This is a genomic window from Metabacillus dongyingensis (assembly GCF_019933155.2).
In the GTDB taxonomy this organism is placed as follows: Bacteria; Bacillota; Bacilli; order Bacillales; family Bacillaceae; genus Bacillus_P; species Bacillus_P dongyingensis.
The window spans coordinates 1-115,343 of record NZ_CP082944.1 but is presented as its reverse complement, the minus strand read 5'-3'; the positions used below and the strand labels follow the sequence as shown (position 1 = coordinate 115,343).

General features: G+C 43.2%; 93 protein-coding genes, 16 tRNA genes, 12 rRNA genes, 1 other RNA gene and 1 other annotated feature (1 of these 123 running past the window's edge). Of the genes, 6 read left to right on the top strand and 116 right to left on the bottom strand.

The annotated features are described in order from the left end of the window. The 68 genes from disA to metG all read right to left on the bottom strand — a co-directional run. Positions 1 to 294, bottom strand: the start of a protein-coding gene (disA, locus tag K8L98_RS00610; protein ID WP_223438919.1) for a DNA integrity scanning diadenylate cyclase DisA. 789 nt of this gene lie to the left of the window's left edge; 294 of the gene's 1,083 nt are visible here — the first part of the coding sequence; its start codon is at positions 292 to 294; its stop codon lies beyond the left edge, outside the window. Between the two features lie 4 nt (positions 295 to 298). Continuing rightward, the gene (gene radA, locus K8L98_RS00605) at positions 299 to 1,681 is read right to left on the bottom strand and encodes a DNA repair protein RadA (RefSeq protein ID WP_223438918.1); all 1,383 of its coding nucleotides are present in this window, start codon (positions 1,679 to 1,681) and stop codon (positions 299 to 301) included. A 127-nt stretch (positions 1,682 to 1,808) separates the two neighbouring features. Beyond that, the gene (clpC, locus tag K8L98_RS00600; protein ID WP_223438917.1) at positions 1,809 to 4,256 is read right to left on the bottom strand and encodes an ATP-dependent protease ATP-binding subunit ClpC; all 2,448 of its coding nucleotides are present in this window, start codon (positions 4,254 to 4,256) and stop codon (positions 1,809 to 1,811) included. Next, positions 4,253 to 5,344, bottom strand: coding sequence for a protein-arginine kinase McsB (locus K8L98_RS00595; RefSeq protein ID WP_223438916.1), 1,092 nt, complete (start codon positions 5,342 to 5,344; stop codon positions 4,253 to 4,255). Before K8L98_RS00595 ends, clpC begins: the two co-directional genes overlap by 4 nt. 1 nt (position 5,345) lies before the next feature. Beyond that, a complete protein-coding gene (locus tag K8L98_RS00590; protein WP_223438915.1) occupies positions 5,346 to 5,891 on the bottom strand; it encodes a protein-arginine kinase activator protein McsA in 546 nt (181 codons plus the stop codon). A gap of 16 nt (positions 5,892 to 5,907) precedes the next feature. Further along, entirely contained in the window at positions 5,908 to 6,369 is a 462-nt protein-coding gene (locus K8L98_RS00585; RefSeq protein WP_223438914.1) for a CtsR family transcriptional regulator, read from the bottom strand. 665 nt (positions 6,370 to 7,034) lie between these two features. Continuing rightward, positions 7,035 to 7,150, bottom strand: a 5S ribosomal RNA gene (gene rrf, locus K8L98_RS00580). A gap of 91 nt (positions 7,151 to 7,241) precedes the next feature. Beyond that, positions 7,242 to 10,172, bottom strand: a 23S ribosomal RNA gene (locus tag K8L98_RS00575). Positions 10,173 to 10,406: 234 nt separating this feature from the next. Continuing rightward, positions 10,407 to 11,944: ribosomal RNA gene (locus tag K8L98_RS00570) — 16S ribosomal RNA — on the bottom strand. Positions 11,945 to 12,097: 153 nt separating this feature from the next. Beyond that, a tRNA-Ala gene (locus K8L98_RS00565) sits at positions 12,098 to 12,173 on the bottom strand. 16 nt (positions 12,174 to 12,189) lie between these two features. After that, positions 12,190 to 12,266, bottom strand: a tRNA-Pro gene (locus K8L98_RS00560). Positions 12,267 to 12,270: 4 nt separating this feature from the next. Beyond that, a tRNA-Arg gene (locus tag K8L98_RS00555) sits at positions 12,271 to 12,347 on the bottom strand. 14 nt (positions 12,348 to 12,361) lie between these two features. Further along, a tRNA-Leu gene (locus K8L98_RS00550) sits at positions 12,362 to 12,450 on the bottom strand. A 10-nt stretch (positions 12,451 to 12,460) separates the two neighbouring features. Further along, a tRNA-Gly gene (locus K8L98_RS00545) sits at positions 12,461 to 12,532 on the bottom strand. Positions 12,533 to 12,541: 9 nt separating this feature from the next. After that, positions 12,542 to 12,622 (bottom strand) — tRNA-Leu (locus K8L98_RS00540). Positions 12,623 to 12,636: 14 nt separating this feature from the next. Continuing rightward, positions 12,637 to 12,712: transfer RNA gene (locus K8L98_RS00535), tRNA-Lys, on the bottom strand. A 172-nt stretch (positions 12,713 to 12,884) separates the two neighbouring features. After that, positions 12,885 to 12,960, bottom strand: a tRNA-Thr gene (locus K8L98_RS00530). Positions 12,961 to 13,006: 46 nt separating this feature from the next. Beyond that, positions 13,007 to 13,082 (bottom strand) — tRNA-Val (locus tag K8L98_RS00525). Between the two features lie 37 nt (positions 13,083 to 13,119). Continuing rightward, positions 13,120 to 13,235 (bottom strand): 5S ribosomal RNA (rrf, locus tag K8L98_RS00520). A 91-nt stretch (positions 13,236 to 13,326) separates the two neighbouring features. Next, positions 13,327 to 16,257 (bottom strand): 23S ribosomal RNA (locus K8L98_RS00515). Between the two features lie 234 nt (positions 16,258 to 16,491). Further along, a 16S ribosomal RNA gene (locus K8L98_RS00510) occupies positions 16,492 to 18,029 on the bottom strand. The 16S, 23S and 5S rRNA genes sit together here with 9 tRNA genes alongside, the layout of an rRNA operon. 286 nt (positions 18,030 to 18,315) lie before the next feature. After that, positions 18,316 to 19,815: a lysine--tRNA ligase gene (gene lysS, locus K8L98_RS00505; RefSeq protein ID WP_223438913.1), complete on the bottom strand. Its 1,500-nt coding sequence runs from the start codon at positions 19,813 to 19,815 to the stop codon at positions 18,316 to 18,318. Between the two features lie 92 nt (positions 19,816 to 19,907). Continuing rightward, positions 19,908 to 20,909, bottom strand: coding sequence for a tRNA dihydrouridine synthase DusB (dusB, locus tag K8L98_RS00500; RefSeq protein WP_223438912.1), 1,002 nt, complete (start codon positions 20,907 to 20,909; stop codon positions 19,908 to 19,910). A 23-nt stretch (positions 20,910 to 20,932) separates the two neighbouring features. Next, positions 20,933 to 21,139, bottom strand: a complete 207-nt coding sequence (locus tag K8L98_RS00495; RefSeq protein WP_223438911.1) for a helix-turn-helix domain-containing protein — start codon at positions 21,137 to 21,139, stop codon at positions 20,933 to 20,935. Next, complete coding sequence (gene folK, locus K8L98_RS00490; protein WP_223438910.1) at positions 21,091 to 21,615, bottom strand: 2-amino-4-hydroxy-6-hydroxymethyldihydropteridine diphosphokinase; 525 nt, start codon at positions 21,613 to 21,615, stop codon at positions 21,091 to 21,093. The genes K8L98_RS00495 and folK overlap by 49 nt, the downstream gene beginning before the upstream one ends. Next, entirely contained in the window at positions 21,612 to 21,974 is a 363-nt protein-coding gene (folB, locus tag K8L98_RS00485; protein WP_223438909.1) for a dihydroneopterin aldolase, read from the bottom strand. Before folB ends, folK begins: the two co-directional genes overlap by 4 nt. Continuing rightward, positions 21,967 to 22,824: a dihydropteroate synthase gene (gene folP / locus K8L98_RS00480; RefSeq protein ID WP_223438908.1), complete on the bottom strand. Its 858-nt coding sequence runs from the start codon at positions 22,822 to 22,824 to the stop codon at positions 21,967 to 21,969. The genes folB and folP overlap by 8 nt, the downstream gene beginning before the upstream one ends. A gap of 15 nt (positions 22,825 to 22,839) precedes the next feature. Beyond that, complete coding sequence (gene pabC / locus K8L98_RS00475) at positions 22,840 to 23,703, bottom strand: aminodeoxychorismate lyase (protein WP_223438907.1); 864 nt, start codon at positions 23,701 to 23,703, stop codon at positions 22,840 to 22,842. Positions 23,704 to 23,707: 4 nt separating this feature from the next. Beyond that, the gene (gene pabA / locus K8L98_RS00470) at positions 23,708 to 24,295 is read right to left on the bottom strand and encodes an aminodeoxychorismate/anthranilate synthase component II (RefSeq protein ID WP_223438906.1); all 588 of its coding nucleotides are present in this window, start codon (positions 24,293 to 24,295) and stop codon (positions 23,708 to 23,710) included. Continuing rightward, on the bottom strand, positions 24,292 to 25,722 hold the full coding sequence (gene trpE / locus K8L98_RS00465; protein WP_223438905.1) for an anthranilate synthase component I: 1,431 nt from the start codon (positions 25,720 to 25,722) through the stop codon (positions 24,292 to 24,294). The genes pabA and trpE overlap by 4 nt, the downstream gene beginning before the upstream one ends. Positions 25,723 to 25,853: 131 nt before the next feature. Beyond that, positions 25,854 to 26,777: a cysteine synthase A gene (gene cysK / locus K8L98_RS00460; protein ID WP_223438904.1), complete on the bottom strand. Its 924-nt coding sequence runs from the start codon at positions 26,775 to 26,777 to the stop codon at positions 25,854 to 25,856. 106 nt (positions 26,778 to 26,883) lie between these two features. Continuing rightward, entirely contained in the window at positions 26,884 to 27,792 is a 909-nt protein-coding gene (locus tag K8L98_RS00455; RefSeq protein ID WP_223438903.1) for a peptidyl-prolyl cis-trans isomerase, read from the bottom strand. A gap of 23 nt (positions 27,793 to 27,815) precedes the next feature. Then, a complete protein-coding gene (hslO, locus tag K8L98_RS00450; RefSeq protein ID WP_223438902.1) occupies positions 27,816 to 28,694 on the bottom strand; it encodes an Hsp33 family molecular chaperone HslO in 879 nt (292 codons plus the stop codon). Positions 28,695 to 28,713: 19 nt separating this feature from the next. After that, entirely contained in the window at positions 28,714 to 29,481 is a 768-nt protein-coding gene (locus tag K8L98_RS00445; RefSeq protein WP_223438901.1) for a type III pantothenate kinase, read from the bottom strand. A 219-nt stretch (positions 29,482 to 29,700) separates the two neighbouring features. Then, on the bottom strand, positions 29,701 to 31,632 hold the full coding sequence (gene ftsH, locus K8L98_RS00440) for an ATP-dependent zinc metalloprotease FtsH (protein ID WP_223438900.1): 1,932 nt from the start codon (positions 31,630 to 31,632) through the stop codon (positions 29,701 to 29,703). A gap of 103 nt (positions 31,633 to 31,735) precedes the next feature. Beyond that, positions 31,736 to 32,278 carry a hypoxanthine phosphoribosyltransferase gene (gene hpt / locus K8L98_RS00435; RefSeq protein ID WP_223438899.1) on the bottom strand — a complete coding sequence of 181 codons (543 nt, stop codon included), beginning with the start codon at positions 32,276 to 32,278 and terminating at the stop codon, positions 31,736 to 31,738. A gap of 21 nt (positions 32,279 to 32,299) precedes the next feature. Further along, positions 32,300 to 33,682, bottom strand: a complete 1,383-nt coding sequence (gene tilS, locus K8L98_RS00430) for a tRNA lysidine(34) synthetase TilS (RefSeq protein WP_223438898.1) — start codon at positions 33,680 to 33,682, stop codon at positions 32,300 to 32,302. A 152-nt stretch (positions 33,683 to 33,834) separates the two neighbouring features. Next, positions 33,835 to 34,821, bottom strand: a complete 987-nt coding sequence (locus K8L98_RS00425; protein ID WP_223438897.1) for a protein kinase domain-containing protein — start codon at positions 34,819 to 34,821, stop codon at positions 33,835 to 33,837. Then, positions 34,787 to 35,524, bottom strand: a complete 738-nt coding sequence (locus tag K8L98_RS00420; RefSeq protein WP_223438896.1) for a vWA domain-containing protein — start codon at positions 35,522 to 35,524, stop codon at positions 34,787 to 34,789. Before K8L98_RS00420 ends, K8L98_RS00425 begins: the two co-directional genes overlap by 35 nt. 111 nt (positions 35,525 to 35,635) lie before the next feature. After that, positions 35,636 to 38,116: a stage II sporulation protein E gene (spoIIE, locus tag K8L98_RS00415; protein ID WP_223438895.1), complete on the bottom strand. Its 2,481-nt coding sequence runs from the start codon at positions 38,114 to 38,116 to the stop codon at positions 35,636 to 35,638. A 205-nt stretch (positions 38,117 to 38,321) separates the two neighbouring features. Next, positions 38,322 to 38,393: transfer RNA gene (locus tag K8L98_RS00410), tRNA-Glu, on the bottom strand. An 8-nt stretch (positions 38,394 to 38,401) separates the two neighbouring features. Beyond that, positions 38,402 to 38,478 (bottom strand) — tRNA-Met (locus tag K8L98_RS00405). A 354-nt stretch (positions 38,479 to 38,832) separates the two neighbouring features. After that, positions 38,833 to 39,285, bottom strand: a complete 453-nt coding sequence (locus tag K8L98_RS00400) for a S1 domain-containing RNA-binding protein (protein ID WP_070877661.1) — start codon at positions 39,283 to 39,285, stop codon at positions 38,833 to 38,835. An 81-nt stretch (positions 39,286 to 39,366) separates the two neighbouring features. After that, positions 39,367 to 39,747: an FtsB family cell division protein gene (locus K8L98_RS00395; protein ID WP_223438894.1), complete on the bottom strand. Its 381-nt coding sequence runs from the start codon at positions 39,745 to 39,747 to the stop codon at positions 39,367 to 39,369. Between the two features lie 13 nt (positions 39,748 to 39,760). Further along, positions 39,761 to 40,390 carry a spore cortex biosynthesis protein YabQ gene (yabQ, locus tag K8L98_RS00390; RefSeq protein WP_223438893.1) on the bottom strand — a complete coding sequence of 210 codons (630 nt, stop codon included), beginning with the start codon at positions 40,388 to 40,390 and terminating at the stop codon, positions 39,761 to 39,763. After that, positions 40,387 to 40,692, bottom strand: coding sequence for a sporulation protein YabP (gene yabP / locus K8L98_RS00385; RefSeq protein WP_070877658.1), 306 nt, complete (start codon positions 40,690 to 40,692; stop codon positions 40,387 to 40,389). Before yabP ends, yabQ begins: the two co-directional genes overlap by 4 nt. A gap of 92 nt (positions 40,693 to 40,784) precedes the next feature. Beyond that, positions 40,785 to 41,048 (bottom strand): RNA-binding S4 domain-containing protein, encoded by a 264-nt coding sequence (locus K8L98_RS00380; protein ID WP_223438892.1) that lies wholly within the window; start codon positions 41,046 to 41,048, stop codon positions 40,785 to 40,787. 15 nt (positions 41,049 to 41,063) lie between these two features. Then, on the bottom strand, positions 41,064 to 42,533 hold the full coding sequence (yabN, locus tag K8L98_RS00375) for a bifunctional methyltransferase/pyrophosphohydrolase YabN (RefSeq protein ID WP_223438891.1): 1,470 nt from the start codon (positions 42,531 to 42,533) through the stop codon (positions 41,064 to 41,066). A gap of 20 nt (positions 42,534 to 42,553) precedes the next feature. Next, positions 42,554 to 44,146, bottom strand: a complete 1,593-nt coding sequence (locus K8L98_RS00370; protein ID WP_223438890.1) for a putative polysaccharide biosynthesis protein — start codon at positions 44,144 to 44,146, stop codon at positions 42,554 to 42,556. 210 nt (positions 44,147 to 44,356) lie between these two features. After that, positions 44,357 to 44,893, bottom strand: a complete 537-nt coding sequence (gene spoVT / locus K8L98_RS00365) for a stage V sporulation protein T (protein WP_070877654.1) — start codon at positions 44,891 to 44,893, stop codon at positions 44,357 to 44,359. Between the two features lie 202 nt (positions 44,894 to 45,095). Next, a complete protein-coding gene (gene mfd, locus K8L98_RS00360) occupies positions 45,096 to 48,626 on the bottom strand; it encodes a transcription-repair coupling factor (RefSeq protein WP_223438889.1) in 3,531 nt (1,176 codons plus the stop codon). Positions 48,627 to 48,786: 160 nt separating this feature from the next. After that, positions 48,787 to 49,017 carry an anti-sigma-F factor Fin gene (locus tag K8L98_RS00355; protein WP_223438888.1) on the bottom strand — a complete coding sequence of 77 codons (231 nt, stop codon included), beginning with the start codon at positions 49,015 to 49,017 and terminating at the stop codon, positions 48,787 to 48,789. A gap of 65 nt (positions 49,018 to 49,082) precedes the next feature. Beyond that, positions 49,083 to 49,640, bottom strand: coding sequence for an aminoacyl-tRNA hydrolase (pth, locus tag K8L98_RS00350; RefSeq protein ID WP_223438887.1), 558 nt, complete (start codon positions 49,638 to 49,640; stop codon positions 49,083 to 49,085). Positions 49,641 to 49,851: 211 nt separating this feature from the next. Next, positions 49,852 to 50,502 carry a 50S ribosomal protein L25/general stress protein Ctc gene (locus tag K8L98_RS00345; protein ID WP_223438886.1) on the bottom strand — a complete coding sequence of 217 codons (651 nt, stop codon included), beginning with the start codon at positions 50,500 to 50,502 and terminating at the stop codon, positions 49,852 to 49,854. A 157-nt stretch (positions 50,503 to 50,659) separates the two neighbouring features. Further along, positions 50,660 to 51,613: a ribose-phosphate diphosphokinase gene (locus K8L98_RS00340; RefSeq protein ID WP_223438885.1), complete on the bottom strand. Its 954-nt coding sequence runs from the start codon at positions 51,611 to 51,613 to the stop codon at positions 50,660 to 50,662. 61 nt (positions 51,614 to 51,674) lie between these two features. Continuing rightward, complete coding sequence (glmU, locus tag K8L98_RS00335) at positions 51,675 to 53,030, bottom strand: bifunctional UDP-N-acetylglucosamine diphosphorylase/glucosamine-1-phosphate N-acetyltransferase GlmU (RefSeq protein ID WP_223438884.1); 1,356 nt, start codon at positions 53,028 to 53,030, stop codon at positions 51,675 to 51,677. A 205-nt stretch (positions 53,031 to 53,235) separates the two neighbouring features. Continuing rightward, positions 53,236 to 53,526, bottom strand: coding sequence for a septation regulator SpoVG (gene spoVG / locus K8L98_RS00330; RefSeq protein ID WP_070877647.1), 291 nt, complete (start codon positions 53,524 to 53,526; stop codon positions 53,236 to 53,238). A 213-nt stretch (positions 53,527 to 53,739) separates the two neighbouring features. Further along, on the bottom strand, positions 53,740 to 54,117 hold the full coding sequence (locus K8L98_RS00325) for a RidA family protein (RefSeq protein WP_223438883.1): 378 nt from the start codon (positions 54,115 to 54,117) through the stop codon (positions 53,740 to 53,742). Positions 54,118 to 54,126: 9 nt separating this feature from the next. Further along, a complete protein-coding gene (purR, locus tag K8L98_RS00320) occupies positions 54,127 to 54,963 on the bottom strand; it encodes a pur operon repressor (protein ID WP_223438882.1) in 837 nt (278 codons plus the stop codon). 55 nt (positions 54,964 to 55,018) lie between these two features. Next, positions 55,019 to 55,888 carry a 4-(cytidine 5'-diphospho)-2-C-methyl-D-erythritol kinase gene (gene ispE, locus K8L98_RS00315; RefSeq protein ID WP_223438881.1) on the bottom strand — a complete coding sequence of 290 codons (870 nt, stop codon included), beginning with the start codon at positions 55,886 to 55,888 and terminating at the stop codon, positions 55,019 to 55,021. A 178-nt stretch (positions 55,889 to 56,066) separates the two neighbouring features. Then, positions 56,067 to 56,249 carry a small, acid-soluble spore protein, alpha/beta type gene (locus K8L98_RS00310; RefSeq protein WP_223438880.1) on the bottom strand — a complete coding sequence of 61 codons (183 nt, stop codon included), beginning with the start codon at positions 56,247 to 56,249 and terminating at the stop codon, positions 56,067 to 56,069. Between the two features lie 166 nt (positions 56,250 to 56,415). Then, complete coding sequence (gene veg / locus K8L98_RS00305) at positions 56,416 to 56,685, bottom strand: biofilm formation stimulator Veg (protein WP_070877642.1); 270 nt, start codon at positions 56,683 to 56,685, stop codon at positions 56,416 to 56,418. Between the two features lie 252 nt (positions 56,686 to 56,937). Continuing rightward, complete coding sequence (yabG, locus tag K8L98_RS00300; protein ID WP_223438879.1) at positions 56,938 to 57,825, bottom strand: sporulation peptidase YabG; 888 nt, start codon at positions 57,823 to 57,825, stop codon at positions 56,938 to 56,940. Between the two features lie 417 nt (positions 57,826 to 58,242). After that, the gene (gene rsmA, locus K8L98_RS00295; RefSeq protein WP_223438878.1) at positions 58,243 to 59,124 is read right to left on the bottom strand and encodes a 16S rRNA (adenine(1518)-N(6)/adenine(1519)-N(6))-dimethyltransferase RsmA; all 882 of its coding nucleotides are present in this window, start codon (positions 59,122 to 59,124) and stop codon (positions 58,243 to 58,245) included. Then, positions 59,117 to 59,680, bottom strand: coding sequence for a ribonuclease M5 (gene rnmV, locus K8L98_RS00290; RefSeq protein ID WP_223438877.1), 564 nt, complete (start codon positions 59,678 to 59,680; stop codon positions 59,117 to 59,119). Before rnmV ends, rsmA begins: the two co-directional genes overlap by 8 nt. Positions 59,681 to 59,797: 117 nt before the next feature. Beyond that, a complete protein-coding gene (locus tag K8L98_RS00285; RefSeq protein WP_338037003.1) occupies positions 59,798 to 61,027 on the bottom strand; it encodes a ubiquitin-like domain-containing protein in 1,230 nt (409 codons plus the stop codon). Positions 61,028 to 61,259: 232 nt separating this feature from the next. Next, entirely contained in the window at positions 61,260 to 62,030 is a 771-nt protein-coding gene (locus K8L98_RS00280) for a TatD family hydrolase (RefSeq protein ID WP_223438876.1), read from the bottom strand. A gap of 91 nt (positions 62,031 to 62,121) precedes the next feature. Beyond that, on the bottom strand, positions 62,122 to 64,077 hold the full coding sequence (gene metG / locus K8L98_RS00275) for a methionine--tRNA ligase (RefSeq protein WP_223438875.1): 1,956 nt from the start codon (positions 64,075 to 64,077) through the stop codon (positions 62,122 to 62,124). Positions 64,078 to 64,596: 519 nt separating this feature from the next. On the opposite strand from metG, the gene K8L98_RS00270 reads away from it, so the two are divergent. After that, positions 64,597 to 64,881, top strand: a complete 285-nt coding sequence (locus K8L98_RS00270; RefSeq protein WP_175443492.1) for a transition state genes transcriptional regulator AbrB — start codon at positions 64,597 to 64,599, stop codon at positions 64,879 to 64,881. Between the two features lie 39 nt (positions 64,882 to 64,920). Here K8L98_RS00270 and rsmI read toward each other — a convergent pair whose 3' ends face one another. From rsmI to tadA, 23 genes are all read right to left on the bottom strand, one after another. Further along, positions 64,921 to 65,796 (bottom strand): 16S rRNA (cytidine(1402)-2'-O)-methyltransferase, encoded by an 876-nt coding sequence (gene rsmI / locus K8L98_RS00265; protein ID WP_223438874.1) that lies wholly within the window; start codon positions 65,794 to 65,796, stop codon positions 64,921 to 64,923. Continuing rightward, the gene (locus K8L98_RS00260) at positions 65,774 to 66,097 is read right to left on the bottom strand and encodes a GIY-YIG nuclease family protein (RefSeq protein WP_223438873.1); all 324 of its coding nucleotides are present in this window, start codon (positions 66,095 to 66,097) and stop codon (positions 65,774 to 65,776) included. Before K8L98_RS00260 ends, rsmI begins: the two co-directional genes overlap by 23 nt. Beyond that, positions 66,084 to 66,827 (bottom strand): tRNA1(Val) (adenine(37)-N6)-methyltransferase, encoded by a 744-nt coding sequence (locus K8L98_RS00255; protein ID WP_223438872.1) that lies wholly within the window; start codon positions 66,825 to 66,827, stop codon positions 66,084 to 66,086. Before K8L98_RS00255 ends, K8L98_RS00260 begins: the two co-directional genes overlap by 14 nt. Before the next feature lie 83 nt (positions 66,828 to 66,910). Then, positions 66,911 to 67,276 (bottom strand): DNA replication initiation control protein YabA, encoded by a 366-nt coding sequence (gene yabA / locus K8L98_RS00250; RefSeq protein ID WP_223438871.1) that lies wholly within the window; start codon positions 67,274 to 67,276, stop codon positions 66,911 to 66,913. A gap of 13 nt (positions 67,277 to 67,289) precedes the next feature. Continuing rightward, complete coding sequence (gene ricT, locus K8L98_RS00245; protein ID WP_223438870.1) at positions 67,290 to 68,117, bottom strand: competence/sporulation regulator complex protein RicT; 828 nt, start codon at positions 68,115 to 68,117, stop codon at positions 67,290 to 67,292. Positions 68,118 to 68,119: 2 nt separating this feature from the next. Continuing rightward, a complete protein-coding gene (gene holB / locus K8L98_RS00240) occupies positions 68,120 to 69,109 on the bottom strand; it encodes a DNA polymerase III subunit delta' (protein WP_420828849.1) in 990 nt (329 codons plus the stop codon). Between the two features lie 18 nt (positions 69,110 to 69,127). Further along, positions 69,128 to 69,568 carry a YaaR family protein gene (locus tag K8L98_RS00235; RefSeq protein ID WP_223438868.1) on the bottom strand — a complete coding sequence of 147 codons (441 nt, stop codon included), beginning with the start codon at positions 69,566 to 69,568 and terminating at the stop codon, positions 69,128 to 69,130. A gap of 13 nt (positions 69,569 to 69,581) precedes the next feature. After that, positions 69,582 to 69,911, bottom strand: a complete 330-nt coding sequence (locus K8L98_RS00230) for a cyclic-di-AMP receptor (protein WP_223438867.1) — start codon at positions 69,909 to 69,911, stop codon at positions 69,582 to 69,584. 95 nt (positions 69,912 to 70,006) lie between these two features. Continuing rightward, positions 70,007 to 70,633, bottom strand: a complete 627-nt coding sequence (gene tmk / locus K8L98_RS00225) for a dTMP kinase (protein WP_223438866.1) — start codon at positions 70,631 to 70,633, stop codon at positions 70,007 to 70,009. Positions 70,634 to 70,638: 5 nt separating this feature from the next. Continuing rightward, complete coding sequence (locus K8L98_RS00220; protein WP_223438865.1) at positions 70,639 to 72,063, bottom strand: aminotransferase class I/II-fold pyridoxal phosphate-dependent enzyme; 1,425 nt, start codon at positions 72,061 to 72,063, stop codon at positions 70,639 to 70,641. Between the two features lie 83 nt (positions 72,064 to 72,146). Continuing rightward, positions 72,147 to 72,350, bottom strand: coding sequence for a sigma factor G inhibitor Gin (locus K8L98_RS00215; protein ID WP_223438864.1), 204 nt, complete (start codon positions 72,348 to 72,350; stop codon positions 72,147 to 72,149). Positions 72,351 to 72,636: 286 nt separating this feature from the next. After that, positions 72,637 to 72,752 (bottom strand): 5S ribosomal RNA (rrf, locus tag K8L98_RS00210). Between the two features lie 86 nt (positions 72,753 to 72,838). Beyond that, a 23S ribosomal RNA gene (locus K8L98_RS00205) occupies positions 72,839 to 75,769 on the bottom strand. 149 nt (positions 75,770 to 75,918) lie between these two features. Beyond that, positions 75,919 to 75,994, bottom strand: a tRNA-Ala gene (locus K8L98_RS00200). A 16-nt stretch (positions 75,995 to 76,010) separates the two neighbouring features. Continuing rightward, positions 76,011 to 76,087: transfer RNA gene (locus K8L98_RS00195), tRNA-Ile, on the bottom strand. Between the two features lie 158 nt (positions 76,088 to 76,245). Then, positions 76,246 to 77,783, bottom strand: a 16S ribosomal RNA gene (locus tag K8L98_RS00190). A 257-nt stretch (positions 77,784 to 78,040) separates the two neighbouring features. Then, a complete protein-coding gene (locus tag K8L98_RS00185) occupies positions 78,041 to 78,307 on the bottom strand; it encodes a pro-sigmaK processing inhibitor BofA family protein (RefSeq protein ID WP_223438863.1) in 267 nt (88 codons plus the stop codon). A 64-nt stretch (positions 78,308 to 78,371) separates the two neighbouring features. Continuing rightward, entirely contained in the window at positions 78,372 to 78,593 is a 222-nt protein-coding gene (locus tag K8L98_RS00180; protein ID WP_223438862.1) for a YaaL family protein, read from the bottom strand. 29 nt (positions 78,594 to 78,622) lie between these two features. Beyond that, the gene (gene recR / locus K8L98_RS00175) at positions 78,623 to 79,219 is read right to left on the bottom strand and encodes a recombination mediator RecR (protein ID WP_070875719.1); all 597 of its coding nucleotides are present in this window, start codon (positions 79,217 to 79,219) and stop codon (positions 78,623 to 78,625) included. 10 nt (positions 79,220 to 79,229) lie between these two features. Then, positions 79,230 to 79,556: a YbaB/EbfC family nucleoid-associated protein gene (locus tag K8L98_RS00170; protein WP_223438861.1), complete on the bottom strand. Its 327-nt coding sequence runs from the start codon at positions 79,554 to 79,556 to the stop codon at positions 79,230 to 79,232. Positions 79,557 to 79,574: 18 nt separating this feature from the next. Then, positions 79,575 to 81,272 (bottom strand): DNA polymerase III subunit gamma/tau, encoded by a 1,698-nt coding sequence (dnaX, locus tag K8L98_RS00165; RefSeq protein WP_223438860.1) that lies wholly within the window; start codon positions 81,270 to 81,272, stop codon positions 79,575 to 79,577. A gap of 272 nt (positions 81,273 to 81,544) precedes the next feature. Beyond that, positions 81,545 to 81,810: signal recognition particle sRNA large type (gene ffs / locus K8L98_RS00160), an RNA gene on the bottom strand. Positions 81,811 to 81,895: 85 nt separating this feature from the next. Next, on the bottom strand, positions 81,896 to 82,387 hold the full coding sequence (tadA, locus tag K8L98_RS00155; RefSeq protein WP_223438859.1) for a tRNA adenosine(34) deaminase TadA: 492 nt from the start codon (positions 82,385 to 82,387) through the stop codon (positions 81,896 to 81,898). 65 nt (positions 82,388 to 82,452) lie between these two features. On the opposite strand from tadA, the gene K8L98_RS00150 reads away from it, so the two are divergent. Next, on the top strand, positions 82,453 to 82,998 hold the full coding sequence (locus tag K8L98_RS00150) for a cysteine hydrolase family protein (protein WP_223438858.1): 546 nt from the start codon (positions 82,453 to 82,455) through the stop codon (positions 82,996 to 82,998). Between the two features lie 68 nt (positions 82,999 to 83,066). After that, the gene (locus K8L98_RS00145) at positions 83,067 to 84,359 is read left to right on the top strand and encodes a glycoside hydrolase family 18 protein (protein WP_223438857.1); all 1,293 of its coding nucleotides are present in this window, start codon (positions 83,067 to 83,069) and stop codon (positions 84,357 to 84,359) included. A 26-nt stretch (positions 84,360 to 84,385) separates the two neighbouring features. Here the strand turns inward: K8L98_RS00145 and K8L98_RS00140 are convergent, their stop codons facing one another. The 4 genes from K8L98_RS00140 to hppD are packed head-to-tail and all read right to left on the bottom strand — an operon-like array spanning position 84,386 to position 88,233. Then, a complete protein-coding gene (locus tag K8L98_RS00140; protein WP_223438856.1) occupies positions 84,386 to 85,537 on the bottom strand; it encodes a homogentisate 1,2-dioxygenase in 1,152 nt (383 codons plus the stop codon). Positions 85,538 to 85,541: 4 nt separating this feature from the next. Next, positions 85,542 to 86,471: a fumarylacetoacetate hydrolase family protein gene (locus tag K8L98_RS00135; RefSeq protein ID WP_223438855.1), complete on the bottom strand. Its 930-nt coding sequence runs from the start codon at positions 86,469 to 86,471 to the stop codon at positions 85,542 to 85,544. Between the two features lie 7 nt (positions 86,472 to 86,478). Further along, positions 86,479 to 87,087 carry a flavin reductase family protein gene (locus tag K8L98_RS00130; protein WP_223438854.1) on the bottom strand — a complete coding sequence of 203 codons (609 nt, stop codon included), beginning with the start codon at positions 87,085 to 87,087 and terminating at the stop codon, positions 86,479 to 86,481. A 30-nt stretch (positions 87,088 to 87,117) separates the two neighbouring features. Then, positions 87,118 to 88,233 carry a 4-hydroxyphenylpyruvate dioxygenase gene (gene hppD / locus K8L98_RS00125; RefSeq protein ID WP_223438853.1) on the bottom strand — a complete coding sequence of 372 codons (1,116 nt, stop codon included), beginning with the start codon at positions 88,231 to 88,233 and terminating at the stop codon, positions 87,118 to 87,120. A 277-nt stretch (positions 88,234 to 88,510) separates the two neighbouring features. On the opposite strand from hppD, the gene K8L98_RS00120 reads away from it, so the two are divergent. Continuing rightward, positions 88,511 to 89,152, top strand: coding sequence for a deoxynucleoside kinase (locus K8L98_RS00120; protein ID WP_223438852.1), 642 nt, complete (start codon positions 88,511 to 88,513; stop codon positions 89,150 to 89,152). After that, the gene (locus K8L98_RS00115) at positions 89,149 to 89,817 is read left to right on the top strand and encodes a deoxynucleoside kinase (protein ID WP_223438851.1); all 669 of its coding nucleotides are present in this window, start codon (positions 89,149 to 89,151) and stop codon (positions 89,815 to 89,817) included. The genes K8L98_RS00120 and K8L98_RS00115 overlap by 4 nt, the downstream gene beginning before the upstream one ends. 128 nt (positions 89,818 to 89,945) lie before the next feature. Here the strand turns inward: K8L98_RS00115 and K8L98_RS00110 are convergent. From K8L98_RS00110 to guaB, 6 genes are all read right to left on the bottom strand, one after another. Further along, positions 89,946 to 90,038 (bottom strand) — tRNA-Ser (locus tag K8L98_RS00110). A gap of 121 nt (positions 90,039 to 90,159) precedes the next feature. Further along, positions 90,160 to 91,437 carry a serine--tRNA ligase gene (gene serS, locus K8L98_RS00105; protein ID WP_223438850.1) on the bottom strand — a complete coding sequence of 426 codons (1,278 nt, stop codon included), beginning with the start codon at positions 91,435 to 91,437 and terminating at the stop codon, positions 90,160 to 90,162. Positions 91,438 to 91,489: 52 nt separating this feature from the next. Continuing rightward, positions 91,490 to 91,708, bottom strand: a binding site (T-box leader). A 56-nt stretch (positions 91,709 to 91,764) separates the two neighbouring features. Next, positions 91,765 to 92,355, bottom strand: a complete 591-nt coding sequence (gene pdxT / locus K8L98_RS00100; protein ID WP_223438849.1) for a pyridoxal 5'-phosphate synthase glutaminase subunit PdxT — start codon at positions 92,353 to 92,355, stop codon at positions 91,765 to 91,767. A 20-nt stretch (positions 92,356 to 92,375) separates the two neighbouring features. Beyond that, the gene (gene pdxS / locus K8L98_RS00095; RefSeq protein ID WP_223438848.1) at positions 92,376 to 93,260 is read right to left on the bottom strand and encodes a pyridoxal 5'-phosphate synthase lyase subunit PdxS; all 885 of its coding nucleotides are present in this window, start codon (positions 93,258 to 93,260) and stop codon (positions 92,376 to 92,378) included. A 197-nt stretch (positions 93,261 to 93,457) separates the two neighbouring features. Beyond that, the gene (locus K8L98_RS00090; RefSeq protein ID WP_420828809.1) at positions 93,458 to 94,816 is read right to left on the bottom strand and encodes a D-alanyl-D-alanine carboxypeptidase family protein; all 1,359 of its coding nucleotides are present in this window, start codon (positions 94,814 to 94,816) and stop codon (positions 93,458 to 93,460) included. A 172-nt stretch (positions 94,817 to 94,988) separates the two neighbouring features. Next, positions 94,989 to 96,455 (bottom strand): IMP dehydrogenase, encoded by a 1,467-nt coding sequence (guaB, locus tag K8L98_RS00085; protein ID WP_223438846.1) that lies wholly within the window; start codon positions 96,453 to 96,455, stop codon positions 94,989 to 94,991. 117 nt (positions 96,456 to 96,572) lie between these two features. On the opposite strand from guaB, the gene K8L98_RS00080 reads away from it, so the two are divergent. Further along, positions 96,573 to 97,532, top strand: coding sequence for a YaaC family protein (locus tag K8L98_RS00080; protein ID WP_223438845.1), 960 nt, complete (start codon positions 96,573 to 96,575; stop codon positions 97,530 to 97,532). A gap of 286 nt (positions 97,533 to 97,818) precedes the next feature. On the opposite strand, the gene rrf (K8L98_RS00075) is transcribed toward K8L98_RS00080, so the two are convergent. From rrf (K8L98_RS00075) to dnaA, 15 genes are all read right to left on the bottom strand, one after another. After that, positions 97,819 to 97,934, bottom strand: a 5S ribosomal RNA gene (gene rrf, locus K8L98_RS00075). 86 nt (positions 97,935 to 98,020) lie between these two features. Next, positions 98,021 to 100,950 (bottom strand): 23S ribosomal RNA (locus K8L98_RS00070). Positions 100,951 to 101,099: 149 nt separating this feature from the next. After that, positions 101,100 to 101,175, bottom strand: a tRNA-Ala gene (locus K8L98_RS00065). Positions 101,176 to 101,191: 16 nt separating this feature from the next. Continuing rightward, a tRNA-Ile gene (locus K8L98_RS00060) sits at positions 101,192 to 101,268 on the bottom strand. A 158-nt stretch (positions 101,269 to 101,426) separates the two neighbouring features. Next, positions 101,427 to 102,964: ribosomal RNA gene (locus tag K8L98_RS00055) — 16S ribosomal RNA — on the bottom strand. A 265-nt stretch (positions 102,965 to 103,229) separates the two neighbouring features. Then, positions 103,230 to 104,318 carry an HD-GYP domain-containing protein gene (locus K8L98_RS00050; RefSeq protein ID WP_223438844.1) on the bottom strand — a complete coding sequence of 363 codons (1,089 nt, stop codon included), beginning with the start codon at positions 104,316 to 104,318 and terminating at the stop codon, positions 103,230 to 103,232. A 268-nt stretch (positions 104,319 to 104,586) separates the two neighbouring features. Next, entirely contained in the window at positions 104,587 to 107,148 is a 2,562-nt protein-coding gene (gene gyrA, locus K8L98_RS00045) for a DNA gyrase subunit A (RefSeq protein ID WP_223438843.1), read from the bottom strand. 748 nt (positions 107,149 to 107,896) lie between these two features. Continuing rightward, the gene (locus K8L98_RS00040) at positions 107,897 to 108,256 is read right to left on the bottom strand and encodes a hypothetical protein (protein WP_223438842.1); all 360 of its coding nucleotides are present in this window, start codon (positions 108,254 to 108,256) and stop codon (positions 107,897 to 107,899) included. 52 nt (positions 108,257 to 108,308) lie between these two features. Further along, on the bottom strand, positions 108,309 to 108,554 hold the full coding sequence (locus K8L98_RS00035; RefSeq protein ID WP_223438841.1) for a spore coat protein: 246 nt from the start codon (positions 108,552 to 108,554) through the stop codon (positions 108,309 to 108,311). A 179-nt stretch (positions 108,555 to 108,733) separates the two neighbouring features. Continuing rightward, positions 108,734 to 110,656: a DNA topoisomerase (ATP-hydrolyzing) subunit B gene (gene gyrB / locus K8L98_RS00030; protein ID WP_223438840.1), complete on the bottom strand. Its 1,923-nt coding sequence runs from the start codon at positions 110,654 to 110,656 to the stop codon at positions 108,734 to 108,736. A 43-nt stretch (positions 110,657 to 110,699) separates the two neighbouring features. After that, positions 110,700 to 110,981, bottom strand: a complete 282-nt coding sequence (gene remB, locus K8L98_RS00025) for an extracellular matrix regulator RemB (protein ID WP_223438839.1) — start codon at positions 110,979 to 110,981, stop codon at positions 110,700 to 110,702. Positions 110,982 to 110,997: 16 nt separating this feature from the next. Continuing rightward, positions 110,998 to 112,110, bottom strand: a complete 1,113-nt coding sequence (gene recF, locus K8L98_RS00020) for a DNA replication/repair protein RecF (protein ID WP_223438838.1) — start codon at positions 112,108 to 112,110, stop codon at positions 110,998 to 111,000. Between the two features lie 87 nt (positions 112,111 to 112,197). Further along, positions 112,198 to 112,410, bottom strand: a complete 213-nt coding sequence (yaaA, locus tag K8L98_RS00015; RefSeq protein ID WP_223443758.1) for a S4 domain-containing protein YaaA — start codon at positions 112,408 to 112,410, stop codon at positions 112,198 to 112,200. Positions 112,411 to 112,631: 221 nt separating this feature from the next. Next, a complete protein-coding gene (gene dnaN / locus K8L98_RS00010) occupies positions 112,632 to 113,768 on the bottom strand; it encodes a DNA polymerase III subunit beta (RefSeq protein ID WP_223438837.1) in 1,137 nt (378 codons plus the stop codon). Between the two features lie 225 nt (positions 113,769 to 113,993). Then, positions 113,994 to 115,343, bottom strand: coding sequence for a chromosomal replication initiator protein DnaA (gene dnaA, locus K8L98_RS00005; RefSeq protein ID WP_223438836.1), 1,350 nt, complete (start codon positions 115,341 to 115,343; stop codon positions 113,994 to 113,996).

The window sequence follows — 115,343 nt, the reverse complement described above, 5'->3', positions numbered from 1 at the left end:
ATTTGGAACAAGCTGAGCATTTGCATATAATATTTTATTGCCCGAATCACTCAGGATAATAGCTCCGTCCATTTTAGCCAGTTCATAAAGATGAGCCGGGGAAAATGCAGAGTTTATGTAAAATCCTCCATCTACCAGCTCTTTTACTTTATCACTGAAGCCGACCACAATCAGACCTCCGGTTTTTGCCCGCAATACGTTTTCAATTCCAGCTCTGAGAGGTGTCCCCGGAGCAATAAATTGCAAGATTTCTTTCATGCTTTTTTCATGTGTTTTTTTCTCTTTATCAATCATTGTCCTACCCCCCTAATGTAGTCTGCAGGGCCTCTGAGACGTTCTTTACTCCCACAACCTCGATGTCCCCCGGCACCGTCCATCCCCCAATGTTGGCCTCTGGAACGATTGCACGCTTAAACCCAAGCTTGGCTGCTTCCATGACGCGCTGTTCGATTCTTGAAACGCGTCTGACTTCGCCTGTTAAGCCTACTTCTCCAATAATGATATCCGTCGCTTTTGATGGTACGTCCTTAAAGCTTGAAGCTATGCTGACTGCTATTGCTAAATCAATAGCAGGTTCATCTAATTTCACTCCTCCTGCCACTTTTAAATAGGCATCCTGGTTTTGCAGAAGCAAGCCAACTCTTTTCTCAAGGACAGCCATTAACAGCGGTACACGATTATGGTCAATCCCGGTTGCCATTCTTCGCGGATTCCCGAAGCTTGTAGGCGAGATTAACGCCTGAATTTCCACAAGAACCGGCCTTGTTCCTTCCATCGATGCAACAACCGTTGAGCCAGCTGCACCTTTTGAACGTTCCTCAAGAAAAATCTCTGAAGGGTTCAGTACCTCCTCAAGACCGCTTTCTTTCATTTCAAAAATACCCATTTCATTTGTAGAGCCAAAGCGGTTTTTCACCGCCCTTAAAATCCGGTACGTATGATGACGTTCTCCTTCAAAATAAAGCACGGTATCAACCATGTGTTCTAGGATTCTCGGACCTGCAATGGACCCTTCCTTCGTGACATGTCCCACAATAAAGATCGCAATGCCTTTTGTTTTCGCGAGTCTCATCAGTTCAGCAGTACATTCCCGCACTTGTGAAACACTCCCCGGTGCAGATGTAATGTCACTTTGAAAAACCGTTTGGATCGAATCCACGATTACAAATGCAGGATTCGTTTCATCAATCGCTTTTGAAATAAATTCAAGATCTGTTTCAGCAAGTACATAGAGCTTTTCAGATTTAACACCAAGTCTGTCAGCCCTCATTTTCGTTTGCTTGACCGATTCTTCGCCTGAAATATATAAGACATCGTTTCCATTGTCGGCTAACTGAGAAGAAACTTGAAGCAGAAGTGTTGATTTTCCTATACCAGGATCTCCTCCTATTAACACTAAGGAGCCCCTTACAATTCCGCTTCCAAGGACACGGTTAAATTCCTGCAGGTTTGTTTTAATGCGCGGTTCTTGAGTTGTTTCAATGTTTGTAATGGGTGAAGGTTTATTGGCGGTTTGACCTGGAGCTGAGTGCGCAAAGGCAACTCTTCTATTTGCAGTTCCTGTTTTGACAATTTCCTCTGTCATCGTGTTCCATGCGCCGCAGCCTGGACATTTCCCCATCCATTTGGCAGATTCATATCCGCACGTCAGACACATGAATTTCGATTTTGTTTTAGCCATTATTTCGGTCCTTCCTTACTAGATTACCTATTTGAATAAGAAATGGTTATTTTTGATGTGAATCACAGAAACGAAATCGAGGCATACGTAAAAAGTGTATGCCTCATGATTATTTCGCCTAAGATGATTATTTTATTTTCTCTGCTTCTGCCTCAGAGCTTTTTACGATAAATTCACCGTCCGTTACATCAAGTACGACTTTTTGGCCTTTCTCGATTGTGCCTCTCAGCAGCTCTTCTGACAGACGATCTTCTACATGCTTTTGAATGGCTCTTCTTAGAGGACGGGCACCATATTCAGGATCAAATCCCTCATCTGCTATTTTATCCTGAGCGGCATCCGTCAGCTCAAGCACTAGATCCTGCTCTGCTAGACGTTTCATCAACTGATCCGCCATCAGCGTTACGATTTCTTTAATGTGCTTCTTCTCAAGAGAATGGAACACGATGATTTCGTCAATACGGTTTAAGAACTCAGGTCTGAATGCTTTTTTGAGTTCACTCATTACCTTGCCTTTCATATCTTTATAATCCTGCGCTTCGTCCTGTACATTGAAGCCAACGTATTTGTTGCGTTTAAGCTCGCTTGCCCCTACATTAGAAGTCATGATTAAAATCGTATTTCTGAAATCAACTGTTCTTCCTTTAGAATCTGTTAAACGTCCATCCTCTAGAACTTGAAGGAGAATGTTAAAGACATCCGGATGTGCTTTTTCAATCTCATCAAGAAGTACAACTGAGTAAGGCTTTCTGCGCACTTTCTCTGTCAGTTGTCCGCCTTCCTCATAGCCGACATACCCTGGAGGTGAACCGACAAGTCTGGATGTAGAATGCTTCTCCATATATTCAGACATATCAATGCGGATCATGGCATCTTCGTCACCAAAAATAGATTCTGCAAGTGCACGTGCAAGCTCTGTTTTCCCTACTCCAGTAGGTCCCAAGAAAACGAAAGAACCGATTGGGCGCTTTGGATCCTTTAAGCCTGCTCTTGCACGGCGTACGGCTTTCGCAACTGCAACAACAGCCTCGTCTTGGCCAATTACACGGTTATGGAGGATTTGCTCCATGTTCAGAAGTTTATCTGTTTCTTTTTGAGCAAGTCGTGATACAGGTATTCCAGTCCAGCTGGCCACAACCATGGCAATATCCTCAACTGTGACCTCGGAGTTTTCCTGACCTTGTTTTTCTTTCCATGTTTTCTTCGTTTCCTCAAGCTGTTCACGAAGGCGCTGTTCTGTATCGCGCAATGAAGCTGCCTTTTCAAACTCCTGGCTCTGAACAGATGCATCCTTTTCTTTTCGCACTTCTTCAAGCTTCATTTCAAGCTCTTTTAAATTTGGAGGAGTCGTGAATGAACGAAGGCGCACTTTTGAACCTGCCTCATCAATCAAATCGATCGCCTTATCTGGTAAGAACCGATCTGAAATGTAACGGTCTGATAGTTTTACTGCAGCATCGATCGCTTCATCTGTAATGGATACTCTGTGATGAGCCTCATAGCGGTCACGAAGCCCTTTTAAAATCAGGATGCTTTCTTCAGCTGTAGGCTCATCAACCTGGATTGGCTGGAAGCGTCGTTCCAAAGCAGCATCTTTTTCAATATATTTGCGGTACTCATCAAGAGTTGTTGCTCCAATACACTGCAATTCACCTCTTGCAAGTGATGGCTTAAGAATATTTGAAGCGTCGATTGCGCCCTCTGCGCCTCCAGCTCCAATTAGTGTATGCAATTCATCAATGAATAAAATAATGTTGCCAGCCTGGCGAATTTCGTCCATCACTTTCTTAAGACGGTCCTCAAACTCACCGCGGTATTTCGTTCCTGCTACAACAGTTCCCATATCTAGAGTCATCACTCGTTTATCACGGAGAATTTCAGGAACCTCATTATTTACGATCTGCTGAGCCAATCCCTCTGCGATTGCCGTTTTACCTACTCCAGGCTCCCCAATTAAGACTGGATTGTTTTTCGTTCTGCGGCTCAGTACCTCAATGACCCTCTGAATCTCTTTGCTTCGGCCGATAACAGGGTCTAAGCTGCCTTCACGTGCAATGGCAGTCAAGTCGCGTGCAAGACTGTCAAGGGTGGGTGTATTGGCATTGTTCATTGAGCCGCCCTGATGCCCCGATCCTGATTCATTGCTGCCCAAAAGCTGAAGAACTTGCTGGCGTGCTTTATTTAAACTTACTCCAAGATTGTTAAGAACTCTTGCTGCTACACCTTCACCTTCACGGATAAGACCTAAAAGGATATGCTCAGTGCCAACGTAAGAATGACCAAGCTTTCTTGCTTCATCCATTGAAAGCTCGATGACTTTTTTCGCCCGCGGAGTATAGTGAATCGTTTGAGAAATTTCTTGCCCTCTCCCGATTAGGCTCTCTACTTCTTTTTGAATTTTATCTGAACCAAGGCCAAGTGCTGTCAGTGCTTTTGCAGCAATTCCTTCGCCTTCACGTACAAGACCAAGAAGAATATGTTCTGTGCCGATATTATTATGTCCCAGTCGAACTGCTTCCTCTTGTGCCAGTGCAAGAACTTTTTGAGCCCGCTCAGTGAATCTTCCAAACATCATACTTCATCATCCTCCATCCTTTTGACCATTTCTAGGTTTAATCTTTCTCTTATTAAGGAAGCTCTTCTTATATCCCGTTCATCCGGTCTTAAAGCCCCGCCAGAATATTGCTGCAGAAAACCAGGCTGAGTTAAAATCATTAACTCATTTAATATGTTTCTGGAAATGTCTTTAATAATATCTAAGTCTATTCCCAGCCTGACATCTGATAAACATTTGGCGGCTTCTTTAGACTCGATTATACGGCTGTATGTCAGAGTGCCGAGAGATCTGAACACACGGTCTTCAAGAGGCATCTGCGACGTTTTATATAAGGCTTCGCGTGCAGAACGCTCCTTGTCAATCAGCTGATGGACAACACTCAGCAAATCCTCTACTATATCGTCTTCAGACTTCCCCAGTGTAATCTGATTTGAAATCTGAAAGATGTTACCTAATGCTTCGCTGCCTTCCCCGTAAATTCCTCTAACAACCAGACCTAATTGATTAATTGCCGGAATTATCCGGTTCATCTGCTGTGTCAGGACAAGTGCAGGCAAGTGCATCATAACTGATGCTCTAAGGCCTGTTCCGACATTTGTCGGACAGCTTGTTAAGTATCCTCTCTGCTCGTCAAATGCGTAATCTACAGCGTGTTCCATCCAATCATCCAGCTCACTTGCTGATTTTAATGCTTCTTTTAACTGAAGTCCTGGATATAAACATTGAATTCGAATATGATCCTCTTCATTCAGCATAATGCTGACTTCTTCATTTTCTGATAATAAACATCCGCCAAAAGAAGAATCTTCCGCTAAATTTGGACTAATTAAATGTTTTTCAACTAAAACCCTTTTTTGATTGGGCTGCAGATCTTCCATCCTGAGCATTTCAAGCTTGCCAATTTCATTCACACTTTTATCCGAAAAAGTTTCTTCAAAAAGGCTTAAAATTTCCTGTGATTCTTCATTTGACGCGATCGTTGGAAACTTATATTTCTCAATATTTCTTGCAAGCCTGACTCTGCTGCTGAGAACAATGTCAGAATCAGGTCCTTCCTTGCTCATCCAGGCGCTCATTGCCTGATTGATAAATTGCTGAAGTGACATATCAGGATTCTCCTCCTCTGGAACTCTTTAATTTCAGTTCAAGCGAACGGATTTCATCTCGAGTCTCAGCAGCTTTTTCAAATTCTTCTTGATGTATCAAATCTTTAAGATTCTGTTTTAATAACTCTATTCGTTTGCGGACGTGAATGCTACCGCCAATTCGTTCAGGAATTTTACCCGCATGAACAGTGTTTCCGCTATGGACCCTCCTTAAAATAGGATTTATCTGATCATTAAAAGTCCGATAGCACTCCGAACAGCCAAAACGGCCGACTTTTGTAAACTGCTGAAATGTCATCTGACATCTGCTGCACTGCAAAACTTCATTTTTCTTAAAAACATCCTGCTTAGTTTTTGAAATAGAAGGTTCCATATTTAATAAACCTGCTAATAAGTTATTAATTGAAAAACCAGTACTGTTGTCAATAAACATCGAACTGTTATCCTGTGCACATTGTTCACAAATATGAATCTCTGTCTTTTCGCCGTTCACTACTTTTGTAAAATGAAAAGTTGCCGGCCTTTCATTGCATTCCTGGCAAATCAAGTCTGTTCACCTGCTTTCATCGGTATTTCAAGGAAGTCAGCATAGCTTTTATCATCCTTGCTCTTAACTCGTCTCTATGCGGCAAATCAATATATAAGACGGAACGGTCAATTACACTCAGCATAATCTTCGCTTCACGTCTTGAAATCACTTCTTCATTAACCAGCCTTAAAATAAGATCTTCAGCAGCGGTTTGCGAAATCCGTCTATCGATAATTCCCAATATCTGATCAATTAAGTGGGCAGCATCGTTCGATTTCACCTTAATGATACGAATGTAGCCTCCGCCGCCTCTCTTACTCTCTACTATATACCCTCTTTCAATAGTAAAACGCGTATTAATCACATAATTTATTTGTGAGGGCACACATTGAAACTTATCCGCAATCTCGCTTCTTTTGATTTCAACGATTTCTTTACCGCTCGTAGTGAGCACCTGCTTCAAATACTGTTCAATGACATCCGAAATATTCCGCACTCCGCCTCCCCCTAACTTGACTTTGACTATATTTGACTTTAACACTAATATAAAACGAAGTTCACTTTTTTTCAACTTATAACCACTCATTTATCTATTTCCATTATTAACGGCAGTGAAACGTTTTTAAACAGGAATCACCATTTTATTTACTGGCTGCTTAGAGGAATTTTTAATTAAGGGATAAAAACATGGAGGGTTACGTTATATATACGTCTAAAAAACAGGATTCATGAAAGGGAATATCTTTTTCTAATAGAAGGGCGGTTTATCTCTTCCTCACAGTTCAGACTGCTGAAGCACTGTTTAAAATGCTATAAATGATTAATTTTACTTGTTCTCATTTTGAAACTACTCTTCTTATTTTGAGCCTCATCCCCATCATACACTGGTTTTGTCTCCTGTCTCCTTCCTAGAAGAGAATTTATGTTATGCCACACTCACCGGGCATATGAGCTCGTTCACGGCCAAGTTATACGCGCTGGAACAACATTTATGCGTGCTCTGCACGGTTTTATGCCCCTTTCAGCCAATTACTTTTTATCCGTGCAGTCTTACTAAAAAGTAAAACCTGCTTCCAGCCGCCAACCCTCTAAAGGTCCTCTGCCCTTTTATTTTTTTCATACAAAAAAGAACAGCATCTCTGCTGTTCTTTTTATTTGCGTGCCTGGCAACGTCCTACTCTCACAGGGGGAAACCCCCAACTACCATCGGCGCTAAAGAGCTTAACTTCCGTGTTCGGCATGGGAACGGGTGTGACCTCTTTGCCATCATCACCAGACAATATGCAATTGAAGAAAGAATGTTATTCTTTCAAAACTAAATAACGTATGATAACAAGTTTTCACTTAGGTTTTACACTTTATTAGACTGTGGTTAAGTCCTCGAACGATTAGTATCTGTCAGCTCCACACGTCACCGCGCTTCCACCTCAGACCTATCAACCTGATCATCTTTCAGGGTTCTTACTCACTTGCGTGATGGGAAATCTCATCTTGAGGGGGGCTTCATGCTTAGATGCTTTCAGCACTTATCCCTTCCGCACATAGCTACCCAGCGATGCCTTTGGCAAGACAACTGGTACACCAGCGGTGCGTCCATCCCGGTCCTCTCGTACTAAGGACAGCTCCTCTCAAATTTCCTGCGCCCACGACGGATAGGGACCGAACTGTCTCACGACGTTCTGAACCCAGCTCGCGTACCGCTTTAATGGGCGAACAGCCCAACCCTTGGGACCGACTACAGCCCCAGGATGCGATGAGCCGACATCGAGGTGCCAAACCTCCCCGTCGATGTGGACTCTTGGGGGAGATAAGCCTGTTATCCCCGGGGTAGCTTTTATCCGTTGAGCGATGGCCCTTCCATGCGGAACCACCGGATCACTAAGCCCGACTTTCGTCCCTGCTCGACTTGTAGGTCTCGCAGTCAAGCTCCCTTGTGCCTTTACACTCTGCGAATGATTTCCAACCATTCTGAGGGAACCTTTGGGCGCCTCCGTTACATTTTAGGAGGCGACCGCCCCAGTCAAACTGCCCACCTGACACTGTCTCCCAGCCCGATCAGGGCTGTGGGTTAGAATTTCAATACAGCAAGGGTAGTATCCCACCAATGCCTCCACCGAAGCTGGCGCTCCGGCTTCCAAGGCTCCTACCTATCCTGTACAAGCTGTACCAAAATTCAATATCAGGCTACAGTAAAGCTCCACGGGGTCTTTCCGTCCTGTCGCGGGTAACCTGCATCTTCACAGGTACTATAATTTCACCGAGTCTCTCGTTGAGACAGTGCCCAGATCGTTACGCCTTTCGTGCGGGTCGGAACTTACCCGACAAGGAATTTCGCTACCTTAGGACCGTTATAGTTACGGCCGCCGTTTACTGGGGCTTCAATTCAAAGCTTCGCTTGCGCTAACCTCTCCTCTTAACCTTCCAGCACCGGGCAGGCGTCAGCCCCTATACTTCGCCTTGCGGCTTCGCAGAGACCTGTGTTTTTGCTAAACAGTCGCCTGGGCCTATTCACTGCGGCTTTTCAGGGCTATGAACCCTAAAAAGCACCCCTTCTCCCGAAGTTACGGGGTCATTTTGCCGAGTTCCTTAACGAGAGTTCTCTCGCTCACCTTAGGATTCTCTCCTCGCCTACCTGTGTCGGTTTGCGGTACGGGCACCTCTCACCTCGCTAGAGGCTTTTCTTGGCAGTGTGGAATCAGGAACTTCGGTACTAAATTTCCCTCGCCATCACAGCTCAGCCTTATATGAGAAGCGGATTTGCCTACTTCTCAGCCTAACTGCTTGGACGCGCATATCCAACAGCGCGCTTGCCCTATCCTCCTGCGTCCCCCCATTGCTCAAATGGTGAGGAGGTGGTACAGGAATATCAACCTGTTGTCCATCGCCTACGCCTTTCGGCCTCGGCTTAGGTCCCGACTAACCCTGAGCGGACGAGCCTTCCTCAGGAAACCTTAGGCATTCGGTGGAGGGGATTCTCACCCCTCTTTCGCTACTCATACCGGCATTCTCACTTCTAAGCGCTCCACCAGTCCTTACGGTCTAGCTTCAACGCCCTTAGAACGCTCTCCTACCACTGTTCGTAAGAACAGTCCACAGCTTCGGTGATACGTTTAGCCCCGGTACATTTTCGGCGCAGAGTCACTCGACCAGTGAGCTATTACGCACTCTTTAAATGGTGGCTGCTTCTAAGCCAACATCCTGGTTGTCTAAGCAACTCCACATCCTTTTCCACTTAACGTATACTTTGGGACCTTAGCTGGTGGTCTGGGCTGTTTCCCTCTTGACTACGGATCTTATCACTCGCAGTCTGACTCCCAAGGAGCAAGTCTTTGGCATTCGGAGTTTGACTGAATTCGGTAACCCGATGAGGGCCCCTAGTCCAATCAGTGCTCTACCTCCAAGACTCTCATACTTGAGGCTAGCCCTAAAGCTATTTCGGAGAGAACCAGCTATCTCCAGGTTCGATTGGAATTTCTCCGCTACCCACACCTCATCCCCGCACTTTTCAACGTGCGTGGGTTCGGGCCTCCATTCAGTGTTACCTGAACTTCACCCTGGACATGGGTAGATCACCTGGTTTCGGGTCTACGACCACGTACTAAAACGCCCTATTCAGACTCGCTTTCGCTGCGGCTCCGTCTCATCAACTTAACCTTGCACGGGATCGTAACTCGCCGGTTCATTCTACAAAAGGCACGCCATCACCCATTAACGGGCTCTGACTACTTGTAAGCACACGGTTTCAGGATCTTTTCACTCCCCTTCCGGGGTGCTTTTCACCTTTCCCTCACGGTACTGGTTCACTATCGGTCACTAGGGAGTATTTAGCCTTGGGAGATGGTCCTCCCTGCTTCCGACGGGATTTCTCGTGTCCCGCCGTACTCAGGATCCACTCTGGAGGGAACGAAGTTTCGACTACAGGGTTATTACCTTCTCTGACGGACCTTTCCAGGTCGCTTCATCTACCCCGTTCCTTTGTAACTCCGTATAGAGTGTCCTACAACCCCAAGAGGCAAGCCTCTTGGTTTGGGCTAATTCCGTTTCGCTCGCCGCTACTTGGGAAATCGCGTTTGCTTTCTCTTCCTCCGGGTACTTAGATGTTTCAGTTCCCCGGGTCTGCCTTCATTATCCTATGTATTCAGATAAAGATACTGTTCCATTACGAACAGTGGGTTTCCCCATTCGGAAATCTCTGGATCAAAGCTTACTTACAGCTCCCCAAAGCATATCGGTGTTAGTCCCGTCCTTCATCGGCTCCTAGTGCCAAGGCATCCACCGTGCGCCCTTCATAACTTAACCTAAATGGTCATTCGCATCACAAGATGCGTTTCGCATTTCGTTGTTTGTTTAGACATAAATGTCTAGAAAATCACTAATTATGGTAAGCATAAATCTCAGTGAATTACTTGTTATCAATTACGTTATCTAGTTTTCAAAGAACAACCGACAAATCGGATGATTTGTCTTCTATCATAGAGAGAATGATCTCTCAAAACTAAACAAAAACCAAAAGCGTCCTCATATCTTCCTTAGAAAGGAGGTGATCCAGCCGCACCTTCCGATACGGCTACCTTGTTACGACTTCACCCCAATCATCTACCCCACCTTAGGCGGCTGGCTCCTTGCGGTTACCCCACCGACTTCGGGTGTTGCAAACTCTCGTGGTGTGACGGGCGGTGTGTACAAGGCCCGGGAACGTATTCACCGCGGCATGCTGATCCGCGATTACTAGCGATTCCAGCTTCATGCAGGCGAGTTGCAGCCTGCAATCCGAACTGAGAATGGTTTTATGGGATTGGCTAAACCTCGCGGTCTCGCAGCCCTTTGTACCATCCATTGTAGCACGTGTGTAGCCCAGGTCATAAGGGGCATGATGATTTGACGTCATCCCCACCTTCCTCCGGTTTGTCACCGGCAGTCACCTTAGAGTGCCCAACTGAATGCTGGCAACTAAGATCAAGGGTTGCGCTCGTTGCGGGACTTAACCCAACATCTCACGACACGAGCTGACGACAACCATGCACCACCTGTCACTTTGTCCCCCGAAGGGGAACCTTCTATCTCTAGAAGTGGCAAAGGATGTCAAGACCTGGTAAGGTTCTTCGCGTTGCTTCGAATTAAACCACATGCTCCACCGCTTGTGCGGGCCCCCGTCAATTCCTTTGAGTTTCAGTCTTGCGACCGTACTCCCCAGGCGGAGTGCTTAATGCGTTAGCTGCAGCACTAAAGGGCGGAAACCCTCTAACACTTAGCACTCATCGTTTACGGCGTGGACTACCAGGGTATCTAATCCTGTTCGCTCCCCACGCTTTCGCGCCTCAGCGTCAGTTACAGACCAGAGAGTCGCCTTCGCCACTGGTGTTCCTCCACATCTCTACGCATTTCACCGCTACACGTGGAATTCCACTCTCCTCTTCTGCACTCAAGTTTCCCAGTTTCCAATGACCCTCCCCGGTTGAGCCGGGGGCTTTCACATCAGACTTAAGAAACCGCCTGCGCGCGCTTTACGCCCAATAATTCCGGACAACGCTTGCCACCTACGTATTACCGCGGCTGCTGGCACGTAGTTAGCCGTGGCTTTCTGGTTAGGTACCGTCAAGGTGCGAGCAGTTACTCTCGCACTTGTTCTTCCCTAACAACAGAGTTTTACGATCCGAAAACCTTCATCACTCACGCGGCGTTGCTCCGTCAGACTTTCGTCCATTGCGGAAGATTCCCTACTGCTGCCTCCCGTAGGAGTCTGGGCCGTGTCTCAGTCCCAGTGTGGCCGATCACCCTCTCAGGTCGGCTACGCATCGTTGCCTTGGTGAGCCATTACCTCACCAACTAGCTAATGCGCCGCGGGCCCATCTGTAAGTGACAGCCGAAACCGTCTTTCCAACTTGAACCATGCGGTTCAAGATACTATCCGGTATTAGCTCCGGTTTCCCGGAGTTATCCCAGTCTTACAGGCAGGTTGCCCACGTGTTACTCACCCGTCCGCCGCTGACCTCCGAAGAGGTCCGCTCGACTTGCATGTATTAGGCACGCCGCCAGCGTTCGTCCTGAGCCAGGATCAAACTCTCCGAAGAAAATTTGTGACTCAATTTGTTGCTGACTTCAAAAATTTAAAACGTTTGGTACGCTTTTGGTTTTGTTTAGTTTTCAAAGATCATTTGCTTCAAGAGCAACTTTTAAATCATACCATTGTTGATTTGTTAAGTCAACAACTTTTTAATAATAATTGGTGGAGCCTAGCGGGATCGAACCGCTGACCTCCTGCGTGCAAGGCAGGCGCTCTCCCAGCTGAGCTAAGGCCCCAATTAAAAGGTAAAGATGGTCGGGAAGACAGGATTCGAACCTGCGACCCCTTGGTCCCAAACCAAGTGCTCTACCAAGCTGAGCTACTTCCCGTATATGGCGCGCCCGATAGGAGTCGAACCCATAACCTTTTGATCCGTAGTCAAACGCTCTATCCAATTGAGCTACGGGCGCATATGTGATATAAGTGGTGCCGAGGACCGGAATCGAACCGGTACGGTAGTCACCTACCGCAGGATTTTAAGTCCTGTGCGTCTGCCAGTTCCGCCACCCCGGCGCAAGTAAAGAGCGGAAGACGGGATTCGAACCCGCGACCCCCACCTTGGCAAGGTGGTGTTCTACCACTGAACTACTTCCGCAAAATATGATGCGGGTGAAGGGACTCGAACCCCCACGTCAAAGACACTAGATCCTAAGTCTAGCGCGTCTGCCAATTCCGCCACACCCGCATATTAAGGAAAAATGGTGTGCCATGAAGGACTCGAACCTTCGACCCTCTGATTAAAAGTCAGATGCTCTACCGACTGAGCTAATGGCACATAGTTAAAATACACTCTTTAGTTTTGCAAGACACCCAAATCTCAGAAAGATTATTCAAGGAGTGGCTCAATTTGTGTGCTGAAGCGCAAGCTTCGAAGATTACTCGGTCGTGCTCTACCGACTGAGCTAATGGCACATAGTTTATAAATAAAACATGTTACGGTAAAAAAGTGGTGCCGGCAAGAGGACTTGAACCCCCAACCTACTGATTACAAGTCAGTTGCTCTACCAATTGAGCTACACCGGCATTTAATAGTAAGGTTTGCTGATATTATGCAGCTGTAAAGAATAAATGGTGGAGGATGACGGGCTCGAACCGCCGACCCTCTGCTTGTAAGGCAGATGCTCTCCCAGCTGAGCTAATCCTCCATTACAGCACTTTCGTGCTTAAGTATAAAAGTATACTGCCTGGCAACGTCCTACTCTCACAGGGGGAAACCCCCAACTACCATCGGCGCTAAAGAGCTTAACTTCCGTGTTCGGCATGGGAACGGGTGTGACCTCTTTGCCATCATCACCAGACAATATGCAATTGAAGAAAGAATGTTATTCTTTCAAAACTAAATAACGTATGATAACAAGTTTTCACTTAGGTTTTACACTTTATTAGACTGTGGTTAAGTCCTCGAACGATTAGTATCTGTCAGCTCCACACGTCACCGCGCTTCCACCTCAGACCTATCAACCTGATCATCTTTCAGGGTTCTTACTCACTTGCGTGATGGGAAATCTCATCTTGAGGGGGGCTTCATGCTTAGATGCTTTCAGCACTTATCCCTTCCGCACATAGCTACCCAGCGATGCCTTTGGCAAGACAACTGGTACACCAGCGGTGCGTCCATCCCGGTCCTCTCGTACTAAGGACAGCTCCTCTCAAATTTCCTGCGCCCACGACGGATAGGGACCGAACTGTCTCACGACGTTCTGAACCCAGCTCGCGTACCGCTTTAATGGGCGAACAGCCCAACCCTTGGGACCGACTACAGCCCCAGGATGCGATGAGCCGACATCGAGGTGCCAAACCTCCCCGTCGATGTGGACTCTTGGGGGAGATAAGCCTGTTATCCCCGGGGTAGCTTTTATCCGTTGAGCGATGGCCCTTCCATGCGGAACCACCGGATCACTAAGCCCGACTTTCGTCCCTGCTCGACTTGTAGGTCTCGCAGTCAAGCTCCCTTGTGCCTTTACACTCTGCGAATGATTTCCAACCATTCTGAGGGAACCTTTGGGCGCCTCCGTTACATTTTAGGAGGCGACCGCCCCAGTCAAACTGCCCACCTGACACTGTCTCCCAGCCCGATCAGGGCTGTGGGTTAGAATTTCAATACAGCAAGGGTAGTATCCCACCAATGCCTCCACCGAAGCTGGCGCTCCGGCTTCCAAGGCTCCTACCTATCCTGTACAAGCTGTACCAAAATTCAATATCAGGCTACAGTAAAGCTCCACGGGGTCTTTCCGTCCTGTCGCGGGTAACCTGCATCTTCACAGGTACTATAATTTCACCGAGTCTCTCGTTGAGACAGTGCCCAGATCGTTACGCCTTTCGTGCGGGTCGGAACTTACCCGACAAGGAATTTCGCTACCTTAGGACCGTTATAGTTACGGCCGCCGTTTACTGGGGCTTCAATTCAAAGCTTCGCTTGCGCTAACCTCTCCTCTTAACCTTCCAGCACCGGGCAGGCGTCAGCCCCTATACTTCGCCTTGCGGCTTCGCAGAGACCTGTGTTTTTGCTAAACAGTCGCCTGGGCCTATTCACTGCGGCTTTTCAGGGCTATGAACCCTAAAAAGCACCCCTTCTCCCGAAGTTACGGGGTCATTTTGCCGAGTTCCTTAACGAGAGTTCTCTCGCTCACCTTAGGATTCTCTCCTCGCCTACCTGTGTCGGTTTGCGGTACGGGCACCTCTCACCTCGCTAGAGGCTTTTCTTGGCAGTGTGGAATCAGGAACTTCGGTACTAAATTTCCCTCGCCATCACAGCTCAGCCTTATATGAGAAGCGGATTTGCCTACTTCTCAGCCTAACTGCTTGGACGCGCATATCCAACAGCGCGCTTGCCCTATCCTCCTGCGTCCCCCCATTGCTCAAATGGTGAGGAGGTGGTACAGGAATATCAACCTGTTGTCCATCGCCTACGCCTTTCGGCCTCGGCTTAGGTCCCGACTAACCCTGAGCGGACGAGCCTTCCTCAGGAAACCTTAGGCATTCGGTGGAGGGGATTCTCACCCCTCTTTCGCTACTCATACCGGCATTCTCACTTCTAAGCGCTCCACCAGTCCTTACGGTCTAGCTTCAACGCCCTTAGAACGCTCTCCTACCACTGTTCGTAAGAACAGTCCACAGCTTCGGTGATACGTTTAGCCCCGGTACATTTTCGGCGCAGAGTCACTCGACCAGTGAGCTATTACGCACTCTTTAAATGGTGGCTGCTTCTAAGCCAACATCCTGGTTGTCTAAGCAACTCCACATCCTTTTCCACTTAACGTATACTTTGGGACCTTAGCTGGTGGTCTGGGCTGTTTCCCTCTTGACTACGGATCTTATCACTCGCAGTCTGACTCCCAAGGAGCAAGTCTTTGGCATTCGGAGTTTGACTGAATTCGGTAACCCGATGAGGGCCCCTAGTCCAATCAGTGCTCTACCTCCAAGACTCTCATACTTGAGGCTAGCCCTAAAGCTATTTCGGAGAGAACCAGCTATCTCCAGGTTCGATTGGAATTTCTCCGCTACCCACACCTCATCCCCGCACTTTTCAACGTGCGTGGGTTCGGGCCTCCATTCAGTGTTACCTGAACTTCACCCTGGACATGGGTAGATCACCTGGTTTCGGGTCTACGACCACGTACTAAAACGCCCTATTCAGACTCGCTTTCGCTGCGGCTCCGTCTCATCAACTTAACCTTGCACGGGATCGTAACTCGCCGGTTCATTCTACAAAAGGCACGCCATCACCCATTAACGGGCTCTGACTACTTGTAAGCACACGGTTTCAGGATCTTTTCACTCCCCTTCCGGGGTGCTTTTCACCTTTCCCTCACGGTACTGGTTCACTATCGGTCACTAGGGAGTATTTAGCCTTGGGAGATGGTCCTCCCTGCTTCCGACGGGATTTCTCGTGTCCCGCCGTACTCAGGATCCACTCTGGAGGGAACGAAGTTTCGACTACAGGGTTATTACCTTCTCTGACGGACCTTTCCAGGTCGCTTCATCTACCCCGTTCCTTTGTAACTCCGTATAGAGTGTCCTACAACCCCAAGAGGCAAGCCTCTTGGTTTGGGCTAATTCCGTTTCGCTCGCCGCTACTTGGGAAATCGCGTTTGCTTTCTCTTCCTCCGGGTACTTAGATGTTTCAGTTCCCCGGGTCTGCCTTCATTATCCTATGTATTCAGATAAAGATACTGTTCCATTACGAACAGTGGGTTTCCCCATTCGGAAATCTCTGGATCAAAGCTTACTTACAGCTCCCCAAAGCATATCGGTGTTAGTCCCGTCCTTCATCGGCTCCTAGTGCCAAGGCATCCACCGTGCGCCCTTCATAACTTAACCTAAATGGTCAACCGCATCATAAGATGCGTTTCGCATTTCGTTGTTTGTTTAGACATAAATGTCTAGAAAATCACTAATTATGGTAAGCGTAAATCTCAGTGAATTACTTGTTATCAATTACGTTATCTAGTTTTCAAAGAACAACCGACAAATCGGATGATTTGTCTTTTATCATAGAGAGAATGATCTCTCAAAACTAAACAAAAACCAAAAGCGTCCTCATATCTTCCTTAGAAAGGAGGTGATCCAGCCGCACCTTCCGATACGGCTACCTTGTTACGACTTCACCCCAATCATCTACCCCACCTTAGGCGGCTGGCTCCTTGCGGTTACCCCACCGACTTCGGGTGTTGCAAACTCTCGTGGTGTGACGGGCGGTGTGTACAAGGCCCGGGAACGTATTCACCGCGGCATGCTGATCCGCGATTACTAGCGATTCCAGCTTCATGCAGGCGAGTTGCAGCCTGCAATCCGAACTGAGAATGGTTTTATGGGATTGGCTAAACCTCGCGGTCTCGCAGCCCTTTGTACCATCCATTGTAGCACGTGTGTAGCCCAGGTCATAAGGGGCATGATGATTTGACGTCATCCCCACCTTCCTCCGGTTTGTCACCGGCAGTCACCTTAGAGTGCCCAACTGAATGCTGGCAACTAAGATCAAGGGTTGCGCTCGTTGCGGGACTTAACCCAACATCTCACGACACGAGCTGACGACAACCATGCACCACCTGTCACTTTGTCCCCCGAAGGGGAACCTTCTATCTCTAGAAGTGGCAAAGGATGTCAAGACCTGGTAAGGTTCTTCGCGTTGCTTCGAATTAAACCACATGCTCCACCGCTTGTGCGGGCCCCCGTCAATTCCTTTGAGTTTCAGTCTTGCGACCGTACTCCCCAGGCGGAGTGCTTAATGCGTTAGCTGCAGCACTAAAGGGCGGAAACCCTCTAACACTTAGCACTCATCGTTTACGGCGTGGACTACCAGGGTATCTAATCCTGTTCGCTCCCCACGCTTTCGCGCCTCAGCGTCAGTTACAGACCAGAGAGTCGCCTTCGCCACTGGTGTTCCTCCACATCTCTACGCATTTCACCGCTACACGTGGAATTCCACTCTCCTCTTCTGCACTCAAGTTTCCCAGTTTCCAATGACCCTCCCCGGTTGAGCCGGGGGCTTTCACATCAGACTTAAGAAACCGCCTGCGCGCGCTTTACGCCCAATAATTCCGGACAACGCTTGCCACCTACGTATTACCGCGGCTGCTGGCACGTAGTTAGCCGTGGCTTTCTGGTTAGGTACCGTCAAGGTGCGAGCAGTTACTCTCGCACTTGTTCTTCCCTAACAACAGAGTTTTACGATCCGAAAACCTTCATCACTCACGCGGCGTTGCTCCGTCAGACTTTCGTCCATTGCGGAAGATTCCCTACTGCTGCCTCCCGTAGGAGTCTGGGCCGTGTCTCAGTCCCAGTGTGGCCGATCACCCTCTCAGGTCGGCTACGCATCGTTGCCTTGGTGAGCCATTACCTCACCAACTAGCTAATGCGCCGCGGGCCCATCTGTAAGTGACAGCCGAAACCGTCTTTCCAACTTGAACCATGCGGTTCAAGATACTATCCGGTATTAGCTCCGGTTTCCCGGAGTTATCCCAGTCTTACAGGCAGGTTGCCCACGTGTTACTCACCCGTCCGCCGCTGACCTCCGAAGAGGTCCGCTCGACTTGCATGTATTAGGCACGCCGCCAGCGTTCGTCCTGAGCCAGGATCAAACTCTCCGAAGAAAATTTGTGACTCAATTTGTTGCTGACTTCAAAAATTTAAAACGTTTGGTACGCTTTTGGTTTTGTTTAGTTTTCAAAGATCATTTGCTTCAAGAGCAACTTTTAAATCATACCATTGTTGATTTGTTAAGTCAAGCACTCTTTTCAACTTTTTATTTTTTTGTTAGTCCGCTTTTTTGCGGCAACGTTTAATAATATATCACCGCTAACACTATTAAGCAAGACTTTTTTATAAAAAAACAAAATAAAAAAACCTCCGTACTTAAACGGAGGTTTTTAACCGATATTAACGATGTCTCATATGCGGGAATAACAATACATCTCTAATAGAAGATGAGTTTGTCAGAAGCATAACTACACGGTCAATTCCGATTCCAAGACCGCCTGTTGGAGGCATTCCGTATTCCAAAGCTTCAATGAAGTCTTCGTCCATCATATGTGCCTCGTCATTTCCTTGCTCTCTTTCTTGAAGCTGTGCTTCAAACCGTTCTTTTTGATCGATTGGATCATTGAGTTCTGTAAATGCGTTCGCATGCTCGCGCGCTACAATGAATAATTCAAATCGATCAGTGAAACGAGGATCTTCATCATTCTTTTTCGCAAGAGGAGAGATTTCAACAGGATGACCAAAGATAAATGTCGGCTCAATTAGATGCTCTTCTACTTTTTGCTCAAAGAATTCATTTATGATATGGCCTACAGTCATGTTTTTGTTAATTTCAACATTATGCTCCGCTGCATGTGCTCGCGCTTCTTCGACGGTCATTTCCTGCCAGAAGTCTACACCTGTACGTTCTTTGATTGCATCAACCATGTGCAGCCTTGTCCACTCAGGCTGTAGATCAATCTCATACTCGCCATAAGTCACTTTCGTAGATCCAGTTACCTCTTTTGCAATATGAGCAATTAGATTTTCAGTTAATGACATGATGTCTCTATAGTCTGCATAAGCCTCATAAAGCTCAATCATCGTGAATTCCGGGTTATGGCGTGTAGAAATCCCTTCGTTTCTGTATACACGGCCAATTTCATATACTTTTTCCATTCCGCCCACAATTAGTCTCTTCAGATGAAGCTCAATCGCGATGCGCATGTACAATTGCATATCAAGTGCGTTGTGATGCGTTACAAATGGACGTGCTGATGCTCCGCCTGCAATTGTATGCATAGTTGGTGTTTCAACCTCTAAGTATCCGTTTTGGTCCAAATAACGGCGCATAGACTGAATGATCTTGCTGCGTGCAATAAATGTGCTTTTACTTTCGTCGTTCATGATTAAATCCAGGTATCTTTGACGGTAGCGCTGCTCGATGTCTTTCAAGCCGTGAAATTTGTCCGGAAGAGGACGCAACGATTTTGTCAGCAATTCAAAGCTTGTGACTTTAATAGAAAGCTCGCCCACTTTTGTTTTGAACATAACTCCTGTAACACCGACAATATCCCCTAAGTCAGCTGTGTTGAAAAGCTCATACTGCTCATCACCTACAGCATCTTTGCGCACATAGATCTGAATTTGCCCTTCGATGTCTTTAATGTGAGCAAATCCCGCTTTGCCTTTGCCGCGCTTGGTCATGATTCTTCCGGCAAGCGTAACAGAAATTTCTCTTTCTTCAAGATCTTCTTTTGAAATTTCACCGTACTCGCACACTAATTGTGCTGTATAACCTGTACGTTCGAAACGTTTGCCGAATGGATCCAAACCTTTTTCGCGAAGCGTATGTAGTTTTTCCCGTCTTACTTTCAGCTGGTCATTTAGTTCTTCGTGGGTTAATTCTTCGTGACTCAAAAAAATCAGCTCCTATTCTATTATTTACGAACGAAAGCAGAAAAACTGCCAGTTCAAACTGGCAGTATGCAATCGCTGCGTTGAAAGACAGATTATCCTGCCTGAATGCTGTTTTGTTGTTTTGCTTCTGCCTCTAAAGTAAACTCATCAAGCAAATTCACCAGTTCATCTCTTGTATCCATTGTATTAATGGCGTTTCTTACAATGGCGTTGCCGCGGATTCCTTTAAGGTACCATGCAGCATGCTTTCTCATTTCTCTGACAGCTACAGTTTCGCCTTTTAATGCGATCAAGCGATCTAAGTGAAGTTTGCAAACATCCATTTTTTCGCGTACAGACGGCTCACCGATCAATTCTCCCGTATCAAGATACTGAACTGTACGATAGATCATCCACGGGTTACCAAGAGCTGCACGCCCGATCATGACGCCATCAACACCTGTTTCATCAAGCATTCTTTTTGCATCTTGAGGTGTTTGGACATCGCCATTTCCGATAACGGGAATATTGACAGATTGTTTAACTTCTTTAATGATATCCCAATTTGCTGTTCCTTCATACATTTGAACTCTCGTACGGCCATGAAGTGCTACAGCTTTTCCGCCCGCTCTTTCAACTGCTTGAGCATTACTGACAGCATAGATATGTTTGTCATCCCAGCCCATGCGCATTTTAACAGTTACAGGTTTATCTACTGCATCAACAACAGCTGAAACCATGTCATAAATTTTGTCCGGATCAAGGAGCCATCTTGCGCCTGCATCACATTTCGTAATCTTAGGTACAGGACACCCCATATTGATATCAATAATATCTGCAGTCGTATTCTTATCAACGAATTTAGCTGCTTCTACCAGCGTATCTTTTTTGCCTCCGAAAATTTGAAGACTTAATGGTTTTTCGCGCTCATCAATATACAGCATGCCCATTGTTTTGGCATTGTTATAAAGGATCGCTTTATCGCTGACCATTTCAGCACAAACAAGACCCGCTCCAAATTCTTTTACTGTCAGACGGAATGCAGAGTTGCAGACTCCGGCCATCGGCGCAAGGACAACGCGGTTTTTCATTTGAATATCGCCTATTTTAAACAATATTTGACCTCCTTTTCTGCGATTCAATCTCTTGGTGATAATTCTTCTATGGTGACGTTCAGAGCGGCCGCTACTTCTTGTATCAACTGATCATTCGGCAGTCTGTTTCCCCGTTCAACTTCACCTAACACAGAAACAGAAATACCCAGGTCTTTTGCAAAGCTTTCTTGAGTATATCCTTTCAGCTTTCGAAAAGCGCGAATACGTCTTCCCCATTTTTCTGCTTCCATATTCGTACTCCTTTTTTATCTGTTAATTGATCTATAATTATCGAAAGCGGCTGCTCGCTGTTTGGAATCTTTATTTCTGGTTGTATCTCATAAAGCGGTATTAGCACGAACGAGCGTTCCAACATCCTTGGGTGAGGAATAATTAGGTGCTCTGTTTCAATATTTTCGTGATTAAACAACAAAATGTCAAGGTCTAAAGTTCGAGGACCCCATTTTAATTCTCTTTTTCTGCCAAGCTCTTTTTCAATCCCCTGCATGACATCCAGCAGCTGAAACGCTGATAAATCTGTGCGGACGGAGAGCACCATGTTCAAAAATGCATCCTGATCCACGTACCCGACTGGATCTGTTTCATAAATAGAGGAAATTTTTTCCACCTTTATAGCTGGATGCTCGTTCAAGCTTAGGATGGCATCTTTTACATAACGCTCTCTGTCTCCTATATTAGATCCAAGTGCGAGAAAGGCCTTGTTCATGTCCGGCCTCTTTTGATTTCAACCGAAACATGCTGATAATGCCCCGGGATTGGAGGATCTGGCTTGTACAGCTTTACTGTGCAATTGTTCACCTGCTGAAATTCCTTCAGCACTTGCTCAGCTATCTTTTCTGCAACAGCCTCCACAAGCTTATACGGCTTCCCTTCAGCAATGTTTTTGCAGATGTGATAAAGAGAAGCATAATTTACTGTATGCTGAAGATCATCTGTCCGTCCAGCTTCCCGCAAGTCAAGCTCGACCGTAAGATCCGCGCGAAACCGCTGCCCTAGTTTCGTTTCTTCAGAGAATACTCCGTGATACCCGTAGAATTCCATTCCGCTCACAACTATTTTATCCATGAACAGCCGCCCCTTTTCCAAGCATTGCATCCATCATCTTTGCCATTCTTGCAATACCCTGAACATCATGCACACGCACAATGCTGCACCCTTTTTCAATGCCGAGGCAAACTGTCGCGCCCGTCCCTTCCATTCTATCAGAAGGAGGGAGGTCAAGAATGCGGCCAATGAAGGATTTTCTTGATGTCCCTAAAAGGACCGGATAGCCAAGCTGCGTAAATGTTTCAAGGTTTCTCATGACTGCGAGGTTATCCTCCATTGTCTTTGCAAAGCCTATACCAGGATCTAAAATAATCTTATCATCCTGTAGACCCGCCTGCTTAACAATTTCAACACTTTCATTAAGATCGGCGATCATATCGGGAATCAAACTTTCGTATTTCCGCTCTTGCCTATTGTGCATTAGAACAATGGGAACATTATACTTAGCCGCTACAGCAGCCATATTTGGATCTGCTTTAGCTCCCCATACATCGTTGATTATTGTCGCTCCTGCAAGTATGGCCTGTTCAGCCACATCCGCTTTATACGTATCAATAGATATTGGCACATTGATTTCTTTAGAAAGTTTTCCAATGATCGGAACCACTCTTTTGATCTCTTCAGCAGAATCAACGTACTCTGCCCCAGGTCTTGTGGATTCCCCGCCAACATCAATAATATCTGCCCCGTTTGCAATCATCTCTTCTGCATGTGCAAGGGCAGAATCTATCTGATTAAATTTCCCCCCATCAGAAAAAGAGTCCGGAGTGAGGTTTAAGATCCCCATGATAAAGGTCTTTTCACTGAGGTTTAAATTATAAGGGCCGCATGATAGTTGTTTCTTATTGGCAAGTAAAATCGTTTCCATCTTCTCATCAATCCTTTACAGCTCAAATCTGCTTTTCAGCAGCATTGTATTTTGCTTATACATCTTCTGTAGTGTTTGCGTAATTTCACCTTTTTTCCCTAAAAAAGATTGGGAACCAATTTCTTTTAAAGGAATGATCTCCTGAACAGAATTTACCGCAAATACCTCATCAGCCTTTAGCAGCTTTTCTGCTGGATAGAAACCTTCCTCCGCTTGAAGGCCGATTTTTTCTAAACAGCGCATAATAAACTGGCGGGTAATCCCATTTAAAATGCCAGTATCAATTGAAGGAGTATATACGATATGATCTTTTATCCAAAAAAGGTTAGATACAATTCCTTCTGCCACAAAACCCTCTTTTGTTAAAAAAATGCCTTCAATTGATGGGTCATTGCCGATTTCATGCTTGGCCAGAATATTATTAAGATAATGATGCGATTTCAGGCGCTGCTCTCCCTCAGGGGTATTGCGCGGCAGCGATAAGATACGCCCGCTCTTTTCAAGATTCTCAGGCATTTCAGGCAGCTTCCTCATAAAGAGCATCACAGTCGGCTCCCAGTATTCCATTGCCCCAAAGGCAAGCCCGCCGGCACCTGCTGAAACATTTAAACGAACAGAGACGTTCTCGTTCTCCAGCTGATTAAGGACAAGCAGCTTCTGAATCACATCCTCAATCTTAAGACCGGTTAGTTCTAAGCGGATGTGAAGCTCTTCCAAGGCACCCTGCAGACGATGCAAGTGATCGTCCAGCAAAAAAGGATGCCCCTTATACAGCCTGAATGTTTCAAATGCCCCTAATCCATACAAATATCCATGATCAAAAGGGGAGATTTTTGCTTCCTCTGCTTTTACATAGTCTGAATTAAGGTAAATATACATATCGTTAAACCAGTTTTCTGGATGGCTGGTATGTTTTTATAAAATTGCCCAGCAGATTTTTTCCAAAGGAAGTCATAATCGATTCAGGATGAAATTGCACCCCTTCGATTGGAAGGGTTTTATGCCGAATCGCCATAATTTCATCTTCATCAGTCCATGCTGTAATCTCAAAGCAGTCTGGCAATGTTTCTTTTTTCACAATTAATGAATGATAGCGTGTTGCGGTAAATGGATTTTCTATATCCTGAAAGACCGTTTTTCCATCATGATGCATCTCCGATGTTTTCCCGTGCATTAATCGTTCTGCACGGACTACATCACCGCCAAATACCTGAGCAATAGATTGATGACCAAGGCATACTCCAAAAATAGGAATTTTCCCTGCAAAGTGTTCTATGGCTGCAAGACTGATTCCAGCTTCGTTAGGGCTGCAGGGCCCAGGTGAAATCATTAAGAAATCCGGGGCAAGCTCTTCCATTTCAGCCAAAGTAATTTCATCATTTCTGCGGACAACCAGTTCTTCACCAAGCTCACCTAAATACTGCACTAAATTAAATGTAAATGAATCATAATTATCAATCATTAAAATCATCTTTCTCTCACCTCTGCTGTCATATTCTCTTCTTCACTCAGCTCTTTTGCTCTCAATAAGGCCTGCGCCTTTTTTAATGACTCTTTGTATTCATGTTTCGGGTTTGAGTCGATCACGATTCCCGCTCCTGACTGGATGTAGGCATGTCCATCCTTTGCAAGCAGTGTGCGGATGACAATGTTCAGCTCCATATCTCCATTATATCCAATCCAGCCGATGGAGCCCGTATAAATGCCTCTTCGTGACGGTTCTAGTTCTTCAATAATTTCCATTGTTCTTATTTTCGGAGCTCCTGTTATCGTGCCCCCAGGAAAAACACCTTTAAAAACATCGATATAGTCTTTTTCTTCGGCTAATGTTCCTTGTACATTTGAAACAATGTGCATAACATGCGAATATTTTTCAATGACCATAAACTCGTTTACTTCAACTGTTCCGTATTTGCACACTCTTCCTAAGTCATTTCTCTCAAGATCGACAAGCATGACATGTTCTGCCCGTTCCTTCTCATTTTGAATCAGTTCATTTGCAAGCTTTGTATCTTCCTCTTCATTTTCCCCTCTCGACCTAGTTCCTGCGATTGGGCGCGTGCTTGCTTTTTCTCCATCAATCTTCACTAAAAGCTCTGGAGAGCCGCTGACAATCTGGAAATCCTTCAATTCGAGATAAGCCATATAAGGAGAAGGATTTAATTCTCTTAGCGTTTCATAAATCTTAAGCGGATGAACTTCTAACGGCTGGGTTTGCCTTACGGATAAGTTCACCTGAAAAACATCGCCGCTCTCTATATATTCTTTGATTTTCTCTACTGCTTCCATGAAGGATTCTTTAGTAAAAGCACCCTGCAACGCTTCCCCTTTAGGCGCAGCCTGTTTATGAATAAATGGCTCAGAACGCAACTCAGTCCAGCTCCGTTCCATTTCAGCAATGCGTCTCTTAGCCTCTTCTACTTCATGATCCTGTCTGTAATGGGTAATGAACCAAATCTCACGCTCTTGGTGATCATAAACAGCAAGATCATCAAACAGCAGGAAAAACAAATCAGGCGTTTCCAGATCATCTTTTGAATGCTGTTCGAGTTTTTCAAAATATCTTACACAATCGTAGCTGAAAAAGCCAATAGCTCCTCCCTGAAAATCCGGAAGCTCTTCGTCTTTAACAGATTTATAAGCAGAAAACCAGTCTCTGAAGGTATCGAGCAGATTCCCATTCCGTTCTTCTGCCGTATCATTCGTCTGTATTGTTAAAACAGAATCTTTCCCTCTTACAATCGCTGCAGGCTTCAATCCTGCAATGCTGTACCGTCCGCCTCTGCCGCTTTCTAAGAATGCATGATACTCCTCATGTTTAGAAAGATGCTGATATTGTTTAAAGAAATCAAGATTGTATTCCGCTTTTTTTGCGAGCGGCTTTCTCTCAAGATGCATCTATACCCTCTCCTTAAAAACTCATACCTTCATTTTACCTAAAACACAGGAAGATTACATGATGAAAATATTGAAAGGAGAGGAAACTAAAGAGACAGTATAGAAAAAACAGCCCGAAGGCTGTTTTTATTTTAATCGAATTGATATAACGGAGTGCTTAAGTATCTTTCGCCGTTGCTTGGAATGATGGCCAGAACTTTTTTGCCTTTTCCTAATTCTTTCGCAACCTGCAATGCAGCTTTAATGGCTGCACCCGAAGAAATTCCTCCGAGCAAACCTTCTTCTTTAGCTGCTTGGCGGGCAACCTCAAATGCTTCTTCATTTTTGACGGTAATGACTTCATCGTAAATGTCTGTTTTTAAGATATCAGGCACAAATCCTGCGCCGATACCCTGAATTTTATGAGGGCCCGGTTTACCGCCAGACAATACTGGTGAGTCTGAAGGCTCAACTGCATAAATCTTAATGTCTGGATAAGCTTCCTTAAGTACTTGGCCAGCACCAGTGATTGTACCGCCTGTTCCGATACCTGAAATAAATGCATCAAGCTGATCACCCATTTGGCTCACAATTTCAGGACCTGTTGTTCTGCGGTGAACCTCAGGATTCGCTTCATTTTTAAATTGCTGAGGCATGAAGTAACCATGTTCTTTAGAAAGTTCCTCAGCTTTGCGAATGGCTCCGCCCATTCCTTCGGGACCTGGTGTAAGCACAAGCTCTGCTCCATATGCTTTTAAAAGATTACGGCGCTCCATACTCATTGTCTCAGGCATAACTAAAATAGCCTTAATGCCTTTAGCAGCAGCTACCATGGCTAAACCGATACCTGTATTGCCGCTTGTTGGTTCAATAATCGTATCTCCGGCTTTAAGAAGACCCTTTTCTTCAGCTGCCTCAATCATTGCAAGTGCAATCCGGTCTTTTACGCTGCTTCCCGGGTTCATAAACTCAAGCTTCAAATAAACATCGGCGCTATCCTCATCTACGATTCGATTTAACTTCACTATCGGTGTTTCCCCAATCAGTTCGTGTATTGAATTTGCAACACGCGTCAATCTGACCACCTCTATTTCCGAGTATTTTTATTGGCTTTAAAAAGAATGTACCAAAACTCAGTCTGAATTGTCAATCTTTTCTTACTTATCGGATAGGACAAACTGCTTATTCCTTAGAAGTATCATCATCATAAAACCACGTAACTCCTGCCTCTTCCCACAATGGTTTAACAGATACAGCAGATTCCATTTGTTCCAGTGCAATCTGCCTTCTCATTTGATTTTTCACATCTTCATATGAGTATTGGACACCATCAAGCTTTTCTTTTAATAAAAGAATAGAATAGCCGAGCTTACTCTTAATCGGGTGGCTCCATTCATCTATTTTCAGTTTCTCAGCCTCGCCAACATATTGTGATGGAAGATAATCATTATTTGCGGACACAAACCCAAGCTCTCCTCCCTCGTTTGCCGTAAATTCATCAATTGACTTTTCAGCAGCCAGCGCTTCAAAGCTTGAGCCGCCTTTTAGTTCTTCTATCACTTTTAAAGCATCTTCCTCGGTCTCCGTCACAATATGGAATAAGTGATACGAATCTTCAATTGAATACAGCTCTTTATTGGAGTCATAATAAGCTTTCAGTTCTTTATCAGATATTTCAACATCCTTGGTTAACAATTCTTCTAACAGTATGCTGTATCTGATTTGCTCGCGCAGTTCTTTCGTATCTGTCAGCCGTTCGTTATCAAGGGAATTGTACATGGATTTGTACATCGTAAGCTCGCGTTCAAGTTCTTCTTCAGGGATCTTAATGCTGTGCTTTTCCGCAAGCTCCTCAACTACCGTAAAATTAATCATCTCTTCAAGTGTTTCTTTTCCGAAACGCTCTTCAAGCTCCGCCATCCAGTCTTCCCTTGTAATTTCTTTCTTTCCGACAACAGCAATGGACTCCGATTTCTGGTTTCCAGAAACAACAGCTGCTATACTGTCATCTTTAGATAAGAAATAGGCCAAGGTAAAACAATTAATGATGACAAGACCAAAAATGATTGGCCATACTGCTTTCCCGTTCATTTCTCCATCTCCTGTTTCATTGTTCAGTTTAACGCACTTTCCTTCAGCGCTGTTAATTCTTCTTTGTTGAAATGATATCTTTCATTGCAAAAATGACATTCTGCCTCTGCTTTGCCATCCTCTTCAATCATACTTTGAATTTCTTCGGCACCTAGGCTGATAATGGCATTTGCGATTCTTTCGCGGGAGCAAGGGCAATGGAATGCAACGGATTGTTTATCTAGCAGCTTCACGTTTTCTTTACCTAATACTTCAAAAAGAATTTCTTCTGGAGTTAATCCTTTTTGAATTAACTTCGAAATTGGCTCTACACTGCCTAGACGTTTCTCGATTTCTGTAATAGTTGATTCATCCGTCCCCGGCATTAATTGAACAATGAATCCTCCTGCTGCAAGGATTGTATTATCCGGATTAACAAGTACTCCGACACCCACAGACGAGGGAACCTGCTCTGAGGATACAAGATAATAGGTGAAATCCTCACCTAATTCGCCAGACACGATGGGAACTGAACCTGTAAAATGTTCTTTCATCCCAAGATCCTTCACAATGGAAAGCATGCCTGTGGTGCCTACTGCCCGTGCGACATCAAGCTTCCCTTTTTCATTAAGGTCAAAATGAGTTTGAGGGTTTGTGACGTAGCCTCTCACCTCGCCTTTTGCATTGCTGTCTACAACAATGACACCGATAGGCCCGCCTCCCTCAACTTTGATCGTCATTTTATTCTCGCCTTTAAGCATTGATCCAAGCATGACTCCAGCTGTCATAGACCGGCCTAAAGCTGCTGAAGCAGTCGGCCATGTCTGGTGCCTTCTTTGCGCTTCTCCTACTGTGTCTGTTGTTTTGGCAGCATACGCACGCACTTGCCCGTCAAACGCAAGCGCCTTTACTAAATAATCCATTGTAATCTCACCTTCCAAATTAAATGCTGTTTCTTTCATAAATAAGCTGCAGGCCTTTTAACGTAAGGAAAGGATCGACAATTTCAATTACTTTCGATTCAGACGCAATCAATGATGCCAGTCCTCCTGTAGCAATAACCTTAGGCTCTGCTTTTGACTGTTGTTTCATTCTATTAACAATGCCTTCTACTTGTCCCACATAGCCGAATAAAATACCGGCCTGCATCGCACTCACAGTATTTTTTCCGATAATATCGTCCGGTCTTGCAATTTCAATTCTTGGAAGTTTAGCTGCTCTTGAATATAACGCTTCTGTTGAAATGTTAATTCCCGGGGCAATAGCTCCCCCCATATATTGTTTTTCCTCATTTATATAACAATAGGTTGTGGCTGTACCAAAGTCGACAATAATTAAAGGTCCTCCGTATAAATGAATGCCGGCCACTGCATTAACTATTCTGTCAGCACCAACCTCACGCGGATTCTCATATTTTATGTTCAAACCTGTTTTAATTCCTGGTCCTACAACTAAAGGCTTTTGCTTAAAGTACTTTGAACACATTCTCTCGAGCGAGAACATAATTGGAGGAACAACGGACGAAATAATAATCCCTTTAATATCGGTAAGCTGTATTCCTTCATGTTCAAATAATGATTTAATCAGCATGCCAAACTCATCTTCCGTTTTATTTCTTGTCGTTTCAATTCGCCAGTGATGTTTTAATTCATCACTCTCAAAAACGCCTAAAACGGTATTTGTATTCCCTACATCCAATACTAAAAACATATGTATCACCACTTTGTATAGTTTCTTTTCACTTTTTAAGGCTCATTCTTTTCAATCATATCATATGAGTTAAGAAATCGAATCGTATAAAAATAAGAACTGAATCAATTATTATTCCCCAGAATAAACAACATCTCCATTTTATTCTTTTTAGAAGATGAAATGCAAAAAGAAAGAACCGCAAGCTCATAATGAACATGCGGTTCTTCTAAAGACCGATTAATCTTCTTTTCGATCTTCATGTATTTCAGATGTTTGTTCTTCATCCTTTTTCGGGAGGATGTTCACTTTCACATCTTCTTGTTTTTTGTCGACAGCAGCTGGCCGATCCGGCAATGTGCCATGATCCACAAGGTGTTTAATCTGTTCTGCATCGAGTGTTTCAATTTCAAGCAGTGTTTGAGCAATCAGCTCTAATTTATCACGATTCTCAGTAAGAATCTTCTTAGCACGCTCATAGCTTTCTTTAATGAAGCGCTGCACTTCCATATCAATTTCATGTGCAATGGCATCACTATAGTTCTGCTCGCTGTTGAAGTCGCGTCCTAAAAACACTTGCCCTTGCGATTGTCCAAATTGCAATGGCCCTAGCTTATCACTCATACCAAACTCTGTTACCATGCGGCGGGCAATGCCTGTCGCACGCTGGAAGTCATTGGATGCTCCTGTGCTGACTTCGCCGAATACGATGTCCTCAGCTACACGGCCGCCGAGAAGTCCAGTAATTTTATCAAGAAGCTCAGGCTTCGTCATAAAGTAACGATCTTCTTTCGGAAGCATAACAGCATATCCGCCAGCTTGACCGCGAGGTACGATTGTTACTTTGTGCACCATATCAGCCTCATCAAGAATTACTCCGATAATTGTATGCCCTGCTTCATGATAGGCAACAATTTTGCGCTCTTTTTGAGAAATAACACGGCTCTTCTTCGCAGGACCCGCAATTACACGGTCTGTAGCTTCATCAATATCTGTCATATCGACCTTTTTCTTATTGCGGCGGGCAGCAACAAGTGCAGCCTCATTCAGAAGGTTTTCAAGATCTGCACCTGAGAATCCAGGTGTACGGGCGGCGATCGATTTTAAATTAACAGCATCATCTAAAGGCTTGTTGCGGGCATGTACTTGAAGAACTGCCTCACGACCTTTAAGATCAGGACGGTCAACCGTAATCTGACGGTCAAAACGGCCTGGACGCAATAAAGCAGGATCAAGAATGTCAGGGCGGTTTGTAGCAGCAATCATAATGATTCCTTCATTTCCGCCAAATCCGTCCATTTCAACAAGCAATTGGTTAAGGGTCTGCTCACGCTCATCATGGCCTCCGCCAAGACCCGCGCCGCGCTGACGGCCAACTGCATCAATTTCATCAATAAAGATAATACAAGGTGCGTTCTTTTTCGCATTCTCAAACAAGTCACGAACACGGGAAGCCCCTACACCGACAAACATTTCAACGAAATCAGATCCGCTGATTGAGAAGAACGGCACGCCAGCTTCTCCGGCAGCAGCACGTGCAAGAAGCGTTTTACCTGTTCCAGGAGGTCCTACAAGAAGAACACCTTTAGGAATGCGGGCGCCAAGCTCTGCAAACTTACGTGGATCCTTTAGGAATTCCACGACTTCAACAAGCTCCTGCTTCTCTTCATCTGCACCTGCAACGTCTTTAAATCTGACCTTTTTCTTTTCTTCGCTGTAAAGCTTGGCTTTGCTTTTGCCAAAGTTCATGACACGGCTTCCGCCGCCCTGAGCCTGGTTGAGCAAGAAGAAGAAAAGAATGAAGATAATGACAAAAGGAATGATGGATGTAAAGAACGTTACCCATCCGCTGGTTTCTTCTGCAGGTACGAACTTAACGCTCGTTTTCCCCTGAGCAGCAGCATCCACACGGTCTAATGCTTTGTCGCTTAATACATGAGTTACAAATAACTCATCTTCTTTATAATCAGTTAACTTACCTTTAACTTCATAAACCCCACGCAGCGGCTGTATCGTTATTTCTTCAACATCTCCAGCCTCAAGTTCGGAAATGAATTTACTGTAAGTTAATGGTTCAGTTTTTGTATTGTTTCCTTGGAAAAAACTGACGACTCCAATAACCACTAAAAAGATTAATAAATAAAATATGGTATTACGGAAGATCCGATTCATTCCTTACCTCCTCCCACAGTAAACACAGCTATTTTAAATAGTATCATAGAAAATCATGGCAATACAACTAATTAGCCATTTGTATACTTGACAAAATCCATTGTTACTTATTTTGATAAATTTCAGGCTTCAGCACGCCGATGTACGGAAGATTGCGGTAGCGTTCAATGTAATCTAAACCATAGCCGACTACAAATGCATCCGGAACTTCAAAGCATACATAATCTGCCTGGATATCAGCTTTGCGTCCAGTCGGTTTATCAAGCAAAGTCACAATGCTGATTGTTTTTGCTTTACGGTAACGGAAAAGCTCTACTAAGTAGCTTAGTGTTAAACCGCTGTCGATGATATCTTCAATGATTAGAATGTCTCTGCCTTCAACTGAAGTATCCAAATCCTTAAGAATCTTAACTTCACCGGAAGAGACCGTAGATGTACCATAACTCGAAACATCCATAAAGTCCATTTCCAAGTATGTATCGATGTTCTTCAGCAGATCCGCCATAAAAGGCATTGCACCCTTTAAAACACCAATTGCGAGCGGAAAGCGGTCTTTATATTCTTCTGTTAGCGCTTTGCCCAATGCTTTTACTTTGACACTGATCTCTTCTTCTGTGATTAATACTTTTTCGATATCCTGCTTCATTACAAGTTGCCCCCTACAAAATCATTGCTCTTTATATTCCAGTACAACACAATCACCCTCGGATAACCCGTATTCTTCAAATGAAGATTTCTTAAGGCCGGGAAGCCAGAGGATATTACCGCTGCCATCTTCTAAAACAGGCCAGCTGTTTCTCTTATTGATCGGTACTTTAGCATCAATAAATATATCTTTTACTTTTTTCGTACCGTTCATGCCTTTCAGTTTGATTTTATCACCTTGCCTTCTTGTGCGGATAAGCAAGGGTTTGTTCAAAGAAGAATATGGCATGACGAACACATGGTTCCCTGACAGATCATCAGGACTCCTGTCCGAAATTTCACAAGTTATGATATACCCGTTTGGGAGGGAAGTGCGTGAAGGTATCTGCACTTGCATCTCATATGACTGGTCTGTGTTTTGTTCAAAAGTAAACAAACACGTTTGATAGGATTTGATTACTTTTAGACCGTCTGGGTAATCAAGTGAACCGGAAGGATGTTTTTGCGAGAGTAAAGACTGAAGACTCTCTATATGTATAGAAGAAAGGGAAGATGGAATATCTTCGTAAAGATAGTTTAATATTAGTTGAATACCTCTTCTTTGTAAAGGCATAGGCAGGGTTTTAAACATTTCAATATTCAATTCGATTTCGTTCTTTTTCCTTTTCAATACTGTATTCAATTTTTCTTTCGTTAATTCCTGTAAGAACTGCTCATCTTCTCTAAATGTTCTGCTGAAAAACTGAAATCTCTCATGAACTTTAGGGTTTTCTTCCTTAAGAAACGGCAATACATGTTTGCGGAAGCGATTTCTTGTATAGTCCTGCTTCTCGTTGCTTGGATCAAATCGCGGAGACAGCTTGTGTTCATGACAGTAGGTAAGAATTTGATCTTTTGTAAAAGATAAAAAAGGACGAATGATTTTCCCGCTGTCAAAATCACGCATTTCAGGAATTCCCGCAATAGAAGCACCCATTCCGCCTCTAGTCATTCTCATTAAAATGGTCTCAACCTGATCATCTCCATGATGCCCTAAAGCCAAAAACTTTCCCTCATACTTTTCCATTACTTTGCTGTAGAAAGTGTAGCGGCATTCTCTGGCTGCATTCTGAGCACTCATTTCCGGGTGCTTCCTGGCGAAATCAGACACGTTCAGCTGAACAGCTTCACACGGAACCCCATTCGAACGGCAATAGTGCTTAACAAATTCCATTTCTTCTTCAGACTGTCGACCTCTAAACATATGATCCACATGAGCAGCAATGATTCTAAGCTGATAAGCTTGCTGAAACCTCATAAATAAATGAAGCAGGGCAAGCGAATCAGGTCCGCCTGAAACCCCAATCACAACGGTTGCATCTTTTATATCGTTAACATTAAGAAAAGTCCGGAAACGTTCTAGCATGGCATTCCTCTTTTATAGCATGATTTAATAATTTTTTTCTAAAACGCATCCTGTCCGAGAACAGTACATTCTATAATGAGTGCACATTAATACTATCACTTATGCTTTGGCGTCTGCAAAAAAGAAGTCCCCCGTTCACATATTTATCAAATTTACAGGAGATAGTGATAAACATAGAACGAATAGATAATGCATAAAGCAGCAATAATCATCACGGTTTCGATCCATCCGCTTACTTTGTTCTTCTTTTTAACCTGCACCCGCGTTTTTTTCTGCTGATGGTTTGGAGCAGACTGTCTTGCTGCGGCAGGGGGCTTTCTGCTCGTCTTAGGATAAAGAGACTGCAGGAAATCCTGTTTCATTTCAGAAGCATACTTGTATTTTCCCAAGATGGCATTATTTAAAACGGCAGAATGCTGCCGCAAGTAAGGATTTGACTGAATAACAGCATTTAGCTGACCGTTTCCGTCTCCCTGCTTTTTAAACCGTTTAGGATAAACAGAATTGATCACGATCATAGCAGCTGCAAATAGATCATACTCCGCCTCCGCCTTGCGGGTCCCAAGTCCCCAGTATCCTCTATCAAAAAAATCGGTAAACTCTTTTATTGACCTGCCCTTAAGCGTTGTTCCTCCAACATCTATAAACCTCAGCTGCACCGGCCTGTCAGCCACAATCAGATTCTCCGGTTTCAAGTCGCCGAAAACCCAGCCTGCCTGATGGAGCTCATGCAGATTTGAGAGAAGCTGAATTATTAATACACCAATCCATTCGTTGCCATTGTTCTGGATAAAATCAAGATATTGCTTTCCTTTAATATATTCCATTACATAAAAAGGAACTTGTGTTTGGGTTCTGGGATTCATCCAATCATCTACATCAATTAAAGCAGGCCCAAGGGAATTCCCCTGGACCTTTGAAAAGTGTTTAAGGACATTCACTTCAGAAGTAATGGACATGCTGTTCTCACTTACTTTAAGTGCTGAAAGTCCATGTTTTCCCTCCGCTAAATAGACAATCCCTGTAGCACCCTGACCAAGGGGTTTCAATATCCGGTACTGCTGATGATGCCACTTTCCCTTAATAATGGTGCCTGGTGCAGCTTTACATGTTTGATTCGTTGAAGTATTGTTCATCATCTGAGAGCAAACTCCTTAAAGAACGCTTTTTCTTAAACGAATGGATGCCATCACGAATAGCCGGTCCGGTCGGGGTAATGCCGCCAGTTGTAAGTTTAGGAAAAATAGAGGAGAGCGATTCAAGTTTCGGTGTCCATTCCAAAATGGTTTCAACTTCATCCTTTTTCCCAGGAAATACAGACACTGAAAATTGATTTTCCCCTATTCTCGAATTCAAGCTGATAGATAAATCCAAAAGTGATTCTTTTACAGTCGGCAGTTTCGGCTTCATGCTTCCGCTCATATCTACTAATATTAAAATCTCCATACCGATCGTTTCTCCAAGCTCATCGACTACTTCCATCACCTCTCCCCGTTTTTCAGGCGAAAGCTCCTCCATTGTCACTTTCTTCCCGAGGATTTGCTGAAGTTCAGAATTGACCACCCCTTGCAGAGTTTGAGTCATCGCTTGCCTTGTAACCATTTGCACCGTTTGAGAGAGCTGATGAGCATAGACAATCTGGCTTACACCTCCGCCCGACATAGCAATCCCTTCAATCTCATCGATCGCCTCCTGATCAATCACATTTTCTTCAACGATTCCGATTACATTTACTGAAATGCCTTGTTCTTTTGCCAGAGCCGCCATCGCAATCGGATCTTCACCGTGATTGGAGCAGCCGTCGGTTATAAGCAGAATTTGTTTTAATTTTCCCTTATTCATTTTAGTCCCCTCCTAATATCCTCTTATCACCAAGGAAATAATGTACTACCATCCTCGCCATGAAATAAGAGTTTTATACTTTAGAAGGGGCTTATTTAAAGGGTGATTCTTCTACATCACATTCTGTTTTTTGTAATGTTTGGACGTTGGAATAGAAGCCCATTTAGGAGTATTATGATCGATTTTGGCTACAACCACCGTCATATCATCCTCAATCTTTCCTGCTCTCGTACGGATAACCTCCTCCATAATTAAATCTGCCACCTCTTGCGGATCCATTGTCTCCAATTCTTTTATTTTTCTCTTCATCCACAAATCATGATTCTCCACATGCTTTGGCCCTTCGAAAATTCCATCACTCATCATGATCAGAAGATCTCCCGCCTTCAGCTGCTCTCCAACGACATCAACATCAAATTCCTCAATAATTCCCATTGGCAAATTGCTGGCTTGAATTTTCATGATTTGATCGCCGCGTTTAATAAAGCTTGGTGTGGATCCAATCTTTAAAAATTTGCAGCTTGCATCCTGCAGATCAACAATAGCCAGATCGAGCGTTGAAAATATTTCATCTGTTGTTCTTAAGGATAAAATGGAATTTATTGTCTTAATCGCAACTTTTTCTTCAATTCCGGACTGCAGAATCTTTTGAAGCAGCTTTATGGTCTCATTGCTCTCAAAATGGGCTCTCACTCCATTTCCCATGCCGTCACTGATTGCAATGGCGTATTTTCCAAAACCGAGTTCAATCGTTGAATAGCTGTCTCCTGAAACAAGACCTCCTCCTTTTGCCGCGTGAGCCACACCGGAATCAACTCTATATGTTCTCGAAGAACCGAAGGATACGTGACAATATCCGTTCGGATAGCTCGAGCATTCTTCATGTTTGACAATCACTGACTCTTCCAGAATATCAGAGAGCATTGGTGCGATGATCTTCTCGCACTCCCCGTGTCCATTGCAAAATGGAATACTCATCTCGATATCAACATTTCCCTGCTCCAGGCTATATATATCTACGTGGCCAATTTCAATCCCGAAGCTTTGAAGTGCCTCAAGAATTTGTTCTTCCTGAACAAAATGATTTTCTCGTTCACGCTTTATTTCCTTTGCAAAATCCTCCATGACCTGCGAAACTCCCATCAGCTGTTCCGCTACAAGCCTTCTGCTCTCCTGCACCTGCTCTTTTAACTTTTCATTAGCGTCGTAATAATTAATTTCCTGTTCAATAGCCTCCTCTACTTTTTTCGGTTTTGAACAATATCTCTCAAATTCCTTTTTTAATTTCCGGTTACCATGATACGTGTTTTCTTTGCTTTCATGCATAATAGTCTTCATAAAGTCATAGGTTGTATCAAAGTTCTGCACCCAGCACCTTTCTTTTTTGAAACAGGTCTGACACGTTTTTTCAGTTATGGTGCTTAAAAACAAATCGGTCCCCCTTTGATCTTCTGACTCTTCGCTTTTTTCATAGAATGTGACAAAGCTTTCTGAAAGTGCATGAAATACTTGAGAGAATTGATCTACCCGATGGGCCGTTACGTCCCTGATTTTTCTTACATACTGCTGCTGTTCCTGTGTATGTTCGTTTGTTCCGGGAATATGCTTAGCTAATTTATTTGTAATTGCCTTTGGTGTTAATAGAAATAACCCAATGGCAATGAGTGATTCTGATAAGTTTTTTATCAGGTCGTTTGACCCTTCTCCGTAAAGGGAAATCAGCAGAGATCCGATTAAAAGACCAATGGCTGCCCCAAATTTCTGGCCTTCTTTTAAGAGCCCTCCAAGCAGACCCGAGAAGGCAAGGAGGCTCATTTGGTAGAGGTTTCCGACATTGGCAAGACTCAAAATTAAGCCGGTTACAACACCTACTGTGCAGCCAATGCTCGATCCGCCGATAAAAGCAAACAGCAGGACAATGTATCTCGATAAAATATGCTCTGCCTGAAGCTCCTGGTATGAGACCCCAACAAAACCGGTCAGCACGGAAGCAAGCAGAATCATTATGCATATGATTTCTTCTATCTTAAGAGACTGCTTGTACTTCCTGGCTGATATAAGAGGCAAGCTCTGCAGAAAAATAAGTGTCAGAATAAAAGCAAGTCCTGACTCAACCCCTGCCATCATATAATCGTACAATGTAAGTGAATCCTGAAGATAAAAGTAGCCGATTCTAGTCAGCATCATCGAAAGGAAAACAACAAACGGCAATGCTTTCATTTTATCTTTATAGATAAGAGAGGTTAATTTTTTCATGATCAGAAAGATAAGAATAGAGGCAGTGACAAATAGAGAGGTCTGCCACGATATCGTGACAGCTCCTGCGATCAGAGCAAGCGAGGAGAATAGCGCTTTATCTTTTTTCATTAAGAGGACAGCGCCAAAGAACGGCAGTGCAAAAGGAAGAACTTCAGTTAAAATGAGTGCTCTTCCCAGCAGAAAGCCGATCAGCACATAAAGAAGACCTTTATGCAAAAAGAGCAGCTGCAGTCTTGTCCCAAAACGATGAACTGAACGATTAAACCATTGATGCGTCCTCTCAAGATTCACTTCCGTAATCGGCTCGATAACCCTTCTTTCTACCTTTTCCATATTTTCATTCCCCCACTTTTTAATGATGTGGTTATTATATCGAAGGCAAAAAAAAGATTTTGTCAAAAGAAGGAAGCTTATCCCAAGAAACGTTCGACTGTTTTTTTGAATAGCGACAAAATGCCCGAAAAAGCTTTTTATTTTCATAATAAAACACAAAAAAACCCTGACTTTCCATTAAGGAAAATCAGGGTTTTCATCACGATGACCCGTACGGGATTCGAACCCGTGTTACCGCCGTGAAAGGGCGGTGTCTTAACCGCTTGACCAACGGGCCAGAAAAAATGGTAGCGGCGGAGGGAGTCGAACCCACGACCTCACGGGTATGAACCGTACGCTCTAGCCAGCTGAGCTACACCGCCATTTTAACTGCCAAATGTTATAAGGCACAAGATATATAATACAAAGGATTTCGACTTTCGTCAACAAAAAAAAGAAAGTTGAAATATTCAGTAAACAATGTCGGAATAAATGGGGTCTAATTATGAAAAATCGTTCACTCATTTTGGGGTGATAATGATATGCAGAACCGCATAAACGCTTCGGCAGTGAAAAAACAAAAAACAGACTGACCACTCAACCCTGCAAGCAGCAGAATTGTTTATCAGCAAAAACAGCCCATTTATTTATTCTATTCTTTTTTCCATAAAAAAAAGAAAGCACATTCTCATGTACTTTCTCTGCCGTTTTCAGCATTTATATCAGATAGCAGCAAGTTAACCTCTTCTTGCTCCGCGACCGCCGCGCTTTGATTCTGTATTGCGTTTAAGTGATGATAAGCGATCCTCACTGTCTTTTAAGAATCTGCTCATTTTTTGCTCAAAATTCTCTTTAGGGCGGAATTCATTTGTATTCGTTCTGCCTCTTGGACGATCTGAGCGGTTTGGACGGTCTGAGCGATTCGGGCGTTCTGAACGTTCTGGGCGCTCAGGACGATCAATTGCCTTTTTAATTGACAAGCCAATTTTTCCGTCTTTCTCTACATTGATGACTTTAACGGTTACCTCGTCACCGACTTTTAAGTGATCGTTAATATCTTTCACATAATTATCAGCAACTTCACTGATGTGGACGAGTCCTGTAGTGCCACCCGAAAGCTCTACGAACGCTCCGAAATTTGTAATGCCCGTTACCTTACCCTGTAACTTGCTGCCAACTTCTATCGACATAAAAAAAATGCTCCTCCTTAATAAACATAAAAAACTCATTTATTTAATTATACATAATCCAAAAATCAAGTGTCAACAACACTACTCTTTATCTTTTTTTGGCAACGTGAAGATAATCTCATTGTCTTCAGATAAAAAATAGTCCCGACGAGCAATTTTAGCAATATACTCATCATCATTCAACTTTACGATTTCTTCCTCTAATACCTTTTCATCTTTTTGGAGCTCCGTTAATTGAGTTTGAAGTTCTTTCTTTTGATGAACCTTCTCATTAATGGCACTGGATTGAGATATGAGAGTCGTTAATACGATAACAGAAGTTACCGCCGCAATCAATCCAAATAATGTCAACCGTCTGATCAATCCGCGTTTTCGCCTTTTTAATATCTGATCTTTCCGCTCCTGCTGCTGCATATACTGTGATTGAAGCTGCGTAATTTTCCGGTCTTTAGCGAGACTCATTCATTAGCCTCCTTTATTTCTTCTTTTTCCACGAAATCCATAAGTTACCACTCTTATTCTTGATTTTCTCATAAAGTCCTGCCGTTTTTTTGAAAAACCTGTAAAAAAAGTTCCTGATGGACAATGGAATCAGTTTCCACAATCCTTTTAAAATCCAAAAAACAGGAGATAACAGTACCTTTGCGATAGCATAAACCACTCTTGCCATCCATTTTAACAAGTTCCACAAAAAAATGACAAGTCCGCTTATAATTGCTGTCAATAAATTAAAAATGCCAACAATAGGCTTAATTAAAAAGAAATTCCCCATCTTCAGCATCGTCTTATAAATGCCTACTGCACACTTAATAATGAATTCCAGAAGCGCTAAGTAAATCCCTTTTATCAAGCTTTGATATGCCGCATATCCGCACAGCAGGGCAAGCAGTATGTATATGCGGAATTCTCCTTCATTCACATTCAGGAGAATATAAAATAAAAGGAGGCCCTGAACGAGCCAAAATAAGATGTCATTTATGAATACAACCCATTTGGCTCTTCTCGGCCGCATAAGAAAGCGGCCGTAAGTATCAAGTGAAGCGCCAATAAAACAGCCTGAACAAACCATGGAAAGCATCGTCAGGAATTGAGTGGAGAGCGTCATTTAAATAACTTGCTAAAGAGTCCTTTAGCTTTCTCCGTCTGATGCTCATCCAGATAGACGAGATCAAAAATTCTTCCTTTTATTGAGACGATCCCTTTATCTACGTCCAAATTTTTCATTTGGAGATTTTCTCCGCGGATAGCAAGAGCACCCATCACCGTCTCAAGCAGAAATTCTTCATTATCAAAGCTTTCTACATGTGTTACGCCTGTAATATCGAGCAGTTTACGGCCTCTCATAATAACATCATGCTCCTGGATCGTTCCCTTAGGCTGTGATTGATTATCATAATATTGATTCATTGCCAACCCCCGCATTCTTCTAAGAAATATTCTTACCTATTTCTATGAGCCAAGAATGCGAAATAGAACAAGCCCTCACATGATATCAAATTCTATTCTTCGCTGATTTTTTCTTCTTTTACAAGTGAATACATACCCGCTGCATCCTCTTTTTTAGAAGAATCCTGCAGGTTTTCAATTTTTACGATGATGCGTTTTTGCCCAAATCGAATGGCAAGCTCATCACCCAATTTTACAATAGAGCTTGCTTTTGCAACTGTGCCATTAACCGTTATTCTGCCTTGGTCGGACACTTCTTTTGCAAGTGTTCTTCTTTTAATCAGTCTCGAAACCTTCAAAAATTTATCTAGTCTCATCTTTTAAGCACCCCTTCATAGCCCTTTGCTTTTCGCTTCATCCCAGTAAGAATCCATTTCTTCAAGAGACATTTGTTCCAGGTTTAGGTTTAGTTCATCTGCCTTTTTTTCAATATATTCGAATCGTCTTTTAAATTTCTGATTGGTTGCCGATAAGGCTTCCTCAGGTTCAACTCCGTAAAATCTGCCGATGTTGACCAGTGCAAAGAGGATGTCCCCAAACTCCGCCAGGATCTTTGTTTGATCAGCATGATTTTCTGCTGTTTCAGCCTTGAATTCCTGCATCTCTTCCTGAACCTTTTCCCATGCTGACTCAGCATGATCCCAGTCAAAACCGACTTTAGCAGCCTTCTTTTGAATATGGTAGGCCTTAGATAATGCAGGGAGTGATCCGGCAATGGATTTCAATAAGGACTCTTTTTTACCTGATCCTTTCTCTGCACGTTTAATCTCCTGCCAGTTCGACAGGACTTCGTCTGTTCCGCTAACAACAGCAGTTGAAAAAACATGAGGATGTCTGCGGATCATTTTTTCTGTTAATGTTCTAATGACATCATCAACGGAAAACATGCCATCGTCTGAGCCAATTTGAGAATGCAGCATGACCTGAAGCAGAACATCTCCAAGCTCTTCAACCACATGTTCATCATCTTCTTCGTCAATGGCCTCTATTAACTCGTAGCATTCCTCAATTAAATATTTTTTCAGGGACTGATGGGTCTGCTTTAAATCCCACGGGCACCCATTTGGCCCTCGAAGCTCCGCAATCACCGCTCGCAGTGCTGAAAATTGATGATTCAGAATGCTCTCATCTTCTACAGGAGGTACATACACACTTGTTAAGTTGTTAACCGACGTAACCCGGTCAAGCTCAAAAAGGGGTACCTTTACGATCTTTTGCTCACTGCTGCCTGCCGCCGTAATAATCTTAACCTCATAGTCATCAGGCAAATCTTCCATCAGAGTTAATTTCACTTCAGAAGCAACCATTTGGTCATATACCTGGCATATAATCAAATGCTGTCTGAAATTTAACTGTTCTCTCTTCATCGTCAGACCGTCAACCATTTGAAACCCATCAATCGGATCGATTTGAAGCGCAGTAAACGTAGCATCTAAAAAGCTTTGACCTCCAGCTATATGGATCTCATAGCCTCTCTGTCCGCCATTTTGAAGAAGCAATTGCACCGTCTGCTCTGCAACAAGAGGATGTCCGGGAACAGCATAAATAATCTCTTTATCTTCAGCTTCCTTGTATAGCTCCAGTTCAATTTCAGCGTAAACATCACCGAACTTGTCATTCTCTTCGTAAAGGTGGTCAAATGTCCTGAAATCCGGCAGTTCTGCCCTCAGTTCATCGACCACAGGATGTTCTTTTGTTCTTAAAAACAAGTGGGAGGCTGATGTAAGTTTACGATAAACTCCAAGCGGCAGATGACTGGCATCTGAGCCCCCAAGTCCTACAACTGTAATCTTTTTTGTCATCATTCCATACCCCGTTTCATTTATTTTAAAAACTTCTCAAGCTTTTTTCCGCCCGGAAATGCCGCTAGTTCATTTTTTGTAAAAATAGATAGTTTTAAAATGGCCATTAGATAGATGACCGCTCCTGTTAAAGCACCCGTTAATGATCCTAGTGCAGCCGCCAAACGGTCATAGTCCGCCCAATATTGATCAAAGACCGACATATAAAGGAAAAGCACCGCAATCATCAGACCTGCAGCAGCGGCAGTTTTGAGAAGATCCATCAAGCTGATCAGCATGTAACCTTTCACTTTCAAATAACAGGCATTCAGAAGGCTGATCACTGCATATGCAGCAATTGTTGCAACAGCTGCTCCCTCCGTATTCATCGTCGGAACCAAAAGAATGTTTAAACCAAGTTTAACTGAGGTTCCAATCAGAACTGCAGCTGCAGGAAAAAAAGTGAAGCTTAGCCCTTGCAAGATCGCAGAAAGTGTCAGGGCATAGGAAGTAAAAATGACTGAAACGCTTAAAACAGCCAGTACTTTCGTTCCTGAAGCATCCCGGTACAGCATGATGTTTGTCGGCTCCATAATCATAATCAGTCCTGCTGCTGCACCCGTTCCGACTACTGTGCAGATTTTCATGGAACTTTTTATTTTATCTGCTATCACGTAAGCTTCATGATTCTTTTTCGCATATGAGATAAGCGGAACTAATGATAAGGAAAAGGATGTTGCTGCGACAGTCCCAATCTGGATTAAGGGCTGACCCCTGTCATATATGCCTTTCAGAGCTTTAGCAGCGGACATTTCGATTCCGTTAGAGCGAAGCGCCGAATATAGCTGCATCGCATCAATCAATTGGATGAAAATCAGCATTAAGCTTGTGATGCAAATGGTCATTGTATTAATTAATAAATACTTAACGATTGTTTTTATGTGAATGGATGATTTCCTTGTTTGAAAAGGCGAACCTCTTCTTTTGTCTCTTGCCAAAAATACGGATAAAACTGCAGCAGCAGCAAGCCCCCCTGTCAATGAGCCGAATAAAGCCCCTTCGCCCGCTTCATATAGGGAGTATCCATTTTGAATCAGAATATATGAAAAGAAAAGGATCGTTATAACTCGGATCCCTTGTTCTGTCACTTGGGAGAGAGCAGTTGGAAGCATATTATCAGATCCTTGAAAATAACCCCTCGCAATAGATATAAAGGGAAGCAGCAGAAAAGAAAATGAAATAATTTTAAGCAGCGGGGCAAGCTCTGTGTCCCCCATGATTTCCGAAATGTACTCTGCCCCAAAATAGAGGCATAAAAAGAATAATGTACAAACTGCAATTAAGAACAAAAATGAAATCTTTACTATAGAAAAAATCGAAGTATCGTTTTCTCTGTCTCCAAATTCGATGATTAATTTTGAAATAATGACCGGAAATCCGGTTGTAGCAAGCATAATGGCAATCCCGTAAAAAGGATAAACCTGCTGGTATATGTAAAACCCTATGTCTCCAACAATATTTTGATAGGGCACTCTGTAAGCAGCGCTCATTATCTTTATAATCAGTCCCGCAAGTGTCAGTACAAAGGCACCTTGCAGAAAGAGATTTGCTGATGTATCAGAACGGACGTTCATCGCCCAATTCTCCTTCCAATTTTAAGCTGAACGTGCCTATTATACCACAACATGTAAGCAGCTCCATCTTCAGAAAAGCGGAAGCGCCCGTTTAACGCAGGCAGACAGATTAGGATTCGCCATTAAATCCGTTCTGTGACTATATAAGTGCATTCAATAGGAAAAGGCAGCAAAAATCGCTGCCCGGATAAAACAATATATAAATAATGACTACTGTTCCATTTGGCGCGCCAAAAACCCAGCTGCCGTTTCTACTGCTTTATGCTCTACTTCTCCTACTGCCTGATCCTTTGAAAAGATAACAACAGCACCGATAGGATCTCCATTTGCAACAATCGGTCCAACTGTGAAGGATTTAAGCTCTTCGCTTGTTCCATCTATCAATTGGATATTCCCGCCTTCTGTGTTAAGCACAGAGCTGCGTTCTTCCATTGCTTTTTCTACCTGTTCGCTTATATTTTTGTTCATGTATTCCTTTTTAGAGCCTCCTGAAACTGCTATGTATGTGTCACGGTCACATATCAGCACGGGATGTCCAAGGCTGTCATATAAAGCATCAGCATATTCCTTTGCAAAATCGCCAAGCTCGCTTATTGGTGAATACTTTTTCAATATCACTTCTCCGTCTCGATCGACGAAGATTTCAAGCGGATCTCCTTCTCTGATGCGCAGGGTTCTGCGAATTTCCTTGGGGATCACCACACGGCCTAAATCATCAATACGACGTACTATACCAGTTGCTTTCATCTAATGCTGCCTCACTTTCACTTGATGATTGTGTACTTGATGATTGTTTGCTCCAGCTAAAGTGAGCTTCTTTTTGCAACAATCACCATTGCTTAGGGATAGTATCCTTCACTAAAACACGCAATATACACAAACACAGTGAAATTTTCTTGAATAGGCAGTATTTTCTTTTCAGCTTAGACAAAAAGAACGGGTATTAAACTCAGTTAGCAGAAATCTCTACTTTTTTTACCGAGCCTAAACCATTTAAAAGCTCTGATGCAATCTTCAGCCATTTATCAGCAATAACTCCTTTTGTCTGGATGGTGATTTTAAGCCTTTTTCCGTCCATTCCCAGACCGACGGCTCTGCCGTATTTGTTGCTCAGATCAAACAGCTTCTGTCCGTCGACCAGCCTGCTCGCATCCTCACTGACGAAAAGGGCTACTGAGTCTTTTTCCTGCTTGATCATATCTACCTTCTCCTGGACAGCAAAAACTTTAAGTTTTGCAATCTGCAGAAGATAGCCAACCTCTGCAGGATAATCCCCGAATCTGTCGACAATTTCTTCCTGCAGCTCTTCTAAATCAGCTAAAGAAGCAACAGCTCTGAATCGTTTATAGATGTCAATCTTCTGTCTGCCGTCTGAAATGTACTCTTCCGGCAAGTAAGCATCCACTTCAAGATCAATTTCAACCTGGAACGGTTTCTCTTTCGGGCCGTCTTCTCTTCGTTCCTCAATTGCTTCTTTCAGCATTTGAGAATAAAGATCAAAACCAACAGAATCGATGAATCCGTGCTGCTGTGCACCAAGCAGATTCCCTGCTCCGCGAATCGAAAGGTCGCGCATCGCAATTTTGAAGCCCGAACCCAGTTCTGTAAACTCTTTAATTGCCTGCAGACGTTTTTCCGCTACTTCAGTCAGCACTTTGTCTTTTCGGTACGTAAAGTAAGCATACGCAATTCGGCTGGAACGTCCGACACGGCCTCTTAGCTGATAGAGCTGAGAGAGACCCATCTTATCGGCATCATGGACGATCAGCGTATTTACATTTGGAATATCAACCCCAGTTTCAATGATTGTCGTACTGACAAGCACATCAAATTGCCCATCAAGGAAATTAAGCATCGTTGATTCCAGTTCATTCTCGGACATTTTTCCATGAGCATATGTCACACGTGCATCAGGTACAAGCATAGATATTTCATCTGCTTTACGGTCTATATCGTCTACGCGGTTGTATAAAAAGTAGACTTGGCCGCCCCTTGCAAGTTCTCTTTCAATTGCTTCACGGACGAACCCGCCATTATATTCGACGACATATGTCTGTACAGGGAACCGGTTCTCAGGCGGTGTTTCGATAACAGACAAATCGCGGACTCCAAGCATTGACATATGGAGCGTACGCGGTATTGGTGTAGCTGTTAAAGTCAGGACATCAATGTTTGCCTTCATTTGTTTAATTTTCTCTTTATGTGTAACACCAAAGCGCTGCTCTTCATCAATAATTAATAGGCCCAGCTCTTTGTACGTAACATCTTTAGATAATAGTCGGTGTGTCCCTATTACCATGTCAACAGTGCCGCTTTTCAGACCTTTTACTGTTTCGTTCATTTCTTTTCTTGATCTAAAGCGGCTTAGCAAGCCTATATTAATCGGGTAATCCTGAAACCTCTCCCGGACTGTTTCAAAATGCTGCTGTGCAAGGATGGTCGTTGGAACCAGAAGGGCGACCTGCTTACCATCAGCAATAGCTTTAAATGCAGCACGGATTGCAACCTCTGTTTTACCATAGCCCACATCACCGCAAAGAAGCCGGTCCATCGGCCGTTCTCTTTCCATATCAAGCTTGATTTCATGAATGGAGCGGAGCTGATCCTCTGTTTCCTGGTATGGAAAAATCGATTCAAACTCGCGCTGCATCTCGCCATCAGGCGAAAACCCATAGCCTACACTTGCTTCCCTCTCGGCATAAAGCTTGATTAAGTCATCTGCTATATCCTGGACAGAGGATTCAACTTTCTTCTTAACCCGCTTCCAGTCACTGCCGCCAAGCTTGTAGATTTTTGGCTCTTTTCCCTCTGAACCTACATACTTCTGGATCAGATCAATTTGTTCAACTGGGACATACAATTTGTCGCTGCCATGATAGCGGATATGCAGATAATCTTTGTGCACGCCATTAATTACAAGGGTTTCTATGCCCAAGTATTTACCGATCCCGTGATTCACATGAACAACATGATCTCCGACTTGAAGTTCCGAATAGCTCTTGATTCTTTCTGCATTTGATATTTTCTGGCTTCTTGGCTGTTTTTTCACTCTCTTTTTAAAAAGTTCTTCCTCTGTAATAACGGCAAGCTTTTGCAGCGGGAGTTCAAACCCCGTTTGAAGATCGCCTTCCATAATGTAGAGATTGCCAAGCTTTGGCGCTTCATTTTTTTTCAAAAAAGCAGCTGTAATCTCATAATCAGCCAGCACACCCTCAAGCTTTTTGACTCTCTCTTCTGTAGCACCAAGAAATACAACAGAGAATTTTGCTTTTTTCCATCTATCAATTTCACTTTTCAGCACATTCATTTGCCCATGAAAATTCTGCATCTGCTTACATGAGACATTTAAGATATTCTGAGGACTTGTATGCGGGACATGACGCAAAAATAAGGATAGATAGACAAGCGGATGCTTTGTTTTTGTTAAAACATCTGTATATTTATGTGACATCTGAACATCATTCACAATTTTTCCGTGCTCAAGCAGGCTCGTATACCAGTCAGCCTCTTCTTTTTCAAGATTTTCGTACATTTCCTGAATTCTGCTGACTTCATCCATGACGACAATGGTCTGCTCATGAAAATAATCTAGTAAACTAGCAGGCTTGGCATAAAAGTATGAAAGATATTTAAACATTTCCTGATTAAATTGGCCGTTTCTTAATTGTTCAAGCTCATAGCCGATATTCTCTGCCAGAATCTCTTTTTGTTTTTCATCTTTCAGCCGCTTCAAACTGTAGGCTAAACCACTTTCCAGCTTCTGTATACATGCAGTGATTCTGCTTTGATCAACAACGAGTTCCTCTGCAGGACCGATATGAACTTCTTTAAGCTTAGCAATTGAACGCTGATCTTCGCTGTTAAAAGAGCGGATCGAATCAATCTCTGTATCAAACAATTCAATCCGAATCGGGTATTCTTCGGTAAGAGGATAGATATCCATAATCCCGCCTCTTAAACTGAACTCTCCTGGAGCAGAAACCATTCCGGCTCTTTCATACCCCATCGTAATTAAAGATGCCATTGTTTTTTCAAGATCTAAATCTTGCCCAAGCTTTAAATGAAACTGATTTTCAAGCCAAGCTTCCTTCGGCGGCAAGAACCTTCTGAGCGCTGCGACCGGAGCAACAATAATTCTTCTTTTATTTTGAGATAATTGATTCAGGACTTCCATTCTCTGTGCTTTTAACTCAGGGCTTGCTACAGCAAGCTCAGAAGCAATTAATTCGTTTACAGGATAAAGAAGGACCTGATCCCCGAGAAGGTTGGCCAGGTCTTCATAAATCTTCTGGGCCTGAAACAGATTATGGGTAATCATTAAAATCGGTTTTTTTGAATGCTGATAAAGTGAAGATGTAAAGACAGACCTTGCAGAGCCGGATAAGCCTGCTACGAGCTGTTCTTTCAGGCCTCCATGAACTCCTTCAATAATCGTCTGAAAATCGTCATTATCATAAAAGTAATGCTGCAAACTTTGCAAAGGCTAAAACCTCCCCTTTTGTTAGTGATAGAAAGGCGGATGTCGATCTCTCTATTAGAAGCAGAGCACAGGGGCCAAATAACACGGCTCCTGCGCAATAAGCTCAGTTACTGGATTTAACGGAAAAATGCCTTGGTTCCTTTCGTCACCAAAGCTTTTCCTATTGAATAAAACGCTGCAGCTGATGATAATCAGGATTTCTCTCTAATGCTTCCTGACAATCCTCGCAAATGGTTTTTACAAGTATATCGCCATTCGACTCGTATGATATCATTTCTTGTCTCTCTTCCTGCGACAGGTGATGGAATCCCAATTGTTCACTGTATACTGAAACGCTGTCAATTGTTCCAACATTTACGCCGCAATGACGGCATTTATAATGTAGCGCCACTTAAAAGCCCCTCCTGAAAAGGTTTTTAACTCTAGTATGAACCTTCAGGAGCTCGCTTATACTCTTTAGTTATATTTGTTCATCACCTGTAAAAACGGCTCTGTAATAAAGCTTTCACATGCATCTGCAGAGATTGCAATCGCGTCTTTTATGCTCGGCTGTTCTTCTTTCCCAAATGAGCCCAAAACATAATTTGAAACACTCATGCCGCCAGCCGGACGGTCGATTCCAATTCGCACACGATTAAATTCCTGGGTGTTTAAATGCGTAATCATTGATTTGATTCCGTTATGGCCTCCCGCACTGCCCTTCATTCTCAGACGCACTTTTCCAGCGGGTAAATCAAGATCATCGTAAATGACAGCAATGTCTTTATCCTCGATTTCATAATAGTCCATCAAGGGCCTGATGCATTCACCTGAAAGGTTCATATATGTAAGTGGTTTTAATAATATGATTTTCTCGCCTGAAACATGACCGATTCCGAAGATTCCGTTAAACTTTGAACGATCAAGAGGAATGTTCAATCGCTTTGATAGTTCGTCAATCGCCATAAAGCCGACATTGTGCCGTGTATCCTCATATTGCTTCCCTGGATTCCCAAGTCCAATGAATAGTTTCATTCTCGTACCTGCCTTTATTCTAGAAGTGGTACAACTAAGCTAACCAATAGTGTATACCTTAGCCATACTCGCTCAATTATGTTCAAAAAGGATGATGCGGATTGGAGCAGAGTTATCCCAATTACCTATCATCACCCTAATTTTAGTATCTTTTTCTCTATTTAAACAATACCATAAAAAACGCAGCCATTAAATGGCTACGTTCTGTAAATTATGATTGTTTATTGTCTTCAGAGGAATCTTCGTTGTTCTCTCTGCCCTCAACACGTTCTGGTTCGCCGCCTTCTTGCTGCTCGCCGCTGTCAATTTCTTCTTCTTGCTTCGGAGGCAGAATAGAAGCGACAACTTCATCTTCTTCATGATTGAATGTGTACTTCCCTGAAACCTTAACATCTTTAATCATCAGTGTATCGTTGACGCCAAGCTCTGAAATATCGACCTCAATGGACTGAGGGATATCACCAGGCTTAGCTGTAATTGATGCCTGATACATTGGCTGCTGAAGCACTCCGCCGTCTTTTACCCCTGCTGCATCGCCTGTCAGCGTAATCGGAACCTCAACGACAACGTCTTCTTTAAGGTTAACGACATGAAAGTCCGCATGAATGATTTCGTTTTTGAGCGGGTCTGTCTGCATTTCATACAGCATAACCGAATGTGATTTTCCATCTAAATCAAGCTTTATAATGGCGTTGCGCCCTTCTTCACGCAGCGTTTTAATTAATTCAATGCTATCTAAGGAGATTGATTTTGTATCCGTTGACTTTCCATAAATGACAGCAGGAACTTGTCCCTGTTCACGAACCTTTCTTCTTGCTGAGCTTGTAAATACTGTTCGTTCTTGTACCTTTAATGTTGTCATAGTCCAAAACACCTTCCTAACGATAAGTTATGTCTTATTTAATTCCCATTATTGCCAGCATCTAAACATTTTTCTTTCCATATAAAGTTTCTTAACGATTTTATAACACAAAAACACCCTCAGGGCCTAAAAGGCACGAGGGTGTTTTTCAAATGCATTAATCAAAAAGAGTGCTGACAGATTGCTCTTCATGAACTCGGATAATGGCTTCACCAATTAGTGGAGCAACTGATAGCTGTTTCAGCTTGCTGATTTTCTTCTCTTCACCCAAATTAATTGAATTCGTTACAACTAATTCTTTAATATTTGAGTTTTGGATACGCTCGATCGCAGGTCCTGATAAAACAGGATGAGTACAGCAAGCATATACTTCTGTTGCCCCGTTTTCCACTAATGCGTTAGCAGCAAGTGTAATCGTTCCGGCTGTATCAATTATATCATCAATTAGGATAGCTGTTTTGCCTTCAATGTTACCTACAATGTTCATTACTTCAGCTACATTCGGTCTCGGACGGCGTTTGTCGATGATCGCAATCGGCGCTTTCAAACGGTCTGCAAGCTTGCGGGCACGTGTTACCCCGCCGTGGTCAGGCGAAACAATAACGATGTCCTTTAAGTCTTTTTCAAGGAAGTACTCTGAAAGAATCGGCACACCCATGAGATGGTCAATTAAGATATCAAAGAATCCCTGAATTTGCGGAGCATGCAGATCAAGAGTGATGACGCGGTCTGCGCCAGCCGTTTCAAGCAAGTTCGCAACAAGCTTAGCAGTAATCGGCTCACGAGCGCGCGCTTTGCGGTCTTGACGTGCATAGCCATAATAAGGCATAACAATATTGATTGTTTTAGCAGATGCTCGCTTAAGCGCATCAATCATGATCAATACTTCCATCAAGTGTTCATTAACTGGCGCGCTCGTTGATTGAATAACGAAAACGTCACAGCCGCGGATACTTTCTTCAATGTTAATTTGAACTTCTCCATCACTAAAACGAGTTACCGAACATTTACCTAAATCAACACCAACTTCATCTGCAATCTCTTCAGCTAAAGCTGTGTTCGAGTTTAATGTAAAAATCTTTAAATTAGAATCTGCATAACGATTAGACATATTTAAAGGAGACCTCCACTAGGTTTTATAATATTGAGAAGCATGATTTCTTGTGCACTCTTTACTTCACATATCCATCTTTATTCACTTGTCTTGCACGCGCAATAGAAAGCGCCTTGCCTGGTACATCATCTGTAATAGTCGAACCTGCCGCAACATACGCACCTTGACCTACTGTTACCGGTGCAATTAAGTTTGAATTGCAGCCTATGAAAGCGCCGTCCTCAATCTTTGTAAGGAATTTATTCTTGCCGTCGTAATTGACAGTAATGGATCCGCAGCCAAGATTCACATCTGCGCCGACTTCAGCATCGCCAATATAGCTTAAATGAGAAGCTTTGCTTGCTTTGCCCATTGAGGATTTCTTGATTTCAACAAAGTTGCCGATCTTCACCTCATCCGAAATAGACGATGCAGGTCTGATGTGAGCAAAAGGCCCGATATTTACATCATGACCGATTTCACTGTCATGTGCAACAGACTGGCGGATTGTTGTGCGATCTCCAACCGTGCAGTCTTTCACTTCAGTGTGAGGTCCAATAATAGAATCTTCTCCAATGACGGTATTGCCTGAAATAACAGTGCCGGGGTAAATTACAGTGTCCCGTCCAATTTCAGCATCACTTGAGATGTATGTGTTCTCAGGATCAATAATGGAAACCCCGTTTTTCATATGAAAGGCGTTTACCCGCTTTTTCATATACTGCTCAGCTTGCGCAAGAGCTACTCTATCATTTACTCCAAGCGTCTCTTCGAATGATGCCGTCTGGAATGCAGAAACGATTTCATTGTTTGTTTTAAGAATTTCAATCACATCAGGAAGATAAAATTCACCTTGAGAATTATCATTTGACACTTTTTTCAGCGCATCAAAAAGAGCGCGGTTGTCAAAGCAATAAGTGCCTGTATTGATCTCCTTGATCAATAGCTCTTCTGCATTTGAATCTTTATGCTCTACAATTTTTTCAACGTGGCCTTCCGCATTTCTGACGACGCGGCCGTAACCGGCAGGATCTTCTGCTTTCGCTGTAAGAATTGTACCTTTTGCTTTCATTTCTGAATGATGAGAGAGTAAAGATGCCATTGTTTCTGCTGTTATTAAAGGAGTATCTCCGCAGATAACAATAGTCGTTCCCTCTTGATCTTCTAAATGAGCTGCTGCCTGCATAACAGCATGTGCCGTTCCAAGCTGTTCGCCCTGCACAGCATATTGGACGCTTTCGCCAAGCTGATCTTGTACTTTTTCCGCTCCGTGACCTACTATGGCAACGATTTTGCTTAATTCTAATTTAGAAACTTCATCAACAACATGCTGAACCATCGGCTTGCCGCCAACTGGATGCAGCACTTTATAAAGCTTTGATTTCATTCTAGTGCCTTGTCCTGCAGCTAAAATTACTGCGTATCGGTTATCCATTTTCAGGCCTCCAATATACCTTTTTATCCATAGAAAAATATATCTCAAATAGCACCTTATTTCAAGAAAACATATGAAAGTACATAATTTTTCATAAAATTGTCATGATATGTAAGGCCCTTTCAATCATTTCAGCAGTAGTTTTGATAAAAAAAAAAGCCGAATAGGACTAAGTCCTACCCGACTTTTAAAGTGCTTCATATAATCAAGAAGCGCCTGCTTCCTCAAATTCAACTTCAAGTTCACCTAAACGATGATACTCGGCTAATACTGCCTCTTGAATTTTCCCGCGAGTTCCAGAATTAATTGGATGTGCGATATCACGGAACTCTCCGTCCGGAGTGCGTTTGCTTGGCATTGCCACAAAAAGTCCATTGTTTCCATCAATCACACGGATATCATGAACAACAAACTCATGATCCAACGTTATTGATGCAATCGCTCTCATGCGGCCTTCGGTGTTTACGCGGCGTAATCTTACGTCAGTTACTTCCATTCTGTTCACCACCTTTTCCTGTATGAAAAACTTTAGTTAAGTTATTCAACGGAATTTTTCTTTTTCCTGCAAGAATGGAAAAATATTTTGAAAAATCAGGTGATTGTGCTCATTTAATCTGGATGCTTGTGTTTTTGCCATTAATTAATGATTTTTTTAAATATACAGCTAATCATAAATGGCTCATCTTGCAAAAGCTCCATCCTAAAATGATCAGTTAACAGAAGCAATAACTTCAATTTCTACCAGCACATCTTTAGGCAATCTTGCTACTTCAACACATGAACGGGCAGGTTTATGTTCGCTGAAGTATTCGGAATACACTTCGTTGAATGCAGCGAAGGTATTCATATCTTTTAAAAATACAGTTGCTTTTACAACAGTCTGTAAAGAGGCACCCGCTTCTTCAAGCACAGCTTTTAAATTCGAAAAAACCTGATGTGTCTGCTCTTCAATTGAGCCATTCACCATTTCACCTTCAGGAGTAAGCGGAATTTGACCCGAACTGAAGAATAATCGGTCAATGACAATCCCCTGACAATAAGGTCCAATAGCCGCCGGAGCTTTTTTTGTATCAACTTTTCTCATCATAATCTCTCCCTATAAAGTTACTTGGTTTAAGAAGCGAAAGAAGTTTCCGTCCATGACATCGATTTGTTTCTCTTTTACATCAACATCTGTTAATTTCACTACAGATATGTATTCATCCACAAGGCGTTCTTCTACACCTTCTGATTCAACCAGCACGCCAATTCCGGCAAGATTTGCATTAAACTCTTCTACCATGCTGACCATTCCATTTATTGTTCCGCCGGCTTTCATAAAGTCATCAATAATCAGGACATTCGAACCCACTTTAAGACTTCTTTTTGATAAAACCATTGTCTGAATTCTCTTTGATGAACCTGAAACATAATTGATGCTGACAGTCGGCCCTTCTGTTACCTTGCTGTCTCTTCTTACAATGACAACTGGCACGTCAAGCTGATTTGCTACTGCGTAAGCAACAGGAATCCCTTTTGTTGCTACCGTCATGACAATATCAATTTTGCGGTCAGCGAAAACAGATGCAAATAAACGTCCAATCTGATTCACCATAGTCGGGTTTCCGAGTATATCTGTTAAATATAAATATCCCCCGGGCAGCAGGCGTTCAGGTTTAGCGATTAAACTGCAAAGTTCAGAAATAATTACTTTTGCTTCGCTTATCCCGATTTTAGGAATAAATTTAACTCCGCCGGCTGCGCCCGGCACGGTTAAGAGTGAACCAATGCCACGCTGTTCAAAAGTTTGCTTTATAATCGTCAAATCTTCACTGATTGAAGACTTGGCCGATTGATACTGATCAGAGAAAAAAGTTAAAGGAACAAGTGCATGTGGATGTTGTAGCAAGTAATAAGTCATATCAACAAGCCTTCCACTGCGACGAAATTTCATGGAATAACCTCCAAAATCCGAATATTTTAAAGATAATATAACTTAATATACGGATTTAATCAAGGTTATTCCGTTCCCCAAGCAATCTTACAGCAAATACCTGATCGCAAAAACCTCTTAATCCGTTATACACACGATGAAGCCTCGATTCATAGCGGACAAGGCCAAAAACAGTAGGCCCGCTGCCGCTCATCAGCACAGAATCAGCACCAAACCGCTTCATTTGATCTTTAATATTAGCTACCTCTGGATACATCTTTAAGGTAACATCTTCCAGCACATTTCCCAAAAGGCTGCAAATCTGATCAAAATCCTGTTCCTTGATTCCTTCAATCATCCCTTCTACATCTGGGTGAGTAACAGCACTCAAATTTAAATTGCGGTACACATCAGCAGTAGATACGCCAATCGTCGGCTTTGCCAGTACGACCCAGCAATGAGGCGGAGTATCGATATGCTGAATCTTTTCACCCCGGCCCGTAGCCAGTGCAGTTCCTCCGTAGACACAGAATGAAACATCTGAGCCTATCTCGGCTCCAAGCTCTGCTAGCTCATCTAAGCTAAGTCCAAGCTTCCATAACCTGTTCAAACCTCTAAGAGTAGCAGCTGCATCACTGCTGCCCCCTGCCAGGCCGGCAGCCACAGGAATCACCTTTGTAATGGCTATAGAGACTCCTTTTCTTACACCGCACCGCTTTTTTAATAATAAAGCAGCCTGATAAGCTAAATTCCGCTGGTCATCCGGGACAAATCGATTATGAGAAATGATTTTGATCTCATCAGACGCAAGCTCCACAAGTTCGACGCGATCAGCCAGGTCGATGGTCGTCATGATCATTTTCACTTCATGAAAACCATCTGTTCTCTTATGAAGGACATCGAGCGATAGATTGATTTTAGCTGGCGCTTTCTCCAAAATACGCAACATTTTCACCTACTTTTAACGAACTGAAATTATCCACATTGTACCACAAATAGAATGAATATAACGCAGTTTTCGACATTTCACTTTATTGGTGGAACATTTGAAATAATGAGCCTGTTTTTATTGTGATAAAAAGCCGGAGCTTATCGCCCCGGCTTTTGCCGTCTGTTTTTATGCTTTATGATTTATTCTGACTTGATAGGTGCTGTTCTGCAAGCTCAATCGCCCTCTTCACCATGTTGCCGGCATCGCGCGATCTGATTGCACCCCAGCCATCATTTTTTACCGTATCATAAAACCCCAAGTCTTTAGCCAGTTCGTATTTAAATTCATCGGACATGATTCCCTGACGTCTTCCCATCACAGAACACCCCTTTAATTTACGTCTGATTCTAAATCCTGCTTGATTTAACCGCATAAAAAAAAGCGGCACTATTAGTATGTGCGGCTTTGCGTTAGTGTTATCCAAAATAAATAAAGAATCATTAAATGATTTTTAACCAAAAAAAAAAGCAGCAAACATGTGTCTACTGCCCAGCAACTGCCACTGAACCTGAAGTATCTTCAAAAAATGTTAATTGCACTGTTTCAGTTAATACATCGGCATAACTGTATGATACACGTTCAAATGCATTTTCATCTTGATCTAGTTGTACAACGAAAACAGCTGGGTATGTTTCTGTAAGAACACCTGAACGCTCAATCGTTTTTCTGCGGCCGCCGTTTGCTTTAAGCGTAAGCCGCTTTCCAAGATTAGAATCCAGGGAATTTTTGATATCGACTAAAGTTTTTGCCATTGCATCCACCTCACTAATTTCAGTATACACGATAGCCTATTTTAAGTCAAATAAAATTTAAATTATAACAGTGATAAAAGTTCGTTGTCAACAAAATATTTTCAACAAAATTCACGTTCTCTCTACAAACTAGGCTTTACCTATTTCTTAATTTTTATGTAAAGATAGGAAATGTTTTCATTTTTCCAATAAAAGCTGCGCTTTTTTTCACCATCAGAAGAAAAGACCGCTCTCTCAAAGTGGAAAGCAGCCCTAAGAATTGGAATCCTCATGCCTGTGATAAGGCATGCCTGTACGGAGGACACCTTTTGTTTCAACCCCGCCAAGACCCTTCTCTCTTGTAAGCGTATTGCGCAGGACATCCCAGACGTTAATTCTCTCCATAAAAGGAGTAAAACTTATTTTAGCGACTATATACACTGGATCCAATGCATGAATATTAACTCGCGATGGCGAGCTCGCAAAATTGGCTCCTGCACTGATTAAAGATTCAAAGTGAGACTGACAGGCACCCGCAAAGATAACCAGCTGGTCTAGATGAGGGACGGCTTTTCTTGCATTGCGCACAGTTTGAACGAAATGCTTCGAATGACGGTAGGCATTGAGATCATTAATCGAGCCTTTATGCTTTGAGTATGAATCATGACCTGTTATGACAAGGATATTAGGCCGGTATTCTTCAATAAGATCCGTTACAACCTCCTGCATCTCCGTTTCTTTCACATGTACGCCAAAGACCGGGACACCGACACGCTCATAGAGAGTCAGACACTTTTGCAGGTATAGCGGATCGCCATCTAAGTGGAGCACTTTCCCAGGCAAATGAAAAAACTCCTCATTGTGGCTGTAGCTTGCCGTCGCTCCATACTCACGCTTTTCCTGCAATAAGCGGTAATCCTGCTTTAATAAGTACAGAGACTGCTCAAGCATTTCTTTTTCATGCACTTTCCTTTTATTGCGTTCCCGATCTCCAATAACTGCTAAATCGTCACATAACGCATCTGCGATCAGTCGTACTTCTTCTCCGTATAAAATGGCAGCCCACGTTCCATCTTCTGCTTGTTTCAGGTCTATTACCCGAAACAGGACATCATACTTATAGGATTTTCGGGCTACGATATCTCCAATTTTTATTTGCATGTTCTTCACTCCAAATGACCGATTCCCCGGAACTGATCTTCAAAGAGCACCGCGGACTGGTTAGGCCCTAAGGTGATGCCCATTCTATGTCTAATTCGTTTAGACCCCTAAGCTAAGAACAATCCTTTTCTAGCCTATGATGCTGATTGAAAAGTGTGACCCGCCAGAAAAGCGGAACCGCCCGTTTAGCTCCGACAGACAGATAAGGATTCACCGGAAAAGTCCGGGTTTGACTTTTTCGGTGAATCCGTTCTGGCCGAGGAGTTGGGCGGTGGAGCTGAACAATAGAAAAGCAGAACCGCCTTGGGCACGTTAAGCAATTAAAACCATTCATTCCCACTGCCTTCATATCAAAAAATGCCCATATAAAAAGCCCGCAGCTGTCTTTCGCTGCGGGCCATTTTTCATAAATGAACTTTATCCATTAAAATCCTCAACTAACAAATCACTCAGCACTGCAAATTCTTCAATCGAAAGAGTTTCCCCTCTTCTCTTTCCGTCGATGCCGGCTTTTTCTAAAGCTTGTTCAATATCAGGTTTCTTTTCTTTTCCGTCTGGAAGAGAATGTGTCAGATTGTTAAGGAGTGTTTTTCTTCGCTGAGCAAAGCTCGCACGAACAATTTTAAAGAAAAAGTCTTCATCCTTTATAACCACTCTAGCTTCCTCACGCAGAAGCAGACGGATAATAGCGGAGTCAACATTAGGCTGGGGCATAAAAACGGTTCTAGGCACCGTCATGACCGTCTTGGCGTCTGTATAGTATTGAACAGCAATGGAAAGTGAACCATAATCTTTTGAAGAAGGAGAAGCCGCGATTCGATCTGCTACTTCTTTTTGCAGCATGACGACGATCCCTTTCAAAGGCAAATGATCTTCAAGCAGTTTCATAATAATTGGAGTAGTTACATAGTAAGGGAGGTTAGCGACGACCATCACTTCGCGGCAGTCCTTGAATTGTTCTTCCATAACCTCTTTTACATTTGCCAAAAGGATGTCCTGATGAATGACTGTTACATTGTCATAAGGCGATAAGGTGTCTTTTAAGATCGGGATGAGGCGCTGATCAATTTCAAATGCAACAACCTTTTTCGCCCTTTTGGCAAGCTGTTCTGTCAAAGCTCCGATCCCCGGACCGATTTCAATAACACCTGTTTCATCTGTTACATCTGCATGGTCTACAATACGGTTCAGCACGTTCGGGTCAATTAAAAAGTTTTGTCCAAGACTTTTCTTGAATGAAAACCCGTACTTTTCTAAAATAGCTTTCGTGCGAACCGGTGTTGCGATATCTTTAATCATTTTGCTGCTCCTCCCGAACAATCTCCTCTATAGCTTGTGCAAAAGTTTGTTTTGTAATTTGAAACATATGCAGTCTTTTTTCAAGCTGCTTGCCGTTTGTATAGCCTATTTTCAAAAGCACCCCGAGTTTTTCACGCCGCTCCTTCGCTTTTGGACCGCCTATTAAACCCGCCGTCATCAAATCATCTTTATCAATAATCGGATCTGTATCCGTCATCTCTTCTTTGATCTCTTTAAGAGCGTTTCGGATCGCTTCTATGGACGCATGCTCAACTCCGATGCCTTTTCCATTTTTAGGTCTGGCTTCAGGTTTTGTAATAAAAGCATGCTTGCAGCCGGGAACCTGCTCTGCAACCGTTTTGCGTATTTTTTCTCCTGGGAAGTCAGGATCTGTAAAAATAATGACACCCCGCGTCTTCTGGGCAAGGCGGATCTGTTCAATGACCGAATCTCCAATTGCAGATCCGTTCGTTTCAATTGTATCGGCATCAACTGCGCGCTTAATGGCAGTTGTATCATCTCTTCCTTCAACAACAATAATTTCTTTAATTTTCATGTTTTCCTCCAAAAAGGTGAAACTTTCCTGAGCAGTCAAACGTCTATATTATTGAAACGTAATTGTACCCCATTATAACGCAAAAAAACAGAGGGATCTAAACCCTCTGTCAGAGAATCAATTTAACACTTTGATTTTAACTTGCTTTCTTCCCCATCGATAGGCTGCTCCCTTATCAGAGAAGAAAACATCAATCTTTTTCCCTTTGATTGCGCCGCCTGTATCCGAGGCAATGGCATATCCGTAACCTTCTACATAAACTTTAGACCCTAAAGGAATAACACTTGGATCTACCGCGATTACTTTGGCATTCGGATTTGCTCTTAAATCGACACCTGTGGCAGTCGTGCCGGAACACCCATTACAATGAGCGGTATAAGCAGTTGATGTAACATAAAACTCTTTTGCAACAGAATCGTTTGAACGCGACACTGTTTCAGGCTTGCTTGAAGTACTTGCCGTACTCACAGGCTTAGGTGCAGCTTTTGTGCCTATTACAACAACACGGTCCTGACTTTCACTTTTCGTTTCTTCTTTGATCAGCTTTCTTGACACTTCTTTTCCATTTTCAAGCATAACCTCAAAATGTTTCGCAACAGTACCTTCTGTACCAGGCTTAATAACTTCCTGTTTTCCTTTTGGAATGCTGTTATCATTTTTTGTTACAACTGAAAATGCAACTGGTTCTTCCACTACATCGGTGACTTTTTCTACACGTGTGACTATTACGGCGTCATTTGCACTCAATGTTTCATGAATTTGGGGTTCAACCTTATCAAGTTCATTTACCTGTACCTTTTGGTCTTTCAAAAAGTCAGCGACAGTAGTCGAAGTTGACCATACTTGTTGTTTTTTATTTTCAACTGTTAGTGTGATCTGTATGGCTTTCTCAATGTTGAGCTTAAGATTATCAGAAATTTTCGTTTGCAACGAAGCATTCATCTTATCGTGCTCTGAAACTGCTATTTTTTGTTCTTTCAAAAATTCTTCTACGGTTTTTGCTGTTGTCCTTATTGTCCTTTTCTCATCGTCCACCGTAAGCTGTACAGGTTTCGAAGCCTCATAAACAACTTTTAGATTGTTTTTGATCTTAGTATCTCCTGATGGGGATACCTCGTCTTCTTGTTTTCTATCTATGTCTAAATCTTGGAGTAATTCATCAACTGTACGTGCGTGTGTCCTGAGCTTCTCGTCTTTGCCGTTCAGCGAAACAGTAACTGTGTTCTTCGACGCTTCAAATGTCGCGAATGCAGTACCCGTTCCCAAAACTACTAAACTGACAATTGCGAGGACAATCTTGTTAAAGCTTAGTTTTGCGGATAACAGCTTTTTCATATTATTTATCACTATGAAAAACGCCTCCTTCTCCTCCGAGGATTATATAAAGTATCGATCTTGCTGTCAACCCTCACCCACTTCTATCAATTTTTTCTAATCGTAATCACTATTATGCTAAAAAACTATCAAAAAGTGAAGCAATTCTTGTCGACAAATATATCCTATGAGGAAAAAGAGACATGTAGAACCTCTTTAAAACCTGTACTTTCGGACAAGCCCTATCAAAATTCTACAAATTCCTTTAGCGAGAAATGCCGAATAATCTTTTTGCATTGTCGGAAGTTTGTCTAACAAATTCTGCATAATCCATTTCTCTAAGTTCAGCAATTTGCTCTGCTACATATTTCACATAGCTCGGTTCATTTCGTTTTCCTCTAAACGGATGAGGTGTTAAGTATGGGCAATCAGTTTCTATTAAAAGACGATCCATTGGAATTTGCGCAGCAACTTCCTTCGGTTTTTTAGCATTTTTAAATGTAACCGGCCCGCCAAATGAAATATAAAAATTCATATCCATACATTGTTTCGCCACTTCAAGACTTCCTGTAAAACAATGCATTATGCCGCCTACTTCACTTGCATTTTCTTCCTGCAGAATTTCAACAACATCGGAAGTTGCATCCCGATTATGAATAATTATTGGAAGCTGCACTTCTTTAGCAAGGGCGATTTGCTTGCGGAATACATCCTTTTGAATTTCCTTCGGAGATTTATCCCAATAATAATCAAGCCCCATCTCGCCAATCGCTACAACTTTAGGGTGTGATGCAAGTTCTTTTATCCACTTGAGGTCTTCATCTTTCATATCAATGGCATCGACTGGATGCCAGCCAACAGCTGCATAGATAAAATCATACTTCTCCGCAAGCTCGATAGCACGTGTAATGGTCTCCGTATCAAAGCCGACTACAACCGTATGGGTTACCCCTTCTTCAAGTGCTCTTTCAATCACTTCTTCTAAGTCATCATTGTATTGAATTGCATTTAAATGAGCATGTGTATCAAATAACATGTTTCGACATCCTTTCATAGGGTTTAAGCAAAGAAAAAAAGAGGCGTCATTCCCGATTGTTACACGTGAAACACCTCTTTCTTCTCTTTTTTTATTTAATAATCGTACCGTTCGGAAGGCTGGAATCGACAGTAGCAAGCGACAAAGTGCCTTCTTCTTCGCCAGCCAGGATCATGCCTTGTGAAAGTTCTCCGCGCAGTTTTACAGGTTTTAGATTCGTGATGCAAATGACTTTCTTTCCGACAAGCTGTTCAGGCTGATAGCTCTTCGCAATTCCTGATACAACCTGTCTTTTTTCAGAACCAAGATCAAGCTGCAGCTTTAATAAACGATCAGCTTTTTTTACCGGTTCTGCATGAATGACTTCTGCAACACGCATTTCAACTTTCATAAATTCATCAAACGTAATTTCGCCTGATGCATCTGCTTTTTGCTCTTTCTTTTCTTCCTCAGCAGCAGGAGCCGTTCCCTGCATTTGCTCTTTAATATATTGAACCTCTTCCTCTACTTCTAAACGAGGGAAAATTGGAACCCCTTTAGAGACTTTGACTTGATGCAGCTGCCCAAATTCTGATAAGCTGGCCCACTCTTTGAGCGCAGGCTCCTGTATGCCAAGCTGTTCAAACATCTTGTCAGGTGTTTTCGTAAGGAATGGTTTCAGCAGGATTCCTGAAATACGAAGGGACTCAGCAAGATGATACATAACTGAACCAAGCTTTTCGCGGTTTTCCTCATCCTTTGCAAGATTCCAAGGCTGCGTTTCATCAATGTATTTATTCGTTCTGCTGATGAATTGCCAAAGTGCATTCAATGCAATGGAAAATTCCATTTTCTCCATCGCTTCTTCGTATTTTACAAGGGTATCTTTGCTGAAAGCTGATAATTCCCCGTCAAAGTCTGTCTTAGGTCCGCTGTACGCAGGGATTTCGCCGTCAAAATATTTTTGAATCATGGCAATTGTACGATTCAGCAGGTTTCCAAGGTCATTTGCAAGATCAAAATTCAGTCTTTCGATAAAACCTTCTGGTGTAAAGACGCCGTCTGAACCGAACGGTACCTCTCTTAATAGATAATATCGAAGGGCGTCAAGGCCGTAGCGGTCAATTAGGGTAACTGGATCTACAACATTTCCTTTTGATTTGGACATTTTTCCGTCCTTCATCAATAGCCAGCCATGTGCAAACACTTTTTTCGGCAACGGCAAATCAAGCGCCATCAGCATAATCGGCCAATAGATTGTATGGAAACGCACAATTTCTTTTCCTACTAGATGAACATCTGCGGGCCAGAATTTATTGTACTTTTCATCGTTCTCCGAGCCATATCCGAGTGCTGTAATATAATTGGACAGAGCGTCAATCCATACATATATGACATGCTTTGGATCTCCCGGAACTTTCACTCCCCAATCAAAAGTCGTCCGTGATACTGCCAAGTCCTCAAGACCTGGTTTAATGAAGTTGTTAATCATTTCGTTTTTGCGTGATTCCGGCTGAATAAATTCCGGATTTTCTGAGTAATACTGCAGAAGACGATCTGCATACTTGCTCATCTTGAAGAAGTAGGATTCTTCTTTTACTTTTTCTACAGGACGCCCGCAATCAGGACAGTTGCCGTTTTCAAGCTGTCTTTCTGTAAAGAATGATTCACAAGGTGTACAATACCATCCTTCGTATTGATCGAGATAAATATCCCCTTGCTCAAGCAGCTTCGCAAATACCTTTTCAACAATTTCTTTATGACGGTCTTCTGTTGTACGAATAAAATCATCATACGAGATATCAAGTTTGCTCCAAAGATCTTTAATGCCGCTGACAATGTCATCAACATATTTTTGAGGTGTTACTCCGATTTCTTCAGCCTTGCGCTGAATTTTCTGCCCATGTTCATCTGTGCCAGTTAAATACATAACATCAAAACCGCGCATGCGTTTATAACGGGCCATAGCATCGCCCGCTACCGTTGTATAAGCATGTCCAATATGTAGTTTTCCGCTTGGATAGTAAATAGGTGTTGTAATATAAAATGACTTTTTGTGACCTTCCATCCGTTTCCCTCCTGGTATTGAAGACTGTCTCTGGGTTAGAGAAGAAAAGCCCCCGCCCCAATGGACGAGAGCGACTAATCATTGTTATTTATACTCTTTATGATACCATCTTAGCCTTTAATATCAAGAAAATATACCTTCTATGGACAAAAAAACAAAGGAGGACAAGAATAATATGAATGGCTCTGGTATGCCAAATGTTTCCTAATGAATTATTTTTGTTGATTCTTGTCGAACAATCGTTATAATTAAATAAACAATATTTTGAATTAATACTATTCACTGTATAATTAAAAATTCCCTTTTATGAGTTTAATTTCCTTTTATCAAGGGTATATATTCCTATTATGCTTAGTGCATAAGGGTTCAAGGAAAACCAACTTAATTTTACAAACTATTGGATATTTGAGGATTGACGTTTATTGGAAACACTGTTATGCTTATGAGGATGAAGATTTTGTCGAAAAATGACGAAGTTTAAGAAAAAACATATAGAGAACCTATTATTGGGAGGAGAACATAAACATGAAATCTACAGGAATCGTACGTAAAGTTGATGAGCTCGGCCGTGTGGTTATTCCAATCGAATTGCGACGCACTTTAGGAATCGCAGAAAAAGACGCATTAGAAATCTACGTGGATGACGAAAGAATTATCCTTAAAAAATATAAACCAAACATGACTTGTGCTGTAACTGGCGAAGTATCTGATGATAACTTCACTCTAGGCAACGGAAAATTAGTTCTTAGCCGCGAAGGTGCAGAACAAATTCTTAAAGAAATTCAAAGCAATTTAGTAAAATAAATAAAAAAGACCTGACACTCGCTGTCGGGTCTTTTTATTTTATTCATTTACATGATAGGACTGATAAACATCCCGCTTCGGTATGCCGCGTTCTTTTGCTACTTGCTTAATTGCTTCTTTTGAAGCATGGCCTTCACGGACATAATGACTGACATGTTCTTCAAGAGTAAGGGGGGTCCACCACTCTTCTTCCGTGATCACGTCCTTTTCATCTCTTCCTTCAACGATTAAACAAAACTCACCGCGAATCTGATTTTCCTCCGACCACATTAAAGCGTCTTTTATTGTTCCCCGGATAAATTCCTCGAAGCGTTTGGTCAGCTCTCTTGATAAGCATATTCTGCGGTTGCCCAATATTTCACTCATCACCGCCAGAGTTTCCTTTAACCGATGGGGAGATTCATAAAAAATCATCGTTTCTGTGCGCTTCGATAATTCTTCCAGCTGCTTTTTCTTCTCTTTTTTCTGTCTTTCCAAAAATCCGAAAAAGAAGAATGGCTGAGGGGTAATTCCTGATGCTACTAAAGCCGTCAGGGCTGCATTTGCACCCGGGAGAGGTATAACCTTTCCATTCTCAGCCAAAATTTCATTTACAAGCTGGCTGCCTGGATCTGAAATAATCGGCATCCCGGCATCACTAACTAAGGCAACGCTTTTTCCCTGCTTCATCAGCTCAAGAATTTTATGGCCGCTTGATTCCTTATTATGCTCATGGTAACTAATCAGATGAGTATCGATTTCAAAGTAATTGCACAGCTTTTTCGACTCCCTTGTATCCTCAGCTGCAATTACATCAACCTCTTTTAAAATATTGATTGCGCGAAACGTCATATCTTCTAAATTCCCTATAGGAGTTGGGACCAGGTAAAGAGATCCCCACTCTGTATCTTGGTTAAAGCTTTTTTGTTCCTGCATTTGTATCATCCTCTCCCTGCGAAAATCCCCATACCTTTTCCTCATCAGGCATTTTCAAAAACTCGTCCTTCTTTTTCCTCGACAGCTTTTTGAAGTAATATTCTGCCTTAAGAGCCTCGCTTTTTGTTTCAAACGGCTTGTTATAAAGCAAAGATACTGGTTTTCTTGCACGGGTGTATTTAGCGCCTTTTCCGGCATTATGTTTTTGAATGCGGGCTTCAAGGTCATTTGTGTAGCCTGCATAATAGCTCCCATCCCTGCATTCGAGCACATAAAAGAAATGAGTGCTATTTGTCTCCATATAAAATCTCTTTTACTTCTTTTGTGTATTCATTGTTTTCGTCATATACAAACAGCGGAGGCAGAATCTTTATATCAGGCTGTCCGCCTTTAATTCCTTCTATTAAAAGGGTATTCGCTTCTTTTCCCTGTTTTGGGTAAACAAGCTGAATCCGCTTAGGTTCAATTTTATATTTCTTCATTAGCTCTATAATTTCAACTAATCTTCCCGGACGATGAACAAGCGCTATTTTGCCGCCCATTCTTGAAAGCTTGCCGCTGGCCATAATAACATCCTCAAGTGTGCAGAGTATTTCATGACGGGCAATGGCAAGGTGTTCATTTTGATTCATTTCGTCTTTCTTAGGAGTTTTAAAATATGGAGGATTGCACGTAATTACATCGAATTTCCCGTGGCCGAGTGCTGCAGGCATATCCTTTAAGTCTCCATGAATCATGGTAATCTGATCCTGAAGCTGATTGTAGGCCACACTTTTTTCAGCCATTTGAAATAATCTCTCCTGAATTTCAACTCCTGTAATCATTGCTTTGGATCTTGTAGATAGAAGCAGGGGCACAACTGCATTTCCCGAGCATAAATCAAGGACCCGTCCCTTTTGTATCGGCATATATGCGAATTTCGAAAGAAGGACAGCATCTAATGAAAAGGCAAAAACAGACGGACTTTGAATAATCCTTAAATCTTCTGCCAATAAATAATCGAGACGTTCATCTCCTATTAAATCAACCATCATAAAATCCTTTCTTTTTTGTTAGTATTGACAAAGTGTTCCTCTTCCATAAAAAAAGCTTTCCCATAAGCAGGAAAGCCAGTTTATTTCTTATTAAGAAAGGAAAGACAAAACAAGCAGTCTCCATCTTTGCGGACACTTCCATAATGAACATTGCAAATATGGAAGCCTTCCTGATAAAGACGGGCCAGATTGTCGTATCCCTCTCCAATGTCCACAATCTTTGAATCCAGTGCTTGTTTATCTGTATGCTGTTTATTTTGCTTCTTTTTTTCTGTCGCAGCAGTCGAGTTTAGCCGCCTGCGGAGGTTATCATTTTCAAGCTGCAAATGATGATTTTCTTCAAGCAGCTCTCCTAAATGATGCTTCAGCTCTCCAAGCTGTCGATACAGAGAGCCGATTTGTTCCTCCATACTGCTTACAGATTCAAAGATCTCTTTTTTATCCACTTGTTCCACCTCATTAATCTGTGGATTTCATTGGAACTGCGCCTTCTTTCATTAATTCTTCCCAAGTAAATTCAACCACGCGGTCTTTTTCTGAAAGTTCAACCTGCAATACCCGTTCCAATATATTTAACCCGACTACTTTTCCGATGCCGATTGGAGTGCCGATCGATTCTCCAATATCCGGAAGCTGTTCTTTAGCAGATTCGTACTCATCATTCTCATATTTTAAGCAGCACATTAATCTACCGCATAACCCTGAGATTTTTGTTGGATTCAGTGAAAGATTCTGATCCTTGGCCATCTTAATGGAAACCGGTTCGAAATCCCCTAAGAAAGTGGAGCAGCACAGCATTCTTCCGCAGGGTCCGATACCGCCAAGCATTTTCGCCTCATCTCTGACCCCGATTTGTCTTAACTCAATTCGAGTCTTGAAGATGGCAGCGAGATCCTTAACCAATTCCCTGAAATCAACTCGTCCGTCAGCAGTGAAGTAAAAAATAACCTTGTTTCTGTCAAACGTATATTCAACATCAACAAGTTTCATATCAAGCCTGTGCTCGTTCACTTTTTGCTGACAAACCTCGTAGGCTTCCTTTGCAGCATGATGATTTTCGTCTACGATCAGGCGGTCTTTCTCATCAGCCACACGAAGAACCTTTTTAAGAGGCAAGACAATATCATTCTCGCCAACTTGTTTCTTGTGAATTACTACTTTGCCGAACTCTACGCCTCTTACCGTTTCGACAATAACATAATCGGCGTTTTCTATTTGAAGCCCATTAGGGTCGAAATAATATATTTTACCCGCTTTTTTAAAGCGGACACCCACTACATCGTACAATCTTATCCCTCCTGCAAAGATAAAACCAATTGCTCCATCAGTAATTGTGGACTCACATTCATCTGGAGTCTTTTTTTTGCTTCTAAAATAGAAGTGATTTTTTCAAGGACCTTTTGTCTGGATACTTGAATGGCTTGCTGTTCTAACTGTGGAAGCAGATCTTGATAGATAACATGATCCGTATTGCCAATTTGGATGGAAAGAATGTCTTTATATAAATATAATAGCAAGTCATAGCCCATGTCCTGCTGTTCTTTTTCTGCGAAAAATGGCATCCATTGCGTTTGAACTTGGACAAATGCCTGTCCGTTTCGCTTTGCTATCACTTCATACAATTTTATCACTACAAGTCTTGCCTGTGCAAACCAATCATCTCGACTTAATTCGAGTGCTTTTTCAACATTGTTGGTCATTCTTGCTGCAAGCTTCGCAAAATTAGGAGATACCTCCTGCTTTAACAGCTCTTTCTCAATAGCTGAAGTAGGCAGTGGCATAAAAGTGAGCGTTTGGCACCTTGATAGGATTGTATTTAAAATTTGATGCACTTGTTCAGTCATCAGAATAGCCATCGTATTGGCATTTGGTTCTTCTAAAAATTTCAGCAGACTGTTGGCAGCATTTGCCGTCATTTTGTCAGCATGCGAAATAATGTACAGTTTTTTGCTTGATTCAACGCCGGTTTTTGTGAATTCTCCCTGGAGATCTTGAATCTGCCACTTTTTTATCGATAATCCGTCCGGTTCCACTAAATGAACATCCGGATGATTGCCGGAATGGATGCGCTTGCAGTTTCTGCATGTCTCACAAGGTCTAAAATCTTCGGTATTTTCACAAAAGAAGCTTCTGGCAAGAAGCAGGCTGATTTCTTTTTTTCCTGTACCTTTTTTCCCTTCAAAAAGGTATGCATGGGCCAGCCGGTTTTTTTCGAGACTGTTGCCCAGCAGCTTTAGTACTTTAGGCTGATAATCGGCCAGCTCATTCCAAGTACTCATCGTCATATCTATCACTCTTTACGTATAGAGGTTAATTAAAAGGCCTTTAATTTCACCTATTTTTGCCAGTATGTCGATGGATGACTGATCTTCATTGAGCAGATTTTCCGTCAGTTCAATAAGATGCTGATCCAGTTGTTCTACGGTGATCAGTGACCGGGTGCTTCCGCTATAGTCCCAGGTCCCGGACTTCTTTACTTTCAGCCCATAGTCCACAGCTTCCTGTACGAATCGTCTGACAAGCGATTTATATCTCGATAGATCCCGCATATTCCGGGATTTCGCAACACGCCGGCCAGCCTCTTCAACATTTGCCATCAATGTATTTAATTGCTGCAGCTGCAGCTTGGATTCTTGTCTCAGCACCATTTCTGAAAATGGTTTGGATCCGGCGGCATTTGTCTTCTGATTGGCGTTTCTCTTATCTAATCCCGTACGAAGCTCTTGATTGATCTTCATTTATGCCCACACCTTAAAAATGGTGGAATTGTTCGATCGGAAGCACAAAGACTGTCGCTCCGCCAACTTCAACTTCAACAGGATAAGGTACATACGAATCCGCATTTCCGCCCATGGGTGACACTGGAGCTACGAGCTGTTCTCTTGATTGGCAGTTCTCTTTAATAACGGCCAATGCTTTCTCAACACGTGCATCTTCCGTACCAATCATGAATGTTGTATTGCCTGACTTTAAAAATCCGCCAGTCGATGCAAGTTTCGTTGCTCTGAAATTATGTTCAACCAATGCGCTTGAAAGCTTATTGCTGTCCTGATCCTGTACAACCGCAATAATCATTTTCATAGGTATGCCTCCTTATAGTTTAACAGCTTAATCCTGATAAAGCATTGTTTCATTTATGGTAATTGTAACATTGTTGTTACTTATTATATCAGCGTTTACTTTAAATAAGGAATTAAAACTTCCTTCACATCCCGATAGACGTCATCAAGAGACTGATCTGCATTAATAACTTTTATCCGTTCAGGGAATTTATCGATTAAATGTTTATAGCCTTGCTGAACTTTTAAATGAAAGTCCATCTTTTCAAGATCCAGTCTGTTCACTTCTCTGCCGTCATTGCCGCTGATTCTCATCAGACCGCGTTCAGGCTCAATATCAAAGTATAAAGTAACCTCAGGCATGACACCATCAATCGCAAACATATTAATAGAATAAACATCATCTACACCTATTTCTCTTGCAAACCCCTGATAAGCTAAGGAACTATCAATAAACCGGTCACAGATAATCAGTTTTCCCTCATTTAAGGCAGGAATTACTTTCTCTACAATATGCTGGCGTCTTGCAGCTGCATACAGTAAAGCCTCTGTTCTTGAATCCATTTCTGTATTTTCTTTATTTAAAATCACTTCGCGGATTTGCTCAGCAATCCGGATTCCTCCTGGTTCACGGGTGAATACTGCCTCTATACCCTTTTCCCTGAATTCCTCTGACAGCATATTTAGGATGGTTGTCTTCCCTGCACCATCAGGTCCTTCGAATGTGATAAAAATCCCTTTCATTACAATCACCTTTTCTTTATATAAACTGCAAGCTTTTCTTCTGTCAGTGCCCTGCTTCCCTGAAACCTCGCACCGCCTTGAATCAGCACCTGTATTTGGATGATATGTTCCTTCGTGATTCTTTCTCCCTCCATTAAAAGAGGGATTCCCGGCGGATATGGGATAACAGCATCTGCGCTTAATAAGCCAGCCGCATCTTTAAAAGATACAACCTCTCTACTATACCCATTTAACTGATGATTGGATAGGGGCATACTGATAGGACTGGTGCCATTTTGGAACATTAGAGGATTCAGCTCGTTTTTTAAAGCGAAAGTACCCTTTATAGTGGTATACCCAAATTCAGGCGCGATCTTACTTGCTAACGGCAAAACGAGCAATACATTCTGGAGGTCTGCAAGCTCCGTATAGATGCCAGAAGCCTCTAAGTGACTCTGAAGCTCAAAACCAGTCATTCCTGCAGTTGACTTAATCGTAAGTTTAAGCGGATCTGTACTTGCCTTCCTGTCATTGGAACGGACAATGCACAGCTCATCTATTTCCATAATCGTATTTTCAAAAGAGTTTATTGCGTCAGCGATGGAATCAACTGCCTCTGCAGATGTTAAACCCTGTAAATAAGCTCTTGCTAAGTCCAATGAGGCCATGATTGGATATGATGGACTGCTGCTCTGTAAAATGGATAGATAGTGTCCTATACGGTTTACATTTGCCAATTTGCCATTCACATGCAAAAAGGAACCCATTGTCATTGCCGGCAATGTTTTATGGGCAGAGTGCACAACAACATCTGCACCAGCCTCTAATGCTGATTGCGGGAAAGGATCCCCCAGTATAAAATGGGCACCATGCGCTTCATCCACCAAAACAGGGATGTTCTTTTCATGGGCAAGCTTTATTGCACCTTGCAGGTCACAAGCCAGACCATAATAATTCGGACTCGTTAATATTAAAGCTGATGCATCTGGATATTCATTTATAGCTTCAGCAATGGTTTCATGAGGCACATAAGAAGGCACCATCAATTCTTCATCAAATTTCGGCGCCAGAAACACTGGACAGGCTCCTGCAAGTCTGATTCCATTAATAATGGATTTATGACTGTTCCGCTGGACTAAAACCGGCTTATCTCTCTCACAGCAAGCCATAATCATTGCGATATTTCCTGAAGTTGAACCGTTTACTAAAAAGAATGTTTTATCTGCCTTATATAGAGCTGCAGCAAGCTCCTGAGCCTCTGCAATCGGACCGCCTGGATCATGAAGATCATCCAATCCTGTGATCTCCGTCGCATCTAACTTTAAAATCTTTTCAAAATCATCTCTTGCCTCTTGAGAAAAAATCTTTCCATATTTATGCCCGGGTACATGAAACGAAACCGGGCTTTTCATCGCATGCCTTTTTAAGGCTGAATACAGTGGAGTATCCATCTAAACAAAAACCGTCCTTTATCATGTATTACCGTTATTATATCAGTAGTAGGTCAATAGAAAAAGCTGCCTGACAAGGCAGCTTAAGAGTAGAGCGGCGGCGTTTTCACTCTCCGCAGCTTATCAATAAAATATTTATATTTAGGGTCTTCTGTTTCTGTCTGAATCATATCAATCTCGCAATCTGTACAAACAAAGCTTGTATAGAGATGAATTCCCTTCGCTTTTTCCGTATCACATATAATACACGTTTCCCCAGCCGGTTTCTTTAAGTCTTCCGAATTCAATGCTCTCCACCTCCATACAAACAGTTTTGCCACAGATCAAATTTTGTATACAAAATTTCGAATTATCTTACCCTCTCTAATTGTATGATGGTGTTCATAAATCGTGTATGTCTACAAAAAAATATCTGGGCAGACGATTTATTAAAGATGGCGGCAGCTGATGTTTTGGCTGTTGCTTTGTCTGCTTCTTAAAAGATTCATTTACCAAGGGCAGCAAGAAAAAGGCCATTTTATCTCTTTTTCCATACAAAAAAGAACAGCATCTCTGCTGTTCTTTTTTTTGCGTGCCTGGCAACGTCCTACTCTCACAGGGGGAAACCCCCAACTACCATCGGCGCTAAAGAGCTTAACTTCCGTGTTCGGCATGGGAACGGGTGTGACCTCTTTGCCATCATCACCAGACAATATGCAATTAGAAAGAGTTATTCTTTCAAAACTAAATAACGTATGATAACAAGTTTCACTCAGGTTTTACACTTTATTAGACTGTGGTTAAGTCCTCGAACGATTAGTATCTGTCAGCTCCACACGTCACCGCGCTTCCACCTCAGACCTATCAACCTGATCATCTTTCAGGGTTCTTACTCACTTGCGTGATGGGAAATCTCATCTTGAGGGGGGCTTCATGCTTAGATGCTTTCAGCACTTATCCCTTCCGCACATAGCTACCCAGCGATGCCTTTGGCAAGACAACTGGTACACCAGCGGTGCGTCCATCCCGGTCCTCTCGTACTAAGGACAGCTCCTCTCAAATTTCCTGCGCCCACGACGGATAGGGACCGAACTGTCTCACGACGTTCTGAACCCAGCTCGCGTACCGCTTTAATGGGCGAACAGCCCAACCCTTGGGACCGACTACAGCCCCAGGATGCGATGAGCCGACATCGAGGTGCCAAACCTCCCCGTCGATGTGGACTCTTGGGGGAGATAAGCCTGTTATCCCCGGGGTAGCTTTTATCCGTTGAGCGATGGCCCTTCCATGCGGAACCACCGGATCACTAAGCCCGACTTTCGTCCCTGCTCGACTTGTAGGTCTCGCAGTCAAGCTCCCTTGTGCCTTTACACTCTGCGAATGATTTCCAACCATTCTGAGGGAACCTTTGGGCGCCTCCGTTACATTTTAGGAGGCGACCGCCCCAGTCAAACTGCCCACCTGACACTGTCTCCCAGCCCGATCAGGGCTGTGGGTTAGAATTTCAATACAGCAAGGGTAGTATCCCACCAATGCCTCCACCGAAGCTGGCGCTCCGGCTTCCAAGGCTCCTACCTATCCTGTACAAGCTGTACCAAAATTCAATATCAGGCTACAGTAAAGCTCCACGGGGTCTTTCCGTCCTGTCGCGGGTAACCTGCATCTTCACAGGTACTATAATTTCACCGAGTCTCTCGTTGAGACAGTGCCCAGATCGTTACGCCTTTCGTGCGGGTCGGAACTTACCCGACAAGGAATTTCGCTACCTTAGGACCGTTATAGTTACGGCCGCCGTTTACTGGGGCTTCAATTCAAAGCTTCGCTTGCGCTAACCTCTCCTCTTAACCTTCCAGCACCGGGCAGGCGTCAGCCCCTATACTTCGCCTTGCGGCTTCGCAGAGACCTGTGTTTTTGCTAAACAGTCGCCTGGGCCTATTCACTGCGGCTTTTCAGGGCTATGAACCCTAAAAAGCACCCCTTCTCCCGAAGTTACGGGGTCATTTTGCCGAGTTCCTTAACGAGAGTTCTCTCGCTCACCTTAGGATTCTCTCCTCGCCTACCTGTGTCGGTTTGCGGTACGGGCACCTCTCACCTCGCTAGAGGCTTTTCTTGGCAGTGTGGAATCAGGAACTTCGGTACTAAATTTCCCTCGCCATCACAGCTCAGCCTTATGTGAGAAGCGGATTTGCCTACTTCTCAGCCTAACTGCTTGGACGCGCATATCCAACAGCGCGCTTGCCCTATCCTCCTGCGTCCCCCCATTGCTCAAATGGTGAGGAGGTGGTACAGGAATATCAACCTGTTGTCCATCGCCTACGCCTTTCGGCCTCGGCTTAGGTCCCGACTAACCCTGAGCGGACGAGCCTTCCTCAGGAAACCTTAGGCATTCGGTGGAGGGGATTCTCACCCCTCTTTCGCTACTCATACCGGCATTCTCACTTCTAAGCGCTCCACCAGTCCTTACGGTCTAGCTTCAACGCCCTTAGAACGCTCTCCTACCACTGTTCGTAAGAACAGTCCACAGCTTCGGTGATACGTTTAGCCCCGGTACATTTTCGGCGCAGAGTCACTCGACCAGTGAGCTATTACGCACTCTTTAAATGGTGGCTGCTTCTAAGCCAACATCCTGGTTGTCTAAGCAACTCCACATCCTTTTCCACTTAACGTATACTTTGGGACCTTAGCTGGTGGTCTGGGCTGTTTCCCTCTTGACTACGGATCTTATCACTCGCAGTCTGACTCCCAAGGAGCAAGTCTTTGGCATTCGGAGTTTGACTGAATTCGGTAACCCGATGAGGGCCCCTAGTCCAATCAGTGCTCTACCTCCAAGACTCTCATACTTGAGGCTAGCCCTAAAGCTATTTCGGAGAGAACCAGCTATCTCCAGGTTCGATTGGAATTTCTCCGCTACCCACACCTCATCCCCGCACTTTTCAACGTGCGTGGGTTCGGGCCTCCATTCAGTGTTACCTGAACTTCACCCTGGACATGGGTAGATCACCTGGTTTCGGGTCTACGACCACGTACTAAAACGCCCTATTCAGACTCGCTTTCGCTGCGGCTCCGTCTCATCAACTTAACCTTGCACGGGATCGTAACTCGCCGGTTCATTCTACAAAAGGCACGCCATCACCCATTAACGGGCTCTGACTACTTGTAAGCACACGGTTTCAGGATCTTTTCACTCCCCTTCCGGGGTGCTTTTCACCTTTCCCTCACGGTACTGGTTCACTATCGGTCACTAGGGAGTATTTAGCCTTGGGAGATGGTCCTCCCTGCTTCCGACGGGATTTCTCGTGTCCCGCCGTACTCAGGATCCACTCTGGAGGGAACGAAGTTTCGACTACAGGGTTATTACCTTCTCTGACGGACCTTTCCAGGTCGCTTCATCTACCCCGTTCCTTTGTAACTCCGTATAGAGTGTCCTACAACCCCAAGAGGCAAGCCTCTTGGTTTGGGCTAATTCCGTTTCGCTCGCCGCTACTTGGGAAATCGCGTTTGCTTTCTCTTCCTCCGGGTACTTAGATGTTTCAGTTCCCCGGGTCTGCCTTCATTATCCTATGTATTCAGATAAAGATACTGTTCCATTACGAACAGTGGGTTTCCCCATTCGGAAATCTCTGGATCAAAGCTTACTTACAGCTCCCCAAAGCATATCGGTGTTAGTCCCGTCCTTCATCGGCTCCTAGTGCCAAGGCATCCACCGTGCGCCCTTCATAACTTAACCTAAATGGTCAACCGCATCATAAGATGTGTTTCGCATTTCGTTGTTTGTTTAGACATAAATGTCTAGAAAATCACTAATTATGGTAAGCGTAAATCTCAGTGAATTACTTGTTATCAATTACGTTATCTAGTTTTCAAAGAACAACTTCTTGGTGGAGCCTAGCGGGATCGAACCGCTGACCTCCTGCGTGCAAGGCAGGCGCTCTCCCAGCTGAGCTAAGGCCCCATATGAATTTAAGAGATGGTGGGCCTAAATGGACTCGAACCATCGACCTCACGCTTATCAGGCGTGCGCTCTAACCAGCTGAGCTATAGGCCCATCTCACAAGTGTGAATAAAAGAATATTTTTGACGTACAAAAAAGTACGCGCAAATGATTCCTCGCTTACTACTAAAGTAAACTCGCTATTCACTTAGAGGGAACAAAGTTCTCTCAAAACTAAACAAAAACCAAAAGCGTCCTCATATCTTCCTTAGAAAGGAGGTGATCCAGCCGCACCTTCCGATACGGCTACCTTGTTACGACTTCACCCCAATCATCTACCCCACCTTAGGCGGCTGGCTCCTTGCGGTTACCCCACCGACTTCGGGTGTTGCAAACTCTCGTGGTGTGACGGGCGGTGTGTACAAGGCCCGGGAACGTATTCACCGCGGCATGCTGATCCGCGATTACTAGCGATTCCAGCTTCATGCAGGCGAGTTGCAGCCTGCAATCCGAACTGAGAATGGTTTTATGGGATTGGCTAAACCTCGCGGTCTCGCAGCCCTTTGTACCATCCATTGTAGCACGTGTGTAGCCCAGGTCATAAGGGGCATGATGATTTGACGTCATCCCCACCTTCCTCCGGTTTGTCACCGGCAGTCACCTTAGAGTGCCCAACTGAATGCTGGCAACTAAGATCAAGGGTTGCGCTCGTTGCGGGACTTAACCCAACATCTCACGACACGAGCTGACGACAACCATGCACCACCTGTCACTTTGTCCCCCGAAGGGGAACCTTCTATCTCTAGAAGTGGCAAAGGATGTCAAGACCTGGTAAGGTTCTTCGCGTTGCTTCGAATTAAACCACATGCTCCACCGCTTGTGCGGGCCCCCGTCAATTCCTTTGAGTTTCAGTCTTGCGACCGTACTCCCCAGGCGGAGTGCTTAATGCGTTAGCTGCAGCACTAAAGGGCGGAAACCCTCTAACACTTAGCACTCATCGTTTACGGCGTGGACTACCAGGGTATCTAATCCTGTTCGCTCCCCACGCTTTCGCGCCTCAGCGTCAGTTACAGACCAGAGAGTCGCCTTCGCCACTGGTGTTCCTCCACATCTCTACGCATTTCACCGCTACACGTGGAATTCCACTCTCCTCTTCTGCACTCAAGTTTCCCAGTTTCCAATGACCCTCCCCGGTTGAGCCGGGGGCTTTCACATCAGACTTAAGAAACCGCCTGCGCGCGCTTTACGCCCAATAATTCCGGACAACGCTTGCCACCTACGTATTACCGCGGCTGCTGGCACGTAGTTAGCCGTGGCTTTCTGGTTAGGTACCGTCAAGGTGCGAGCAGTTACTCTCGCACTTGTTCTTCCCTAACAACAGAGTTTTACGATCCGAAAACCTTCATCACTCACGCGGCGTTGCTCCGTCAGACTTTCGTCCATTGCGGAAGATTCCCTACTGCTGCCTCCCGTAGGAGTCTGGGCCGTGTCTCAGTCCCAGTGTGGCCGATCACCCTCTCAGGTCGGCTACGCATCGTTGCCTTGGTGAGCCATTACCTCACCAACTAGCTAATGCGCCGCGGGCCCATCTGTAAGTGACAGCCGAAACCGTCTTTCCAACTTGAACCATGCGGTTCAAGATACTATCCGGTATTAGCTCCGGTTTCCCGGAGTTATCCCAGTCTTACAGGCAGGTTGCCCACGTGTTACTCACCCGTCCGCCGCTGACCTCCGAAGAGGTCCGCTCGACTTGCATGTATTAGGCACGCCGCCAGCGTTCGTCCTGAGCCAGGATCAAACTCTCCGAAGAAAATTTGTGACTCAATTTGTTGCTGACTTCAAAAAATTAAAACGTTTGGTACGCTTTTGGTTTTGTTTAGTTTTCAAAGAACTTATTGTGTCGCATTCTCTCGAAGCGACCCCTTTAATATACCATTTATCTCTCTGTTCCGTCAACAACTTTTTTGAAAAGTTTTATTTAACGTCATCAGCGACGTCTATTAATATACCACCCGCTACAAAACGTGTCAACAAAAAAATTAGAACAAGCGAAACAAGCCGCCTGTTCTAAGATAAGATAACCATTTTTATAATAATTAATGCAGCAACACCCGGCAAACCAAGCAATCCAGAAATACCCGCAGTCGTCAGATTAATGGGGATGTGCAGGCCTATGCTTGTACCAAATGCATTAATGAAAAATAAAAATAATGCACCTATTACAACTTTCACAAGCACTTGGCCAGCCCAGCGCATTGACTTGAGCGGGGCGCCTGCAACAAGCAGCAGGATTATGATTCCTCCGAGAATGGAAAAAACGTAGACGGGTTCCATTCCACCACTCACTTTCATCATTACTTTCTAAATATCTATGAAAGCCTGGTGAAAATAGAACAAGCTATTTTCTGCCGATCGTAATATTTCTCTTTTTTGCTTCTCTTAATAAGAAGAAATATTTTGATTGAGCCACTTTTAATTCATACAGTATTTCAGGAGACGGCTCCACACTTTTATCAACAAGCTGTTTTTGCCGATTCCATTCATCTTTCATAAAAAGGAGGTCATCAACCAGCAGCTGATCATATTCTTTTCTAAGCCAGCCTTTTCTGCGAAAAAACAAAGATACTTCCCCTCTCCGGCATCCCGATATTAAAGCTCCCGTCTTCCTTCCAGAGCTTTTGATAAAGTTACTTCATCCGCATATTCCAGATCTCCGCCTACAGGAAGCCCATGTGCTATTCGCGTCATTTTGATCCCTGTCGGCTTTAAAAGTCTGGAGATATACATCGCGGTTGCTTCACCTTCAATGTTAGGATTGGTAGCGAGTATGATTTCCTGCACTGTGTCGTCTTGAAGCCTTTTCAGCAGTTCAGGAATCTTGATATCCTCAGGTCCGATACCATCCATCGGTGAGATTGCTCCTTGAAGCACATGATACAGCCCTGAATACTCTTTCATTTTTTCCATTGCGATAACGTCTTTTGGGTCCTGAACGACACAAATGACGGTTTTATCTCTTCTTTGGTCTTCACATATATAGCAGGGATCCTGATCTGTAATATGACCGCATACAGAACAGTACGTAAGATTTCTTTTGGCATTGACCAAGGCCTTTGCAAAATCCAGCACAACGTCTTCTTTCATATTCAGTACAAAAAAAGCCAGACGAACGGCCGTCTTCGGGCCAATTCCTGGCAGTTTCATAAAGCTGTCAATCAGCTTTGATATCGGTTCAGGATAATGCATTCCATTCCTCCTAGAACATGCCTGGCAAGTTCATGCCTTTTGTAAATTTACCCATTGTATCGTTTGTGAGCTCATCCATTTTCTTCAGAGCGTCATTTGTAGCAGCAAGAACTAAATCTTGAAGCATATCGATATCTTCCGGATCTACAACTTCCTCTTTAATGTTTACATCAACCACTTCTTTATTTCCATTAATTGTAACAACAACCATACCGCCGCCAGCTGTTCCTTCGATTGTTTTTTCAGCCAGTTCTTCTTGTGCTTTGGCCATGTCTTTCTGCATTTTCTGCATTTGTTTCATCATTTTTTGCATGTTGCCCATTCCGCCACGGTTCATAATAAATCTCCTCCAATATTAATCTTTTATTTCAATGAGATCTGTACCCACTAGTTTTTTTGCTTCAGCTATGAGCGGATCTTCGTCTTCTTCAGGGGAATCGCCGTCATCATTCTGACGCTGATCACGTATGTAATCTTCTCTTATTTTACCCCATTCTTGTTCTGGAACGCCAACCATTTCCATGTTTCGTCCCGTTAATTCTAAAAGAATGGCTTCCATATTGCTGCGAACCTGATTGTTGTTGTCCGCTACCATTTTACAATGGATTTCATATTTAAACTTTAACACAAAAGCAGTTTCTGATGCAGCTACCGGTTCACTGTCTGTCAGAAGCGCTGCATGAGATACTTTGTTTTGCCTGCGCAGATAATCAAGCAGCTCTCCCCAGCGGCTCTTTATGGCTGCCAGGTTTTGTTTCGTTGCGTCTTTCAGGATTTCCTGAATCCGGCCTGCAGGCACCTTGTACCCGCTTCGGACGGCTTTTGGCGCCTTTTGTTCATTTTGCGGCGCTTGCTGTCCGCTGATTGTGACTCCCTGTTTTTTCAGGAGTTCTAATTCATTTGCAAGTTTCTTCACTGTCGCTTCAAGCTCAGCATGGTTTTCACTTTGGCCAGATTGAACAGCTTTTGCCTCATGCTCGGATAGCTTTACAATTGCCACCTCAAGGAATATACGGGGGTGATTTGTCCATTTCATTTCCTGCTGGCTTTTGTTCAGGACATCTATAGCATGGTAGATTGTATCGGGAGGCATCTGTTTAGATAATTCCACAAACAGTTCATCAACTGTAACCCGCTCTAATACTTCCTCAAGCTGCGGCGCCGTTTGATACAGCAGCAGATCTCTGTAATAGTAGATAAAGTCTTCTACAAGTTTCGATGCATCCTTTCCCTGATTCATCAGCTCATCTAAAGCCTGCAGAGCTACAGATACGTCTTTATTGAACATAGCATGGATTAATTCACCTATCATCGCCTGTGAGACTGATCCCGTTATCAGCAGTGCATCGTCTAATGTCACAGTTTCATCACTGAAGGAAATAGCCTGATCGAGCAAACTCAGGGCATCACGCATACCGCCGTCCGCTGCACTTGCAATGACCTGAAGCGCAGCAGTATCTGCTTCTATCTCCTGATCTTCAATGATTTCCTGCATTCTCCCGACAATAGCTGCCGCTGTTATTCGTTTAAAATCGAATCTCTGGCACCTGGAGATAATCGTCAGCGGTATTTTGTGAGGTTCTGTAGTGGCTAATATAAAGATGACATGCTTAGGCGGTTCTTCAAGCGTTTTTAACAAGGCATTGAACGCTCCTATGGAGAGCATGTGCACTTCATCAACGATATAAACTTTATAGCTCACCGAAGACGGCGCATATTTTACTTTATCACGTATATCCCGTATTTCATCTACTCCATTATTTGAAGCAGCATCTATTTCAATCACATCGGAAATGGAACCATCTGTGATGCCAAGGCAAGCAGAACATTCATTGCACGGTTCTGCAACCGGAGCTTTTTCACAATTGACTGTTTTCGCAAAAATCTTGGCAGCACTAGTTTTTCCAGTTCCTCTTGGTCCGGAAAAAAGATAGGCATGCGAGAATTTTTCTTGCAGCAGGGCATTTTGAAGCGTTCTTGTAATATGTTCTTGACCTACGACATCATGAAATTGCTGCGGCCGCCAAACACGGTATAAAGCTTGGTAACTCACATAACGCCCTCCTTCAAATTCATCCCTTCTATTATACCTTAAGGAATTAGTATTTTACAAAGGAGACAAGGACTAATTTCAGACAGCCTTTTTTGCAAAGATCAAAAGCGCAGGCATCCTGGTCTGATTCGTTCTGAACGGGGATCTAAGTGCAGGATCTGGACGAGGATACCTTTATTTTACCCCCGCAGCCTTTTGAATTTTATAAATTCCTAAACAAATAAAAAACCCACCCTGCAAGAGGATGGGTTTGTTCATTATAAATTAAACTGCCGTGCACCTTCCGTCGATTAGTGTCCATAAGCGTTACTTAAGCAGTTAGCTCGGCCCAGGCAACCCTGCGGCACATGAGAGGTTCCACTTAATGCTGCTTCCTTCCGGACCTGACATGGTTCATGGATTCCCATTGCGCAGGACCCAGACGTCAACACCACTTACTTAAGGCAGGCCCTACAGACAGCTAACCTCGGGAAAGGGATTCGGCCTCGCTAGAGCGGATTGCGAGTACAGGGCACCGCTACCTCCCCGCTTAGCACGGCAAAATTGATACCTAGTTAAGGTGCGCCGTTTAGTACGACGCATAACCTAGTATATAAGCTTTTCGAAAAAAATGCAATATCCAACTACTGTAAATTTTTTGAAGAAGCTTTTTCTGCTTTCTTTTGCTTTCTAAGATCCCTGAAAAAATCGCTGAGCATTAACCCGCATTCTTCCTCAAGGATTCCTTTAGCTACTTCAACCTGGTGGTTAAATCTTTTTTCATCCAGAAGATTCATCAGTGTTCCTGCACATCCGCCTTTCGGATCTGCAGCCCCGTAAACCACTCTTTTCACTCTTGAAAGCACTATTGCCCCTGCACACATCGGACAGGGCTCAAGGGTTACGTAAAGCGTCGCATCCTCAAGTCTCCAAGTACCCATTGAGGCGCACGCCTGATCAATCGCAATCATTTCTGCATGGGCAATTGACCTTTGCTCACTTTCTCTTAGATTGTATCCGGATCCAACTACTTCATCGTTATGTACGATGACCGCACCTATTGGAACTTCGCCGATTGCCTTTGCTTTCAGAGCTTCTTTTATTGCAAGTTCCATATATAACGTGTCCTTATCCATAATGTACTCCTTATAGATTATTTCATTATGACACAAGCTAATCTTTATAAAGGAGAGATGACGCCTTGGATAAAAAAGATAACTGTGCCCTGCTCATTATTGATATGATTAATAATTTTAAATTTAAGCATGGTGAAGTTTTGGCTGATGAGGCTAAACAAGTTTCTGAGAACATTTTCTCATTAAAAAAGAAAATGCAGAAGAAAAAACGTCCCATCATTTATATAAATGATCATTATAAATTATGGCAGGCTGATTTTCAAAAGATTTCTGAAAAATGCACAAATGAACTGAGCAGGCCAATCATTGAACAGCTCTATCCTGATGATACGGATTTTTTCTTAATCAAACCCATGCATTCTGCCTTTTATGGAACTGCCTTAAACATGCTTCTGGACAATCTTGAAGTGCAGCATCTAATTTTGACGGGAATAGCCGGAAACATCTGTGTTCTTTTTTCCGCTAATGATGCCTATATGCGGGGATATAAACTCTCCGTTCCATCTGACTGCATTGCTTCAAATGATAAACATGACAATGAATACGCTCTTCGCATGATGAAAAATGTCCTTCAGGCAGATATAGGCGATTCCCGCCAAATAAAAATATAACATGCTCCCGCTTGTTCCTTCATAAGATGTAACAGAGAGATTATGACGAATGAGTGAGGGGAATCAATATGCAGATACATATTGTCCGAGAAGGACAAACTTTATACGGGATAGCCCAAGCTTACAGTACAACCGCTGAAGAGATCATCCGGACAAATGAAATTCCCAATCCAGGCCAGCTTGTTATCGGCCAGACAATCGTCATTCCGATAAAAGGGCGATTTTATTGGGTGCAGCCTGGAGATACATTGTGGTCTATCAGCAGAAGATACGGTTCAACTCCAAAGGAATTATCTGAAGTAAATCAAATCTCGATTAATAGCCCGCTGCAAATTGGGTTCAGACTTTATATTCCCGACCGTCCAAAACAAAAAGCAGAATTCAACGCTTATATTGAACCTTCCGGAAATCAGGTAAGTCCTAATCTGGTGGAAAGTGCACGGGAAGCAGCGCCTTATTTAACTTACCTAGGTCCGTTCAGCTTCCGCATTCAAAAGGATGGCACTCTAGATGAGCCGCTCTTAAATGACTTTCCTAATATCGCCAAAAACAATAGAGTCACATTAATGATGATAGTGACGAATTTAGATGATGAAGGCTTCAGTGACGAAATCGGCCGAATCATCTTAACAAATCAGGATGTTCAGAACAAACTTCTGAATAACATTGTTGAAACCGCAAAAAAATATGGATTCCGCGATATCCATTTTGATATGGAGTATTTAAGGCCGGTCGACAGAGAAGCCTATAATCGTTTCTTAAGAAAAGCAAAAGCCCGTTTTAAAAAAGAAGGCTGGCTCATTTCTACAGCTCTGGCCCCTAAAACAAGCGCAGATCAAAAAGGGAAATGGTACGAGGCGCATGATTATAAAGCACATGGCGAAATTGTCGATTTTGTAGTGGTGATGACTTACGAGTGGGGCTATAGCGGCGGACCGCCAATGGCAGTATCCCCGATTGGACCGGTTAGGGAGGTCCTCGAGTACACCCTGTCAGAAATACCGGCAAATAAAGTCATGATGGGGCAGAATTTATACGGATACGACTGGACCCTGCCGTTTAAGCCCGGAGGAGAATTTGCAAAAGCCATCAGCCCGCAGCAGGCAATCCGCTTAGCAAGTGAGTACAATGTCTCCATTCAATATGATATGAAAGCCCAAGCTCCACACTTCAATTACCGCGATAAGGAAGGGAGAGAACATGAAGTCTGGTTTGAGGATGCCCGTTCCATTCAGGCCAAATTTGATTTAATGAAAGAATTAAAGCTGAGAGGCATGAGCTATTGGAAGCTCGGGCTCTCTTTCCCGCAAAACTGGTTATTGATTGCCGACAACTTTGATGTAGTAAAAACGCCAACATAAAAAGCAGCCCTATCAGGCTGCTTTTCTTATTTTTCGGTCCAAGTATACATATAATTGGCATCTTCAATTTCTTTGGCCTTTTTCACAATTCGGAGCGGACGAAACGTATCAATCATTACCGCGAGTTCAAGCGTCTCTTTTTTCCCGATGCTCGCTTCCGTTTTTCCAGGATGAGGACCATGCGGAATTCCGCTTGGATGAAGGGTGATGGATCCTTTTTTGATTCCTTTTCGGCTCATAAAATTTCCTTCTACATAGTAAAGAAGCTCATCACTGTTTACATTGCTGTGATAATACGGCGCCGGAATCGACTCGGGATGATAATCGTACATTCTAGGCACGAATGAGCAGACAACAAAATTGTGGCCTTCAAATGTTTGATGAACAGGCGGCGGCTGATGAATCCTTCCTGTTATCGGTTCAAAATCCTCGATATTAAAAGCCCATGGATACAAGTAGCCGTCCCATCCCGCTACATCGAAGGGATGGTGGTTAAAGGTATGCTTATGCATATATCCCCTGGATTTTGTCAAAACCTCAAACTCGCCTCGGGATTCTACTGTCAGAAGCTGTTCAGGACCCCGGAAATCTCTTTCACAGAACGGGCTATGCTCTAAAAGCTGGCCGTATTCATTTCGGTATCGTTTAGGTGTAGTGATCTGGCTGAACGATTCTATGAAAAGGATTTTTGTTTCGGCTTTTGGCACGACACGATAGATTGTGCCTATCGGTATGTTGATGTAATCTCCTGGCCGGTATGTGATGACACCGAACATCGTCTCAATCTTTCCATTGCCAAAATGAATAAAGAGCAATTCATCTCCATCACCGTTTCTGTAATAGGACTCCATCGTTTTTTTCACAAGAACCACGCCTATTAAGAGATCATCATTTCCCAGGATATACTCTCTAGCCTCAATAGCATCCCCTTCAGTTTGCAGAGCATCCGTAAAGAAATGCCTGTGTCTCAAGGAATCCATCTGTTCATATTCAGGGAGATAGGAATGAAGAAGCTCTGACTTTGCTACCTCTGTAGGCATGTAGTGATGATACAGAATGGATTGTGTACCTGAAAACCCCTTCGTTCCCATAACCTGCTCCCGGTATAGGCTTCCGTCTTCTTTTTTAAACATCGTATGTCTCTTATGCGGAATTTTGCCTAACGTGCGATAATACATTCTCTCACCTGCTTTTGGCTGCAATTTTATTTTTCAATAAGCCCAGACCTTCAATCGTTAATTCGACCTCATCTCCCGGCCTTAAATAACGATGCACCTCTTCCCCTAGCTCTAAAATACATCCGGTTCCGACTGTTCCTGAGCCAATCACTTCTCCCGGATATAAGGTGACACCTGAAGAAGCCCTTTCAATCATCTCCGAAAAAGGATAATAAATATCTTTTAAATTCCCTTTCGATATCACTTTTCCATTAACAGCCGCTGTCATCTTTAAATCATACCGATCTCCTGTCTTATATGGATGAAGCTCTTCTTTTGAAACGAGGTATGGTCCAAGCGATGTTGCGAAATCCTTTCCTTTTGCCGGCCCAAGACCAACTTTCATTTCTTCTCTTTGAAGATCACGCGCACTCCAGTCATTCATGATGCAGTACCCAAAAATGTACTCTTCTGCTTCACTTGCAGGGATGTCACGCCCCTCCTTCCCTATAACACAGGCAATCTCAAGTTCATAATCAAGAGCCTGACAGCCTGGAGGAACTTCAATCTTTTCCTCCGGACCTTTCACAGCCAGGTGATTTGTAAAATAAAACACAGGAAATTGATACCATTCTGAAATGACATCAAGCCCTCTTTTCTGTCGGGCGGTTTTCACATGCTCCTCAAATGCATAAAAATCGCGAATGCTTACCGGCCTTGGAAGAGGTGAGGACAGTCTCACCTCTGAAAGCCGATAAACTCCCATATCCCCCTCTTCAAACAGGTTCATTTCATGAATATATGAGAGGTATCGTTCATGCTCTGTTAAAAATTCTTGAATGGATCCAGGCAAGAACCCCCGGCTTACAGCGTTCATATCAATCACCAGATCATGCCCTTGAAGCCATCCCGCAGCCTGCCTGCTGGACGGGGTTTGAAATGTCACAAACTTCATAATGATTTCACCTTCTTATGATCTCAAACGTATCAGTCATCGGTTTTGTATACATGTGCCCGGCAAGACGTCCGATCGGCTTTAGTTGTTCAGAGTCAATTTTCCCTTCATAGAAAAGAGCATCATCAACATGGATGTGCTTTACCTTGCCGATGACAAGACTGCCTGATCCCGCTTTCTCTCCAAAATGCAAGACATCATGCAGCTCGCATTCCAGGTGAACCAGGCTTTCTTTCACACGAGGCGGGACAACTGACTTGCTTTTCTCCTTCGTCAGCCCGCTTTGAACAAATTCATCCACCTCCGGATCAAAATCGCCTGCACAGCGATTCATTTGTTCCGCTATTTGTTCACTCACAATGTTGATGACAAATTCCTTCGTTTTTTCAATGTTGAGGAGAGTATCCTTTTTAGATCCATCCGTCCCTTTTCTCATAGGAGAGAAACAAATCATCATCGGTTCAGCAGAGATTGCGGTAAAAAAGCTGAAAGGAGCCAAGTTTACCGCTCCTTTTTCATCAATAGTCGATACGAAGGCGATTGGCCTTGGCAGGATCGAGCCAATCATTAATTTATAAGCGTCTTTCCAGTGAAGCGACTCTGGCTTTACATCCATCTTTATCACCTTGCTTTCAGGATTAAGTCCTTATAAATTACCTCGTCGCTCCTGCTCCCGTTCGATTGATTCAAAAAGCGCTTTAAAGTTTCCGTCACCGAAGCCTTTCGCTCCTTTTCTCTGAATCACTTCTATAAAGACTGTGGGACGATCGACAATCGGCTTGGTGAATATCTGCAGCAAATACCCTTCATCGTCACGGTCCACCAGAATGTTAAGTTCTTTCAGCTTATCAATCTCTTCATCAATATCTCCGACACGTTCACTTAGTGTTTCATAATAAGTCTCAGGGGTATTCAGAAATTCCACGCCATTTTTCTTTAAAATTGCAACTGTAGAGACGATATCCTCTGTTAAAATAGCAAGATGCTGCACGCCTGGACCATTGAAGAACTCCAGGTATTCCTGAATTTGCGATTTGCGTTTTCCTTCTGCCGGCTCATTAATAGGAAATTTAATCCGGCCTCCATTATGCATAACCTTCGACATAAGAGATGAATATTCTGTACTGATATCCGAATCTGTAAAATGTCGCATTTCTTTAAAACCCATCACTTTCTCATAATAGGAAACCCATTCCTGCATACTCTCTACATTTCCTACAACATGGTCAACGCCGATGATTCCTGCTTCTGTATAAGGAATCTTCATTTCGGCCGCTTCAAAACCCGGCATAAATGCGCCCTTGTATTCTTTTCTCTCTATTAGAGAATGAATGGTGTCTCCGTATGTACCGATTACGGCTTTTTTTACCGCACCATGTTCATCCTTCAGTTCAAATGGCGGAGTAATGGCAATGGCTCCTCTGAAAACAGCTTCATTGTAAGCCTTTTCAACATTATCCACGACTAAAGCGATATCTCTTACCCCGTCCCCGTGCTTCTTGACGAATTCAGCTACACGTGAGGTGTCATTTAAAGAACCTGTAATAACCAAGCGTACCTTCTGCTGCTGAAGCACATAGGATACGGTTTCCCTGTTCCCTGTCTCAAGTCCTGAATAGGCGACAATTTTAAAACCGAAGGCAGTACAAAAATAGTGAGCTGACTGCTTGGCATTGCCTGAATACATTTCCAGATAGTCAACATCTTTAACCGGGAAAAAATCTTCAACCTGACTGTCCTTCGCTGCTGTTTCCTCACGCATATAAATCCCTCCATTTTATGAATATTATTACTATTCAGAATCCATCATACGGAAAAAGAAGAGATGGAATCAAGAGTGCTGAGTAAAGCTAGAACGCTTTTCTGCAATGATGTAACCTTAGATCACGCTCTGGTGCATCCGCATAAAACTCTCGCTGCTATGAGAGGATAATTGGAAACTTTTCTTTTTCGTTAAAACCTTACTCTTTTCATATTGCCACTGTGATACAATAAAATTTGTCTGTTTTGATAGATTTTTTTGCGTAGGAGGACCCGTGATGAATGGTGTACCGTTTATTACCGTGGAAGGACCGATTGGTGTTGGGAAAACTTCGCTTGCAAGAGCGATAGCAGAACACTATCAATTTCATTTGCTTAAAGAGATCGTTGATGAGAATCCGTTTCTCGGCAAATTTTATGAAAACATTGAAGAGTGGAGTTTTCAAACAGAGATGTTCTTCCTGTGTAATCGATATAAACAGCTTGAAGATATTGCTCAGTTATTTTTGAAAAAGAGTCAGCCTGTTGTGGCAGATTATCATATTTATAAAAATCTTATTTTCGCAAAGCGCACTCTTAAAAAAGAACAATACGATAAATACCTTGATATTTATTCGATTTTAACAAGCGACATGCCAAAGCCAAACTTGATCATTTACTTGAATGCAAGTCTTGATACCTTGCTTAACCGCATTGATATGCGCGGGAGAGAGATCGAAAAAAATATCGATCCCGGCTATTTAAAGCAGTTATCGGAGGACTACGAAGTGGCCATGTCACAGTGGGAAAAAGAGCACCCCTCCATCCCAGTTCTGAGATTCAGCGGAGATGAGCTTGATTTTGTACAAAACGAAAGAGATTTAACCTATATATTTAAACGCCTGGATGAATCTTTACATGAAGGAGTTACTAAAAAATGAATTTGAGAGAGAAATACAGCATTCCTCACAACGCCGTCATTACCATTGCAGGAACGGTCGGTGTCGGAAAATCGACAATGACAAATGCACTTGCAAATGCATTGAATTTCCGCACCTCATTTGAAAAAGTAGATACAAACCCCTATCTTGATAAATTTTACGCAGATTTTGAAAGATGGAGCTTTCATCTGCAAATCTACTTCCTTGCTGAAAGATTTAAAGAGCAAAAGCGGATTTTTGAATACGGCGGAGGTTTTATTCAGGATCGGTCAATCTATGAAGATACTGGGATTTTTGCCAAAATGCATTATGAAAAAGGCACGATGACAGAAGTGGATTATGAAACATACACGAATTTATTCGATGCGATGGTCATGACACCTTACTTCCCTCATCCTGACCTTTTGATTTACTTAGAAGGCAGCCTTGAGGATATTTTATCCCGCATCAAAGAACGAGGCCGTCCGATGGAGCAGCAGACACCAATTGCTTATTGGGAAGAGATGCACCGCCGCTATGAAGATTGGATTAATAATTTTAATGCATGTCCTGTCTTGCGCCTCAACATTAACGATTATGACATTATGGCAAACAAAGGTTCTATTGAACCAATTGTTGAGCGCGTAGCCCATTTTATAGAGCAGACAAGATTACTTAAAAAATAACCGGTTTAATCGGTTATTTTTTTTGTATCCAGCAAAAAAAGATATACAAAAAACCTGCAGCAGAATCTGCCGCAGGTTTTATCAATCTCCAATCTTTATGCGCTAAACATTGGATTTTATATGTAAAATGGAGGAGGTAGAGGGATTCGAACCCCCGCGGGGTTTGACCCCCCTGTCGGTTTTCAAGACCGATCCCTTCAGCCAGACTTGGGTATACCTCCGTACTGACAAGAATTAATATAGCATATCTAAAATATGCTTGTCAACAATTCTAAAAAACTTTTTTGAAAAAATTTAAGAAGGGGACAAAACGGATTTTGGCCCCTTCTTAAAAGCTTATTATTATCGTGAAATGACTTCTCTATTCCCCATATATGGACGCAAGACTTCAGGAATAACGACTGTTCCATCTTCCTGCTGATAATTCTCAAGAATCGCGGCAACAGTTCTGCCAATCGCAAGACCAGATCCATTCAATGTATGAACAAATTCAGGTTTACCTTTTGGTTCACGTCTGAAACGGATTCCTGCGCGGCGCGCCTGGAAAGCCTCAAAGTTACTGCAAGAAGATATTTCTCGGTACGTTTCCTGGCTCGGTATCCATACTTCAATGTCATATTTCTTTGCTGCAGTGAATCCAAGGTCAGCTGTACACATTCTAAGCACACGATAAGGAAGACCCAGCAGCTGAAGAACTTTCTCTGCATGTCCTGTCAGTTTTTCAAGCTCATCATAAGAATCTTCCGGCTTAACAAATTTCACAAGCTCTACTTTATTAAATTGATGCTGGCGGATTAATCCTCTAGTATCTCTTCCTGCAGAACCAGCCTCAGAACGGAAGCAAGAGCTGTATGCTGCATAGTTGACCGGAAGCTGATCAATAGAGAGGATCTCTTCACGGTGCATGTTGGTTACTGGCACTTCAGCTGTAGGAATTAAAAAGTAATCTTCACCCGCAATTTTAAATGCATCTTCTTCGAATTTAGGCAGCTGGCCTGTTCCTGTCATGCTGTCACGGTTTACGATATACGGAGGCAGCACTTCTGTATAACCGTGCTCATCGATATGCAAATCAAGCATAAAACTGATAAGAGCACGCTCGAGACGGGCACCTAAACCGCGGTAGAAAACAAATCGGCTGCCGGTTACTTTACCTGCACGTTCAAAATCTAAAATCCCAAGGTGATCGGCAACATCCCAGTGAGGCTTTGGTTCATATGCAAATGCAGGAACTTCTCCCCATTCGCGGTGAAGAATATTGTCATCTTCCGTCTCGCCTACCGGCACACTTTCATGGGGAATATTTGGAATAGACAGCATTAACGTTTCAAGCTCTGCCTCAACCTTGCGAAGCTCATCGTCCATTTCTTTCACACGGTCCCCAACTTCACGCATTTCTTTTATTAAATGATCAGCATCCTGTTTTTCACGTTTTAACACAGCAATTTGACCTGAAACTTCGTTTCGCTTGCTTTTAAATACTTCTACTTTTGAAATCAGTTCACGGCGTTTTTGATCCAGTTCCTCAAACTTGCTGAAGTCGCCTAAATCCTCTCCGCGATGAGACAGTTTCTCTTTTACTTCTTCAAAGTTAGCGCGCAAATATTTAATATCCAGCATGACAAAACTCCTTTTATGTTTTTTTGCAAATAAAAAAACTTCCGTCCCCTGGTAAAGGGACGGAAGTTTATCCGCGTTGCCACCCTAATTGAAGGCAAATAAAACGCCTTCCTCTTAAGCAGGATAACGGCCTGTACCGGACATGTATACTCTCCGAGGATTTCAACATCTCATTCAAGGATGGATTCACAAGGCTCTAACACCGATTTACACCAGCCACCGGCTCTCTAAGAAAGAAACACTTGCTACTATTTCCTGTCATCATGTTTCGCATGTTCAATTAAGTAATTCATAATTTACTACAAGTTTGGGACGGTTGCAAGGGTTTTATACACTTAACTTTGCTTTTGTGTTTTCCACCATACGTACAAACAGCCCAGTCATCCGGTGATCATCCGTTAATTCAGGATGAAACGAGCAGCCCAGGAACTGTCCTTGACGCGCTGCAACAATTCTCCCGTTATGCTTAGACAAAATCTCCACATCTTCTCCAACTTCCACAATATGAGGAGCCCTGATAAACACACCAACGAAATCTTCAGCAACATCTGTAATGTTCAATTCTGCTTCAAAGCTTTCGCGCTGACGCCCAAATGAATTTCTTTCAACCGTAACATCCATTAGGCCAAGATGTCCTTCACTGTATCCAACAATGTTCTTAGCAAGAAGAATTAAGCCGGCACAGGTTCCAAACATCGGTTTTCCCTGTTCAGCGAAAGTTTTCAGCGGATTCATGAAGTCATATTTATCAATCAGGCGGCGCATTGTCGTGCTTTCTCCGCCTGGCATAATAAGTCCATCCAGTTCATCCAGCTGCTCAGGACGTTTCACAACGACTCCTTCTGCACCGCTAGCCTCTATTGATCGAATGTGCTCTCTTACAGCACCTTGAAGGCCTAATACACCAATTTTAAGCATTGTATTCTACTCCTTTATGATTACCAGCCGCGCTCTTGCATTCTGTTCTCAGGAAGCAATGTTGAGATCTCAATGCCTTTCATTGCTGTTCCAAGTCCCTTTGAAAGACTTGCAATCAGCTCATAGTCCTGATAGTGAGTTGTTGCTTCAACAATCGCTCGAGCAAATTTTGCCGGGTTTTCAGACTTGAAGATACCTGAACCTACGAATACTCCGTCTGCGCCTAATTGCATCATTAGAGCAGCATCAGCAGGAGTTGCTACGCCGCCTGCTGCGAAGTTTACAACCGGAAGGCGTCCCTCATGCTTGATTTGAAGAAGAAGCTCATAAGGCGCGCCTAACAGCTTCGCTTCTGTCATCAGTTCATCCGTGCTCATTCCAATGATTCTGCGCACTTGGCCATTTACTTTACGCATGTGGCGAACAGCCTCAACGATATTTCCTGTACCAGGCTCGCCTTTTGTACGGAGCATAGAAGCGCCCTCTGCAATACGTCTAGTAGCTTCGCCTAAATCACGGCATCCGCAAACAAATGGAACTGTATAATCACGTTTATTTAAGTGGTACTCCTCATCAGCCGGAGTCAGCACTTCACTTTCATCAATGTAATCGACACCCATCGCTTCTAAAATGCGGGCTTCAACAATGTGGCCAATACGTGCTTTTGCCATAACTGGAACCGTTACAGCCTTCATCACTTCTTCAACAATTGTAGGATCTGCCATACGGGCAACTCCGCCAGCTGCACGAATGTCAGCAGGAACGCGCTCAAGTGCCATAACAGCAACTGCTCCAGCTTCCTCAGCGATCTTTGCTTGCTCTGCATTGACTACGTCCATAATGACGCCGCCTTTTTGCATTTCTGCCATTCCGCGTTTTACACGATCTGTACCTGTGTTATTCATTCTATATCCCCCTTGTAATATGTAAAATTTCATTTTGCACATATAGCTTATTCTATCCTAAGTTATAAAAAAATCCTATCAAAATTAAAGAGATAATTAAAACAATTCAATCAAAGAAAAGCGGAGCCATCTATCAATTCTAAATATATCCATTTATGTAAAAAAGACTTACTCATCTCGAGTAAGTCTTTTTTCAATTAAAACCAGCCTGTGACAGTGTCTGTCACTGTTCCCCAAAGACTTCCGAAGAATCCGCCGATGCCTCTCATGGATAATACAAACCAATTGGCTTTTTCAACACCGCTTTTTGTTATGATATCAACATTGGCGTCGCTTTTTTCTTCTAAGAAGCCCAGGTCTTGGCCTTTTCCTGTGTACTTAACTGTCATATAGCCGATTTTCTCGCCTTTTTTGACAGGGGCTTGTACTTCATTGTCTGCATTGACCTTCTTTTGATCAAAAACGTAGCTTGGCTCATATGATTCTTTTTCACCATTTTTAACAACAAGATTAAGCGGTTCTTTTGTTGCTACTGCTACTTCTTTTTCTTTCCCTTTCACAACAGAGAGGTCAGATTTATTTTTGATTTGATAGTTTTCAGGATAGATTTCTTCCATCTTGAAATTGTTATATGCATAATCAATCATTTTTTTCGTTTCTTTAAAACGAGGAGTGTGCAGGCTGCCGTCATCACTTGCTGCGTTTAATACTACAGTTATAACCCTCATGCCATTTCGTTCAGCAGTTGCTGTAAAAGAAGAACCTGCTGATTTAGTAGAACCTGTTTTTAAACCATCTACACCTTCGGTTTCAAATAGCAGGCCTTCAAGCATCCAGTTCCAGTTATCCATCTTGATTGCATCTTCTGTGCCTTCTCTGAATACTTTTCTCGGAGTACTTGCTGTGTCCAAAACTTCCGGGTAGTCGTTAATTAATTTTTGAGAAAGCAGCGCCATATCCCGCGCTGACATTTTATTTTCAGCATCTGCTGTCGTTCCATCCGGATGCATTCCTGCAAGATCTCCATTTTCTAAACCTGTGGAGTTCACAAATTCGAAGTTTTTAAGACCAAGATCTTTTGCCTTTTCATTCATTAATTTTACGAAATTAGACTCAGATCCTGAAACGATTTCTGCTAATGCAATAGCTGCTCCGTTTGCAGAATAAATGCTCATCGCTTCATAAAGCTCTTTTACATTGTATGTACCGTCTTTTCGTAATGGAACGTTGGAAAGTCCGCGGTTTTGGGAAATTTTATATACATACTCACTTGGAGTGTAAGTTTGATCCCATTTGATTTTTCCTTTATCGACTGCTTCAAGAACCAAGTATTCTGTCATAATTTTAGCCATACTTGCAATCGGCAGCAGATCGTCTGCATTTTTCCCGTATAAAATTTTACCTGTAGACGCTTCTACTAAAATTGCACCTTTTGCATTGACTCCAACTGCATCATTTTCTGCCGCAGATGTCTGTGATGCCGGCAAAACAACTGTTATCGCCAGAACAGCAGCAAACAGAACGGACAGCAGACGCTTTAACTTCATGTTGCTCAAATTCATAACCTCCACCGTTTTTCATCTATTTTTATATTCAATTATTGACATGAGTTACAAACAACAAAATCGATTTTATCACACTATGGTCAAAAAAAATAGACAGAGTCTGAGACTCTGTCCTAAAGATTGAACATTGTATTACATTTCAGGTAAATCGACCTAGAAACGCTTATGAAAGCGAATAGTTCGGTGATTCTTTTGTAATTTGAACATCATGTGGATGGCTTTCGCGAAGACCTGCACCCGTCATGCGGACAAACTGTGAATTCTCGCGCAGCTCTTCCAAGTTTGCAGTTCCGCAATATCCCATACCGGAACGGATACCGCCAACCAGCTGATAGATCGTATCTGAAAGAGGTCCTTTATAAGGAGTTCTTCCTTCAATGCCTTCAGGAACAAATTTTTTGTTATCTTCCTGGAAGTAACGGTCTTTGCTTCCTTTTTCCATTGCGCCGACAGAACCCATACCGCGGTAGACTTTAAAGCGTCTTCCCTGGTAAATTTCCGTTTCGCCAGGGCTTTCAGAAGTACCAGCCAGGAGACTGCCCAGCATAACTGCGTGACCGCCTGATGCTAATGCCTTTACGATATCGCCTGAATATTTAATTCCGCCATCTGCGATAATAGTAATGCCAAGCTTGCGTGCTTCAGTCGCACAATCATAAACAGCTGTGATTTGAGGCACCCCTACACCTGCAACAACACGGGTTGTACAAATAGAACCAGGTCCGATGCCTACCTTTACAACGTTCGCTCCAGCTTCTGCAAGTTCTCTTGTAGCATCTGCTGTTGCAACATTTCCTGCAATAATATTCAGATCAGGATATTCATTTCTAATGGTTCTTACCATTTCGATAACGCCTTTTGAATGGCCATGGGCTGTATCCAGCACGATTGCATCAACGTTGGCTTCAACCAGTTTTTTCACGCGAAGCATCGTGTCTGAAGTAACACCTACTGCAGCACCGACAAGCAAACGTCCATGCTCGTCTTTTGCTGAATTCGGAAACTCGATTACTTTTTCAATATCTTTAATTGTAATTAATCCTTTTAAAACACCATTGTCATCAACCAGTGGAAGCTTTTCAATTTTATGCTTTTGCAAAATGCTTTCTGCTTCTTTAAGAGTTGTTCCGACGTCTGCCGTTACTAAGTTTTCTTTTGTCATAACATCAGAGATCTTGATGGAGAAGTCTTGAATAAATCTCATGTCGCGATTCGTGATAATGCCTACGAGTTTCTGTTCATCCACATTGTTTACAACAGGAACACCGGAAATGCGGTATTTTCCCATCAAATGCTCTGCATCAAAAACTTGATGGTCTGGAGTTAAAAAGAATGGATTAGTAATAACGCCTCTTTCAGAACGTTTTACCTTATCAACCTGCTCTGCCTGCTGTTCAATCGACATATTCTTATGAATAATGCCCATTCCGCCTTGTCTTGCCATTGCAATTGCAAGCTGCGCTTCAGTTACAGTATCCATACCAGCACTAATGATTGGGACATTCAGCTTTAATGTTGGTGTTAAGTTCACACTTAAATTTACGTCTCTTGGAAGAACCTCCGACTTAGCCGGTACAAGCAATACATCATCAAACGTTAAGCCTTCTTTTAAAAATTTACTTTCCCACATCATTAAATCCCCCTCTTAACGGCAAAATATTATTAGTAGATTAACAACTAGCCAACCTACTGTCAAGAACAGGCAAAAGAGTTTAAAAATTGCGAAAAAAGAAAGGGGAGCTGCAGGATGATGAAAACAAGCGTCTGGAACCAGTTAAAATCATATCAATCAACGGAAACGGTCCAAAAGTTTCTGGAAAAAAGTTATAAAAAAAATCAGCAAACAGCACCTGCAGAATTATCCTATCAAAACAGCTATCCTTTCGTTTACCATCTGAAGCATGCCGAAAACTTTTATCTTTCATCAGCATGCGCCGCCCTTCCTGTACAGCCAATGCTCCTGTTTTACGGAATGTCTCAGCTTATGAAAGCCTGCATTCTTACAGCAGATCCAGAATACCCGGCCACTTCCTCCGTCCTTGCACATGGCGTATCAACAAGAAAGCGAAAAAAACAGCATTATCGCTTTTTGCAGGATGAAGTAAAGATCCAAAGAAATGGTTTATTTGCTCACACAGCATCCCATTTATTTAAGCTGGAACATGTAGAAAATGATAAATACACCATGCATGAACTTTTAAAAAGAATCCCAGAAATAAGTGATTTATTTACTAGGCATAAACAGAAAAATGTTCATTTTAGAACCAAATATGAAAACAAGCAGCTGCATATTCCAGTTGAAGCGGCAGCCTCTTATCACATGACACCGGAAAGGCTGCTTGAATATTTCGATTATCATTTTCAGCTTAGCAGAGGAAATCATTCCGAAAACATAATTACTTGCTATCCGCCTGATCACTTCAGCGCTTTTTACAGTCTTCCATTTCTGTACAATGGGCAAACAGGCGAATACACCTTGCCTGCATCAATGAATGATCTTGCCGGATTGCCTGAATTCATGGCTCATTACTTATTGTTGTACAACTTAAGCATGATCTCAAGATATGAAACCGAGTGGTGGTACGAACTAATGCTAAGCCATTCACAGGATGATTATGTATTCATTGTTCGTTTTCTTGAAGTGACAAAAGAAAAAATACCTCAGTTTGCACTGATGTTTTTGAATGAATTATGGGAAAAGGGATAGTCCAGCGCATTATTGGATAACAAAATCAGGCTAATAAGTATTGGATAAAAAAAATCCATAATGAATAGTTGAACGGGTTATCGGGATCGTAACAGCCCTCCATCAAATAGGGAAACCACTTTTTTCATTTACGAGCGCTTAGCGTTATTTTATGTTCGCTATGCAACAACTTCCAATGGATGTAAATTCTTCAAAAAAATCTGCTTCCAACCTCCTAACTGCCCTTTGTCCTTTTATTTTTTCCATACAAAAAAGAACAGCATCTCTGCTGTTCTTTTTTTTGCGTGCCTGGCAACGTCCTACTCTCACAGGGGGAAACCCCCAACTACCATCGGCGCTAAAGAGCTTAACTTCCGTGTTCGGCATGGGAACGGGTGTGACCTCTTTGCCATCATCACCAGACAATATGCAATTAGAAAGAGTTATTCTTTCAAAACTAAATAACGTATGATAACAAGTTTCACTCAGGTTTTACACTTTATTAGACTGTGGTTAAGTCCTCGAACGATTAGTATCTGTCAGCTCCACACGTCACCGCGCTTCCACCTCAGACCTATCAACCTGATCATCTTTCAGGGTTCTTACTCACTAATGTGATGGGAAATCTCATCTTGAGGGGGGCTTCATGCTTAGATGCTTTCAGCACTTATCCCTTCCGCACATAGCTACCCAGCGATGCCTTTGGCAAGACAACTGGTACACCAGCGGTGCGTCCATCCCGGTCCTCTCGTACTAAGGACAGCTCCTCTCAAATTTCCTGCGCCCACGACGGATAGGGACCGAACTGTCTCACGACGTTCTGAACCCAGCTCGCGTACCGCTTTAATGGGCGAACAGCCCAACCCTTGGGACCGACTACAGCCCCAGGATGCGATGAGCCGACATCGAGGTGCCAAACCTCCCCGTCGATGTGGACTCTTGGGGGAGATAAGCCTGTTATCCCCGGGGTAGCTTTTATCCGTTGAGCGATGGCCCTTCCATGCGGAACCACCGGATCACTAAGCCCGACTTTCGTCCCTGCTCGACTTGTAGGTCTCGCAGTCAAGCTCCCTTGTGCCTTTACACTCTGCGAATGATTTCCAACCATTCTGAGGGAACCTTTGGGCGCCTCCGTTACATTTTAGGAGGCGACCGCCCCAGTCAAACTGCCCACCTGACACTGTCTCCCAGCCCGATCAGGGCTGTGGGTTAGAATTTCAATACAGCAAGGGTAGTATCCCACCAATGCCTCCACCGAAGCTGGCGCTCCGGCTTCCAAGGCTCCTACCTATCCTGTACAAGCTGTACCAAAATTCAATATCAGGCTACAGTAAAGCTCCACGGGGTCTTTCCGTCCTGTCGCGGGTAACCTGCATCTTCACAGGTACTATAATTTCACCGAGTCTCTCGTTGAGACAGTGCCCAGATCGTTACGCCTTTCGTGCGGGTCGGAACTTACCCGACAAGGAATTTCGCTACCTTAGGACCGTTATAGTTACGGCCGCCGTTTACTGGGGCTTCAATTCAAAGCTTCGCTTGCGCTAACCTCTCCTCTTAACCTTCCAGCACCGGGCAGGCGTCAGCCCCTATACTTCGCCTTGCGGCTTCGCAGAGACCTGTGTTTTTGCTAAACAGTCGCCTGGGCCTATTCACTGCGGCTTTTCAGGGCTATGAACCCTAAAAAGCACCCCTTCTCCCGAAGTTACGGGGTCATTTTGCCGAGTTCCTTAACGAGAGTTCTCTCGCTCACCTTAGGATTCTCTCCTCGCCTACCTGTGTCGGTTTGCGGTACGGGCACCTCTCACCTCGCTAGAGGCTTTTCTTGGCAGTGTGGAATCAGGAACTTCGGTACTAAATTTCCCTCGCCATCACAGCTCAGCCTTTATGAGAAGCGGATTTGCCTACTTCTCAGCCTAACTGCTTGGACGCGCATATCCAACAGCGCGCTTGCCCTATCCTCCTGCGTCCCCCCATTGCTCAAATGGTGAGGAGGTGGTACAGGAATATCAACCTGTTGTCCATCGCCTACGCCTTTCGGCCTCGGCTTAGGTCCCGACTAACCCTGAGCGGACGAGCCTTCCTCAGGAAACCTTAGGCATTCGGTGGAGGGGATTCTCACCCCTCTTTCGCTACTCATACCGGCATTCTCACTTCTAAGCGCTCCACCAGTCCTTACGGTCTAGCTTCAACGCCCTTAGAACGCTCTCCTACCACTGTTCGTAAGAACAGTCCACAGCTTCGGTGATACGTTTAGCCCCGGTACATTTTCGGCGCAGAGTCACTCGACCAGTGAGCTATTACGCACTCTTTAAATGGTGGCTGCTTCTAAGCCAACATCCTGGTTGTCTAAGCAACTCCACATCCTTTTCCACTTAACGTATACTTTGGGACCTTAGCTGGTGGTCTGGGCTGTTTCCCTCTTGACTACGGATCTTATCACTCGCAGTCTGACTCCCAAGGAGCAAGTCTTTGGCATTCGGAGTTTGACTGAATTCGGTAACCCGATGAGGGCCCCTAGTCCAATCAGTGCTCTACCTCCAAGACTCTCATACTTGAGGCTAGCCCTAAAGCTATTTCGGAGAGAACCAGCTATCTCCAGGTTCGATTGGAATTTCTCCGCTACCCACACCTCATCCCCGCACTTTTCAACGTGCGTGGGTTCGGGCCTCCATTCAGTGTTACCTGAACTTCACCCTGGACATGGGTAGATCACCTGGTTTCGGGTCTACGACCACGTACTAAAACGCCCTATTCAGACTCGCTTTCGCTGCGGCTCCGTCTCATCAACTTAACCTTGCACGGGATCGTAACTCGCCGGTTCATTCTACAAAAGGCACGCCATCACCCATTAACGGGCTCTGACTACTTGTAAGCACACGGTTTCAGGATCTTTTCACTCCCCTTCCGGGGTGCTTTTCACCTTTCCCTCACGGTACTGGTTCACTATCGGTCACTAGGGAGTATTTAGCCTTGGGAGATGGTCCTCCCTGCTTCCGACGGGATTTCTCGTGTCCCGCCGTACTCAGGATCCACTCTGGAGGGAACGAAGTTTCGACTACAGGGTTATTACCTTCTCTGACGGACCTTTCCAGGTCGCTTCATCTACCCCGTTCCTTTGTAACTCCGTATAGAGTGTCCTACAACCCCAAGAGGCAAGCCTCTTGGTTTGGGCTAATTCCGTTTCGCTCGCCGCTACTTGGGAAATCGCGTTTGCTTTCTCTTCCTCCGGGTACTTAGATGTTTCAGTTCCCCGGGTCTGCCTTCATTATCCTATGTATTCAGATAAAGATACTGTTCCATTACGAACAGTGGGTTTCCCCATTCGGAAATCTCTGGATCAAAGCTTACTTACAGCTCCCCAAAGCATATCGGTGTTAGTCCCGTCCTTCATCGGCTCCTAGTGCCAAGGCATCCACCGTGCGCCCTTCATAACTTAACCTAAATGGTCAACCGCATCATAAGATGCGTTTCGCATTTCGTTGTTTGTTTAGACATAAATGTCTAGAAAATCACTAATTATGGTAAGCGTAAATCTCAGTGAATTACTTGTTATCAATTACGTTATCTAGTTTTCAAAGAACAACTTCTTGGTGGAGCCTAGCGGGATCGAACCGCTGACCTCCTGCGTGCAAGGCAGGCGCTCTCCCAGCTGAGCTAAGGCCCCATATGAATTTAAGAGATGGTGGGCCTAAATGGACTCGAACCATCGACCTCACGCTTATCAGGCGTGCGCTCTAACCAGCTGAGCTATAGGCCCATCTCACAAGTGTGAATAAAAGAATATTTTTGACGTACAAAAAAGTACGCGCAAATGATTCCTCGCTTACTTCTAAAGTAAACTCGCTATTCACTTAGAGGGAACAAAGTTCTCTCAAAACTAAACAAAAACCAAAAGCGTCCTCATATCTTCCTTAGAAAGGAGGTGATCCAGCCGCACCTTCCGATACGGCTACCTTGTTACGACTTCACCCCAATCATCTACCCCACCTTAGGCGGCTGGCTCCTTGCGGTTACCCCACCGACTTCGGGTGTTGCAAACTCTCGTGGTGTGACGGGCGGTGTGTACAAGGCCCGGGAACGTATTCACCGCGGCATGCTGATCCGCGATTACTAGCGATTCCAGCTTCATGCAGGCGAGTTGCAGCCTGCAATCCGAACTGAGAATGGTTTTATGGGATTGGCTAAACCTCGCGGTCTCGCAGCCCTTTGTACCATCCATTGTAGCACGTGTGTAGCCCAGGTCATAAGGGGCATGATGATTTGACGTCATCCCCACCTTCCTCCGGTTTGTCACCGGCAGTCACCTTAGAGTGCCCAACTGAATGCTGGCAACTAAGATCAAGGGTTGCGCTCGTTGCGGGACTTAACCCAACATCTCACGACACGAGCTGACGACAACCATGCACCACCTGTCACTTTGTCCCCCGAAGGGGAACCTTCTATCTCTAGAAGTGGCAAAGGATGTCAAGACCTGGTAAGGTTCTTCGCGTTGCTTCGAATTAAACCACATGCTCCACCGCTTGTGCGGGCCCCCGTCAATTCCTTTGAGTTTCAGTCTTGCGACCGTACTCCCCAGGCGGAGTGCTTAATGCGTTAGCTGCAGCACTAAAGGGCGGAAACCCTCTAACACTTAGCACTCATCGTTTACGGCGTGGACTACCAGGGTATCTAATCCTGTTCGCTCCCCACGCTTTCGCGCCTCAGCGTCAGTTACAGACCAGAGAGTCGCCTTCGCCACTGGTGTTCCTCCACATCTCTACGCATTTCACCGCTACACGTGGAATTCCACTCTCCTCTTCTGCACTCAAGTTTCCCAGTTTCCAATGACCCTCCCCGGTTGAGCCGGGGGCTTTCACATCAGACTTAAGAAACCGCCTGCGCGCGCTTTACGCCCAATAATTCCGGACAACGCTTGCCACCTACGTATTACCGCGGCTGCTGGCACGTAGTTAGCCGTGGCTTTCTGGTTAGGTACCGTCAAGGTGCGAGCAGTTACTCTCGCACTTGTTCTTCCCTAACAACAGAGTTTTACGATCCGAAAACCTTCATCACTCACGCGGCGTTGCTCCGTCAGACTTTCGTCCATTGCGGAAGATTCCCTACTGCTGCCTCCCGTAGGAGTCTGGGCCGTGTCTCAGTCCCAGTGTGGCCGATCACCCTCTCAGGTCGGCTACGCATCGTTGCCTTGGTGAGCCATTACCTCACCAACTAGCTAATGCGCCGCGGGCCCATCTGTAAGTGACAGCCGAAACCGTCTTTCCAACTTGAACCATGCGGTTCAAGATACTATCCGGTATTAGCTCCGGTTTCCCGGAGTTATCCCAGTCTTACAGGCAGGTTGCCCACGTGTTACTCACCCGTCCGCCGCTGACCTCCGAAGAGGTCCGCTCGACTTGCATGTATTAGGCACGCCGCCAGCGTTCGTCCTGAGCCAGGATCAAACTCTCCGAAGAAAATTTGTGACTCAATTTGTTGCTGACTTCAAAAATTTAAAACGTTTGGTACGCTTTTGGTTTTGTTTAGTTTTCAAAGAACTTATTGTGTCGCACTCTCTCGAAGCGACCCTTTTAATATACCATTTCTACCGAGTTAATGTCAATCATTTTTTTAAGAAATAATTTTCGTTAACTGCTTTATGTAGAAGGTTTGTTACTGACTTATAGAAGTATATCAGCATCTATTAAAATATGCAATAAGAAAAGAGCAAAAAGTTTGCTCTTAAATGATCTCTTCAATAAAAAGGTGTCTTTGTTCTTTCAGCGAAAGAATTTCCTCTGTTTCTTCTATCTTTACAAGTGGCCTGGTCGGATATTGATCTTCTATAAAAACGATCTCTGCTATTCTGCCGTCTGACAATCTGATATTTGTGCCTGAACTTAGTTTTAGTAGACCTTTCTTCAATTCGTTCAATGCTGTCAGATCAAATTTACCAAACTCATCTTGCATGAGCAGTTCTAGAGCTTTAAAAGGAGATTGTTTGCTTCTATGCGGTCTTTCGGAGACCATTGCCTGATACGCATGAGCAAGAGCCGCTATTTTGCCGAATACATGAAGCTGATCAGCCTTCGCTCCCAGAGGGTACCCGCTCCCGTCAAGCCGTTCATGATGCTGCAGCACTCCAAGCCTAACAGCCTCTTTCAAAGAAACGATATTTTTAAGCATTTTGTAGCTGTAAACAGGATGCTGCTTTATTTCTTTAAACTCTTTGTCAGTGAGAGCTGTCTTTTTAGTCAGAAATCCTTGTTCTATTTTTGTCATGCCGCAGTCACAGAGAAGACCTGCCATAGCGACCTGTATCGTATCACCATAAGAAAAGCCCATACTCTTTCCCAAATAAGCGCTTACTAAGGCTGCTGATACTGAATGGTGGTAAAGATGGTCATCATGTTTTGTATAATTGTAGGTCTTAAATATTTCATGGGGCTCTTTCAGTCCCTCCTCTGCAGCAGGAATTAATAGATTTCTGATTTTCGAGATATCAACTAATGCACCGGATTGCCAGTCAAGATACAATTGCTTAAAGGCAAGTACAGCGTTTATATACAATTCCTCAAAATCATTGCTTTGTTTTATTTCTGCTGTTTTTTCACTAAGAGAAGATTCCAGTAGTGCCCCATCAGGTTTAAAAGCATATCCATTTTCAAGGTATGGCTCTACATCAACTTCATCTATTAAAAAAGCCTGCAGGATTTGCAGAAGATCTTGATCTAAGATTGTTTGTCTTCGCATTAACGGTTTGGACGATTTGGAAAATACGTCTTTTGACAGAATGCATCCTTCAGATAGCTGATTAATATGGACTCTCATATGAAAACCTCCCAACCATATTATAAACGATTCCATTTAGTAAAAAATGGTTTTCGGAAATAAATAAAGGCTGTGCTCGAAATGATTATTGCTTTCCGTATATAAACCGATCACATTCTAAGTTTCCTATCGCACTCTTATCAAGGAATAAACAGATACTGAAGTTAATTAGTTCCCAAGCCGATCTTTTACTGACAAATGCAAGCAACAAAGTTGCGAAAAGAGCATGAAAAAAGACATAGCTTTTTGGGCTATGTCTTTCATTTGCTTATTCTTCAGAATCTGGTTCATCAGAGATGGAGTCTTCGACAGAATTTTCTTCAGTTGAGTTTTGTTCTGCAGATGAATCTTCCAGTGACCCTTCTTCATTCTCCAAAAGCTCATCATCTTCCGGTTCGAGCTCTTCTTTTTCTACGACAGCAACAGTTGCAACATGCTCTTCGTCACCAAGTTTAATCAGCTTAACACCTTGTGTATTACGGCCGGTTGTAGAGATACTGTCAATAGCCATCCGGATAAGAACGCCGCTTGCTGTAATCAGCATGAGGTCCTCTTCTCCTGTAGAAGGCTTAACAGAAATCACTGTACCATTTTTCTCCGTGACGTTACATGTTTTAATTCCTTTACCGCCTCTGCTTTGAATCCGATATTCAGCGGCGGGCGTTCGTTTCCCGAATCCATTTCGGGTTACGACAAGAACATCGACATCTTCTTCAAGGATTTCCATTCCGACAACTTCATCGTCAGAGTCGAGTGTAATCCCTTTTACACCAGTCGCGGTACGTCCCATTGAACGCACATCTGTTTCAGGGAAACGAATCAGCATTCCTTTTTTCGTGCCGATCATGATGTGCTTTGTTCCATCTGTTAAACGGACGGAAATCAGTTCATCGTTTTCACGCAGGTTAACTGCGATCAAGCCGCCTTTTCTTATATTTGCAAATTGAGTAAGAGGTGAACGTTTAGATATTCCTTCTTTTGTTGTAAAGAATAACGACCAATCATCAACGAATTCAGAAACAGGAATGATGGCATTCACCCATTCGCCTTTTTCTATTTCCAGAAGGTTAATAATCGGAAGCCCTTTAGCTGTTCTTCCGTACTCTGGAATTTCATACCCTTTTGCACGGTAAACCTTCCCTTTATTAGTAAAGAAAAGAATCGTGTCATGAGTAGATGTTGTTAAAAGATGTTCTACGAAATCATCCTCATTCGTCCCCATACCCTGAATCCCTCTGCCTCCGCGGCGCTGGCTGCGGTAGGTTGAGATAGGCAGTCTCTTAATATAGCCATTATGAGTAAGAGTAATAACGATATTTTCAACAGGAATCAGATCTTCATCTTCGATCATTTCAATTCCGCCGGATACAATTTCTGTGCGGCGCACATCGTTAAAACGATCTTTAATTTCTTCTAATTCCTCGCGGATAATTTCAAGGACTTTTTCTTCGTCTGCCAGGATTGCTTTTAATTCTGCAATCAGCTGTACAAGTCCCTGGTATTCTTCTTCGATTTTCTCTCTTTCAAGTCCTGTTAAACGCTGCAGACGCATATCAAGAATCGCCTGTGCCTGTTTTTCAGAAAGGGAGAAATTATCCATCAGGCCTTGACGCGCAATATCAGTTGTCTGAGAGCTGCGGATCAGGGCGATCACTTCATCCAGGTGATCCAATGCAATTCTCAAACCCTCTAAAATATGCGCACGTGCTTCCGCTTTGCGAAGTTCAAACGCTGTACGGCGGCGGATAATAACCTTCTGATGATCCAGATAGTATACTAAGAACTGTTTAAGGTTCAATACTTGAGGCTGGCCATTTACAAGTGCGAGCATATTGATGCCGAAGCTTGTCTGAAGGGCAGTCTGTTTGTATAGATTATTTAAAAGAACATTTGAATTGGCATCTTTGCGCACTTCAATAACGATGCGCATTCCGTTGCGGTCTGATTCATCGCGCAGATCGGTGATACCTTCAATTTTCTTGTCACGCACAAGCTCAGCAATTTTTTCAATTAACTTCGCTTTATTTACCTGATAAGGAAGTTCTCTTACGATAATGACTTCTTTACCTGATGCCTTTTCCTCTATTTCCACTTTAGCCCGGATTGTAATAGATCCGCGGCCTGTTTCATAAGCTTTGCGAATTCCGCTTCGGCCAATAATCTGACCAGCTGTCGGGAAATCCGGCCCCGGAATGATTTCCATCAGCTCAGGAATGCTCACATCCGGATCTTTACTTACAGCAAGTACACCGTCGATGACTTCTCCCAGCTGATGTGGAGGGATATTTGTTGCCATGCCGACTGCGATACCCGCTGCGCCGTTTACGAGCAAATTAGGGTATCGGGACGGAAGGACAACCGGCTCTCGTTCTGAACCGTCATAGTTGTCCTGATAGTCGATTGTATCTTTATTGATATCGCGAATAAGTTCCATCGCAATTTTGGACATGCGCGCCTCTGTATAACGCATAGCCGCGGCTCCGTCGCCATCGACTGAACCGAAGTTGCCATGTCCATCTACAAGCATATATCGGAAGTTGAAATTTTGTGCCATGCGGACCATTGAATCATAAACAGCACTGTCACCATGAGGGTGATACTTACCGATAACTTCCCCGACGATACGGGCAGATTTCTTAAACGGTTTATCAGATGTCATCCCTAAATCATTCATCGCATATAAAATACGGCGGTGAACAGGCTTTAACCCGTCACGAACATCGGGAAGCGCACGCGAAACAATAACACTCATCGCATAATCCAAAAAAGATGAGCGCATTTCATGACTAATATTAATCTCTTTTACTTGAGGGGTTTTATTTTCTTCCATGTTTGAACCTCCCTAATCTATATAGCTATATAGCTCCAGCCAGAAAAGCGGAAGCGCCTTGTTTAACCGAGAATCCAGGCGCTGGAGCTTGACAAAGATGCGCAAATTTTTATACTTTCTTATCTCAAAAAAAAACGGGAGCTAAAGGTCTCCGGAAACTTTTGATCTTTCAAATCTTGTTGACAATATATCAAACTGATTATGTATGGCTGAATAAAATTAAATAATAGCCTACTCTCCATTATATCAATAAACCTATGACATTACACGTCAAATTCAGATAAAAATACGATTCAATCAAAGAATCCCTGCCTGTTGAGGCAAGGATTCTAGTTTTGTGATTCTTTTAATTCAGTATAGACAACCATTCTTTCTTCATGCGCACGAACTTCTTGATTAAATATACCTGTGCATGTAATTAAACCTGAGTTTGCTTGAGTTACCTTAAGGACTGATATCTCTACCAAAAAGGGTACAATTCCTTCTCTATCTTCTTTTAATTTCATACTTTCCGGGGACGATAGAATTTATTTATTTATCAGAATTATCCTTTGTGTCGTCTGCCTCATCTGTACTGAGATCCGTCTTATCCCCCTTTTTTTGCATGCTGCTCTGAACTTGCACAGCCGGAATGCATAAGGAGGAATATAAGAAGGTTTACCAGCAATTTCATCAGATGATATTCTCTTTTCTCACCCTTGTTTGGATAGAAAAAAGAGGACATCTCTGCCCCCTTGCTTCATCCTGCTTAGTTATTTACAGATTTCCTGCGAGCAATTATTGCAATCACAGCGGAAGCCAGGATAAATCCAAAAAAGCTCCATAAAATTGCACTGCTGTTTGTTTCGCTTATTCCGCCCATACCTGTTTTAGGCATATCAGATGGTTTTTTGCCTTCGAATTTTTCAGGGAACTGATCAACAATCGCGTCAGACATTGCTTGGCCTACTCTAAACATATGCGTGTATGCAACATGAATATTTTCATAAGCTGCAGGATATTTTTTGCCGGTATAGCTTTTGAATGCATTCAGCAATTGTTCAATATGCTCTTTGAGGCCCGCCTCAAGGTCAGCCGCTTTTAAGCGTCCCTCTGGATCATATTTCAAAACTTGTTTTCACAAAAAGAAAAAAACATCCTTACCGGATGTTTTTCGGCTGTTACCAGTAATAAGGGTAGTACGGATATGGATACGGCGGATAGTACGGATAATACGGATAGCCATAACCAAATCCAGGAGTTAATAATGCTCCTGCTGCAAGCCCTCCAATAAACCCAGTTGCAAACGGAAATCCAAAACCCGGTCTTCCAAAACCAAACCCGGGTCTGCCGAATCCAAATCCAGGTCTTCCAAAACCAAATGGACGCCGTAAGTCTCCTTGATTATAAAATGGCTGATTATTCATCTTTACGCCTCCTGCTTAGATAAATTGCCTACTTACTATAAAAAGATATGCGGGACAACTTTAAAAGTAGTGGGCTCTTTGCGAATTCATAAGCAGGAGAAAAAAAAGAACAGGCAAAGCACGAATTCTGCTTTCCTGTTCTTTTTGATTAAGCTGTATTTCCGAATCTGAATTTCTTGCTAGATATCCAGATTTTTTACGTATTGAGCATTGCCTTCAATGAAATTTCGGCGGGGCTCTACTTTGTCACCCATTAGGATGTCAAATGTTTCGTCTGCTTCCATCGCATCTTCTAAAGTAACTTGAAGGAATGTTCTTGTGTTGGGGTCCATCGTTGTTTCCCAAAGCTGCTCAGGGTTCATTTCCCCAAGACCTTTGTAGCGCTGGATGCCCGGTTTTGGATTAGCCGGCAGTTCTGCCATCAGCTTCTCCATTTCTCTGTCGTTGTATGCATACTCAATTCGTTTACCCTGCTGCACTTTATATAAAGGCGGCTGCGCAATGTAGACAAATCCATTTTCAATGATTTGACGCATGTAGCGGTAGAAGAATGTGAGCAGAAGCGTCCGGATATGGGCGCCATCCACGTCAGCATCAGTCATGATAACTATTTTATGATAACGCGCCTTTGATATATCGAAATCCTCTGCAATACCTGTTCCGAGAGCAGTGATAATAGTACGGATCTCGTTATTGGAAAGAATTTTATCCAGCCGTGCTTTTTCAACATTTATAATTTTCCCTCTAAGCGGAAGGATTGCCTGGAAATGACGGTCACGGCCTTGTTTTGCAGAACCTCCCGCAGAATCACCCTCAACGACATATAATTCAGAAATAGCAGGGTCTTTAGAAGAACAGTCTGCAAGTTTACCCGGCAAGTTCGAAATTTCAAGTGCGCTTTTGCGGCGTGTTAATTCACGTGCTTTTTTTGCTGCAAGGCGGGCTCTCGATGCCATTAATCCTTTTTCCAGGATTTTCTTGGCTGTTGAAGGGTTTTCCAATAAAAACTTCTCAAAACCTTCTGCAAAAAGATTATCAGTAACCGTTCGTGTTTCCGAGTTGCCTAATTTTGTTTTGGTTTGTCCTTCAAACTGCGGGTCAGGATGCTTAACAGAGATAATCGCAGTTATTCCTTCACGGACATCATCACCCGTCAGATTGGCATCATTTTCTTTAAATGCGCCATTTTTACGGGCATAGTCATTAATTACTCGAGTAAGAGCTGTTTTAAATCCAGCTTCATGAGTTCCGCCTTCATACGTATGAATATTGTTGGCAAAAGAATAAATATTGCTTGTGTAAGAATCATTGTATTGCAAGGCAACCTCAACTGTAATGCCATCCTTTGCGCCTTCCATATAGACAGGCTCTTCATGTATGACTTCACGTGTACGGTTTAAATGCTCGACATATGACTTAATTCCGCCCTCGTATAAGTATTCCTTTTTGCGTTTATTTTCGCGTTTATCTTCGATCGTAATTTTAATATTACGGTTTAAGAAAGCTAATTCTCTTAAGCGATTTGCAAGGGTGTCAAAGTCATATTCAACCGTTTCCGTGAAAATTTCCGGATCAGGGCAAAAGTGAGTGGTCGTCCCTGTTAGTTCACTTTCTCCTATGACTTCCAAATCACCAGCAGGAACACCGCGCTCGAATTTTTGATAATGAATTTTGCCTTCACGGTAAACAGTTACCTCAAGGACTGTCGAAAGCGCGTTAACTACAGATGCACCAACGCCATGCAGTCCGCCTGATACTTTGTAGCCTCCGCCGCCGAACTTACCTCCGGCATGGAGAACGGTCATGATGACTTCAACCGCAGGGCGTCCCATCTTTTCATGAATCCCGACCGGAATACCGCGGCCATTGTCTTTTACGGTAATGCTGTTATCTTCTTCAACAATAATGTTAATTTCGTCACAGTAACCAGCAAGCGCTTCGTCAATACTGTTATCAACAATTTCCCAAACGAGATGGTGAAGACCTTTCGCTGCTGTTGATCCAATATACATCCCAGGACGTTTCCGGACAGCTTCTAAGCCTTCTAATACTTGTATTTGGTTTTCATCATAAGTTTGCTGTTCGACTTGTTTTTGTTCCATCGCCACTATGATCACCTACACTTTTCTTAAGGGCTTATAAAAATTATTGGGAATGATTTTTGAATGGTTCATCCGCAACCATTTCTATGTCAAATGTGAATTTCGCGCGTTTTTTCAACGTGCCTGAAGCAAGAGGGGAAAAATAGATTTTATCTGTGGTTACAACAATAGACTTTGTCTCGCCGCTCGCAAGCTTGACTGTATGATTCTGATGTTTTTCTAAAAACTCACTGACTATGCCGGATGTTTTTGAAGATTGATGATCAACAATCATGACAACTTCTTTTGAGGGAATCACAAAATTGTCTCCCAGGTGAATATACAAGAAAAACCACCTCTTTTCAGCGTGTCAGCCAGCCTTTTGCAACACGGTATGTCGTTGCTTCTTTCAGCGTCTGATGGTCAATGCCTTCAACACTTGTTGTAGTAACAAATGTCTGCACTTTCCCCTGAATCGTATTTAATAAATGCGATTGTCTGTAATCGTCGAGTTCTGATAAAACATCATCGAGAAGCAAAATCGGGTATTCTCCAATTTCCTCATGGATCAATTCGATTTCTGCAAGCTTCAGCGATAGTGCGGTTGTCCGCTGCTGTCCCTGAGAACCGAATGTCTGCACATCGCGCCCATTCACAAAAAATAAGAGATCATCTCTGTGGGGACCAGCTAGTGTTGCGCCGCGCTCGATTTCTCTATCTTTTATTTTATCAAATTTCTCTTCATATGCTTCTATCATTTTCGACAAACTTGCCTCTTCTGATACATCCACAGATGCTTTATACTCAATTGTTAACGTTTCAAGTCCTCTGCTGATGCCTGTGTGAATCGGCTGGGCCCACTTTTGCAGCTTCTCTATGAACTCAATCCGTTTTAAAATGACTTTTGCGGCAGACTCTGATAGCTGTGAAGTTAGTACGTCAAGCATAGTGCGATCGGTTTGTTTGCGCATCTGCATCTGCTTTAAATACTGATTCCGCTGCAGCATTATTTTTTGAAATCTATTTAAATCATGCAGATAGATAGGAGAAACCTGTCCAATTTCCATATCAATAAAACGTCTTCGGATTTGGGGGCTTCCCTTCACGAGATTGAGATCCTCGGGTGCAAACATAATGACATTCATTGCCCCTACATACTGGCTCAATTTCTGCTGTTCAATATGATTCAGCTTCGCTTTTTTTCCTTTTTTCGAGACAACGAGCTGCATAGCGACAGAGCCGCTGTACTTTTCTACTCTGCCTTCTATTTTAGCATATTCCTTGTCCCAATAGATAAGATCTTTGTCATTTGAGGTGCGATGAGACTTCGCCATGGCTAAAACGTAGATCGCTTCCATCACATTTGTCTTGCCTTGGGCGTTCTCCCCTAAAATAACATTGACCTTATTTTCAAACTCCACGGTAAGCTCTTCATAGTTCCTGTAATTCCGCAGCGTTAATTCTTTGATAAACAAATCCGTTCACCAACTTTAGTTTTTGCTCTTTTTTAAAGAGAGTGTTCATTCAGATATTTAAAATGGCGGACTTTTTAGAAAAGAGCCTTAGTTTTTCACGATGAAAGAGCCAAAGTCTGGAATATCAACCGTATCATCAGCAACCAGTTTTTTTCCGCGGCGGTTTTCAGGCTCGCCATTTACAAAAATCGCATATTCCTGCAAAAACCATTTGGCCATACCGCCTGTCTGAATGACTTCAGCAAGCTTTAAGAACTGTCCAAGCGTAATGTATTCTGTCTCAATTTTTACTGGTTTTATTGCCACTACGGATCGCCTTCTTTCTTTAAGTCTCCAACAGTTAATTTTACTAAACTTCTTTATACTTTAACAATACATAATTAAACCTACCTTTAAAAACTTTGCTTTATATCTGTTCGTTATCAAGAATTGCAGTGTCCGTCTCAGGTGAACAGAAAGCAGGTATAAGGTCCCGTGAATGGAAAAGAAAAGCTGCCAGCTTGTGCCAGCAGCTTGTTTAATTAATACGTTCTGACAGGAAGAATTAACTGGAGAATGGAATCGTCTTCTGGAGTGCGGATCAAAAATGGTCTCATTGCACCCGTAAAGCTGATTTTAATTTCCGTTCCTTCAAGTGCTTTTAATGCATCCATCATATATTTTGCACTGAACGAGATTTTTAATTCTTCTCCTGTTATTTCCTGAGTCTGAACTTCCTCAATTACTTTTCCGATTTCCGGTGTGTTTGAAGAAACTTCTACAATGCCTTCTTCAAGGGTTGAAAACTTAACCACGTTATTTCTTCCTTCTTTCGCAAGAAGGGATGCACGGTCGATGGCTTGAAGGAATTCTTTTGTATTCAGTACCATGTCCGTTTTGCTCTCAGCAGGAATAAGTCTCGTTGTATCTGGATAGTTGCCATCCAATAGCCTTGAGAAGAAAAGTAAATTTTCAGCTTTAAAAAGGACTTGGCTCTCAGTAATGACAATTTCAATTTCATCACTTGTGTCTGCAAGAATTTTGCTTAATTCATTTAAGCTTTTTCCAGGAATAACGACATTATAAGAGCTGTCTGTCTCTGTTTCAATTTTTGCTTTGCGGAGCGCCAGACGGTGACTGTCTGTTGCAATACAGGTTAATTCTCTATTTTCAAGCTTCCAGTTGACCCCTGTCAAAATGGGACGAGTTTCTGAAGTTGAGACGGAGAATACCGTTTGACGGATCATCGTTTTTAATAGATCTGTCGGTACTTTAAAACTATTATGTTCTTCTACTTGCGGCAGATGAGGATATTCTTCTGCATCTAGACCGTTCAGATTAAATTCTGCTTTGCCTGAACGGATGACGGTCATATGATGGCCAAGAACTTCTATTTCTACCGATTCTTTCGGAAGTTTTTTAACGATTTCACTAAAAAAGCGTGCTTGAAGAACGATGCTTCCAGTTTGTTTGATTTCAGCAATTTCTTTGCCGTTTTCTTCTGTAGGAATAAAAGATTCAATGGAGATGTCTGAATCACTTCCTGTAAGTGTGACACCTTCTTCTGTTGCAACAATTTTAATTCCTGTCAAAATCGGGATCGTTGTTCTTGAAGATACAGCCTTCATAACATCTTGAACACTTTGAACTAACCGATCTTTTTGGATGATAAATTTCATTTAGGGAAATCCTCCTTTTTTTCGTATGGGAGCATATTTCATTGAGCCACTTAATATATATATTATTTAAAGAAAAAATAGTAGAAGTACTAGTAGGGCCTGTGGAAATGTGTATAACTCTGTTGACGAAAGGAAACACAGCCTATCCACCTGTGGACAGACTGTGTATGAATCGTGCTTGGTTATTCACATTATCCATATTAATTTTTATAAGTGCAAGCTTTTTTATGAGCCCTTTAGCATGCTTTCGATCTCTTTTAGCTGTTTAACAAGCTGATCATCGGCCTGAAGCAGCTTAGAAATTTTTTCGTGGGCATGAATAACTGTCGTATGATCACGGCCTCCGAATTCTTCGCCAATTTTAGGCAATGAGGAATCCGTTAATTCTCTGGAAAGATACATGGCGATTTGTCTTGGGAACGCCACCGATTTTGTGCGTTTTTTTGCTTTGAAGTCTTCTAATTTTACACTGAAGTGCTGGCCGACCATGCGCTGGATATCAGCAATCGTAATCATTCTCGGCTTAGAGCTTGGAATAATATCCTTTAGAGCCTCAGCTGCCAGATCCGCATTTATATCCTTATTAATTAAAGATGAATAAGCTACAACTCGAATAAGTGCTCCTTCTAGCTCACGAATATTTGAATCGATTTGATTCGCAATGTAAAGCATAACCTCATTCGGAATATCAAGCCCTTCAGCTTTTGCTTTCTTTCTGAGGATGGCGATCCTTGTTTCTAAATCAGGCGGTGTAATATCTGTGATTAAACCCCATTCAAACCTTGAACGAAGACGGTCTTCCAAGGTTGGAATTTCTTTTGGAGGACGGTCGCTTGAGATAACAATTTGCTTGCTTTCTTCATGGAGCGTATTAAACGTATGGAAAAACTCCTCTTGAGTTTGTTCTTTACCCGCAAGAAATTGAATATCATCTATAAGCAGCACGTCGACACTGCGGTATTTGTTGCGGAAGTCTTTCGCTTTGTTGTCGCGAATGCTATTGATAAATTCATTTGTAAACTTTTCTGATGATAAATAAACGACTTTAGCGTTAGGCTTATGGTCAATCACATAGTGGCCAATCGCGTGCATTAAATGCGTTTTTCCAAGTCCGACTCCCCCATAAATAAACAGCGGGTTATAAGCTTTGGCGGGTGCTTCGGCTACAGCAAGAGAAGCTGCATGGGCAAAACGGTTCCCGGATCCGATTACGAATGTGTCAAACGTATATTTCGGATTAAGCATATTTTGCGGAAGCTCGATCTGTTCTTCCTCTTTATTCATCGGCCTTATGGGTGACTTCGGCATAAAATCAACGTCATTCTGATTTTGGGGAATAATAAACTTAATCAGCAGTTCCTCGCCGGTCAGCTCATAAATGGTATTGGCAATTAAATGCAGATACCTGGATTCAAGCCAGTCACGCGCAAATTCATTTGGTGCAGTGATTGTTAATGTATCTCCCTTAAGAGCATGGGCTTTAGTGGATTTAAGCCATGTTTCAAAACTTGGCTTGCTCAGCTTTTTTTCAATTTCTGATAAAGCTTTGCTCCATAATTCATCAATATTCTCCAT

Bases quoted from the DNA above. Each gene is read 5' to 3' on its own strand.
- veg (WP_070877642.1), bottom strand. From the start codon at position 56,685: ATGGCAAAAACTTTAGTCGATATCAAAAATTCCCTGGATTCTAATCTT.
- yabN (WP_223438891.1), bottom strand. From the start codon at position 42,533: ATGACAAAAAAGATTACAGTTGTAGGACTTGGGGGCTCAGATGCCAGT.
- K8L98_RS00185 (WP_223438863.1), bottom strand. From the start codon at position 78,307: ATGGAACCCGTCTACGTTTTTTCCATTCTCGGAGGAATCATAATCCTG.
- K8L98_RS00370 (WP_223438890.1), bottom strand. From the start codon at position 44,146: ATGAACGTCCGTTCTGATACATCAGCAAATCTCTTTCTGCAAGGTGCC.
- K8L98_RS00345 (WP_223438886.1), bottom strand. From the start codon at position 50,502: ATGACAACATTAAAGGTACAAGAACGAACAGTATTTACAAGCTCAGCA.
- pth (WP_223438887.1), bottom strand. From the start codon at position 49,640: ATGAAACTATTCATTGGACTTGGGAATCCAGGGAAGCAATATGAGGAT.
- glmU (WP_223438884.1), bottom strand. From the start codon at position 53,030: ATGGATAACCGATACGCAGTAATTTTAGCTGCAGGACAAGGCACTAGA.
- dnaA (WP_223438836.1), bottom strand. From the start codon at position 115,343: ATGGAGAATATTGATGAATTATGGAGCAAAGCTTTATCAGAAATTGAA.
- K8L98_RS00420 (WP_223438896.1), bottom strand. From the start codon at position 35,524: ATGAATAAGGGAAAATTAAAACAAATTCTGCTTATAACCGACGGCTGC.
- K8L98_RS00220 (WP_223438865.1), bottom strand. From the start codon at position 72,063: ATGGATACTCCACTGTATTCAGCCTTAAAAAGGCATGCGATGAAAAGC.
- gyrB (WP_223438840.1), bottom strand. From the start codon at position 110,656: ATGGAACAAAAACAAGTCGAACAGCAAACTTATGATGAAAACCAAATA.
- tmk (WP_223438866.1), bottom strand. From the start codon at position 70,633: ATGAAAGGGATTTTTATCACATTCGAAGGACCTGATGGTGCAGGGAAG.
- folB (WP_223438909.1), bottom strand. From the start codon at position 21,974: ATGGATAAAATAGTTGTGAGCGGAATGGAATTCTACGGGTATCACGGA.
- K8L98_RS00455 (WP_223438903.1), bottom strand. From the start codon at position 27,792: ATGAACGGGAAAGCAGTATGGCCAATCATTTTTGGTCTTGTCATCATT.
- rsmA (WP_223438878.1), bottom strand. From the start codon at position 59,124: ATGATTAAAGATATCGCAACACCGGTTCGCACGAAAGCTATTTTAGAA.
- K8L98_RS00445 (WP_223438901.1), bottom strand. From the start codon at position 29,481: ATGTTTTTAGTATTGGATGTAGGGAATACAAATACCGTTTTAGGCGTT.
- K8L98_RS00130 (WP_223438854.1), bottom strand. From the start codon at position 87,087: ATGGATGTAAAGCCAGAGTCGCTTCACTGGAAAGACGCTTATAAATTA.
- rsmI (WP_223438874.1), bottom strand. From the start codon at position 65,796: ATGCAGGAACAAAAAAGCTTTAACCAAGATACAGAGTGGGGATCTCTT.
- K8L98_RS00145 (WP_223438857.1), top strand. From the start codon at position 83,067: ATGCAGATACATATTGTCCGAGAAGGACAAACTTTATACGGGATAGCC.
- pabA (WP_223438906.1), bottom strand. From the start codon at position 24,295: ATGATTTTAATGATTGATAATTATGATTCATTTACATTTAATTTAGTG.
- K8L98_RS00050 (WP_223438844.1), bottom strand. From the start codon at position 104,318: ATGAGAGTCCATATTAATCAGCTATCTGAAGGATGCATTCTGTCAAAA.
- K8L98_RS00230 (WP_223438867.1), bottom strand. From the start codon at position 69,911: ATGAAAATGATTATTGCGGTTGTACAGGATCAGGACAGCAATAAGCTT.
- folP (WP_223438908.1), bottom strand. From the start codon at position 22,824: ATGGAAACGATTTTACTTGCCAATAAGAAACAACTATCATGCGGCCCT.
- K8L98_RS00235 (WP_223438868.1), bottom strand. From the start codon at position 69,568: ATGAAGATCAATCAAGAGCTTCGTACGGGATTAGATAAGAGAAACGCC.
- K8L98_RS00310 (WP_223438880.1), bottom strand. From the start codon at position 56,249: ATGGGAAGACGTCAGGGAATCATGTCCGATGAATTTAAATACGAACTG.
- yabQ (WP_223438893.1), bottom strand. From the start codon at position 40,390: ATGACGCTCTCCACTCAATTCCTGACGATGCTTTCCATGGTTTGTTCA.
- spoVT (WP_070877654.1), bottom strand. From the start codon at position 44,893: ATGAAAGCAACTGGTATAGTACGTCGTATTGATGATTTAGGCCGTGTG.
- K8L98_RS00595 (WP_223438916.1), bottom strand. From the start codon at position 5,344: ATGTCACTTCAGCAATTTATCAATCAGGCAATGAGCGCCTGGATGAGC.
- purR (WP_223438882.1), bottom strand. From the start codon at position 54,963: ATGAAATTTCGTCGCAGTGGAAGGCTTGTTGATATGACTTATTACTTG.
- K8L98_RS00400 (WP_070877661.1), bottom strand. From the start codon at position 39,285: ATGTCGATAGAAGTTGGCAGCAAGTTACAGGGTAAGGTAACGGGCATT.
- hslO (WP_223438902.1), bottom strand. From the start codon at position 28,694: ATGGATTATTTAGTAAAGGCGCTTGCGTTTGACGGGCAAGTGCGTGCG.
- hpt (WP_223438899.1), bottom strand. From the start codon at position 32,278: ATGAAGCAGGATATCGAAAAAGTATTAATCACAGAAGAAGAGATCAGT.
- spoIIE (WP_223438895.1), bottom strand. From the start codon at position 38,116: ATGGAAAAGGTAGAAAGAAGGGTTATCGAGCCGATTACGGAAGTGAAT.
- K8L98_RS00120 (WP_223438852.1), top strand. From the start codon at position 88,511: ATGAATGGTGTACCGTTTATTACCGTGGAAGGACCGATTGGTGTTGGG.
- gyrA (WP_223438843.1), bottom strand. From the start codon at position 107,148: ATGGAAGAAAATAAAACCCCTCAAGTAAAAGAGATTAATATTAGTCAT.
- holB (WP_420828849.1), bottom strand. From the start codon at position 69,109: ATGAGTACTTGGAATGAGCTGGCCGATTATCAGCCTAAAGTACTAAAG.
- K8L98_RS00170 (WP_223438861.1), bottom strand. From the start codon at position 79,556: ATGAACCGTGGCGGAATGGGCAACATGCAAAAAATGATGAAACAAATG.
- ftsH (WP_223438900.1), bottom strand. From the start codon at position 31,632: ATGAATCGGATCTTCCGTAATACCATATTTTATTTATTAATCTTTTTA.
- K8L98_RS00080 (WP_223438845.1), top strand. From the start codon at position 96,573: ATGATGAAAACAAGCGTCTGGAACCAGTTAAAATCATATCAATCAACG.
- yabP (WP_070877658.1), bottom strand. From the start codon at position 40,692: ATGAATCAATATTATGATAATCAATCACAGCCTAAGGGAACGATCCAG.
- K8L98_RS00255 (WP_223438872.1), bottom strand. From the start codon at position 66,827: ATGGTTGATTTAATAGGAGATGAACGTCTCGATTATTTATTGGCAGAA.
- hppD (WP_223438853.1), bottom strand. From the start codon at position 88,233: ATGCGTGAGGAAACAGCAGCGAAGGACAGTCAGGTTGAAGATTTTTTC.
- tilS (WP_223438898.1), bottom strand. From the start codon at position 33,682: ATGCTAGAACGTTTCCGGACTTTTCTTAATGTTAACGATATAAAAGAT.
- metG (WP_223438875.1), bottom strand. From the start codon at position 64,077: ATGGAAGGTCACAAAAAGTCATTTTATATTACAACACCTATTTACTAT.
- rnmV (WP_223438877.1), bottom strand. From the start codon at position 59,680: ATGAAAATTAAAGAAATTATTGTTGTTGAAGGAAGAGATGATACAACT.
- K8L98_RS00425 (WP_223438897.1), bottom strand. From the start codon at position 34,821: ATGATGAACAATACTTCAACGAATCAAACATGTAAAGCTGCACCAGGC.
- K8L98_RS00035 (WP_223438841.1), bottom strand. From the start codon at position 108,554: ATGAATAATCAGCCATTTTATAATCAAGGAGACTTACGGCGTCCATTT.
- trpE (WP_223438905.1), bottom strand. From the start codon at position 25,722: ATGCATCTTGAGAGAAAGCCGCTCGCAAAAAAAGCGGAATACAATCTT.
- K8L98_RS00140 (WP_223438856.1), bottom strand. From the start codon at position 85,537: ATGTATTATCGCACGTTAGGCAAAATTCCGCATAAGAGACATACGATG.
- pdxT (WP_223438849.1), bottom strand. From the start codon at position 92,355: ATGCTTAAAATTGGTGTATTAGGCCTTCAAGGTGCTGTAAGAGAGCAC.
- K8L98_RS00340 (WP_223438885.1), bottom strand. From the start codon at position 51,613: ATGTCTAATCGTTATGCAGATTCTAATTTAAAGATTTTTACATTAAAC.
- dnaN (WP_223438837.1), bottom strand. From the start codon at position 113,768: ATGAAATTTATCATCCAAAAAGATCGGTTAGTTCAAAGTGTTCAAGAT.
- K8L98_RS00260 (WP_223438873.1), bottom strand. From the start codon at position 66,097: ATGGAGACAAATAGCACTCATTTCTTTTATGTGCTCGAATGCAGGGAT.
- K8L98_RS00280 (WP_223438876.1), bottom strand. From the start codon at position 62,030: ATGTTATTTGATACACATGCTCATTTAAATGCAATTCAATACAATGAT.
- K8L98_RS00395 (WP_223438894.1), bottom strand. From the start codon at position 39,747: ATGAGTCTCGCTAAAGACCGGAAAATTACGCAGCTTCAATCACAGTAT.
- K8L98_RS00325 (WP_223438883.1), bottom strand. From the start codon at position 54,117: ATGATGAGAAAAGTTGATACAAAAAAAGCTCCGGCGGCTATTGGACCT.
- clpC (WP_223438917.1), bottom strand. From the start codon at position 4,256: ATGATGTTTGGAAGATTCACTGAGCGGGCTCAAAAAGTTCTTGCACTG.
- guaB (WP_223438846.1), bottom strand. From the start codon at position 96,455: ATGTGGGAAAGTAAATTTTTAAAAGAAGGCTTAACGTTTGATGATGTA.
- tadA (WP_223438859.1), bottom strand. From the start codon at position 82,387: ATGGATAAGGACACGTTATATATGGAACTTGCAATAAAAGAAGCTCTG.
- K8L98_RS00135 (WP_223438855.1), bottom strand. From the start codon at position 86,471: ATGAAGTTTGTGACATTTCAAACCCCGTCCAGCAGGCAGGCTGCGGGA.
- folK (WP_223438910.1), bottom strand. From the start codon at position 21,615: ATGAACAAGGCCTTTCTCGCACTTGGATCTAATATAGGAGACAGAGAG.
- pdxS (WP_223438848.1), bottom strand. From the start codon at position 93,260: ATGAATAACACAGGTACAGATCGTGTAAAACGCGGAATGGCAGAAATG.
- spoVG (WP_070877647.1), bottom strand. From the start codon at position 53,526: ATGGAAGTAACTGACGTAAGATTACGCCGCGTAAACACCGAAGGCCGC.
- serS (WP_223438850.1), bottom strand. From the start codon at position 91,437: ATGCTGGATATTAAATATTTGCGCGCTAACTTTGAAGAAGTAAAAGAG.
- pabC (WP_223438907.1), bottom strand. From the start codon at position 23,703: ATGTATATTTACCTTAATTCAGACTATGTAAAAGCAGAGGAAGCAAAA.
- K8L98_RS00495 (WP_223438911.1), bottom strand. From the start codon at position 21,139: ATGGAAGCAGAAAAATGGGGAAGACGTATTCGCGCTTTTCGAAAGCTG.
- K8L98_RS00380 (WP_223438892.1), bottom strand. From the start codon at position 41,048: ATGAGACTAGATAAATTTTTGAAGGTTTCGAGACTGATTAAAAGAAGA.
- recR (WP_070875719.1), bottom strand. From the start codon at position 79,219: ATGCATTATCCTGAACCGATATCAAAGCTGATTGACAGCTTTATGAAA.
- K8L98_RS00115 (WP_223438851.1), top strand. From the start codon at position 89,149: ATGAATTTGAGAGAGAAATACAGCATTCCTCACAACGCCGTCATTACC.
- yabG (WP_223438879.1), bottom strand. From the start codon at position 57,825: ATGCAAATAAAAATTGGAGATATCGTAGCCCGAAAATCCTATAAGTAT.
- radA (WP_223438918.1), bottom strand. From the start codon at position 1,681: ATGGCTAAAACAAAATCGAAATTCATGTGTCTGACGTGCGGATATGAA.